Raw genomic sequence first — 112,638 nt, forward strand, 5'->3', positions numbered from 1 at the left:
AGTTGAGCTTGCCGCGCGCATACGTCGAGCCGCGCGTGAGTTTGATGCGGTAGGGCGCTACGGTGGGGAAGAATTCATCATCGTCTTGAGCAACTGCAATTTGGAGACTGCAAAGGCGGTATGCGAGAGAATTCGTCGCTTTGTGGAAGACGATCCCTTTGCCGCCCCGACTGGCGAGCTGCGCGTGACGGTTAGCATTGGGCTTGCCGCATTGGATGCAGAACATGCGGACTTGGAAAGCCTTGTAGGAGTCGCCGATGCTGCGCTCTACAAGGCCAAAGGCAATGGGCGCAACCAGATTGCCTATTGAGTTGCAGACGTTTCGTAAGGTTGGTTTTCAGGATTCATGGAAAGGGAGATCGTGAGCGAGTTTTCTGAGGATATTTACACCGAGCCGGGTGATGTGGATGTGGATACTTTGCGCAATCTTGGGCCTTTGCGGTCCATGGCCGGTGTGTGGCAGGGGCAGCGTGGCCTGGATGTCAAACCCAAGGTCGATGGGCCACGCAAGCAGGCCTTTGTGGAGCGCATGGAACTTCAGCCTATTGATCCGCAGACCAATGGGCCGCAGCTTTTGTACGGCTTGCGTTACCACACCCATATCACCAAGCCGGAACAGGTCAAGACCTACCATGAGCAGGTGGGTTACTGGCTATGGGAGCCTGCCACCGGCACGGTGATCCATACGCTTACCATTCCGCGCGGCATGGTGTTGATGGCCTCGGGGAAGGCCAAGGCGGAAGACACATCCTTCGAGTTGACCGCGAACCATGCGGATCCCAGCTTCGGCATCCGCTCCGCACCGTTCCTGGACTATGCCTTCAAGACCACGGAGTTCCGCATCAAAGTCAGCATCAACAACGATGGAACTTGGACGTACGAAGAAGACACAGTGCTATTGATTCGCGGCAAGGAGGAGCCGTTTCACCACACGGACCGCAACACGCTCATCAAGATTGCGGATGCAACCCCCAATCCGCTGGCCAGATCCTGAAGGACGCACTTGAGGCAAGGCGACAGTCGCCTCAAGTGCTGTGCTACACGTTATCGTCTGCCGCGGCCTTGGCGCGCGCGCTGGGCACATCGCGCTCCCAACGGATTGGCTGGCCCCGGCGAGTCCACAGATAGGCGAGGGCGGCCAGGCAAAGAGCCACCAGGGCAACCAGGCCATACACCACGGCTACAGGAACACGGTCTGCCTCTGCCTTCTCCAGACGCTCGCGCATGGCAGCCAGGCTGGCTTCATTCTTCACAGCCTGATCAAGCAGCGTGCGCAAGTCTGTCTGCAACTGCTGCATCTTCTGTGCGTCACGCGCCATGTCGTCCTGCAGTGAACTTTGCGTTGTGGTGGCTTCCAGATTCTTGACCCGCTCAGCCAGGGTTTCCACTGGATCAAGCTTGAGCCGTGATTTACCGGTGCCCTTGGCCTGCGCAGCAGGCGGCTCAACCGGCTTTACAGGCTTGGTAGCGGGCTTGGGGGCGGGCTCCTTTTTGCGTGCCGGCTCCTTGGTTGCCTCCTTGGGGATGGCGGCCTTTGCAGGCTTCGGTGTCTTGGCCGCCTTGGTAGGGGCAACTGGCGCTGCGACGGCAGGCTCTGGCTTGGGGGAAGTCTGTGCCGGTGCACTTTCGGCAGGCGCTGCAGGAGTCACAACCGTGGGTACTTGTGGCACAACGGGTGCAGCCCGAACAGGCTGGCTCTGGGAGTCAGGTGGGAAATCAGCCAATAGCACGTATTTGCGCGAAGACTTTTGTCCACATCCCGCACGCAGATACACCGTGACCACAGGTTCATCGACCGGGGTGGAGGAAGTAATCTTCAGGTTGTAGGAGTCCGATTGTCCGGCGGGTTCAACCTGCACCTGGACCCGGCTTGCATCTTGGCGGCTTTCTCCGTGAAACACTTCAGCATCTGCGCAAAGACCGGAACCTGATTGCCCGGAATCCAGTTGCACGGGGACTTGTAATTCAAGAGGTTGGCCGATCCATGCTGCGCCTCGTGCTCTTCCCAGAGTCAGCGCTGCGCTTCCCAGCGCGGTTCCAGCCAAAACAACTCCCACAGTGACCGCTTTGAATCTCATACCCGCCTCATATGTTTTTTGCATTCTCGCATGCAGGATACATTTATGACACTCCGATGATGGGAGCGGCAGCATCAATTTGCGCTAGATGCAACTGTCAGCCATGCACCCAATTGTCTTCATTGCACGCAATCTTGATCGCTGGTCTCAATGGAGGCTGGCAAATGAAATAGGTCCGCGCCCGAAGTTTCCATCATTGCGAAGCGCTTGGTCAGCAGACGGTAGACGTCCAGGTCAAAGGCGAGAGGCTTTCTAGCTTGACTTAAGTCATCCAGTTCGGCCGCATCGTTGACCGTGGCGATATGACACCAGTGGTCAAATACATGAATGTCTGTCTTGCCAGAAGACTGGTGGTACTCACGGATTGCCACCTTGCCGGGATAGGGCCAGGCACGCAACTGGTGAGCCGCAAGTGCCATCTGTACCCGAACCCGATGCAGGGAAAGTGACTCATGTCCGGCGCAGGCACCCTTGCAGCGTCCCGTTTGGGCGGCAAAGCAAATGCCTTTGCCTGACTCCAGTCCCAGCAGTCGCGGGCAAAGCTGATAGGTGTCAGCCAGCAGCCGCAGGGCATCCGTGGCCTGACGCTTGGAGCGGTAGGTGCCGAAGATGCGGCCCCAAGCGCCGGGCTCCATGTCGTCCAGTTGGACCAATTTGAGCATGGGGTTGGAGCTGGGTGATTCATCCAACTGCCAGGCACACAGCGCTCTTTCGCGGCGAAGCTGGCGGTTGTAGACCGGCTGCTGCTCCTTGACCAACCGTGCTTCCAGCAGCAATGCACCCAGTTCTCCCGCGGTCTCCCGCCATTCAACCCTGCGTATTTCGGTCAGGATGCGCATCTCCCGTGCAACCTTGGTCGCGGACTGAAAGTGCGACATCACCCGGCTGCGCATGGACACGCTCTTGCCGATATACAGCGGCAGCGGGCCTTCCCCGTAAAACATATAGACACCCGGTACATCTGGAATGTCGGCCACATCGGTTTCCAGCTTGGGTGGCAGGCAGGCGCTGCCCTGCAGTAACAGTTTGGCGGCCTGCTGTACGGTATCCAGTCCCAACTCCTGTTGGGCGAGCTTGAGCCACTGCAACACCACGTCCACGTCACCCATGGCTCGGTGGCGTGCCAAGGTATGCAGCCCATGGCGCTGCATGATGGCGTCCAGGCCATGTCCCTTGAATTGCGGGTACAGTTTGCGTGACAGCCTGACCGTGCACAGTGTTTTGACTTTCAGAGGCAAGTCCAGGCGGGCCATCTCGTTTTGCAGAAAACCGTGGTCAAAGCGCACGTTGTGCGCCACCAGTACGGCGCCGTCCAGCATCGCAAGCAACGGTTGCACTGCCTCTGCGAAGGTCGGTGCGTCGGCCACCATGGCATCGCTGATGCCGGTGAGCGACTCAATGAATGGCGGAATCCGGGTACCGGGGTTGACCAGGGTGCTCCAGCGCGCAGTTTCTATCCCATCTTCTACCCGCACGGCCGCGATTTCAGTGATGCGGTCATGCACCGCGTTACCACCTGTGGTCTCCAGATCCAGCATGACATAACACGGCAGCATGCTGATCAGGCGATGTCGATGTGATGGATATTGAAACGCCCCGTACGACGGTCCGCGAAATAGCGCTCCAGCGTCTCCTTGGTGGTGCGAAAGGCAATTTCATCCCAGGGAATTTCGCTTTCCAGGAAGAGCCGCGCCTCGATGGTTTCCACACCGGGCGCGAACTGGTCACTGGTGAGTTGGGCTAGGTAGAACAGATGTACCTGGCTCACGCGGGCCACGTTGACTAGGCTGAAGAAGCCGAGCATCTCGAATTGCGCTCCGGCCTCTTCCAGGGTTTCACGCGCGGCGCCTTCCAGCGTGGTTTCGTTCAACTCCATGAAACCGGCCGGCAGCGTCCATTTTCCCCAGCGCGGCTCAATATTGCGTTTGCACAGCAGCACCTTGTCACCCCAGAAGGGCACCGTGCCCACCACGTTCAGCGGATTTTCATAGTGAATGGTGTTGCAGGCCGGGCATACGGCGCGTTCCTTGGTATCGCCGTCGTCGGGGATGCGGTAAACCACGGAGGTTCCACACTCTCTGCAAAATTTGATGGGAGGGCGCTGCATGGGAAACGTGGTTTAGTCAGTTCAAACGATCTGGACGCGCAGGCTTTGTAGTCCATCCACACGGGCCTCCAGCACGTCCCCGCGCACCACTGCCGCGACGCCCGCCGGGGTGCCGGTGAAGATCAGGTCGCCGGGCTGCAGTGTCCATGCAGTAGATAGCTGTTCAATGGTTTCGGCAATATTCCAGATCAATTGCGAAATGTTGCCGGATTGCCGTACCTGCCCATTCACTGTCAGTGAAATTCCCGCCTCCGCTATGCCGGGGACCTGGGATGCGGGTGTGATTTCGCCAATCGGGGCGGAATGGTCAAAGCCCTTGCCTATGCTCCAGGGGCGCCCCTGCTTCTTCATGTCGTTCTGCAAGTCCCGTCGCGTCATGTCCAGGCCTACGGCGTAGCCATAGATGTGCCGCTGGGCGTCCGCGGCCTTGATATGGCTGCCCCCGGTCCCAATGGCTACGACCAACTCCACTTCATGGTGCAGATTCTGGGTAAGCGTAGGGTAGGGCATGTTCGCCATCGCCGTGGCGGGCGCCGACACAATGGCGTCAGCAGGCTTGAGAAAGAAGAACGGCGCCTCACGCCCGGTGGCGCCCATTTCCTTGGCATGTTCTTCGTAGTTGCGGCCCACGCAATAAATGCGATGAACCGGAAAACGCTGATCCATGCCGTGGACAGGGACGCTTGCAACTTCTTGGGCTGGAAAAACAAATGACATATTCGACAAATATCCGGACTGAAGGCAGGTTACTGGCTGGACTTGGTCACCAGCTCAAAATGCTCCACAACAGGTGCCACCGCGAAGAAGGGACCCACGATGGCACGCCATTGTGCAAACGCATCTGATTGGCGGAAGTCCACGGTATGGTTTTCCAGGGTTTCCCAAAATATCTGCAATATGTACCGGTCCGGATTTTCAATTCCCTTGTTAACCTTGAACCCCCGAAAACCTTTGGCATGTGAAATGACCTCGCGCAGGCCGCGGGCGATGGCTTCATCAAACGCCTGGTTTTGACCGCTGTGTATACGAATGTCTGCCAATTCGAGAATCATGGGGGCTCCGTCTAGGTTGGGGAATTGCAGGGGGCATTATGCTGTGGGCCATGCAATCCCAATATTTTGACTGGCTGGTTCCCGACTGGCCTGCTCCGCCACACGTTCGGGCTGTATGCACCACGCGCCAAGGCGGTGTGTCGGAGGGCATTTACGCTGGTTTGAATCTCGGCACCCATGTAGGTGACGAGCCGCAGTCTGTTCAAGCCAACCGCCAGCGGCTCCAGGAGGCGACAGGTGCACACGCGGTGTTTCTGAACCAGGTGCACGGAACCCATGTGCAAGCGTTGGATTGCCAAAGCGCTGACGGTTTTTCCGCGGATGCGGCGATTACCGAGCACCCTGGCGTTGCTTGCACCGTGATGGTTGCCGACTGTCTGCCCGTTCTGCTGTGCGATGCGCAGGGGAGCCGGGTCCTGGCGGCGCACGCGGGCTGGCGCGGCCTGCTGGGTGCGCAAGGGCAGGGTGTACTGGAGCAATCGGTGGCCACTATGCGCGCTGGGTTGCCGTCTCGCGGGCAGGCGGGAGGCGAGAGTCTGTTGGCTTGGCTTGGCCCCTGCATAGGCCCCCAGGCCTTTGAAGTAGGCAACGAAGTACGCGAGGCTTTTGTCGCGCAATCCGAGGCTGCTGCTGTCTGCTTCATTGCCACAGGGCCTGGCAAATGGCTGGCCAATTTGCCTGCCTTGGCGAGACAGCGTTTGGCTGCACTGGGAATAGAACGAACGTTCGGAAATGACGGTAGTCAGGCGTGGTGCACGGTGGCCAATCCGTCAAGGTTCTTCTCGCATCGGCGTGACCGGGTCAGTGGCCGCATGGCCGCCTGCATCTGGCGTCTGGATTGACGCCGGATTCTCCACTTCCTGTGCCCGCGCCAGATAGGCGGCGCGTTCCTGTTCTTCGCGCGCTCGTATTGCGCGCTTTCTGGCAGGCGTCCCCATGATGTAGAACACCAGCCCTACCGGCAACAGGCCATACAACACAAAGGTGACAATGGCGCCCAACACCGTCCCATTGCTGTTGGTGGCCTCGGCAACACTCATCATCAGCGCAACATATAGCCAGGCAATTGGAACTATGTACATATAGGGTTTGTATATCTTCTTGTAAGGAAAAAGGGACTCTCAAGCTGAGATACTAGCGTCGTCAATGAAATCAACTAAAGAGGTGACACGTGGGGCAAAACAATCCTGATTTCCTGAATGAGGCAACCCAGCAATTCCAACAGGCTTTGACGCAGGGATGGACACAAGCGCTGGAAGCCTTCAAGAAGGTGGATGTGGGAGCCACCAACGGTCTTCCGGGTCTGGGCGCAATGCCGGGCAAACTGCCGGAAATCCATTTTGCTCCGGAAAAAATGCAGGAGTTGCAGCAGCAGTATTCCAAGGAAGCCTTGAGCTTGCTGTCCGAAGGCTTCAAACCGGCCAAGGTTGCTGCGGACCGGCGTTTTGCAGATGCCTCCTGGAACGAGAATCCGCTGGCAGCCTATTCCGCTGCGGTGTATTTGCTCAACGCCCGCACCTTGATGGGCATGGCGGATGCTGTGGAGGCGGATGCCAAGACCCGCAACCGCATTCGTTTTGCCGTTGAGCAGTGGGTCGCCGCCGCCGCACCCAGCAATTTTCTGGCCTTCAACGCCGAAGCTCAAAAGAAGGCCATCGAAACCAAAGGCGAGAGCATTGCCAAAGGTGTCCAGAACCTGGTGCACGATATTCAGCAGGGCCATGTGTCCATGACGGACGAAAGCCTGTTCGAGGTTGGCAAGAACGTCGCGACCACCGAAGGCGCTGTGGTGTTCGAGAACGATCTGTTTCAGCTTCTCGAATACAAGCCACTCACCGCCAAGGTCTACGAAAAGCCTTTCCTGTTGGTGCCGCCCTGCATCAACAAGTTCTACATCCTGGACTTGCAGCCAGAAAACTCTCTGATCCGCTATGCCGTGTCCCAGGGGCACCGCACGTTTGTGGTGAGCTGGCGCAATCCAGATGCGTCTCTGGACCACAAGACATGGGACAACTACATTGAAGACGCTGTGATCAAGGCGATCACGGTCGCGCAGGAGATCAGCGGTTCGCCCAGCATCAATGCTTTGGGATTTTGCGTAGGCGGAACCATGCTGACCACGGCCCTGGCCGTGCTGGCCGCGCGTGGAGAAAAGCCGGCCGCCAGCCTTACGCTGCTGACCACTTTGCTGGACTTCACCGACACCGGCATTCTGGATGTGTTCATCGATGAGGCGTTTGTGAAATTCCGTGAAGCCGAGCTGGGCAAGGGAGGGCTGATGAAAGGCACCGACCTCGCCAGCACCTTCAGTTTCCTGCGTCCCAACGACCTGGTCTGGAACTACGTGGTGGGCAACTACCTCAAGGGTGAAACACCGCCACCGTTCGATCTGCTGTACTGGAACTCCGACAGCACCAATCTGCCCGGACCGTTCTACGCCTGGTACCTGCGCAACACCTACCTGGAGAACAAGTTGATCAAGCCCGGCAAGGCCACGGTTTGCGGCGAGAAGATCGACCTGGGCAAGCTCGATCTGCCGGTCTACATCTACGGATCACGCGAAGACCACATCGTGCCCATCGGTGGCGCCTATGGCTCCACCCAGGTGCTGCCAGGCAAGAAGCGGTTCGTCATGGGGGCCTCAGGCCATATCGCAGGCGTGATCAATCCCCCCGCAAAGAACAAGCGAAGCCACTGGATCCGCTCCGATGGCAAGTTACCCAAGACACAAGAAGCCTGGCTGGAGGGCGCGGTGGAGCACCCTGGCAGCTGGTGGACAGATTGGGCAGCATGGCTCAAGAGCCATGCTGGCAAGCAAATTGCAGCGCCCAGGACTTACGGCAAAGGCAAGTACAAGGCCACCATGCCCGCCCCTGGTAGCTATGTGAAAGTCAAGGTCTAGATTCCCCCTCACCACTTCGGAGACTTAAAAATGGAAGACATCGTTATCGTTTCAGCTGCACGTACCGCAGTTGGCAAGTTTGGCGGCACGCTGGCCAAGTCGGCTGCGCCTGAGCTGGGAGCCGCCGTCATCAAGAGCCTGCTGGAGCGCACCAAATTGGGCGCAGACCAGATTGGCGAGGTCATCATGGGCCAGGTGCTGGCGGCCGGCCAGGGTCAGAATCCTGCGCGCCAGACCCTGATCAAGAGCGGTATCGCCAAGGAAACACCGGCGCTCACCATCAATGCAGTTTGCGGCTCGGGCCTCAAGGCCGTGATGCTGGCGGCGCAAGCCATTGCCTATGGCGACAGCGAAATCGTGATTGCCGGCGGTCAGGAAAACATGAGCGCCTCTCCCCACGTATTGCTGGGAAGCCGCGACGGCCAGCGTATGGGTGACTGGAAGATGATCGACTCCATGATCGTGGACGGCCTATGGGACGTTTACAACCAGTACCACATGGGCATTACTGCCGAGAACGTCGCCAAGGCCCACGGCATAACCCGGGACATGCAGGACGCATTGGCACTGGACAGCCAGCGAAAGGCTGCTGCAGCGCAGGATGCAGGCAAGTTCGCCGACGAGATCGTGCCGTTCAGCATTGCGCAAAAGAAGGGTGACCCCATAGTTTTCGCGGTTGACGAGTTCGTCAACCGCAAGACCAATGCCGACGCACTGGCTGGTTTGCGTCCCGCCTTCGACAAGACGGGCAGCGTTACTGCAGGCAATGCCTCCGGCATCAATGACGGAGCCGCGGCAGTGATGGTGATGACAGCCAAGAAGGCGGCCGCCTTGGGTCTCACACCCATGGGACGCATTGCCAGCTTTGCCACTAGCGGGCTCGACCCCGCCATGATGGGGATGGGCCCGGTTCCTGCTTCGCAAAAGGCGCTGGCCCGTGCCGGCTGGAAGGCCCAGGACCTGGACCTGCTGGAGATCAACGAAGCCTTTGCCGCACAGGCTTGTGCAGTCAATCAGCAAATGGGCTGGGACACCTCCAAGGTCAACGTGAACGGTGGCGCCATCGCCATCGGCCACCCCATTGGCGCATCCGGTTGCCGCATTCTGGTGACCCTGCTGCATGAGATGCAGCGCCGCAACGCCAAGAAGGGTATTGCCAGCTTGTGTATCGGTGGTGGTATGGGTGTGGCCCTGACCATCGAGCGTTAATTGTTAGTGCGTAGTCAATTCATATCAAAAAGGAGATAGCCATGAGTCAAAAAATCGCATACGTCACCGGAGGCATGGGTGGCATTGGTACCGCTATTTGCCAGCGTCTGTTCAAGGATGGCTTCAAGGTCATCGCAGGTTGCGGCCCCACACGTGACCACGCGAAGTGGATCGCCGAGCAGGCGGCTCTGGGCTACACCTTCTACGCCTCCGTGGGCAATGTGGGAGATTGGGACTCAACCGTGGAAGCCTTTACCAAGGCGCGAGCAGAGCATGGCACCATCGACGTGCTGGTGAACAACGCCGGTATCACCCGTGACCGCGTGTTCCTGAAAATGACACGCGAAGACTGGGATGCCGTGATCGACACCAACCTGAACTCCATGTTCAACGTCACCAAGCAAGTGGTGCCGGGCATGGTGGAAAAGGGCTGGGGCCGCATCATCCAGATTTCCTCAGTCAACGGTAACAAAGGCCAGGCCGGCCAGACCAACTACTCGGCTGCCAAGGCTGGCATGCACGGTTTCTCCATGGCTCTGGCCCAAGAAATGGCGACCAAGGGCGTTACCGTCAATACCGTGAGCCCAGGCTACATCGGTACCGACATGGTCAAGGCCATCCGCGAAGACGTGCTGGAAAAGATCGTTGCAACGGTTCCCGTGAAGCGTCTGGGCGAGCCGTCGGAAATTGCCTCCATCGTGGCCTGGCTTGCCAGTGATGAAGGTGGCTATGCCACTGGTGCTGACTTTTCCGTCAACGGTGGTCTGCACATGGGGTGATATCCCCTGTGGTGCCGCAGGCACCACAGACCGGCAAACCCTGCTGAGGCTTGACCTTCAGCAGGGTTTTTTCATGCGTGCTGTGCTAACCTTTTTGCCATGACCAACATACTGACGATCACCATGAATCCGGCGCTGGATGTGTCCACGGCCGTCGATGAAGTGCGGCACACCAGCAAGCTGCGTTGTGAGCCTATGCAACGCCGCGCAGGTGGCGGTGGCGTCAACGTGGCGCGTGAGTTGCACAAGCTCGGAGCTGGCGTGCTGGCCTTTTATACCGCTGGCCACAGCATGGGCCGGGTCATGTTGTCGCTGTTGCAGCATGAAGGTGTCTCCTGTCACCCCTTTGCCATCAGCGCCTCGTCTCGCGAAAGTTTTACGGTGCTCGAACACAGCACGGGGCACGAATACCGATTTGTCTTGCCTGGCCCAGAACTCACGACACAGGAGTGGGAGCAGGCATTGGTGGATATTGAAAAGCTGTGCAGCCCGCAGTCGTTGGTGGTGGCCAGCGGCAGTTTGCCCCCGGGTGTTCCAGTGGATTTCTATGCCCGCGTGTCGGAAGTGGTGCAACGCGCCCACGCTGCCTTGGTGGTGGATACCTCCGGCGAGCCCTTGCGAGCTGCACTGGCGCACGGCGTGTACATGGTCAAGCCCAGCCTGCATGAATTGCGGGACCTCTGCGACAAACCCTTGTCCCGTCTGTATGAAGTCCGGGATATGGCCAAGGATATGGTGCAGCACGGTGCTGCGCAGATCATGGTGGTTTCCATGGGGGAAATGGGCGCGCTGATGGTCACGCAGCAGGGGAATTGGTACGCGCCGCCGCTGCAAGTGGAAGTGCACAGCGCAGTCGGAGCGGGTGACAGCTTCGTCGCTGGAATGGTGTGGGGCCTGTCACAGCAGCAGAGCCCGGTGCAGGCATTTGCCAAGGGCGTGGCGTGTGCCACGGCGACGCTCATGAGCACAGCCAGCGGTCTGGGCGATGCTGCACAGGTCTTGCAGCTGCTTGAGCAGGTGCATTGCTTTGACCAGTTTCCAGATCAAGTGTTGCCTATTTGATAGACATTCTTAAAGCCTGCTGATTTAATTTGTAAAAGTGCGCTGCGAACACGTAGGGGGCACTTGGCCATAGTCATAATGGTTGCAAGGGGAATTTGCCGAACATTATTCCAAACGGCACCTTACGGATACTTGGGTTTATGAATACAGACGAATTCGACTTCGTTGCATTGGACGATTTGCGCGTCGGATTGTTTGTGGATCTCAATTTGGGATGGCTGGCCCATCCCTTTTCCAGCAGCCGTTTCAAGATTACCACCGAGCGTCAGATTGACACCCTGAAGTCGCTGGGTGTGGACCGTATCCGGTATGTTCCTGCCCGCAGTGACCCGATTGGAAGTGGGGAGCCCTCTCCCGCAGCATCGGCATTGAGCGCTTCCTTCCAGCCTCCCGCACCGGAAAAGACACAGGCTGCGACGGCCGCCACAAAGTCCGCGCTCAAGGCGGGCCAATGCGAGCGCCGCTTCACGGAAACCACTCAGCAATACCGGCAGGCGATGGAGTGGTTGCAGACCGACCCCAAGAACGCTGCACAACTTTGCCAAGACATGGTGCAATCACTGACGTCGGAAATGTTGACTCAGGGTGATGTGGCCATACGCCTTCTGACAGAGGCAGCGGGTGACAAGAGTGCCATGCACCCGGTCAATGTGGCGGTGATATCGCTGCTCCTGGGCAAAGCCCTGGGCGTACAAGGCACTGCGCTGGATGAACTGGGTCTGGCGGCCTTTTTGCACGATATGGGAAAAATCAAGTTGCCCGAGCGCGTGCGCCGCTGGGAGAGCAACTTCTCGTCCGGCGAGCTCAAGGTCTATCAGGACCACGTAGTTCAGGGCGTAGAACTGGCCCGCCATATGGGCTTGTCTGCCGGCACCGTCAGGGCCATTGCGCAGCACCATGAAATGGTGGATGGCAGCGGTTTTCCGCAGCACCTCAAGGGTGATGCGATGACGCTCAATGCGCGCATACTGGCGCTGGTCAACCGCTATGACGGCCTATGCAATCCGGGCAAGCTCAGTGCGGCCATGACGCCACACGAAGCGCTTTCCACCATCTTTTCCCAGCAGAAAACACGCTTCGACGCCAATGTGCTCAGTGCCTTCATCCGCATGATGGGGGTTTATCCACCCGGTTCGGTAGTGCAGCTCAATGACGAGCGCCATGCCATGGTGGTCTCGGTGAATTCGGCGCGGCCGCTCAAACCCCGCATCTTGGTGCATGAACCAACAGTCCCACGGCATCAGGCCGCGGTACTGGATCTCGAGCTGGCGCCCAACACCAGCATTCGCAGAAGCCTCAAGCCTTCGAGCTTGCCGGCCACAGCGCTGGACTATCTGCAGCCACGCCAACGCATCTGCTACTTTTACGAACCCGCACTCGACAGTGAGGCCGCAGCGCTCAATCCGTAGCGCTCAGCCGTGCAGGCCCTTCCACAGCATGTACGCTGCCAGCAGGTAGAGCACCAGCGCAAAGATGCGCTTGAGTTGTACCACGGGCAGGCGGTGTGCCAGCGCGGCGCCCAGGGGGGCCGTGAGCACGCTGCAACTGGCGATGACCGCCAGTGCGGGTAGCCAGATGTAACCCAGTGACCAGGGCGGCAGTCCGCTGACTCCCTGTCCACCCACTGCATATCCTGCTGCATTGGCTATTGCAATGGGGAAGCCCAGTGCCGCGCTGGTGGACACGGCGTTGATGATGGCGACGTTGTGGGCCACCATGAACGGCACGCTGATGAAGCCACCTCCGGCCCCCACCAACCCGGACACCAGACCGATGGTTGCCCCAGTTCCCAGCAGTCCTGCCATGCCTGGAATAGTCCGTCCGGGCTTGGGCTTCTTGTCCAGAAACATCTGGGTCGCCGAGAAACTGATGAAGGCCGCAAAGATGAGTGCCAGCGTCGTTCCCTTGAGCAAGGCAAAAATACCCAGGCTTCCCACGATGCCGCCCAGCACAATGCCCGGTGCCAGACCGCGCGCAATGTCCCAGCGCACCGAGCCACGCTGGTGATGCGCACGCATGCTGGAGAGCGAGGTGAAAACGATGGTGGACATGGAGGTGGCGATGGCCATCTTCACCGCCAGGTCGGCACTGATGCCGCGCGTGGACAGGATGATGGTGATGAAGGGAGCCAGCACCATGCCGCCGCCGATTCCCAGCAGCCCGGCCAGAAAGCCACCTGCGAGCCCCAGCATGGCCAGCTCGAAAATCAGTTGGGGTTCCAGCGTCATGCAAGGGGGTTGAATAAGGTGTCTGCGAATGCCACCGGACCGGCATCCTGAACCGGGGTTCAGGTGGGCGAGGTCAGCACAAACCTTGGGTTCATCTGACGCGAGATGATCACGCTGGAGTGGCAATGTTCCAAGCCCAGGCTCAATGAGCATTGGTTCAAGGAAATATAAAGCCCGGCGAGCTTCGCAGACCACTCCATTGTAGGCGCAGCTTTCAGCCGCGTGCCAGGCACCCTGCGATTGGCTGCAAAAAGATTCAGAGCAGCTGGCCGTCTTCGCTCAAGGCGTCGTCCAGGCGGGTCAGCAGGGACTGCAGCACGGCATTGTCTTCGGAAGCTGAGGCCGGTTGCGAGGGCGCAGCTGCCGCTTCTACGGCCACGGATTCCACAGCACCCTTGTCGGAAAGATCGAATGCCAGATTCAGTGCTGCCAGCACGGCAATGCGGTCACGCGCACGCACCTTGCCTGCATCTCGGATCTTGCACATGGCTTCGTCCACCCGCTGCACGGCTTCGCGCAGACGCTCTTCACCGCCTTCGGGACAGCCCAGCAAATAGCTTTGGCCCATGATCTGCACTTCCAGCTGGTTCATGGCGCATCCTTCTGTGCAGTGGATTCCGGCAATCGCTCCAGCAGCGCATCCACCCGCGCTCGGGCCGCGCTCAGACGGGACTTGAGGGAGTCTCGTTCCTGCGTGAGGAGTTCGAGCTGCCTGGCAAGCAGGGCGTTGGTGCGCTGCACCTCGGCATAGCGCAGCAGCAAACGTTCCACACGCTCGGCAATTTGGTCGACTTGAGACGGTTTCGACATGGGTGTCGCGTTGTTCACCATAGAAGTCGCATTGTAGGGTTTGGCGCGAGGGCCTCAGGCTAAAATGCTTTCGTTGGTGCTCGCGGTGTGGTTCACACGCCGCAGTTCAACGGGAAGCAGGAGGGCCGGACCTATTCAGGTCAGCCTAACCTGCGCTGCCCCCGCAACGGTAAGTGGACGCGTCCTCCGACGCAGCTTTCATCACAGCCACTGGACACTTGAACACGTGTCCGGGAAGGCGATGAGGGTCGTTCCATCAGCCCGGATACCGGCCAACCAGGTGGTTGCACGTTGGTGCGACCTTTTACGCCCATACGCCGTCGGGGAAGACAGCAAGGGTATTCAGTCGGGTTGTTTTCAATATGAAGTCTAGAGTTTTGGGTGCACGTGTCAGCGTGCTTGGTGTTGCCCTGTGTGCAGCGTATTCCATGGGCGCAGAGGCGCAATCCGTCAACCTTCTCAGGGAAGTGGTCGTCACTGCCAGCCGCTTTTCGGAATCGGTGGATGCACTTCCCTATGGAGTGAGCGTGATCACCGCCCAGGAAATCGAAGCATCCGGAGCCACCTCGGTGAGCGAGGCCATCATGAAGATTCTGGGCGTGCCCGGGCGTCTGGACACCAGCGGTGGCAACAATTACGCTGTTGATCTGCGTGGTTTCGGTCAGACGTCGGACAGCAACCAGGTTGTGATCTTGGATGGACGCAGACTCAACGAACAGGATCTGTCGGGAACCAATATGGGAATCATCCCGATTGAGTCCGTGCAAAGAATCGAGGTCATCCGGGGCAATGCGGCCGTGATGTACGGCGAAGGCGCAACCGGCGGCGCCATTCTGATCAGCACCAAGGCAGGCCAGGGCGTGGAGCGTCACAATGCGGCAGTGGTATCCGCATCCACGGGCAGCTATGGGTTGCAGGAACTTCGTACCAGCGCAACGGTGGCGGCTGGAGCCGTTTCGCTGGATGTAGCGGGCTCCGAGCGCAAATCCGACGGTCACCGGGACAATTTTGCGTCCACCAACAACAATCTGGACGCTACGGTGCAATGGTCCAACGACTGGTTGCGTGTGGGAGCCCAGGCTGCGCGCAACCTGTTGCACAGCGGATTGCCAGGATCACTCACGGCGGCCCAATATGACGCCGATCCGCACACTGCAAAGTCCATGGTGAACTATGGTCAGATCAAGAGCGAGGTCTATGGTGTGTTTGCAGAAGCCATCCTGGAGGACTGGAAGCTGGGGTTTGACTATGGCGAGCGCAACAAGAAGCAGGCCTACTACAGCCCGAGTTACTACTCCGATGCAAATGTGGACGCCATAAGTGCCAACCTGCGTGCGCGCAACGAACGCAAGGGTGAGACGTTTGCCAATGTCTTCACCGTGGGTGCGGACATGGGCGACTGGAAGTACGACGATCTCGCCCCATCCAAAGCCAGATCGCAGTCCAACGCCATCTACATTACCGACGATATAAGTTACCTGCCCTCGGGAACGCGGCTGAGCCTGGGCGTGCGCAATGAGACTGTCAAGAAGACACGCGACGGGGTTGCCACGGGCGTGGATGACTCGCAAACTGCCTGGGATGTGGGGCTCACGCAGGATCTGGGGCAGGGCGTTCACGTCTATGGCCGTACGGGCCAGAGCTTTCGCTTTGCCAACGTGGACGAGATCAATTTTGTGACTCCCGGCACTTCACTCAAGCCACAGACCTCCAAAGACGTGGAACTGGGTGCGCGTTGGCAATATGCCAAGGGCCGCGCGGAACTGCGTTGGTACCGCAGCGATCTGAACAACGAGATCGGCTACGACGGCACCGCCATCGGACCCAATTCCGTATTTGGCTACGACGGCGCCAATGTCAATTTTGATCCCACCCGCAGGGAAGGCGTCGAGTTTGAAGGCCGTCACGATATCAGCACATCCGTCGCACTGCGCGTGAATGCGGCAGCGCGCCAGGCCCGTTTTGTGTCCGGCCAGTACGCCGACAAGGACGTTGCCCTGGTGCCTGCACATACCGCCGGTCTGGGCCTGGACTGGAAGGTTGCGGCCGGCCATCTGTTGAACTTTGGTGTCAACTGGGTTTCGTCGCAAAGCCCCGACTTTGCCAACAAGTGCACCATGCCGTCGTACACCACGGTCGACGCGCGTTACTCCTACTCCATGAAGTCGGCTGAGTTTGCTTTGGGCGTCAGCAACCTGGGAGATACCAAGTACTACACCCAGGCCTATGGTTGTACCGCCGCTGGCGTGACGACTTCCATCTATCCGGAAGCAGGTCGTGCCGTCACTGCAACTGCGAAGCTGAAGTTTTGATGCCTTCTACCCGCTGCCCCGCCATCCTGGTTGCCGCCCCGGCCTCGGGCCAGGGCAAGACCACCATCACCTCGGCCCTGGCGCGTCTGCATGCGCGGCAGGGGCGGCGGGTACGGGTTTTCAAATGCGGGCCTGATTTTCTTGATCCCTACTGGCACACACTGGCCAGCGGGGCGCCGGTCTACCAGCTCGATTTGTGGATGACAGGTGAGGAGGATTGCCAGGCGCGGCTGACGGCGGCGGCACATGAGGCCGATCTGATCATCGTCGAAGGTGTCATGGGTCTGTACGACGGTGAGCCCAGTGCGGCCGATCTGGCGCAGCGCTTTGGTTTGCATGTGCTGGCCGTGGTGGATGCTTCCGCCATGGCAGGTACTTTTGGCGCACTGGCGTTTGGTCTGCAGCACTACCGCAAGGACTTGCCATGGGCAGGCGTACTGGCCAATCGCGTTGCCAGCACGGGCCACGCCTACATGCTGCGCAACGCCATTCCCGAGGCCCGCAACTGGCTGGGCGCGGTCATGCGCAATGCCGATATGACGCTGCCGGAGCGCCACCTGGGTCTCACGGTGGCCAGCGAAGTGCCTGATGCCATGGCCCGGCTGGATGCTGCGGCAGACGCGCTGCAGGACACGCCACTGGGGCAGATGAGCCTGCAGGACCTGCAGCGCTGGGATACCGAGTTCCCTCTGCTGCACGACGCCCGTGCAGTGCCCGCGTTGCTGGCGGGCAAGACCATTGCCATCGCGCGCGATGCAGCGTTCTGCTTTATCTACACAGCCAACCTGGATTGCCTGCAGTCCATGGGCGCAACGCTGCGCTTCTTCTCGCCATTGGCCAATGAAGCGGTGCCCGATTGCGACGCCGTGTGGCTGCCCGGTGGCTATCCGGAGTTGCACGCCGACCGCATCGCTGGAAGTGCGCAAACCCGCAGCAGCCTGGCCCAACACATCGCGGCGGCCAAACCGGTGTGGGCCGAATGCGGGGGCATGATGGCGCTGTTTGAGACGCTGGTGACCACGGATGGCCTCACCCACGCGCTATGGGGCCTGCTGCCTGGAGAAGTCACCATGCATGCGCGGTTGGCGGCCCTGGGCCCGCAGCAACTGGAGCTGCCCGGCGGCTTGCTACGCGGCCATACCTTTCACTATTCCACCACAGAGACCACGCTGCAGCCCGTGGCACGTACTGCACGCCCGCAAACCGAGCCATCGCCCCAGGCCGGAGAGGCGCTGTGGCAGCACGGTGCGGTGCGCGCCAGCTACTTCCATGCGTGGTTTCCTTCTTCACCGACGGCCGCGGCATCGCTGTTCCTTCCGACGGGGGTGGGCACATGAGCGCGACCCCGTTGGACTTTGCCCTGGGGCCACAGCGCATCGTCTGCCTGACCGAGGAGACTACCGAATGGCTGTACCTGCTGGGGCAGGAGCAGCGCATCGTGGGCATCTCCGGCTACACCGTGCGCCCACGCCGCGCGCGTGAGGAAAAACCCAAGGTCAGCGCTTTTCTGAGCGCCAAGATTGACAAGATTCTGGAGCTGAAGCCGGACTGCGTATTCGGCTTTTCGGACCTGCAGGCCGACATTGCATCGGCACTGGTACGCCAGGGTGTGCAGGTCACCATTTTCAACCAGCGCAGTGTGTCCGAAATCTTTTCCATGCTGTTCCAAGTGGCTGCCATGGTCGGTCAGTCCGAACAGGGGCTGCAGCGCGTCCACGCCATGCAAGCCGATCTGCAGGCCATGCGGCACACGGTGGCTGAGCGCCTGGCGCAGGGGGCGCGACGACCCAAAGTGTTCTTCGAGGAATGGGACACGCCGCACATCAGTGCCATCCGCTGGGTGTCGGAGCTGATCGGCATCGCCGGTGGCGACGACTGCTTTGCCGAACTGGCGTTGGAGCCACTGGGCAAGAACCGCATCATTGCCGATGGCGCTGAAATCGTGCGTTGCAGCCCGGACATCATCTTTGGCTCCTGGTGCGGCAAGAAGTTCCGGCCTGACAATGTGGCTGCGCGTGAGGGCTGGGCAGATGTCCCGGCTGTGCGCGGCCGACAATTGTTCGAGATCAAGTCGCCCGACATCTTGCAGCCCGGCCCGGCCGCACTGACGGATGGCGTGCAGAAAATCCACCGGCACATCCTGGCCTGGATGGATGCCGATTTGCAGGAGCGCATGCGCGGATGAGCGAAGGTATTGCACACAGTGAGCTGATTCTGGGCGGCCAGCGCAGTGGCAAGTCGCGCCGTGCCGAAATGCTGGCGCGCCAGTGGCTAGATGCCGATTCGGCGCATCAGGCCGTGCTGATTGCCACGGCGCAGCCCTGGGACGAAGAAATGCAGCTGCGTATTGCGCGCCACCAGGCCGACCGCGCGGCGCGCGTGCCCGGCATGCGCACCGTGGAGGAGCCTGTGAATCTGGCTGAGTTGCTGGCGCAACAGGCGCAGCCGCAAACGTTGGTCGTGGTGGATTGCCTCACCTTGTGGCTGACCAATCTGCGCATGCCACCCACGGTGAATGAAGCCGCTGTGGGCCATGGCGACGTGCAAGCGGACCACGATGCGCAGGCCGAAGAGCGCCACATCGCGAATCTGCTGGCGGCTATTGCACAAGCCAAAGGGCCGGTCGTACTGGTAGGTAATGAAATCGGGCTGGGCGTCATTCCCATGGGTGCGCAGGTGCGCTCCTTTGTCGATGCGCTGGGTCGGCTCAACCAGGAGGTGGCACGGGAATGCAAGCGCGTTACCCTGATGGCCGCGGGCCTGCCTTTGACTTTGAAAGACACTCCATGCGTTCCCTGATCCTCCGGTTGGCAAGCGGTCTGACTGTGCTGGTCACGGGTTGGATGCTGGCAGGTGCGGCACGCGCTACCGTGCAGGTCACGGATGACCGCGGTACTACCATTACGCTGGAGCGCAGCCCGCAGCGCATCGTCAGCCTGTTGCCAGCATTGACCGAAACCGTGTGCGCCCTGGGCCAATGCCAACGGCTGGTGGGCGTGGACCGGTATTCCAACTATCCCGAGAGCGTGACCAAATTGCCGCAAGTGGGCGGTGGCATGGATCCCAATATCGAGGCCATCGTGGCCTTGCGGCCCGACGTGGTGCTGGTCGCCTTGTCGTCACGCTCTGCCATGCGGCTGGCCGCGCTCGGTATTCCGGTGTTTGCCCTGGAGCCCAAGACCCATGCGGACGTGCAGCGCGTGATCGGCAAGCTGGGCCAGCTGCTGGGCGTAGGCGATGCGCAGAAGATCTGGCGCGAGATCGACGCCGGAGTGTCGGCGGCGGCGCAGTCCCTGCCGCCCCAGGTGCGGGGTACCCGCATCTACTTCGAGGTCAACAGCGGCCCCTATGGCGCGGGCGAGTCCTCGTTCATTGGTGAAATACTGACCCGGCTGGGTGTGAAGAACATCCTGCCGGCCAAGCTCGGCCCTTTCCCCAAGATCAACCCGGAGCTGGTGGTGCGCGAGAACCCCGACCTGATCATGGTCGGGCAGGCCAATCTGGAAGGCATGGAGCAGCGCCCCGGCTGGAACAATATCCGCGCCATCCGCGAGAAGCATGTGTGCGTGTTTCCGTCTGAAGAGTCGGACGTGCTGGTGCGCCCCGGTCCCCGCATGGCCGAGAGCGCGCGCATCCTGGCGCGTTGCTTGAGCGATAAGGCGCCTGCCGCAGCCAAGACCGAGGTGCGCAAGTGAAAGCCTCCTCCACCGGCTGGCTGATCGCACTGGCCGTGGTGGTGTGTGTAGCCATGGTGCTGCTGGGCCTGTGCATTGGCAGCGCCGGGTTTGAGAACACCGTAGGTACTTTGTGGGGTTCGCAGTCCGGTGAGGTGGAGCGTGCCATGGCTCACCAGATCGTCTGGGACATCCGCATGCCGCGCACCGTGGGGGCACTGGCAGCAGGTGCCTTGCTGGGCCTGGCCGGGGCGCTGGCGCAAGGCCTGTTTCGCAACCCGCTGGCTGATCCCTATCTGTTGGGCAGCGCATCCGGCGCCTCGCTGGGCGTGGCCCTGGCCCTGGCCAGCATGGGCGGCGCAGCGGGCATGGTGGGCGGCAGCATGATGAGTGACGGCGGTGGCGCCGTCAGCGTGTTTTCCAGCAGCATCTGGGTGCGCCTGGGCCTGACCGGTGCCGCATTTGGTGGCGCCGTGGCAGCGGTGTTGCTGACGCTGGCGCTGGCGCGCGGTGTGCAGCACACGCTGCGCTTGCTGCTGGCCGGTGTGATCGTGGGTGTGGTGCTGGGGGCGGTGACTTCGCTGGTGCTGCTGTTTTCGCCCGACTCCCTGCAAGCCATGCAGGCGTTTCTGCTGGGCTCCACCAGTTTCATTGGCTGGCCGTCCTGCTTTTTGATGACGGGGATTTGGGTGGTTTGTGTAGTCGCGGCCTGGGCCCTGGCGCGGGTACTGGATGGCCTGAGCCTGGGCGAGACGACTGCGCACACGCTGGGTTTGCCCATTGGCCCGTTGCGCGCTGCGCTGGTGGCAGTGCTGGCGTTGGCCACCGGCACTGCGGTGGCCCAGACCGGGCTGATTGCCTTTGTAGGTCTGGCCGCTCCACATCTGGTACGCGCCATGGTCAAGGTGCCGCATCGCCAGCTCATGCTGCTGGCCAGCGCCATGGGGGCGGTGCTGCTGGGAGGTGCCGACCTGTTGGCACGCTGGCTGATTGCCCCGCAAGAGCTGCCCGTGGGCGCATTGACCGCAGTGTTGGGCGGCGGCTATTTGCTGTGGCTGATGCACCGGGGCAGTGGCAGCCATGCGCTGGGAGGTCGTAGCGCATGAAGCAAACCGTTACCAGAGCACCCGCCATAGACACCGGCGTGGCACTGAGCGCCCATGGGCTCAACGCAAGCCTGGGTGGCCGGGCTGTGCTGCACGACATTGACCTGGACATTGCGCAAGGCCAATGGACCAGCATCCTGGGGCCCAACGGCGCGGGCAAGTCCACCTTGCTCAAGGCCTTGGCAGGCGTGTTGCCGCACCAGGGCACAGTGTCGCTGCTGGGCCGACCGATACAGCAGGTGCACCACCGTTTGCGTGCGCAGCAGCTTGCCTGGCTGGGGCAGAACGAATCCAGTGCCGATGACCTCACAGTGTGGGATGTGGTCATGCTGGGCCGCCTGCCGCACCAGGCCTGGCTGGCACCGCCCAGCGACGAAGACCGCGCGGCGGTGGAGCGCGCCCTGCGCTACACCCAGGCCTGGGACTGGCGCCATCGCGCCCTGGGCCAGCTCTCGGGCGGAGAGCGCCAGCGCGTGCTGTTGGCCCGGGCTCTGGGCGTGGAAGCCCAGGTGCTGCTCATGGATGAACCATTGGCCAATCTGGACCCGCCGCACCAGGCCGATTGGCTCTGCGTCGTGGAGGCTTTGCTGGCCCACGGCACGACGGTGGTGAGTGTGCTGCACGAGATCACCATTGCCCTGCATGCCAACCGGCTGGTGGTGATGCGCGATGGGCGTGTGACCCACCATGGCGCCACGGCCGACCCGGATACCCACCGCGCTCTGTGCGCGGCGTTTGACAACCGCATCGCCATCCATGCCTTGAACGGTCAATGGGTGTCCTTGCCCCAACTGATACGCCAGGACAGCCATGGAAATTGAAACCCCGCCCACCGAGAAACCCTATGAAAAGGCCGAGGGCGAACGCCGCGGCATCGTCATCGTCAACACCGGCGACGGCAAGGGCAAGAGCACCGCCGCCTTCGGTCTGGCGTTGCGTGCGCATGGCCGCGGCAAGCCCGTCAAGATTTTCCAGTTCATGAAAGTGCCCAGCGCACGCTTTGGCGAGCACCGCATGTTCGAGCAGCTCGGCATTCCCATCGAGGGCCTGGGTGACGGCTTCAGTTGGAAGAGCCAGGACCTGGAGCGCTCTGCGCAACTGGCGCGCGACGGTTGGGCCAAGGCGCGCGCGGCCATTCTGGGGGGCGACTACTTCATGGTGACGCTCGACGAAATCACCTATCCGTTGATCTATGGCTGGATGCCGCTGGACGACGTGCTGGAAACCCTGCGCAACCGCCCAGCCCATGTGCACGTGGTGCTGACCGGCCGCCGCTGCCCGCCTGAGATCGTGGCGCTGGCCGATACCGTGACCGAGATGACCCTGGTCAAGCACGCCTTCCAGGCCGGCATTCCCGCACAGCGCGGCATTGAAGACTGATGCCATGAGCACCGCCGCCGCTTCCAATGCCGTTGCCGCTGCGGACTTCTCTGCGGCAGAGCGCAGTGCGGTGTACCGCGCCATCTTTGAGCGGCGTGACATGCGGCACTTTGCTGGTGGCACAGTGGCGCCGGACGTCATGCGCCGATTACTCACTGCGGCACACCACGCGCCCAGCGTGGGCTTCATGCAGCCCTGGCGCTTTGTGCGCCTGTCGGACGCCGCTGTGCGCGAGCAGGTGCACGCATTGGTGGAGGCCGAGCGGCTGCACACCGCGCGGGCATTGGGCGAACGGGAAGAGGCCTTCATGCGCCTGAAGGTGGAAGGCATGCGCGACGCGGCCGAAGTCTGGGCCGTGGCCCTGGCCGACGGGCGCGATGCCCACGTATTCGGGCGGCGCACGCTGCCGCAGATGGATCTGGCCTCGGCCGCCTGTGCCATCCAGAACCTCTGGCTGGCTGCGCGGGCCGAAGGCCTGGGCGTGGGTTGGGTTTCCTTGTTCGACCCTGTGGCGTTGGCCCAATTGCTGGGCATGCCCGACGGTGCCGAGCCGATTGCCTTGCTGTGCATTGGCCCGGTGCATGCGTTTTACGAAGAGCCCATGCTGCAAAAGGAGCGTTGGGCCAAGCGCTGTGCATTGGATGACCTGCTCTTCGAGAACCGCTGGGGCACCGCGTTACAAACCCCGCCGCCGGCGGACGGCCCCGAGGATCCTGCGCCATGACTGGCCTGACATTGGTGACGGCTGTTCTGCTGGCCCTGGCGATTGACCACCGTTTGGGCGAGCCGCCGGTGCGCTGGCATCCGGTGGTCTGGATAGGCAATTACCTTTCGGCTGCTGGAACCTGGCTGCAGCGCCACGCGCAACAGGACCCGCAACGCAGGGATTACTGGGCTCTGCTCTTGGGTAGCGTAGTCTGGCTGGCGGGTGCGTTGGTGGTAAGCGCTCTTGCCAGGATGTTGCAAAGCGCGCTGCTGATGCTGCCATGGTGGGCCGCCGCACTGGGGTTGGGCGTGCTACTCAAGCCCTTGCTGGCCTGGGCCATGCTCAAGCGCGAAGTGCTGTCGGTTGAGAACGCGCTGGCGCAGTCACTGGCTACCGGACGGGAACGTTTGAGTTGGTTGGTCAGCCGCGATGTCACCGTGCTCAATGGCAGCCAGGTACGCGAGAGCGCCATCGAGACGCTGGCCGAGAATTTCAGCGACTCGGTGGTGGCGCCCCTGTTCTGGTTTGTGCTGCTGGGCTTGCCCGGTGCGGCCCTGTACCGCTTTGCCAATACCGCCGATGCCATGTGGGGCTACCCCGGCGTATACAAGGGCCGCAACTGGGCCTGGGCTGGCAAGTGGGCGGCACGGGCAGACGATGTGCTCAACTGGGTGCCCGCACGTATCACGGCGGGCCTGCTGTTGCTGGCCAGTGGCGTCAAAGGGCTGCGAGTAGCCGTGCAACTGCCGCAGGAGGCGGGCCGCACCGCATCGCCCAACAGTGGCTGGCCCATGGCGGCCATGGCACTGGTGCTGGGCGTGGGGCTGCACAAGCCCGGCGTCTATGGCCTGAATCCGCAAGGTCGCGCACCTGCCGCCGCCGATACCCATGCCGCGGTGCGCACCGGCAACCTGGCCTTGGTGCTGTTGCTGCTGAGCCTGATGGCCTTGGCGTTGGTCGGGTTGGCTTGGCACAGTGTTCTGGCCGGGCTGAGCGTGGGCGGCGTCGCTAGTGGAGGCATGCGAGCATGAACATACCGCCCCGTATGCATGGCGGTACCGACGGGCTGGGTGCTGCGCCGTTCGACTTTTCCACCAACAGCAATGGCTGCGGCCCTTGTCCGATGGCGTTGGAAGCGGTTCAGGCAGCAGACGCCAGCCGCTATCCGGACCCACATTACACGCAGCTGCGTCAGCGATTGGGGCGCTTCCATGGCGTTGAGTCCGAGCGCGTGGTGCTGGCGACCAGTGCCAGCGAATTCATTTTTCGGTTCACGGCCTGGATGAAGCAGGGTGGCACAACCGCTGTCTGGATTCCGGCCACGGCTTATGGCGACTACGCGCATGCCGCCAATGCTTGGGGCATGCATCGGTGCACGCATCCGCACGAGGCAGAACTGCTGTGGGCATGCGAGCCTTCCAGCCCGTTGGGTCAGGCGCACGCGCCGTGGCCCGCATGGCTGATCGAGGGGCATCAGGCCTCGCAGCATCTGGTGCTGGACTGTGCCTATGCGCCGCTGCGTCTGTCCGGATCACCCAGCCTGACAGAAACCCAGCGCGAGCAGGTCTGGCAGCTGTACTCCCCGAACAAAGCGCTTGCGCTGACCGGTGTGCGCGCCGCCTACGCCATTGCGCCGCTGCACGCACTGCAGGCTGTGTGCCAGCTCGATGCCCTGGCGCCGTCTTGGCCGGTGGGCGCGCACGGGGTGGCGATGCTACAGGCCTGGACGCAGGACGCCACCCAAGACTGGCTGCGCCAGAGTTTGGTCACCCTGCGTGCCTGGAAGGTTGCTCAGCTGCAGTTGCTGCAAGACCTGGGCTGGCAATGCCTGCCCAGCAATACCAATTTCTTTTGTGCCGTGCCGCCTGTTGGCACGGAGCTGAATGCGCTGCTGGACCAACTGCGCGCGCAGGGTATCAAGCTGCGCGACGCGGCCTCTCTGGGCTTGCCCGGCCACGTGCGCATCAGCGTGCAAGGGGCGGAGGCGCAGCGGGTCTTGGCCAATGCCCTTACTGCCCTACAACCCACCATGGAGGTCACGCAATGACCGCTCGTTGCATCATGGTGCTAGGTACCACCAGCGGCGCCGGCAAAAGCTGGCTGACCACGGCGCTGTGCCGTTACTACCAACGTCAAGGTCTGAAAGTCGCGCCCTTCAAGGCCCAGAACATGAGCAACAACGCAAGAGTTGTAGGCCCCCACGCTCCGCCGCTGCGCGGGTCGCTGCCCCCCGAGGGGGCCGCGTTTGGCCTTGGGGCGGCCCGGCGGCCAAACCAAGTTGCGCTTGAGAACATGGGTGGCGAGATTGGCAGTGCCCAGTACTTCCAGGCGTTGGCCGCACGAGCCGTGCCGGACGTGCGCATGAACCCCTTGCTGCTCAAGCCCGAGCATGACACCCACAGCCAGGTGGTGCTGATGGGGCAGGTGAACGAGGAGCTTTCGCGCATGCCTTGGCGCGGGCGCAGCGCCAGCGTGTGGCCGGTGATCGCCCAGGCGCTGGACGCGCTTTGCGCCGACAACGATGTGGTGGTGATCGAGGGTGCCGGTTCGCCCGCCGAGATCAATCTCTCCAGCAGCGACATCGTCAACATGCGGGTGGCGGTGCATACCAACGCCGCCTGTCTGCTGGTCACCGACATTGACCGTGGCGGCGCCTTCGCCCATCTGTACGGCACCTGGGCCCTGCTGCCCGAGAACGAACGCCATTTGATCAAGGGCTTTGTGCTCAACAAGTTCCGGGGCGACGTCGGCCTGCTGGCACCGGCACCGCAGATGCTACAGGACCTTACCGGAGTACCGACAGTGGCCACATTGCCCATGTGGTGGCAGCACGGCCTCCCGGAAGAGGATGGTGTGTTCGATGACCGCAGCATTGCCAGTGGCGCAGTGACCCGAACCGTAGCCGTCATCGCCTATCCCCGCATCAGCAACCTCGATGAGTTCCAGCCTCTCAAGAACGTGCCTGGCGTGCGCCTGCAGTGGGTGCGCAGTCCGTCCGAACTGGTGGGACTGCGTCCTGCGGACTGGATCATCCTGCCGGGTTCCAAGAACACCAGCGGCGACTTGGCCTGGCTGCGCGCGCACGGGCTGGATGCCGCCGTGGCCCACCATGCAGGGCAGGGCGGGGCGGTGCTGGGCATTTGTGGCGGCCTGCAGATGCTGGGCGAGTCGCTGATCGACCCGCACGGCATCGATGGCAATGCGCCCGGCCTGGGGCTGCTGCCGCTGGTGACCGTGTTCGAGGTCGACAAGACGGTTTGCCGTACCAACGCACGCTTTACAGATGCTCTGGCCGACGTGGAAGGGCCGTGGGCCTCGCTGGCCGGTGTGGAGGTGTCCGGTTACGAAATCCACCACGGGCAGACCCAACCCCACGCCGCCATGCGGGCCGCCGGCAATGTGGCAACCGAAGTGATGCCGGGTGGTCTGGCATGGCTGAACCCGCAGGGCAATGTGCTGGGCCTGTACCTGCACGGCCTGCTGGAGGACGCGGCCGCCTTGCAGGCCCTGTTTGGCAGCCACCTGGACAAGCCGGTGCCCACGCTGGACACGGTGTTCGACGGGCTGGCCGACTTCATCGAGAACAACTTTGCGCCCGGCGTGCTGCAATCCCTGCTGCGCTGAGCTTTCCCTTCTTTATTCACCTCTTTCACACCGGAGACCTTCATGCACAATCCCTTGCCCCAACTCAGCAACATCCAGAATGACGCGCTCACCCAGAGCCTGCAACACACGCTGGACAACAAGACCAAACCCCTGGGCTCGCTCGGACGTCTGGAAACTTTGGCCCTGAAGATCGGCCAGATCCTGGGCACCGAGCAACCCGTGCTGACCGCGCCGCAGATGGTGGTGTTCGCAGGTGACCACGGCCTGACCGCGCGCGGCGTGTCGGCCTTTCCCAGTGACGTGACGTGGCAGATGGTGGAGAACTTCCTGGCCGGTGGCGCTGCGGTCAGCGTGCTGTCCAAGCAGAATGGCATCGCGCTCACTGTGGTGGATTGCGGCGTTAAGCACGATTTCCTGGCGGGTCTGCCCGCGGGTGCTACGCGCCCTGGTCTGCAGGTACGCAAGGTGGCCGGTGCCGAATCCGGAACGGCTGACTCTTCCGCTGGCCCGGCCATGACGGCCGAGCAATGCACGGCGGCTCTGGAGCAGGGCATGGAACTGGTCAAAGGCTTGCCGGGTAATGCCTTGCTGCTGGGGGAGATGGGCATCGGCAATACCTCCGCCGCGTCGCTGATCCTCGCGCGCCTGGCTGGCCTGGATATCGAAGTCTGCACCGGTGCGGGTACCGGTCTGGACGCGCCCGCGGTGCAACGCAAGACGGCGGTGCTGCGCGAAGTGCTGCAAAAGCATGCCCACGCGAAGGCGCCGCTGGACGTGCTCGCAACCATGGGCGGCTTTGAAATCGCCACCATGGTGGGCGCGGTGATGCAAGCCGCCGCCGAGCGCCGCGTAATAGTGGTGGATGGTTTCATTGCCACCAGCGCGGTGGTAGTGGCCAACGCCTTGCAGCCACTGGTGCTGCAGCGCTGCGTGTTTGCGCACCGCTCGGGCGAGCGTGGCCACGAATTCATGCTGCAGCATTTGGGCGCCCACGCCTTGCTGGACCTGGGCCTGCGCCTGGGTGAGGGCTCCGGCGCTGCTTTGGCCTGGCCGCTGTTGCAGTCCGCCTGCACCATCCTGCGCGACATGGCCAGTTTTGCGTCGGCCGGTGTGTCGGAAAAGTCGGCCGATCCAGTGAAGGTCTGAAACACTTGCGCCCATCACCCGTTAGCCTATGAGCTTTCTGCGCAACTACCTGCTGGCCCTGCAGTTCTTCACCCGCATACCGGTGACCGGGCGGCTGGCTGCGTGGGTGGGTTACAGCCCGCAAATGCTGCGTGCCAGTGCCGCGCATTTTCCGGGCGTGGGCTGGTTGGTGGGCGTACTGGTGACGGTGCTGCAACTGGCATTGTTCATGGGGTTGCCGGTGGGGGGTTATTCGCCACTGGTGGTTGCCGCACTGGGTACCGCCTTTGGCATTCTGTTGACCGGCGCGTTCCACGAAGACGGTCTGGCCGATGTGGCCGACGGCTTGGGTGGTAGCTATCAGCGCGAGCGTTCGCTGGAGATCATGAAGGACTCGCGCGTGGGCGCTTTTGGCGCCATTGCCATCGCCATGGTGCTGCTGACCAAGGTTGCGCTGGTGGCCGAGCTGGCGTTCCTGGGGCCCGTTGTGCTCGCCGCAGTGCCGTTCCTGGCGCACGTGGTGTCGCGTACCTGGCCTTTGCTCACCATCCGGCTGTTGCCACACGTGGGCGATACGGCCCAATCCAAGTCCAAGCCGCTGGCCGAGCAAATCACCCGGCAAGCTTTGCAGGTAGCAACGGTATGGTGTGTGTTGGCTTTTGCGTTGGTGGCCGCAGTTTTGGGTCTGGGGCCGGTGATGCTACGCACCCTGGGCGGTGCATTGCTGGCAAGTGCCCTGGGTTTCGCCTGGATGCATAGGCTGTTTGCCCGCCGTCTGCAGGGTTTTACCGGTGATTGCCTGGGCGCCATCCAGCAGGTTTGCGAGCTGGCGTTTTACCTGGGCTTTCTGCTGGCCTGGGGGGCGCGCGCGTGAGCCTGTGGCTGGTGCGCCATGGCAAGCCCTTGGTGGCACCGGGCACCTGCTACGGCATGCTGGACCTGGACGCCGAACCCGCGGCAACGCACGCGGCGGCAGTGGCTTTGGCCGAGGTGGTGCCGCGCAATGCGGTGGTGCTGAGTTCGCCGCTCAGGCGCTGCCTGCAGCTGGCGCACAGCCTGAAGCAGCTCCGGTCGGACTTGCCTGCTGAGCAGGAGTCGCGCTTGCGTGAAATGGATTTCGGCGACTGGGAAGGCGTGGCCTGGGACACTATTCCCCGTGCCGCCGTGGATGCATGGACGGCAGACTTTGCATGCCACCGGTTCGGCGGAAAGGAGTCTGCCAACGAAGTGCTGGCGCGTGTTGCCGAGGTCTGGGATAGCTCTCTTGCATTGCAGGCAAGCCAGGGCCTCGATGTGGTGTGGATCACCCATGCCGGCGTGGCGCAGGCGGCCACGCTGATTGCACGCGGGATGCGTGCAGTTACGCGGTCCGAGGATTGGCCTTTGCTCGGGCTGCAATACGGTGCCTGGCTGAAGTTCTAGCGCAGGCAGGTTCGACGCATACCGTGGCCGGTTTCAGGTGGGCGCGGGCGTCTTGGGCTTGAAGTCGCACACGGCGCTCACTGCACATTGCCAGCAGAGCGGCTTGCGCGCCTGGCAGATGTAGCGGCCATGCAGGATCAGCCAGTGGTGGGCATCCACCAGATACGGTTTGGGGATGCGCTTGAGCAGTTTCTCTTCCACTTCCAGCGGCGTCTTGCCGGGTGCCAGGCCGGTGCGGTTGCCCAGGCGAAACAGGTGCGTGTCCACCGCCATGGTGGGCTCGCCAAAAGCCACGTTCAGTACCACATTGGCCGTCTTGCGACCCACACCCGGCAGGCTTTGCAGTTCCTCACGCGTGCGTGGCACCTCGCCATGGAACTGGTCCACCAGAATGCGGCAGGTCTGCATCAGGTGCTTGGCCTTGCTGCGGTACAGGCCGATGGTCTTGATGTAGCCCTCCAGCCCGTCCTGCCCCAGGTCCAGAATTTTCTGCGGCGTGTTGGCCACCGCAAACAACTTGCGCGTGGCCTTGTTCACGCCCACGTCGGTGGCCTGGGCCGACAGCAGGACGGCGGTCAGCAGCTCGAAGACGGAGGCAAATTCCAGCTCCGTTTGTGGGTGCGGATTGGCAGCCTGGAGCGTGGCGAAAAAGGTTTCAATGGCAGCAGGGTTCATATCAGCTGACGTTAACAAACTTTTCCCGATCCGGAAAACTTGCGCGCATCCAGCGGATGTCCAGCTCCAGCGCTGCGATCACATCCCATGGCAGTGTTTCTATGGAATCCGGGCTGGCGTCCTGGGTTTCGGTCAGCAGCCCCGCCAGATGAATCACCGCCCCTAGTCGAGAGAAGCCGTCTTCCGCCATAGGGTCTGCCGCATGTCTGAGACCCTGCACGATTTGGGGCGGAAAGTTCCAGTGTGCGGCCATTTCGGCGGTGATTTGCCCTTCGGTAAAGCCCAGCAGGTGTTGTTCGCGCTGCCAGCGCACACCCGGTATCACCGGCAGCGCTTCGATCGCTTGCAGGATATCGGGCTCTGCCTGCGCAATCAGCAACTGCCCCAGTCGCAGCATCATGCCGGTGAGCCAGCCGGTGGGCGCCGGAATGCCCGCAGGTGGCGCAAGCCACTGCGCATAGCCTGCGCAGTGCATGGCCGACGTCCAGAAGCGGTGGCGATCCAGTCCTGCAAACTCATGGATGGACGAGCTCAGACTGGCACCGATGGCCAGGCTGCCCACCCGCTCCAAGCCAACCAGCGTGACCGCGTCCTCCAGCAGGCCGACGCTGCGTGGCAGGCCAAACTGGCTGCTGTTGGCCAGTTTGAGAAGCCGCGCAGCGATGGCCGGTTCTTTCGAAATCACCGTACAGATATCGTCCATGGTCGCGCGCTCGTTGCTTAGCATGCTTATCAGGTCGACGGTGACCGGTGACAGTACGGGCAGCCGTACACCTGCAAAAAAAGATTCGAGATCTGCCACGGCGGTTCCTGGAGTTTTCAAAGGACAATCTTAGGGTATTTACCCCAAAAACCATCTGTAGAGACGCTATGCAATTCGCTGAAAGACTGAACAACGTAGAGACTTCCGCTATCCGTGAGCTGTTCAAACTGTTGGGAAAGCCGGGAATCATCAGTTTTGCTGGAGGGTTTCCGGACAGCACCATGTTCGACGTGGAAGGCATTCGCGAAGCCACCAACCTGGCCCTCACCGAAGAGCCCGGCCCCGCCTTGCAATACGGCGCGACTGAGGGCTACCAGCCGCTGCGTGAGCAGCTTGCCACTTTCATGCAGAGCAAAGGCGCACAGGACGTGGCATCCGAGCAGTTGATCGTCACCACTGGCAGCCAGCAGGCGCTGGATCTGCTGGGCAAGACCATGATCAGCCCCGGCGACAAGGTGATTGTGGAAGGCCCCACCTTCCTGGCCACCATCCAGTGTTTCCGCCTGTACGGCGCACAACTCATCAGTGCCCCGGTGGACGGCAACGGCGTGCAGACCGACACGCTGGAGCAGCTCATTGCCGAGCACCGGCCCAAGCTGGTGTACCTGATTCCCACCTTTGGCAACCCCAGCGGCGCCATGCTCAGCCTGGAGCGCCGCAAGCGCGTGCTGGAGCTGGCCGTGAAGTACCAGACCCTGATCGTGGAAGACGACCCCTACGGTGACCTGTACTTTGGTGAGGCGCCGCCGCCCAGCATGCTGGCGCTCAGCGGCCAAGTACCGGGCAGCCGTGAGCTACTGGCGCACTGCGGATCGCTCAGCAAGGTGCTCAGCCCCGGTCTGCGTGTGGGCTGGCTGATTGCGCCGCCCGAGCTCTTGGCCAAGGCCACCATGTGCAAACAGTTCAGCGATGCGGCCACCAGCACCTTTGCCCAGGCGACGGCGGCGCAGTACCTCAAGGCCGGGCGCATGCCGGGCACGCTGGCCCATGTGCGTAAGGTGTATGCCGAGCGGGCACTGGCCATGGGCAACGCTTTGCGCAAGGATCTGGGCGAAGCTATCACCTTCGTGCAGCCGCAGGGCGGTCTGTTCGTGTGGGCCCGGCTGACCGGCGCCAATGGCAAGATCAGTGATGGCAATGCGTTTGCCAAGCGCGCCATCGACAAGGGTGTGGCCTTTGTGCCCGGTGCCCCGTTCTACGCGGCCAATCCCGATCTGGCCACGCTGCGACTGAGCTTTGCCACGGCGGACGTGGCGCGCATCGAAGAAGGCGTGGCGCGGCTGGCGCAAGCGCTGTAATTTGGTGTTGTTCCTTGGCGCTACACCCGTAACGGGTTGCTTGGCATACCGCAAGGTTTTTTCAAATCGGGTCCAATCGAGGCTATGAAAAAGCAAATCAAGATCGACTTTGTGTCCGACGTATCCTGCCCCTGGTGCGCCATTGGCCTGCAGTCCCTGCAGACTGCGCTCAAGGAACTCGATGGTGAGCTGGATGCCAGCCTGACGTTTCAGCCTTTTGAGCTCAACCCGCAGATGGTCCCAGAGGGTGAAGACATCCTGGAACACCTGAGCAACAAATACGGCTCCACGCCCGAGCAGATGGCTGCCGCCCAGGAGAACATCCGCGCACGTGGTGAGGCACTGGGATTCACTTTCAACATGGGCAAGCGCAGCCGCATCTACAACACCTTCAACGCTCACCGCTTGCTGCACTGGGCCGAGCTGGAAGGCAAACAGGTTGAGCTGAAGAATGCGCTGTTCAAGGCCTATTTCACCGAGGGTGAGAACCCCAGCGACAACGCCTTGCTGGTGCGTGTGGCAGCTTCCGTTGGTCTGGACGCCACCCGGGCACAGGCCATCCTGGACAGTGACGAGTTCGCCGACGAGGTGCGGGAGCAGGAGCAGTTCTACCAGCAGAGCGGCATCCACTCGGTGCCAGCCATCATCCTCAACGACCGGCATCTGATTTCCGGCGGCCAGCCGCCGGAGGTGTTTGCGAAGGCCCTGCGCCAGATCGCGGAGATCTAACGCAATACTGTCAGCAGGCGGTCCAGGCCGCCGCTGTTGATGGCCACATTGGCTTTCTCTCTCACGGCAGGTTTGGCGTGATATGCCACTGACAGGCCGGCCACGTCCATCATGGGCAGGTCGTTGGCGCCATCCCCCATGGCAATGATCTGGTGCGGCTCCACCCCGATCAGCGTTGCCACTTCCAGCACGGTACGACGTTTTTCATTGCCGTCGCAGATATCGCCCCAAGGTTGGTCGACCATGCGTCCGGTGAGCACGCCGCAGCTGGGGCCGCTTTCCACTTCCAGCACATTGGAGCGGGCAAAGTCGATGCCCAGCCGCTCACGGATGCGGTCGGTGAAAAAGGTAAATCCGCCGGACACCAGCAGCACCTTGAGGCCCGCAGCCTTGCACGCCGCCACCAGTTCGGCGGCACCGGGATTGAGCTGCAGGCGCCGTGTGTACACCTCTTCCATGCGGGCCACCGTCACACCCTTGAGCAGGGCCACGCGCTTGCGCAGGCTTTCCTTGTAGTCGGCAATCTCACCGCGCATGGCGGCCTCGGTGATGGCGGCCACCTCGGCCTTGCGACCGGCGGCATCGGCGATTTCGTCCACGCACTCGATGTTGATGAGGGTGGAGTCCATGTCAAAGGCGATGAGCTTGAAGTCCTGCAGGCGCAATGGGGGAGTGATGCCCTGGATGACCAGGCCGGGTTCGATTTCGGTAGGGGATGTCATGGTTCTGTTGGGGTGCGGGAGGTCTCAGGCTGCGACCGATTTGGTATTGGGCTGGCCCAGGCTGCGCAGGATGTCGCGCACCATCTGGGCGCGGTCCTTCACCTCGGGCAGGTTGCGCTCGATGCGCAGCTTCTCGTTGCCGGCCAGCTTGATGTGCTTGTTCTTCTGAATCAGCTCAATGATGCGCAGCGGCTCGATCGGCGGGTCTTTCTTGAAGGTGATGGTGATCACGCCCGGAGCGGCGTCTACCTTGACCACACCGTAGGGCTTGGCAATCACGCGCAAGCGGTGCACGTCGATCAATGTCTGGGCCTGCGCCGGCAGCTTGCCGAAGCGGTCCACGATCTCTTCGAGCAGGGCGTCGATCTGGTCGGTGTTCTTGGCGGTGGCCAGCTTCTTGTAGAAGGACAGGCGCAGGTGCACGTCGCCACAGTAATCGTCGGGCAACAGCGCCGGAGCGTGCAGGTTGATTTCGGTATTGACGTTGAGCGGGCTCAGCAGGTCGGGCTCGATACCGGCCTTCAGGCAGCGCACCGCCTCGGACAGCATTTCGTTGTAGAGCTGAAAGCCCACCTCCAGCATATTGCCGCTCTGGTTTTCGCCCAGTACCTCGCCGGCACCACGGATCTCCAGGTCGTGCATGGCCAGATAGAAGCCGCTGCCCAGCTCTTCCATCTGCTGAATGGCGTCCAGCCGTTGCTGCGCCTGCTTGGTCAGGCCTTCGATGTCGGGCACCATCAGATAGGCATAGGCCTGGTGGTGGCTGCGACCCACGCGGCCACGCAGCTGATGCAGTTGCGCCAGGCCGAACTTGTCGGCGCGGCTCATGACGATGGTGTTGGCGGTGGGCACGTCAATGCCGGTCTCGATGATGGTGGAGCACAGCAGCAGGTTGCTGCGCTGGGCAATGAAGTCGCGCATCACGGCTTCGAGCTGGCGCTCGGGCATCTGGCCGTGGGCCACGGCAATGCGGGCTTCGGGCAGCAACTCCTCGAGCTTGGCGCGCCGGTTCTCGATGGTTTCCACCTCGTTGTGCAGGAAGTAGACCTGGCCACCGCGCTTGAGCTCGCGCAGCACGGCCTCGCGGATCACGCCGTTGCCCTCGGTGCGCACAAAGGTCTTGATGGCCAGGCGGCGTTGCGGCGCGGTGGCAATCACGGACAGGTCGCGCAGGCCTTCCAGCGCCATGCCCAGCGTGCGCGGGATGGGCGTGGCGGTGAGGGTCAGCACGTCCACCTCGGCGCGCAGCGCCTTCATGGCCTCCTTGTGGCGTACGCCAAAGCGGTGTTCCTCGTCGATGATGAGCAGGCCCAAGTCCTTGAAGTGGGTCTTTTCGCTGAGCAGCTTGTGCGTGCCCACCACGATGTCGATGGTGCCGTCGGCCACGCCCTTGAGCGCGGCGGTGATTTCCTTGGCCGAGCGGAAGCGGCTCATCTCCGCAATCTTCACCGGCCATTTGCTGAAGCGGTCCACCAGCGTCTGGTAGTGCTGTTCGGCCAGCAGGGTGGTCGGGGCCAGAAAGGCCACCTGCCTGCCGCCCGTCACAGCCACAAAAGCGGCACGCAGGGCAACCTCAGTTTTGCCAAAGCCCACGTCACCACACACGAGGCGGTCCATGGGGCGCGGGCTGATCATGTCCTGGATGACGGCGTGGATGGCGGCCTTCTGGTCGGCGGTTTCCTCGAAGCCGAAGTCGTTGGCAAAGGCCTCGTAGTCGGTGGGCGAATAGCGGAAGGCGTGGCCCTCGCGTGCGGCGCGGCGGGCATAGATGTTGAGCAGTTCGGCCGCAGAGTCGCGCACCTGTTCGGCGGCCTTGCGCTTGGCTTTTTCCCACTGGCCGGAACCCAGCTTGTGCAAGGGCGCCTCATCGGCGCTCACGCCGGTGTAGCGGCTGATCAGTTGCAACTGGCTCACCGGCACATACAGCGTGGCCTTGTCGGCGTACTCCAGGTGCAGGAACTCCTGCAGCTCCGGTTCGCCTTGGGCATTCTTATTGCCCATATCCATGTTGACCAAGCCCCGGTAGCGGCCAATGCCATGCGATGAATGCACCACCGGGTCGCCCAGGTTCAGCTCGGAGAGGTCTTTGATCAGCGCCTCGACGTCACTGACCTGTTCCTGCTTCTTGCGTCTGCGCGTGGCGGGGCCGGCGGCAAACAGCTCGGTCTCGGTGATCAGGTCCACGCCGGCTTCGAGCCAGCCAAAGCCCACGGTCAGCGCGGCGGTGGCAATGCCCCACTTTTCGCTGCTGTGGACAAACTCCTCCAGCGAATCGAAGGCGGGCGGATTGATCTGCGAGGCGCGCAGGAAGTCCAGCAGGCTTTCGCGCCGGCCATCGCTTTCGGCCAGAACCAGCATGCGCTGCTGGGTATTGCGGGCGTAGTCCTTGAGCTTGACCAGCGGGTCTTCAGTGCCGCGCAGCGCTGCCATGGGGGGCAGGGCGCTGATGTCGACAAAAGCGCCGGCGGTGTCCTCGGGCGACGCGGCTTTGATGGCCAGTTGCGCATGGCCGTTGCACAGCGCATAGAACTGCTCGGTACCCAGGAACAGACTCTCGGGCGGCAAGGCCGGACGCTCGGGGTCGCCCTGCACCAGGCGGAAGCGGTCCTTGGTGTCCTGCCAGAAACGCTGGAAGGCGGACTCCAGATCGCCATGCAGCACCACGGTGGCGTCGCCGCCCACGTAGTCGAACACGGTGGCGGTGTGCTCAAAGAAAAGCGGCAGGTAGTACTCGATACCGGCGGTGGCAACGCCGTTGCCCATGTCCTTGTAGATGCGGCTCTTGGTCGGGTCACCTTCCAGCAGCTCGCGCCAACGGCTGCGAAAGCGCGCGCGCGCGTCATCGTCCATGGGGAATTCGCGCCCGGGCAGCAGGCGGATTTCGGGCACCGGGTACAGGCTGCGCTGGCTGTCGGGGTCGAAGGTGCGGATGCTGTCGATCTCGTCGTCGAACAGGTCCACCCGGTAGGGCACGGGCGAACCCATGGGGAAGAGGTCGATCAGGCCGCCGCGCACCGCGTATTCACCGGGGCTTACCACCTGGGTCACATGGCTGTAGCCGGCCAGCGTGAGCTGGGCCTTGAGACGGGCTTCGTCAAGCTTTTGCTTGACCTTGAATTCAAAGGTGTAGCCCGCCAGAAAGCTGGGCGGCGCCAGGCGGTACAGGGCCGTGGTGGCCGGCACGATGATCACATCGGCGCCAGTCTCCTTGTTGCGCTGGGAAATGCGCCACAGGGTGGCCAGCCGCTCGCTGATCAGGTCCTGGTGCGGCGAGAAGGTGTCGTAGGGCAGCGTCTCCCAGTCAGGAAACAGCGCGCAGCGCAACGTGGGCGCGAAGAAGGCAATTTCATCGAGCAGGCGCTGTGCGTCCGTGGCGTCGGACGTGATGATGGCCAGCGGTTTGCCGCTCCCTTTTTCACGTTCGCCCAGGCGGGCCAGGAGGAGTGCGTCAGCAGAACCCGCAGGGCGGGGCAGGGTGTAGCGTTTGCCGCTGGAGAGTTTGGGTAAATCCATGGATGGCATCGATTTTAGAATGGGGCGGTACTCTGTAGCCCTCCATGCCCCAAACACCCTTGCAAACCTCCGACACTTTTTCTTCGCAAACCGCTGCGGAACACGACCGTTTATGGGCCCTGATTCCCTGCGCCGGCAATGGTTCGCGTTCGGGTGCACAAGGCCCCAAGCAGTACCAGTCGGTGGCGGGCAAGCCCATGGTGATGCATACGCTGGCTGCGTTTGCAGGGGTGGCGCGGCTGGCAGGCACGTTGGTGGTGGTGTCCGCTGGAGATGGTTTCTTCGAAAAATCCAACGTGCCAGTCCAGGTGAAAGCCTGCGGTGGTGCCACGCGTGCGCAAACGGTGGCCAATGGTCTGCATGCTTTGCTGCAGCAAGGTGCTTCCCCTCAGGATTGGGTGCTGGTCCACGATGCTGCGCGTTGCCTGGTCACCGCAGAGCAGATCGATGCCCTGATCGATGCATGCCTGATCGATGCGGTGGGTGGCCTGCTGGCACTTCCGCTGCCCGATACGCTCAAGCAGGGCCGCGAAGGCCGTGTGGCATGCACACTGGAGCGGGGTGATAAGTGGCTGGCGCAGACGCCGCAGATGTTTCGTATCGGCGCCCTGCAGGCCGCGCTGGCGGCTGTTGGTGATGCGGTCACCGATGAGTCCAGCGCCATGGAAGCCATGGGCCAAAGCCCTTTGCTGGTACACGGCTCGGCGCAAAATTTCAAGGTCACTTATCCGCAGGACTTTGCTTTGGCCGAAAGCGTGCTGCTGTCGCGCCGGAACTGAAGCCGCCCCTGTTTTTGCACGGCAGAAAGACTGTCTGACGGTTTTCTGACGCTTGCGAAAGCTATCGGGTTTGTCCTAGGCGGGGAAAAAAGTTTCGTCGGCACCATACGCCGCATGACGACAGACTGCATTCTCCAGACGCAAAAGCTCAGCAAGGAGTTCAAAGGCTTCGTGGCCGTGGACAAGGTGGACCTGTCGGTGCGCCGCGGCAGCATCCATGCGCTGATCGGCCCCAACGGCGCTGGCAAGACCACTTGCTTCAACTTGCTGACCAAGTTCATCAAGCCCACATCGGGCGTGATTCTGTTCAACGGGCAGGACATCACGCAAGATGCGCCGGCGCAGATTGCGCGCCGCGGCATCATCCGCTCCTTTCAGATTTCGGCCGTGTTTCCGCACCTGAGCGTGCTTGAGAACGTGCGGGTGGCACTGCAGCGCAAGCTGGGGACGTCCTTTCATTTCTGGAAGCCGGAGAGCTCGCTGCACGGGCTTAACGACCAGGCCATGGAGCTGTTGAATGCTGTTGATCTGGAACCCTATGCAGACACGCTCACCGTTGAACTGTCCTATGGTCGCAAGCGTGCGCTGGAGATTGCCACCACATTGGCCATGGACCCCGAGCTGATGCTGCTCGATGAGCCTACGCAAGGCATGGGCCTGGAGGATGTGGACCGTATCCGCCAGCTCATCAAGAAGGTCTCCACCAACCGCACGATTCTGATGGTGGAGCACAACATGAGCGTGGTTTCCAGCATTGCCGACACCATCACGGTGCTGCAGCGCGGCGCCACGCTGGCGGAAGGACCGTACGCCGAAGTGTCCAAGAACCCCGCAGTGATTGAGGCCTACATGGGCAGCGCCAACACCGAACTGGTGGGGGCCCACTGATATGAGCAAATTTCTTGAAATCCGTGATCTGCATGCCTGGTATGGCGAGTCGCATGTATTGCATGGCGTCAACTTCGATGTGAACGAGGGCGAAGTGGTCACCCTGCTGGGCCGCAACGGTGCGGGACGTACCAGCACCATGCGCGCCATCATGGGCCTGACCGGTAGCCGCAAGGGCTCCATCAAGGTCCATGGCAAGGAAACCATTGGCGCATCCACCCACGCCATTGCGCGGCTGGGCATAGGCTATTGCCCCGAAGAACGCGGCATCTTCTCCAGCCTGTCCACCGAGGAAAACCTGCTGTTGCCGCCCGAGCTGTCCAAAGGCGGCATGAGTGTGCAGGAGATCTACACCATGTTCCCCAATTTGCAGGAGCGCGCCAACAGTCAGGGCACGCGCCTTTCCGGCGGCGAGCAACAGATGCTGGCAGTGGCCCGCATTCTGCGCACCGGAGCGCGCCTGTTGCTGTTGGACGAAATATCCGAAGGCCTGGCGCCGGTGATCGTGCAGAAGCTGGGTGAGATGGTCAAGATGCTGCGCACCAAGGGTTACACCATCGTCATGGTGGAGCAGAACTTCCGTTTCGCCGCGCCGCTGGCCGACCGCTTCATGGTCATGGAGCATGGCGAGATTCAGCAGGAATTCACACAGGCCCAACTGCCTGAGCGTATGGCCCAGTTACACGAGTACCTGGGTGTTTGATTTGTCAAGAACCATCAACAAGGAGATAGCGATGAAACTCAAGAAGATTGCGGCCGTTTGCGCGTTCAGCTGTGCAGCAATGGGCGCACTGCCCACATCCGCCCAGGCACAGATTTCGGGTGACGTGATCCGTATCGGCATCATCACGGACATGTCGGGCTTGTATTCCGATATCGACGGTCCTGCAGGTGCAGAGGCTATCAAGATGGCCGTGGCGGAGATGGGTGGAGCCATCAACGGCAAGAAGATCGAAGTGCTGGCAGCGGATCACCAGAACAAGCCCGACGTGGCCGCCGCCAAGGCCCGCGAGTGGTTTGATACCCAGGGTGTGGACATGCTGATCGGTGGCACCAACTCCGGCACCGCTTTGGCCATGGCCAAGGTGGCTGCAGAAAAGAAGAAGCTGTTCATCGCCATCGGTGCAGGCTCTTCCGCTCTGACCAATGAGCAGTGCAATCCCTATACGGTGCACTATTCCTACGATACCGTGGCGCTGGCCAAGGGTACCGGCAACGCGGTGGTGAAGGCCGGCGGCAAGAGCTGGTACTTTCTGACGGCGGACTACGCCTTTGGCGCATCCCTGCAGAACGACACGGCCAATGTGGTCAAGGCGGCTGGTGGCACCGTGGTGGGCTCGGTCAAGCACCCCCTGTCTGCCAGCGATTTCTCGTCCTTTCTGTTGCAGGCACAAGGCAGCAAGGCGCAGATCCTGGGTCTGGCCAACGCCGGTGGTGACACCATCAATGCGGTCAAGGCGGCCAATGAATTCGGCGTGACCAAGACCATGAAGCTGGCCGGCCTGCTGGTGTTCATCAACGACATCCACTCGCTGGGCCTCAAGGCCACGCAGGGCATGTACCTGACCGACAGCTGGTACTGGAACAAGGATGCAGAAACCCGCACCTGGGGTCGTAAGTTCTTCGAGAAGGTCAAGCGCATGCCTTCCAGCGTGCAGGCTGCCGACTACTCGGCAACGCTGCAGTTCCTGCAAGCCGTCAAGGCGACCGGTACCGATGACTCGGACAAGGTTCTGGCCCAGATGAAGAAGACCAAGATCAACGACATGTTTGCCAAGGGCGGCTACATCCGTGACGACGGACGCATGGTGCACGATATGTACCTGATGCAGGTCAAGAGCCCGGACAAGTCCGTTGAGCCATGGGACTACTACAACGTGGTGGAAACCATCAAGGGTGAAGAGGCATTCACCACGAAGGCCGAAAGCAAGTGTGCGGCCTGGAAGTAATGTCCTGACCTCCTGGCCATGCCAGGTTGCCCAGGGGTGTTCGTCCCCGGGGCAATCTGGTGAATGGCTGCGATACCTGATTCATTGATGGAGATTTGATGATCGAGATTTTTGGCATTCCGCTGCAGGCATTTCTGGGGCAGTTGCTGCTGGGGTTGGTCAATGGCTCGTTCTACGCCATGCTCAGTCTGGGGCTGGCGGTGATCTTCGGGTTGTTGGGCATCGTCAATTTTGCCCACGGCGCGCTGTACATGATAGGTGCCTATGTGGCCTGGTACAGCCTGGAAAAGTACGGCCTGAACTACTGGGTGGCGCTGGTGCTTTCCCCGGTGGTGGTCGGCGCAATGGGGGTGGTGATCGAGCGTCTGTTTCTCAAGCGCCTGTACAAGCTGGATCCGCTCTACGGACTGTTGCTGACATTCGGCCTGGCCCTGATTGCAGAAGGTGTGTTCCGCGACCAGTTTGGTGTGTCGGGCCAGCAGTACCCGGTGCCGGAACTCCTGCAGGGTGCGACCAACCTGGGCTTCATGGTGTTGCCCAACTACCGTGCCTGGGTGATCGTTGCCTGCCTGTCGATCTGCATCGGCACCTGGTTCCTGATTGAGAAAACCAAGTTGGGTGCCACCTTGCGCGCCAGTACCGAGAACCCGGCGCTGGTGCAGGCGTTTGGTATCAACGTTCCGCTGATGGTGACCATGACCTATGCCGGCGGAGCAGGCCTTGCCGCACTGGCCGGGGTGCTGGCCGCGCCGGTAATCCAGATCACGCCGTTGATGGGCTCCAACCTGATCATCGTGGTGTTTGCGGTCGTGGTGATCGGTGGCATGGGCTCGATTCTGGGCTCGGTCATCACGGGGGTGGTGTTGGGCTTGCTCGAAGGATTGACCAAGGTGTTCTATCCGGAAGCATCCAGCATTGTCGTGTTCGTCATCATGGTGCTGGTGTTGATGATTCGCCCCGCCGGTTTGTTTGGCAAGGAAAAATAACGTGAGTTCCGCAACTTCCTCCTCCGCTGTGGCGTCCCGTCAGGGCAAGGTGCTCTGGCTGGTCGTGTTCGCCTTCCTGCTGATCGCTCCCGTGGTGGGCTTGTACCCCGTGTTCCTGATGAATGCGCTGTGCTTTGCCATCTTCGCCTGCGCCTTCAATCTGTTGCTGGGCTATACCGGACTGCTGTCCTTCGGTCATGCGGCCTTCATGGGCTCTGCGGCCTACGTTACCGGCTGGCTGGTGCGCAGCGCAGGTTGGCCTCCAGAAGCGGGTGTGCTGTTTGGTACCCTGTTCGCTTCCGCCCTGGGACTGCTGGTAGGGCTGGTGGCCATTCGGCGGCAGGGCATTTACTTTGCCATGGTGACGCTGGCCATGGCACAGATGATCTACTTCATCTGTCTGCAAGCGCCCTTCACCGGCGGTGAGGACGGTCTGCAAGGCGTTCCGCGCGGCAAGCTACTGGGCGTGTTGTCCCTGGATAACGACACGGCCATGTATTTCGTGGTGCTGGCGGTCTTTGTCGGCGTGTTCTTGGGCGTGATGCGTATCGTGCATTCGCCCTATGGGCAGGTGCTCAAGGCCATCCGCGAAAACGAGCCGCGCGCCGTTTCCCTGGGCTACGACGTGGACCGCTATAAATTGCTGGCCTTTGTTCTGTCCACCACCATCGCCGGTCTGGCCGGATCGGTCAAGACGCTGGTGTTGGGCTTTGCCACCTTGTCCGACGTGCACTGGTCCCTTTCCGGTGAAGTGGTGCTGATGACGCTTCTGGGCGGCATGGGAACCTTTGCCGGCCCTGTGGTGGGCGCGTTCACCATCGTTGGTTTGCAAAACTTCCTGGCGGATCGGGTAGGCTCTTGGGTCACGGTGATCATCGGTGCCATTTTTGTGTTCTGCGTGATTGCCTTTCGCAAAGGAATTGTGGGTGAACTGCTGGCCTGGCAACAACGTCGCCGGTCTGCGTGAACCCGCCAAGGGGTTCATGCCATGCAAATTCGGGTAGGTGAGGGCTGGGACATCCACGCCCTCGTGGAAGGTCGCAAGCTCATGCTGGGCGGGGTGGAAATTCCGCACAACAAGGGCTTGCTGGGGCATTCAGATGCCGACGCTTTGTTGCACGCCATCACTGACGCACTCTTGGGTGCCGCCGCATTGGGCGATATCGGCACCCTGTTTCCCGACACCGATGTCCAATTCAAGGGAGCCGATTCCGCCGTGCTACTCGGGCATGCTGCAAGCCGGGTGCGGGAGAAAGGGTTCACCATTGGCAACGTAGATTGCACAGTGATTGCCCAGGCTCCCAAGCTCGCACCCTATAAGGCTGCCATGGCCTTGCGCATTGCGCAGGTGCTCTCCGTTACCGTGGAGCAGGTCAATGTGAAGGCCAAGACTGCAGAGAAGATGGGCCCGGTGGGCGAGGGGTTGGCTATGGAAGCTCGTGCGGTTGTGCTGCTGACAAGGCCATAGTCCCGCGCTGCAGCTTGAGATTGGCTGATAGACCACCCGTGGTGGAATTGTTGAGAACAAAGGCGCCGCCCATGCGCCGCACTGTCTTTTCCACGATCGCCAGGCCCAGACCCGCGCCGTTGGCCGCCGTACGCGCAGTCTCGCCACGGTAGAACGGCTGGGTGAGATTCGCGATCTGATTGGACGCAACGCCTACTCCGTGGTCGCGCACCTTGACGTAAATCCACTTGTCGCGGGCCAGCGCGGTGATGTCGATTTCCGCAATCCCGGTGTTCACGGTTTTTCCGTATTTGCGTGCGTTTTCGATCAGGTTGGAAATCACGCGACTCAGCTCGACTTCATCGGCCAATACGGTCAAGCCGTCTTCGAGCTGGATGTTCAGGCGCATGTCGGCGTTGTCGCGAAACGGCAGTGCGCAGGCTTCGACAATGGGTTTGAGTGGCACGGGTGTTAGCGCCACCATGTCCGGCCGGGCGTAGTCCAGGAATTTGTCGATGATGGCGTCCAGTTGCGCTATATCGGCCGCCATGTGCGCGCGTGCGTCCAGGTCGGATACGCTGAGTTCGGTTTCCAGCCGCAGCCGTGCCAGCGGGGTACGCAAATCGTGTGAAATGCCGGCCAACATCAGGGCGCGATCCTGGTCCAGCTTGGCCAGACGCTGCGCCATGCGGTTGAAGCCGATGTTGACTTCTCGGATCTCGCTGGTCTGCACCGACTCATCCAGATGGCTTTCCTGGAATTTGCCTTCGCGCACCCGGCTGGCCGCAAAAGAGAGCTCCTTGAGCGGCTTGTTCACTAGGCGTGCTATCGCAGCAGCACCGGTCAGCGACAGAACGGCTGCCACCAGCAGCCAGACAATCCAGGTCTTGCCAACGGATGGGGTAAAGCGTTCCAGGTCCGTGAGAAACCAGTATGGGTCACCGTCCATGTCGAAACTGACCCACAAGCCCTTGTTTCCATTGACTTCCTTGGCCACTACCGTGTTGTTGCCCAGGTGCTGGCGCAACTCGATGGCGATGTCAGAGGTGTCGCCGTCCACTGGTATGAGCTTGTCCGAAGGCTCACGCGGCACGATGCGCAGGCCTTCCTCCTGGGCCATGGTCTTGAGCAGGGACAGGCGGGCAATGGCGTCTGCGTTGATCAGTGCAGCACGGCTCAGATTGACCTGCGACACGATCTGGTGGGCAGTCTGTATGGCCCGAGGTTCGAACTCCATGGCCCGCAAGGTCTGCAGCCACGCCAGGATGCTGCCCAGCAGCAACAGCGCCAGCATGAAAAAAGTGCGCCAGAAAAGGTTCAGACCACCGATGCGCGGTGTGTTGTGACCTTCTTCAGACTCGTCCAAGGCATTTACGGCGGCCTCTTCGAAGTCATTGATTACGGTTTGGGACACGCAGCCTCTTCAGGGATGAACACATAGCCCACACCCCAGACGGTCTGAATCATGCGCGGATTGGCAGGATCGGTCTCAATGAGTTTGCGCAGGCGGGAAATCTGCACATCCAGGCTGCGGTCGAAAGGTTCGAATTCGCGGCCACGGGACAATTGCGCCAGCTTTTCCCGGGACAGGGGCGTGCGGGGGTGTCGTACCAGGGCCTTGAGCATGGCAAATTCACCCGTGGTCAGCGTCAACTCCTCGCTCTGCCGGTGCAGCGTTCGCGCACCCAGGTCAAAGCGGAACGGGCCAAACTCCACCACCTCGTTGTCTACGGAGGGGGCACCAGGAACCTCGGGCACCGGGCGGCGGCGCAGCACCGCGTTGATGCGCGCGAGCAGCTCACGCGGGTTGAAGGGTTTTCCCAGGTAATCATCGGCACCGACCTCCAGTCCTACGATGCGGTCCACATCCTCGCCCTTGGCAGTGAGCATGATCACAGGGGTCAGGTCGTTGGCGGCACGCAGTCTTCTGCAGATGGACAAGCCGTCTTCGCCGGGCATCATCAGGTCCAGCACGATCAGGTCTGCGGTCTCACGCATCATCACCCGATTCAGGGACTTTCCATCTTCGGCCAGCAATACGTCAAAGCCTTCCTGTGTGAGATAGCGTTTGAGCAAGTCACGGATGCGGGCATCGTCATCCACTATCAGTATCTTGTCGGGGCGGTCGTGCGTTGCGGTCATGGACGTCTCAATTTGTAACAGGCGGGATTTTGCGTGCTGTCAGCCTGGTATGGAGCCAGTAGGGGCAACATTTGACACAATGTTACAAATATTCAACCCTGCGCGCCTTATGCACTGAGGACAATGTCCACAGGGTTGAGTGTTCAACCGTTGGACCTGTATGTTGCATCGTCATCTCTATCTTTCAATATCGTTGCTCTTGTTGTGCGGGTTCGGCTTGGCACACGCTGACCAGTCCAAAGGGTCGCGTGGGGGAAGCGATGGCGGGCCGCGTGGTGCCGACGGCATGGCCAGAGGCGATCAGGATCGTTCCGTCCAGGTGCGGCGTGACGTTCTGCGCGAAGCGGTCAAGTCGCAGGAGGATGATGCCCCCGTGATGCTTCGTCAGCTCTCCGCAGAAGAAAAGGCCTTGTTGCGTCAGCAACTGCGCCAGCAGCGCCTGGAAGGCTCCCGCTGAAACCCATCTTGAGACCGTATTTGCATGAATAAATTGCACCCCGTCGCGCGTTGCGCGGCTCTTGGTCTGCTGGCCGTCGTCTTGGTTGCCACCAGCGCACGAGCCGAGACCACCGTCGAACCGCACAACGTGGTGCAGCTTTCCGCCAGCGGCACTGTGGAAGCTGTACAGGACTGGTTGACGCTGACGCTTTCCACCACCAAGGAGGGTAGCGACCCGGGCGCGGTGCAGGGCTATTTGCGCCAGGCCGTTGATGGCGCCTTGGCAGAAGTGAAGAAGACGGCCCAGCCGGGAGCCATGGAAGTGCGCAGCGGGGCGTTCAGCCTGCAGCCGCGCTACAGCAATGACGGCAAGATGAGTGGCTGGGTCGGCACGGCCGAACTGGTGCTGGAAGGTGCGGACTTTCCCCGCATTGGAAATGCGGCCGCCAAGGCGCAGCCGCTGACCATCAGCAATCTGAATTTCAGCCTGAGCCGCGCCACCCGCTCCCTGTTGGAGTCGCAGGCGCAGAAACTGGCCATTGATGCCTTCAAGACCAAATCCGCTGAAATTGCGCGCGGTTTTGGCTTCGGGGATTACACCCTGCGTGAAGTGGCGGTCAGCGCGTCGGACCAGAGTCTCGGGCCCCGACCGCTGATGCTGGCCAAGAGTGCGCGATCCTTCGCTGCGGACAGTGCGCCAGTACCCCTTGAGAGTGGCAAGTCACAGGTGTTTGTCACAGTATCTGGAGCGATACAACTCAAGTAGCATCGGGTGCATGGCCGAATCTCCTGCAAATCAACAACATAGTCGTTCTCCTTCTTTACTCAAGCCATCGGACACCCTTGGACGCTTTGAGCTCAAGCGCCTTTTGGGCCAAGGGGCGCAATCCACCGTGTGGCTGGCGCACGATCCGCGCCTGGAGCGTGAGGTTGCCATCAAGGTCTTGCGACCGGTCGCCGGCGTTGACGAACAGGCGATCAAGCAGTGGCTGCAGGAAGCGCGCAACGTAGGGCGCGTCAAGCATCCCAGCATCGTTCCCGTTTTTGAAGCCGACATCCAGGACCAGCACGCCTATCTGGTGTTCGAGTACGTTGCAGGGGACACCCTGGCACAGCTTCTGGCGCGTAAGGGGCCTTTGCCGGCACGTGAGGCCGTGGCCTACATGATGGACGTGCTCGACGCCATTGCCGTGGCCCATACCGAAGGTGTGGTGCATAGGGACATCAAGCCTTCCAATATCCTGGTGGACAGCACAGGGCGGGCACGCATTATGGATTTCGGTATTGCCGCGCGCACCCACACCACTGCCGGTGGTGAGCAGGTGGCGCTGGGAGGCACCGTGGGTTATTTGTCGCCGGAAGCCATTGGCGGTGCGCAGCCCGTGCCTTCCATGGACTTGTTTGCCTGCGGCTTGGTATTGGCGGAGTTGTTGATTGGCAAGCCATTGGTCGATGAGGCCGATCCCAATCGCGCCATGTACCGTCTGGCCCATGAGCAACTGGTGCTACCAGCGGAAGTCGGGTCCGATGTGGACGACGCCTTGCGTTCCCTGGTGAACAGGGCGCTGGTACGAGATCCGCAGCAACGCTTCCCGGACGCACGCAGCCTGTTCAATGCCCTCAACGAATGGCGGCAGCCCGCGCAAAGCGACATCGTGCAGGGTACGGCCGGCGGGACTTTGGAATTCCTGTTGCGTCGCATGCGCCACAAGTCCGACTTCCCGGCGCTTTCCGAATCGGTGATGCGCATTCAGAGCATGGCTACCTCCGAGACCGAGAGCGTCAGCAGCGTCACCAACCAGATCCTCAAGGACGTGGCGCTGACCAACAAGTTGCTGCGGGTGGTCAACAGCGCGCATTTCGCTCGCAGCGGTGCCATCAGCACGGTTTCGCGAGCGGTCTCGCTGGTGGGGTTCAACGGCATCCGCAACATGGCGCTGAGCCTGGTCCTGCTGGAGCATATGCAGGACAAGGCCCATGCTGCCCAGATCAAGGATGAGTTCGTCCGCTCCTTGCTGGCCGGTACGCTGGGTGCCGAGATGTGTACCACCGCCAAGGAGGCGGAGGAGGCCTTCATTGGCGCCATGTTCCAGAACATGGGGCGTTTGCTGGTGCAGTTCTATTTCCCGGAAGAGGCACAGCAGGTCCGCGCCTTGATGGAAATGCAGGCTCCTCCGATAACCGAAGAGACCGCGTCCCTGAAAGTGTTGGGCCTGAGTTACGAAAACCTGGGACTTGGTATCGCCAGGGCCTGGGGACTGCCCGAGAGCATTCAGCGATGCATGCGGCATCCGGTTGGTTCACCGCCCAGCAACGTTTCTCTGGATCCGTTGGAGCGGTTGCGCTGGGTGGCCACGGCGTCCAACGAAATTGCCGATGTCTTGCTCAAGCATGAGCCCAAGGAAGCCGCTGCCCATGTGGCTCAAGTGGCGCGCAAGTATGCCCACTGCGTGGGCACCACCGAAAAACAGCTCAGTGCGGTGGTGGAACAGGCCAAAATCAAGTTGCAGGATATGGCCGGCGCAATGGAGATCCGGGTGAAACCTGGATCGGCAGCGCACAAGGTACTGCATGGGTCGGGCAGCGATGCCGACGCTGGACCCGCGTCCGGCGCGGATTCCAACTTTGTCAGTCTGGAGTTGCAGGCGACGCCGGCGGTAGACGTCACAACCCCGGTGCAGTCGGTCAAGTCGACCCAGGTGGCCGAGACCCTGGCTGCCGGTATTCAGGACATCACCAATGCCATGGTGGAAGACTTCAAATTGACGGATGTGCTGCGCATGGTTCTGGAAACCATGTTTCGCGCCATGGGCTTCGATCGCATCATCTTCTGCATGCGGGACCCCAAGACCGAAACCGTCACCGGCCGTTTTGGCCTGGGTGACAAGGTGGAAGTTTTCGTCAAGGACTTCAAGGTGCCGCTCAAGGCCGCCACGCCAGACCTGTTTGCCGTGGTCTGCATCAAGGGTGTGGACAGCATGATCAGTGATGCCAGCGAGTCGCGCATCCAGGCTCGACTGCCTGCCTGGTATCAGAAGACCTTGAATGCGCCTGCATTCCTGCTGCTGCCCTTGCACATCAAGGCAGCTCCGTTTGGCCTGATCTACGCCGACAAGACGACCAAAGGCGCTCTGGAGCTCAATGAAAAGGAACTGGCCTTGCTGCGCACGCTGCGCAACCAGGCCGTGATGGCTTTCAAGCAGTCGCGCTAGCGGACTGCCTTTCTTCCAGGGCTTGCCGGCTTATTGGGCGACCCAGCCGCCATCCATGTTCCAGGCCACGCCACGGACATTGTTGGCAGCCGGTGAGCAGAAGAAGACGGCCAGCGCACCCAGCTCTTCGGTGCTGGTGAATTGCTTGGAAGGCTCTTTCTCGCCCAGCAGCAGGCCGGTGGCCTCTTCGTTGGAAATCTTGAGCGCGGCGGCCTTGGCGTCTACCTGCTTTTGCACCAGCGGCGTCAGAACCCAGCCGGGGCAGATCGCGTTGCAGGTCACGCCGGAGGTGGCGTTTTCCAGTGCGGCGACTTTGGTCAGGCCGACGACGCCGTGTTTGGCCGCAACGTAGGCGGATTTTTCTGCAGAGCCCACCAGGCCATGCACCGATGCCACGTTGATGATGCGGCCCCAGTTTTTGGCCAGCATACCCGGTAGGGCGGCGCGGGTCGCGTGGAAGGCGCTGGACAGATTGATGGCAATGACCGCGTCCCAGCGCTCCACCGGGAAGTTTTCAACCCGTGCCACATGCTGGATGCCGGCGTTGTTTACCAGGATGTCCAGGCTGCCAAAGGTCTTGGTGGCGAATGCAACCATGTCTTCGATTTCGGCAGGCTTGCTCATGTCGGCACCGTGGTATGCCACCTGCACGCCCAGCGCTGCCACTTCCGCCTTCGGGCCCTCCACATCGCCAAAGCCGTTGAGCACGATGTTGGCGCCTTGTGCTGCCAAGGCCTTGGCGATACCCAGGCCGATGCCGCTGGTGGAGCCTGTGACGAGAGCAGTTTTACCTTTCAACATGGGTGTTCTTTCTGGAATGGTTGAGGGTTTGAATTAGGATGGAGTCATTATGAAACACAGAGCATCTGTATGGCTGACCCGACGCTGAATTTCATCCACTGTCCCGATGCAACAGGCGGCCACCGCATGGCATTCTGGCAGTGGGGCGATCCCCAGGCCGCCCATACCGTTCTGTGTGTTCATGGGCTGACCCGTCAGGGGCGGGATTTTGACGTGCTGGTGCAGTCGCTCATTGCGCGTTCGCCCCATCCCTTGCAGGTGATCTGCCCTGACGTAGCGGGCCGCGGCATGAGTGAGTGGCTTTCCGATCCCCAGGCATACGCTATTCACGTTTACGCAGGCGACATGCTGGCACTGTTGGCGCAACTCAAGCCCCAGACCCTGGATTGGGTGGGTACCAGCATGGGCGGGTTGATTGGCATCGGGGTAAGTGCCCACGCGCATACGGTGGGCACTACGGTGCGCCGGCTGGTGCTCAATGACGTGGGTCCGGCGTTGGAGTGGGAGTCGTTGCTACGGATCGGAAACTATCTGGGCAAGAACATGCACTTCGACACACTGGAACATGCAGCGGACCATTTGTGGGGCATCTCCACCGGATTCGGGCCGCATACGCGCCAGCAGTGGCTGGCGCTGTCGGCGCCCATGGTCAAGCCGGACCCGCAGGGGGGCGTGCGCTTGCACTATGACCCGGCCATTGCCGTGCCTTTTCTGGCCCTTACCCAGGAAGTGGCCCAGCAGGGCGAAGCGGCACTGTGGCAGCTGTATGACAGCCTCACTGCGCAGACTCTGCTGGTAAGGGGGGCGGAGTCGGATTTGTTGTCCGCCCAGACTGCCCACCAGATGACACAACGCGGGCCGCGGGCCCGTTTGCTCGAGTTTGCCGGCGTGGGGCATGCGCCCACCTTTGTCACGGAAGAGCAGGTGGGCGCGGTGTGCTCCTTCCTGCTGGACTGACCGTAACCAGACGCTTGTGCGCACCCATTTATGAAAAGTACATCTGCCGAATACGGCAGCGCGGTTCCGCCTCCTGTGATTGCCCTTGCTGGGGAGGCCCTGCCCGAGCAAGTCGGTGCGCTGGCGCGTGCGCGCGCATTTGCCGAGCCCCTGCTCACCAGCGAAACCCTGGATACGGGTGAGAACATCCTGGCGCACGCCGATGCCGTGGCCGCCATCCTGAAATCCATCGGTGGTTCGGAGGCTATGCAGACCGCCTGCTACCTGGTCTATGCCTGCGACCACCTGAACAAGCCGCATGATGTGATCGCCAAGGCCTTTGGTGAGAATTTTGCCAACCTGGCCATGGAGACCACCAAGCTGGTGCGGGTGCAGCGCATGGCGCGCGCCGCGCAGAACTCGGCGACCCATGCCGGAAGCAACGCACCCATGGCGCAGACCGCCGCAGCGCAAACCGAGAGCGTACGCAAGATGCTGCTGGCGTTTTCGCGTGACCTGCGTGTGGTGATGTTGCGACTGGCGTCACGACTGCAGACGCTGCGCTTCTTTGCCGCCACCAAGCTGCCCGTGCCTCCTGGCCTAGCCAGGGAATCGCTGCAGGTCTTCGCGCCCTTGGCCAATCGGCTGGGAATCTGGGAAATCAAATGGGAGCTGGAGGACCTGTCCTTTCGCTTTCTGGAACCCGAAACCTATCGCCAGGTCGCCCGGCTGCTGGACGAAAAGCGCACCGAGCGCGAGGCGTCGGTGGAAGCGCTTCGCCAGCAGATGGTGCAGGACCTGGCGGCGCAGGGCATACAGGCCATGGTGCAGGGGCGGCCCAAACACATCTACAGCATCGTCAAGAAGATGCGCGGCAAGTCCCTGGGCTTCGAGCAGGTCTACGATATCCGGGCGCTGCGCATTGTGGTGCCCACCATTCCCGATTGCTACGCGGCGCTGGCCTGGGTGCACGATCATTTCACGCCGCTGACCGATGAGTTCGACGACTACATTGCCCGGCCCAAGGCCAATGGCTACCAGTCACTGCATACCGTGGTGCGGGACAAGGCAGGCAAGCCGATTGAGGTACAACTGCGCACGCAGGCCATGCACGACCATGCCGAGCATGGCGTGGCTGCGCACTGGGCCTACAAGGAGGCGGGCACCAAGGGCTACGCGGGCGTTTCCGCCAGCAGTGAGTACGACGCCAAGATCGCCGTGCTGCGCCAGTTGCTGGCCTGGGAGCGGGATCTGTCGGGCGCACAGGAGGGCGAGGGCGCCCAAAGCGGCGCACAGGACGCCGCCCTGCTGGACGACCGCATCTACGTGCTGACACCCGACGCCGCCGTGGTGGAACTGCCCAAGGGCGCCACGGCAGTGGACTTTGCCTACAGCGTGCACACCAGCCTGGGGCACCGCTGCCGGGGTGCCAAGGTGGACGGCCAGATGGTGCCGCTCAACACGCCGCTGAAGAACGGCCAGACCGTGGAAGTCACCACGGTCAAGGAGGGCGGCCCTTCACGCGACTGGCTCAACCCCGAGCTGGGTTTCCTGGCAAGTCACCGGGCGCGGGCCAAGGTGCGCGCCTGGTTCAACGCCCAGGCCATGGGTGAAACGCTTTCCAAGGGCCGCGAAGCCGTGGAAAAGTTGCTGCAGCGCGAAGGCAAGACGGCCATCAAACTGGACGACCTGGCATCCCAACTGGGTTTCAATTCCGCCGACGACCTGTTCGAGGTGGTGGGAAAGGATGAATTCTCGTTGCGCAACATCGAGATCGTGTTGCGCCCGCCGGAGCCGGCACTCGAGCAGGACGAAGTACCGCTACTCAAGAAGCCCAGCACATCGCGGCAGACCGGCAAGGGCGGCGTGCTGGTGGTGGGCGTGGATTCGCTCATGACCCAGTTGGCCAATTGCTGTAAACCGGCGCCACCGGACCTCATCATCGGCTTTGTGACCCGTGGCAAGGGCGTGAGCGTGCACCGGGCCGACTGCTCCAACCTGCGCAACATGATCCAACGCAGCGGCGACCGCTGCATCGACGTGGCCTGGGGTACGCAGCCGGGCAAGGATGCCAGCGTCTACCCGGTGGACGTGGCCATTGAGGCGCACGACCGCCAGGGCCTTCTGCGTGATATTTCCGAGGTCTTTGCCAAGGAAAAGATGAACGTGATCGGTGTGCAGACCCAGACCATCAAGGGCACCGCCTGGATGACCTTCACCGTGGAGGTGTCTGAGTCCGGTCGGCTGGCGCGGGTGCTGGGCATTGTGAGCGAGCTGCAGGGCGTACGCTCTGCGCGCCGCCGCTAGCTCGCCATTGACCGGGGCACTCAGGGCTCCAGCGCGACCTCGGCCAGTGGGATACCGCAGAGTTCGGCCAGCGCTTCCACCACGATGGCGTGATCTTCACGTTGCGGCACGCCAGAGACAGTCACCGCGCCCACACAGCCCACGCCTTTGACGCGGATGGGAAAACTGCCGCCGTGCTCGGCATAGTCGTTGAGGGGCACGCCGGTCTTTTGCGGCAACGAGGTGTTGTCTTTTTGGTGCGCCAAGCCCACGGCATAAGAGCTGCGGTGCAGCAGTTCGACCACATTGCGCTTGCGCCGCACCCACTCGGCGTTGTTGGGTACCACGCCCGGCATGGCGTAGAAGAACAGGGTTTCCTTGGCGCGTCGTACCTCGATGGTCACGCCCACCTGGCGCGCCTCGCAGATCAGCTTGATGCGGCAGCCCAAATCCCAAGCCACGGTTTCGTCAAACTGGCTGAGCTGCAGCAACTGTTCCTGCAGCGCCAGACGCTGCATGTCCTGGTCTAGCTTGCTCATTGGGTGCCAAAGATACGGTCGCCCGCATCTCCCAGTCCGGGCAGTATGTAGCCGTGGTCATTGAGCTCACGGTCGATGGCGGCGGTGTAAATCGGCACGTCCGGATGCTCCTTGTACATGGTGTTGATGCCTTCCGGGCACGTCAGCAGGCACAGGAATTTGATGGATTTGGGGTTGCAGGCCTTCAGACGCGTCACGGCGGCGGCGGCGGAATTGCCGGTGGCCAGCATGGGGTCGACCACCACGATGTCGCGCTCTTCCATGTTCTTGGGCATCTTGAAGTAGTACTCCACGGCCTGCAGGGTCTTGGGGTCGCGGTACAGGCCGATGTGGCCTACGCGGGCACCGGGCACCACCGAGAGCACGCCGTCCAGAATGCCGTTGCCGGCGCGCAGGATGCTAACAAACACCAGCTTCTTGCCGTCAATGACCTTGGCGGTCATGCTTTCCAGCGGGGTCTCGATCTGCACCTCCTGCATGGCCATGTCGCGGCTGACTTCGTAGGCCATCAGGCTGCTGAGTTCATTGAGCAGACGGCGAAAGCTGTTGGTGCTGGCTTCTTTCTTGCGCATGAGGGTGAGCTTGTGTTGCACCAGCGGGTGCTCGATCAGGTGCACGTTGGCACGGGCGGCGGGGTCTATGGGGATCATGTGAGCCTTTCTTCTTGACTAAGCTTTGTAAGTTGTGACCATAGTGTCGCAGGCCCGGGGTGACATTGCCAGGCCATCGAGGGTTTAGCGGCGGCTAGAGCCGAATATGCCTCCGAGCACGCCGCGGATGATCTGCCGGCCGACTTCCCGGCCTATGGAGCTGGCCGCACTCTTGATGAGCTGCTCGCCCGCACTGGCGCGGGTGCGGCGGGTTCCGCCACCCAGCAGGTCGCCAAGCCCGTCCAGCAGGCCGCGTTCCTGTACCGAGGCCGTCGCTGCCGCGCCGGATGTCCCTTGGCCGGACGGCGTGGAAGCTGCCTGTGCGGTTGTGGTCTGGTTGGCAGGCGCCATGCGTGAAACCGTGCGCCCCTTGAGTGCCTCGAATGCGGATTCCCGGTCCACTGCCTTTTCATACACGCCGGCAACGATGGAGTTGTCCAGCAGCTCCTTGCGCTGCGCCGCGGTGATGGGGCCGATCTGGCTGGCCGGTGGAACCACGAAAGCACGTTCGGTCAGGGCGGGACGACCTTTTTCATCCAGCAGGCTGACCAGGGCTTCGCCCACCCCCAGCTCGGTAATGGCTGTGGCCACATCCAGCCCGGGATTGGCGCGCATGGTCTCGGCCGCGGCCTTGACGGCCTTCTGGTCGCGCGGGGTGAAGGCGCGCAGGGCATGCTGTACCCGGTTGCCCAACTGGGCCAGCACCGAGTCCGGGATGTCCAGCGGGTTCTGCGTCACAAAGTACACGCCCACGCCCTTGCTCCGCACCAGACGTACCACCAGCTCGATGCGTTCCAGCAGCACCTTGGGCGCGTCGTTGAAGAGCAGGTGGGCCTCGTCGAAGAAGAACACCAGCTTGGGCTTGTCCAGATCGCCCACCTCCGGCAGCGTCTCGAACAGTTCGCTCAGCATCCACAGCAGAAAGGTGGCGTAGAGGCGCGGCGCGTTCATGAGCTTGTCGGCGGCCAGGATGTTGATCACACCCCGGCCATTGCTGTCGGTCTGCATGAAGTCGGCAATGTTGAGCATGGGCTCGCCGAAGAAGCGGTCGCCACCCTGGCTTTCCACCTGCATCAGTCCGCGCTGGATGGCACCGATGCTGGCGGCGCTGATGTTGCCGTATTCGGTGGTGTAGGTAGCGGCGTTGTCGCCCACATGCTGGCACATGGCGCGCAGGTCTTTCATGTCCAGCAGCAGCAAACCGTCGTCGTCGGCAATCTTGAACACCAGCTGCAGCACGCCTTCCTGGGTTTCGTTGAGGTTGAGCATGCGCGCCAGCAGCAGGGGGCCCAGGTCGCTGACCGTGGCCCGCACCGGATGCCCTTGCTCACCGAACACGTCCCAGAGGGTGGTTGGGTAGGCCTGGAAGGCAGGTTCTTCCAAGCTACGTTCCTTGAGGACCTTGGCGAGCCGGTCCGTCAGGCTGCCAGGTTGCGAGATGCCGGTGAGGTCACCCTTGATGTCGGCCATGAAGACCGGCACGCCCAGGTTGGAAAAGCCTTCGGCCAGGGTCTGCAGCGTGATGGTCTTGCCGGTTCCGGTGGCGCCGGTGATCAGGCCGTGGCGGTTGGCTTTGTCAGGACGCAAAAAACACTGGACGGGGTTCTTGGCCTGCGCATGCTGGGCAACCAGTATGCCCTCCGGGTTGTTCTGAGGCATGGGATTCCTGAAAAGTACAATTCCGCCGTAGCGTAACGAATTTTTAAAGGATTTCGCGTGGCAGGACACAGCAAATGGGCCAATATTCAGCACCGCAAGGGTCGTCAGGACGAGAAGCGGGGCAAGATCTGGACGCGCATCATCCGTGAAATCACCGTTGCCGCCCGCGCAGGTGGGGGCGACCTCAGCGCCAATCCCCGACTGCGCCTAGCCGTCGAAAAGGCCAAGGCCGCCAACATGCCGGCTGACCGGGTCAAGTACAACATCGATAAGGCCACGGGCAATGCCGAAGGCGTGAGCTACGAGGAAATCCGCTACGAGGGCTACGGCATTGGCGGCGCCGCCATCATTCTGGACACCATGACCGACAACCGCGTGCGTACCGTGGCCGAAGTGCGCCACGCGTTCAGCAAGCACGGTGGCAACATGGGTACGGAAGGCTCGGTGGCATTCCAATTCAAGCATTGCGGACAATTGATATTTGCTCCGGGCACCAGTGAAGACAAAGTCATGGAAGTGGCGCTCGAAGCCGGTGCTGAGGATGTCATTACTGATGAGGATGGTGCGGTCGAGGTGCTGACCACCCCTTCTGATTTCGAGGCGGTCAAGGCTGCGCTGGAAGCGGCGGGCTTGGTGGCCGAAGTGGCAGGCGTCACCATGCGCCCCGAGAACACCATTGAACTCAGCGGAGAAGACGCCGAGCGCATGCAAAAGTTGCTGGACGTGCTGGAAGATCTGGACGACGTGCAAGAAGTCTTCCACAACGCTGCTCTGTAAAGGTCCTTATGAAAGTACTCGTAATTGGTGGCGGAGGCCGTGAGCACGCGCTGGCCTGGAAACTGGCGCAGTCGCCCAAGGTGCAAATGGTGTACGTGGCACCGGGCAATGGCGGCACGGCCACCGACCCCCGGCTGGAAAATGTGCCGATTACCGACATCGTGGAGCTGCGCAACTGGGCGCAGGAAAACAAGATTGCATTGACTGTTGTCGGCCCCGAAGGCCCCTTGGCAGCCGGCGTGGTGGACGAGTTCCGTGCCCACGGCATGCGCATTTTCGGCCCGACCAAGGCAGCTGCGCAGTTGGAAAGCTCCAAAGCCTTTTCCAAGGCGTTCATGCGCCGCCACGGTATTCCGACTGCCGAATACGCCACATTTTCCGACCCTGCTGCGGCGCACGCCTATGTGCGCAAGATGGGCGCGCCTACCGTGGTCAAGGCCGATGGCCTGGCCGCCGGCAAGGGCGTGGTGGTGGCGATGACGGAGCAGGAAGCCCACGAGGCGATCGACTTCATGCTGGTGGACGACACGTTGGGTGTCACCCACAACGAGGGCGGCGCCCGCGTGGTGGTGGAGGAATTTCTGGAAGGCGAAGAGGCCAGCTTCATCGTGCTGTGTGACGGCAAGAACGTATTGGCCTTGGCCACCAGCCAGGACCACAAGCGGCTGCAGGACGGCGACCAGGGGCCCAATACCGGCGGCATGGGTGCCTATTCGCCGGCACCCGTGGTGACGCCCGATGTACACGCCAAGGCCATGCGCGAGGTGATCCTGCCCACCATCCGTGGGATGGAAAAGGACGGTATTCCGTTCACCGGTTTTCTGTATGCAGGGCTGATGATTGACGCACATGGTCAGCCCAAGACGCTGGAATTCAACTGCCGCATGGGCGACCCCGAGACGCAACCCATCATGATGCGCCTCAAGACCGACCTGGTGGATGTGCTGTGGGCCGCTACGGAGCCCGGACCGCATGGCAAGCTCGATGAGGTGGAGCTGCAATGGGACCGGCGCGCGGCTTTGGGCGTTGTGCTGGCAGCCCCTGGCTATCCGCTGAATCCGCGCAAGGGCGATGCGATCACCGGCATTGGCGAGCATACCGAGGACTGCGCAGTTTTCCACGCAGGCACCGTGCTGAAGGATGGCGTCCTGCAGACCTCAGGCGGGCGCGTGTTGTGCGTGACAGCGCTGGCCGACAGCTTGCGCCAGGCTCAGCAGAAGGCCTATCAGGTGATCAAGGATATTCACTTCGATGGCATGCAGTACCGCACCGATATTGGCCATCGGGCGCTCAAGGGCTGAGGCGTTGCGTCCAGCGTTGGAGTATTCGCGTGGCAGATGACTTTCCCCGGCCGCTTCCGGTACAACTGCCAGGCAGCCGTCTGGCCCGCTGGGTTTTTGAAGCCATAGGCTGGAGCATCCAGTTTGATGGTCTTCCGTCCAGGCAGGGTGTGATGGTGGTGTATCCGCATACCAGCAACTGGGATTTCGTTTATCTCCTGATTGCCAAATGGACGGTCGGCATGCAGCTGCGCTTCTGGGCCAAGGACTCACTGTTTCGCTGGCCCTTGCTGGGTCACTGGATGCAGTGGCTGGGCGGGGTGCCGGTGGACCGGCGCTCACCCCATGGCGTCGTAGGGCAGATGGTACGAACCATCCAGCAATGCCGGGAAGAAGATGGTTACTTCTGGCTGGCTCTGACACCCGAAGGCACACGCAAATGGACGCCTGGCTGGCGCAGCGGCTTCTATCAGGTGGCGCTGGCCGCGAACGTGCCCGTGGGAATCTGCAGCGTGAACTACCGCGAAAGGCGGGTGTATGTCTCCCACTTTTACCACCTGACGGGTGACGTGCAGGCAGACATGGAACATATCGCAAACGCTTTTCAAGGTGCCGTTGGCAAGCACCACGCGCAAGCTGCGCCCATACAAATCATGGAGAAATAGGCTTGATGCCGTCCGAATCCACACTTTCACCGGTCGTCGTACGCGACTACCTGATGGGACTGCAAAGCCGCATTACCCAGGCCATCGCCGACGTCGATGGCACACAGTTTCTTGCAGACCCATGGGAGAAGGCGCCGACTGAGCCTTTGCAGGGTCGTGGCATTACCAAAATATTGGAGAACGGCAACGTCTTTGAGCGTGCCGGCTGCGGGTTTTCGCATGTGCTGGGCCCCAAGTTGCCGCCCAGCGCTACCCAGCATCGCCCGGAACTGGCCGGTGCTCCTTTTGAGGCCATGGGTGTCTCGCTGGTGTTCCATCCCCGCAATCCGTATGTTCCCACGGTGCACATGAATGTGCGCATGTTGATGGCCAAAGCACAAGATGGGGCCCTCGTTTGCTGGTTTGGCGGCGGCATGGACTTGACGCCCTACTATGGGTTTGAAGAGGATGCACGTCACTTTCATCGGGTCTGCAAGGATGCGTTGGACCCGTTTGGCAGCGACAAGTACCCACGCTTCAAGACCTGGTGCGATGAATACTTTTTCCTCAAGCACCGCAACGAACCCCGTGGTGTGGGGGGCGTGTTCTTTGACGACTTTTCCGAGCTGGGCCAATCGGGCAGCTTTGACATGCTGCGTGCCGTGGGTGACGGATTTCTGGCGGCCTATCTGCCCATTGTGGAACGGCGCAAGAACACGGCCTACGGCGAGCGCGAGCGCGCGTTCCAGCTGTATCGGCGTGGGCGCTACGTGGAATTCAACCTGGTATGGGACCGGGGCACGCACTTCGGCCTGCAGTCCGGCGGGCGCACCGAGTCCATACTGCTGTCCATGCCGCCCCACGCCACCTGGTCGTACCAAACGGTGCCCGAAGCCGGGTCGCCAGAAGCTGCGTTGTACCAGGACTTCCTGGTGCGCCGGGAGTGGGTGTGAGTGGCTTGAAGGCCCAGCGAGTCGGCTTGTTTGGTGGCGCATTTGACCCACCGCACCGGGCGCACGTTGCGCTGGCTCAGGCGGCCATTGAGCAGCTGAACCTGGACGTGTTGCATGTGGTTCCCACCGGACACGCCTGGCACAAGCAACGCACCTTGACCGAAGCCCGGCACCGCCTGGCTATGTGCCATCTGGCATTCGCCAATGTGTACCGTGCCCTGGTAGATGATCGTGAAATCATGCGCAGTGGCCCGACCTACACCATCGATACGCTCAGGGAACTGCAGGCCATTTATCCCCAGGCGCAGCTCTATCTCGTGATGGGTGAAGACCAGGCCAAGGCACTCCCGAGCTGGCACCGCGTGGAGGAGTTGGGGGGCACTGCTATAATTTGTGTAGCTTCACGCTCCGATTCGAACGTTGCCACGGCTATGTCCAGCAGCGGTTCCGCACTGCGAGGCGCTGTTTTTCAGCCCGTGCAGATGCCTCCCAGCCCTTTGAGTGCCACCGAAATCCGCGACAAATCCGCCCGCGGACAAAGCGTTGCGCCTCTGGTCTTTGAGTCCGTTGCGCGTTATATTGACCAACACCACCTCTACCAATCAGCCTGATGACCACTTCTACCGTTGCCAAAAAAGACACCCAAAAGCTACAGCGCGCCATTGTTGATGGCCTGGAAGACGTCAAGGCGCAGGACATCGTGGTGTTTGACACGGAACACCTGTCACCCCTTTTTGAGCGGGTCATCATTGCCTCCGGCACCTCCAACCGCCAGACCAAGGCGCTGGCCGCCAGCGTGCGCGATGCGGTGCGTGAAGCCGGATTTGCCAAGCCCCGCATCGAGGGTGAGGACAACGGCGAGTGGATCATCGTGGACTGCGCACAAGTCGTTGTCCACATCATGCAACCCAACTTCCGCCAGTACTACCACCTGGAAGAGCTGTGGGGTGAAAAGCCCGTGCGCCTGAAGCTGGGTGCCGCCAAGCCCACCACGCTGGTGAAGGCCGAAGGTACGCCCGCAGCCAAGGAAAAGGCACCCACGACGCTCAAGCGCTCCAACGCCGCCAAGAAGGGCGTTGCCGAGGCCTTCCCGTCCAAGGCTCAGGTGAAGAAGAACGAAGCGGCAGCGGCCAAGAAGACTGCTGCCAAGAAGGCTCCTTCCAAGTCCACCACTGCCACAGCGCCGGCCAAGAAGGCCGCAGTGAAGACGGTTGCCAAGACGGTCGTGGTCAAGGCGCCCGCCAAGACCGTGGCGCGGACGGCAGCCAAAAAGGCCGCGGCCAAGAAGCCAGCCAGCCGCAAGGCCTGATTGCACCTGTGCGACTGCTGATTGTTGCGGTCGGACTTCGGGTGCCCGATTGGGCGCAGACGGCCTGGGATGATTACGCCAAGCGCTTTCCCCACGAGATCAAGGTCGAGCTCAAGGCGGTAAAGACCGAACCCCGCGGTTCCAAGACACTGGATACGCTGTATGCGGCCGAACGGGCACGCATTGAGGCTGTCATTCCCAAAGGGTGCCGCATTGTCGTGCTGGACGAACGTGGCAGCAACCTGACGACCATGGCGCTGGCAGGGCGCCTGAAGGACTGGCAACTGGGCGGCGGTGATGTGGCCCTGGTGATTGGTGGCCCGGACGGCATAGACCCAGCCTTCAAACAAGCTGCGCATGAGCGCATCCGTCTGTCAGACATGACCTTGCCGCATGCGTTCGCGCGCGTCTTGCTGATTGAGCAGTTGTACCGGGCGTGGTCCATCAACGCCAACCACCCCTACCACCGCGAATAATTGCCGCTGCCGGTCATGGCACCCGGCCACGCCTCTACACTCTTGCCCATGCCGCGTTTTATCTATCTTGCCTCCCAAAGCCCTCGCCGCAGCCAGCTGTTGACGCAATTGGGCGTTGCCCATGAATTGCTGCTGCCTGGTGCAGAAGAAGATGCCGAGTCGCTGGAGGAAGTACTGCCAGGTGAGGCGCCCAAAGCCTACGTGCAGCGGGTCACGCGCTTGAAGCTGGAAGCTGCCCTGAAGCGCTTGAAGGCCCGTGGCTTGCAAGAGGCACCCGTGCTGTGTTCGGACACGACGGTCGCTCTGGGGCGGACCATCTATGCCAAGCCAGCGGATGCAGCGGATGCTGTACGCATGCTGCAGGCCTTGTCCGGACATACGCATAGAGTCTTGACGTCTGTCGCTATTGGCTGGAGTGGTAAGCAGGCACAGGCGTGCAGCGAGTCACGGGTGACGTTTGCGCCTATGACCGCGGCCGAGATTCAGGCTTATGTGGATTCGGGTGAACCCATGGGCAAGGCCGGTGCCTACGCGGTGCAGGGGAGGGCGGCGGCTTACATTTCCCGCATCAGCGGCAGCTACACTGGCATCATGGGATTGCCACTGTACGAGACCGCACAACTACTCAAGGGATGCGACTGATGCCAAACCAGCACGACATTCTGATCAATTGGGCACCGCAGGAAACCCGTGTTGCCATTGTCGAAAACGGTGCCGTGCAGGAGTTGCACGTAGAGCGCACGCTGGAGCGTGGGCTGGTCGGCAATGTGTACCTGGGCAAGGTGGCCCGCGTGCTGCCCGGCATGCAGTCTGCCTTCATCGACATCGGTCTGGAGCGCGCCGCTTTTCTGCACGTGGCCGATGTGTGGCATCCGCCGCAGGATGGCGAGACCATCAGCGCTGCACGCAATGCGTCGGCACAGATTCCCATCGAAAAACAGGTGTTCGAGGGACAGGCGCTGATGGTGCAGGTGATCAAGGATCCGATTGGAACCAAGGGCGCACGGCTGTCCACCCAGATCAGCATTGCCGGTCGATTGCTGGTGTTTCTGCCGCAGGATGATCACATCGGGATTTCGCAACGCATTCCGCCGGCCCAGCGGGAGGAGCTGCGTGCACGCATGCTCAATCTGGCCGGCAGTGAGGGCGGGGGTTTCATCCTGCGTACCAATGGTGAAGACGCCAGCGACGCCGAACTGGGTGACGACATACGCTATTTGCGCAAGGCCTGGGCACGCATCAAGGACGCCTCCGTACGCTTGCCGCCGCAAAGTCTGCTGCATCAGGACCTGAACCTGATGCAGCGCGTGTTGCGCGACCTGGTCAGCGAATCCACGCAGACGATACGGGTGGATTCCCGCGAGCAGTTCGAACTGCTCAAGACCTTTGGCGCCGAGTTCATGCCCATGGCCGCCGAAAAGCTCCAGCACTACAAGGGTGAGCGCCCCATCTTCGACTTGTTCTCCATCGACGAGGAAATTGCCAAGGCGATGGCGCGCCGGGTGGAACTGAAATCTGGCGGTTACCTGATCGTGGACCAGACTGAGGCTCTGACCACGGTGGATGTGAACACCGGTGGCTACGTGGGTGCGCGCAATTTTGACGACACCATTTTCAAGACCAATCTGGAGGCGGCCCAGGCGATCGCTCGCCAGCTGCGGCTGCGCAATCTGGGCGGCATCATCATCGTGGACTTCATCGACATGGCGCGCGAAGACCACCGGGAAGCGGTGCTGGCAGAGTTCCGCAAGCAGTTGGCGCGCGACCGCGTGAAGACCACGGCCGGTGGTTTTTCCCAGCTTGGGTTGGTGGAGATGACGCGCAAACGCACGCGCGAATCTCTGGCACACATGCTGTGCGAGCCTTGCCCGGTATGCGAGGGCAAGGGCATAGTGAAGACCGCGCGCAGCGTGGCCTACGACATCTTCCGCGAGATATTGCGCGAGGCGCGCCAGTTCAATCCGCGCGAGTTCCGTGTGGTGGCTTCGCCCAAGGTGATCGAATTGTTCCTGGACGAAGAGAGTCAGCACCTGGCGGGCTTGAGTGAATTCATCGGCAAGCCGGTGTCGCTGCAAAGCGAGGCGGCGATGGCGCAGGAACAGTACGACATCGTGCTGCTGTGACACAAAGCAGGAGCAGCACGGTTTGCGCATAGCGGTCCTCAGCAGAAATTTTTCCAGCACCGGTGGAGGTGCCGAGCGCTATGCCATTGCACTGGTGGAACAGCTCGCTCCCCGCCACGAAGTGCACGTCTTTTCGCAGACTATTGCGCACCAGTTTCCTGGGGTGACCTACCACACGGTCCCCTTGCCCATGAAACGGCCACGCTGGATCAACCAGCTGTGGTTTGCCTACGCAACCTGGAAAGCCACGCGATCGGGCTTTGACATCGTGCACTCGCACGAAAACACTTGGCATGGCAATGTGCAGACTGTTCACGTGCTGCCGGTGAAGCACACCTTGTTTGACGGCAAGACAGGTGTGGCCAAGCTGCTGGGCTGGGCCAAGGTGGTCACCAGTCCGCGATTGCTGGCCTATCTGTGGCTGGAAAAAGCCCGCTACGCGATTGCGCCACGACGCACCGTCATCGTTACTTCGGACTGGCTACGTCAGGTGATGGAGCGTTGCTTCCCACAGGTTCGGACGTCCCTGAAGATGGTGGCGCCTGGTGTCACTGGAGTACTCGCTAGCGCTGATCTGGATGAGAAACGAACTGCACGCGCCGCACTGCAACTGCCCAAGGCAGGGCAAGGGCTGCTTTTCGTGGGCAATGATTTTCGCAAGAAGGGTTTGCCCACGTTGTTTCAAGCCTTGCTAGGTTTGCCTGACATCTGGTTGGCAGTAGTTGGTCAAGGTGAGCAGGACGCCGCCATGCGGCAGATGGCATCCGAGCTGCACTTGACGGAGCGTGTGCATTTTGTGGGCGCGTTGCAGCAAATGGATACCGCCTATCGTGCGGTCGATTGCCTGGTGCATCCCACGCTGGAAGACACGTATGCAATGGTGGTGCTGGAAGCGATGTCGCATGGCTTGCCCGTGGTGGTCAGCGGTCCGCGCTACTGTGGCATCGCGGCAGAGTTGACGGCTGGCTTGAACGCCGTTGTGTTGCAGAACCCCCAATCGGCGCAGGAAGTCCGGCAGTCCATAGCTGGAATTTTGCGCGACCCTTTGGCGGCCTCCGCGCTGGGCAACCATGCCAGGGCGTTTGCCGCGCAACATACCTGGCAGCAGGTCGGCCAACAACACGAGCAGATTTACCAACGGGTGGCACCGCGCTTTCAACAGCGCTGGCTGGTTCTGTCGCATGCGTTCAACATGGACGGTCGTGCCGCAAGCCAGACCATTACCGACAAGCTGCCCCATCTGGAAGCAGCGGGCATTGAACTGGTGGTACTCAGCGGTGTGTCGGGACGACAGGATGCCTGGTATGAGCACTATCAGGTGTGGCCTGTGGGTCCGGCAGGCATTCGTTTCGAGCTACGCCACGTGATGCGAAAGCATCTGGGGCCGGGCATGGGCTACCGCGCAGTGATGCTGTTGGCTTCTTTGGTACTTCTGCCATTCATGTTAGTGGAAAAGCTGCTGCGACCGGTGGAGAGCTCCTGGTCCTGGTGGCTGAGCGCGTACATCAAAGGACTGCTTTTGCTGCGCGCGCGCAAATTTGACCTGATCTATTCCACGGGTGGAGCATTTGCCGCCCATGTGGGCGCGGCGGCACTGAAGCGAGCCACGGGTGTGCGCTGGTTAGCCGAGGTGCACGACCCCATGGTGACACCCGGCTCCGTGCCAACGACACCGCAGCAGAAGATGCAGGCGCGCGTGGAAACAACCATATGCCGAGAAGCCGATGTGGCCATATGGTTCACGGAAGCGGCACTCGCAAGCGCCAAACGGCGTAATCCGGAGCTGGGTGAGCGCGGCCACATGATGTTGCCCGGGGTTGATGCTCCGGCTTTTCAACTGGAGCCCTACAAGCCCACTTCGAAGTTTGTCATCGGGCATTTCGGCTCCCTGTCGGAAACCCGAAACCTCAGTCTGGTGATATCCGCGATGGACCAGCTGATGGACGAAATTCCCGCCTTGGTTGGCGTGATGGAGTTGCACGTGTACGGTGGACCGCTGGACCATATATCCGATGCGGCAAGGCAAAATGCCAAGTATGGATTCCTGCGGCATTTTGGTCGCATAGAAACCGACCCGGTTACTGGCAAGAGCGGGCGAGAACAGATTCTGCAGAAGATGCGCAGTGCCGATGTGCTCTTGCTTCTGCACGGCATCGAGCCCATTTGCGCCGAGTACATTCCGTCCAAGATGTATGAATATCTCTGGATGCAGCGGCCCATATTGGCGCTGGTGTATTGCAATACGCAGATGGCGGACATGCTGGTGTCGTCAGGCCATAAGGTGTGTTTCACGGACTTCGAGGCACAGTCGAACGACATGACTGCGTTGAAGGCGGCGATAGTGGAGTTGCATGCCCATTGGGCGAACAAGACGCTGGAAGACAACGCTCTTCAAAGCCCCTACTCGACGCTGCGGGCTGTGGACCAGATGCTTGGATGGCTTTCAGGCCCATGACGCCATTTCAAATTGACCTTATGACCTCAGATAAAAATCCCCCTTTGAGCAGAATAGTGCTCTGGTTGCTCCTGCTGCTGTTGGCAATCTTTCCAATTTCAAGCACGATAGCTTTGCGCAACGTGATACTGCTATTGCTCAGCACCGCTTTCCTGGTGTTGCTTGCATTCAAGCAAGAGCGCTTTGCATATCCCCTGCGCCAATCATTGAAGACTTTGCCTTTCCCCATCCTGCTTTGGGTAGGTTTTTTGTTTTTGTTTCCTCTTTGGGCGCGTCAGAGCGCAACTGCTTGGCAGAGCCTGGGAATGGAATGGATTGAGGCGTTGCTTGCCGGTTTTGTCGGTTTCGCGGCTTTTCATTGGTTGGGTCGTAGGGGACCGGGACTGTTGGCTCTTGGGTTTGCAAGTGCTGTACCTTTGATTCTGCATTTGCTGCTATGCATTGCTGCGTTGCTGGGACTGCTTAGCAATGCCTTCTACGCGGATCCCACTATTTCAACACTTTGGGATTCTTTGGTGCATCCCATGGCATACCAGACAAACCCCCATTGGACGCTTCAGCAGTTGATGCATGGATTTCGCGGCATTGAGCCCATGCACGGCAATCTGGGCTATCCAGCTTGTCAGGCGATTGCCCTGTTTTGTGCCTACCTTGTACATGCCATACGCGGCAGGAATGCACGTGGTCAGTTTTTGTCGGTCAGCGGCATAGCGCTTTGCTTATTGAGCATATTGATTGCGCAATCGCGAGGTGCCATCCTGTACTCCTTCTTGATCATGATCGTTTCTTTTGCGTTGGCGAGATCGGGACTGGGGTCAGCCGCAACCAGATCCAAGAGTGTTGAGAAATTGCAAGGTAGTTGGCGCGGTGCGGTGCTTGGGTTAATGACTGTTGGTCTGCTGCTTTCCGTCACTTACCAATATGTCAAACGTGACCCGCGTTGGTTCAACATGGCCGACAGCGTGCAGGCTGCCTTTGCAATTCAAGATCCCACGAAGGTGATATGTGAGGGGTTGGACAGCACTACCCAGGACGGTATTCGCTTGCGATTGCAAGGCCGGAACCCGGCTTATGTTCAGGCGGTGATAGAAGGGCTCAAGTCCGATGGTGGACGAGTGCTTCTCTTGCGCGTCGGTTGGCAGCTCGTGCAGGAAAACCCACTGGGGTTGGATGGCTCGCGTCATACCTACCAAAAACTCATTGCGGAAAAATGCGGTCACGTGCCGATGATGCAGTTTGCCCACTCGCACAATTCCTGGCTCGATCTGGCGTTGGCCCTGGGCTGGCTGGGTGCCTTTGCGTTTGCAAGCATGATGGCGTATTTTCTGTACAGCGGCATGTCCGGTATGAAATCAAATCCAGATAGCCCCTGGGCGATGGCGCTGGTGCTGATAAGTCTTTTTTGGATACTGCGCGGATTTGCCGATTCCGTATACAGGGAGCACTACATGCAAATGCAATTGCTGCTATTGATGTATCTATTCGGGTACCGCAAGCTTGCTCTCGGACGTGTGCAAGCCGCAGCTAACGAGGCGGGGTGAACAGTGCGCGGAAGGCCTTGTTCCTTCGCACCAGATTGAGTCGAAGGCGTTCCTTGATGCGGCGTTTCCACGGATTTTTGTAGTACTTCCCCGTGCCGCCGCCTACACCATCAATGACAGGCGGCGTATTCAACAGTACGCCGGTGAGACTGCATTCATTGAAAATATTCAAGAAGCAATCTTCTAGGCCTTTGCCCGAGGCCACATCGATTTGCAAATGTGCCAATTCAAAATAGCGTTTGTAATAAGGCACCGAGGCAATGTAGAAGCGCGTATCTATGTAGCTAAGTCGGGATTCTCGCAAGGGCGAAAACACATTGTCGAAAACTCCCTTGCAGAGGAATTTGCCGTTCCAGTCTGCCAAACATTCGGCGTAGTTGCATACCCACAGCTTGGACGTACATTTGGCAAAGGCTCCGGCCTGCTTGATCCACTGAGAGTGTGCGATCGCGTAACGCACAATTTCACCTTCTCCAAAGCCTCGGCCATGCAAGCTGACGGCAGCAGGGTCATTTTGAAAGAAGATGCATTCAATGGAAGCCTTGGGGAACCTTTGTGCCACTGCCGCACTGAAATCGAAATTGGATCCGTCACAGAGCACCAGGCGTATCCTTGGAGATAGCTCAAGCCACCGTGCTACGGACTCCAACGCATAGTCCATGCGCTGACTGGTGTCCGTCAATGCAACACGTGTGTCGTGTGCAATAACACTGGAGGTGAGCAGGACAGGAATGCTCTCAGGATCTATTGTTGGTTTCGGAAGGAAATCGCCCTGCATTAGATGCGCCCCAGCTTTCGTCGCAGTCTACGCCCCGTGCGGGAGAGCCAACTGCCGCCTTCCTCGGGCCAGTCCAAATCGCGCTCCCAGGCAGACTGAAGAATCACGCCGCAATACAGGCGGGCAAGTTCGGACATGCCGACTCCGCGCTTGCGGTCCTGATCGTATTGCCATGCGTAGTGATACACCTTGAATAACGCTTGGGTCGGAACAAGAGGTATCGCTGCATAGCGCAACAGTGCTTCACCGTACCAGCGTGATTCAATGGGCGCCAGGGCAATGGCATCGGCAATATTCATTCCCCTTGGGTGCAGGTAATTTTTTTCCAGGCTTTCCCAAACGTCTCGGTGCCAAACCAGGGGAAATGGGCCAAAGCTGTAAGCCTTGCCCTTTCGTTCAAACAGTGCTTGCACCTGGGCAGCTTCCCTTTCAAAAGCATCCACGATGCGGGGACGTCGTTGACGGAGAGCATCTTCCAACAGGTCATGACCTTCGTCCAGCATGGTGTAAGGCACGCCATCGGGCGTCAGAAAGTCCAAGGGACCGAAAGGGCGAATGAAAATGGAATCAGAGTCAATGCAGACATAACTGGTGGAAATCCCCAGTTTCCAAAAGCTGGACTTGATTACTTGTTGGGACACACTGCCAGTCATCTTCTGAATCTGTTGCAGATTCAATCCTGATGCTGCAATGATGTTTTCGTCCGTGTGAAGTATGGATGGGATGCTGCGCAGATGTTCCGAGAATAGCGCGTGATCGTGTGCAGGAATCGAGATATGCAGTTCCAGCGAATCGTTGTTGAATTCCCGGACGGACTTTGCCAGTCGGACTACGCGCTTGAGGTCTGTGCTGTAGCTTTTGCAATAGAGCACCAAGGGCTTCATGATCTGCGGTCTTCGTAGCCAGTCATGATTTTTGCCGCAAACAGGCCCAGGTGGGTGGCCCGCGCCACCATGATTCGGCGCAGAGCGTAAGGGTCTGCGGGCACACTGACTTTTCCACGCGTGGTAGTTGTCGCGGTGCGGTATCCGGCACTTTCGACCATTTGCTTGTGTTCGTCGGAATACCAGCCGTAGGGATAGCAGAAATGCCGAACTTCGCAGGAAAACTGTGTCTCCAAATCCTCCCTAGAGCCGGAAATTTCAGCCATGGCCGCTTCAGAGCTGAGCTTGCGCAGATCGGCATGGGTACGCGTGTGTGACCCAATTTCCATACCGGAGCGCAGCCATTTGCGCCAATCGTCATCGCTCATCAAAGGCTTCTGTGCAATGCCGAGATTTTTGTCCCAGCTATTGGTACCACCTATCGCGTGGCTTACTGCATAGCAGGTGGCGGTAAATCCATGTTTCTGAAGTACCGGCAGTGCATGCTGCACGTTGTTCTGGAAACCGTCGTCAAAGGTCAATCCCACGACTTTGCCTTGTTTTTCACCTGCAAGGTAGGGCTCCAGATCCCTCATGGAAAGTCCTTTGTAGCCCAGCCATTTCAGTAGTGCCATTTGTCTGGCAAATGAAGAGGGCGCCACAATGAGTCCACGCAGCGACGTGCCGCGCTTCGGGGGGACGTCAATCTGGTGGTACATGAGTATGGGGATCTTCATGCTTGCAACTTGTGAAGGTTGGAGTAGAAGCCTGCCATCTTAATTAGTTCAATATGGGTTCCCCGCTCCACGATTCTGCCCTGGTCGAGCACGAGGATTTGATCGGCCTTTTCGATCGTACTAAGACGATGCGCTATGACCAGGGTGGTCTTGTTCTGCATCAAAGTGGCCAAGGCGCCTTGCACTTGACGTTCAGACTCGGTATCCAGAGCAGAGGTCGCCTCATCCAAAATCAGGATGGGGGCGTTGCATAACATGGCGCGTGCTATGGCGATGCGCTGTCTCTGTCCACCAGACAGTTTGGCGCCGTTTTCACCAATCAGGGTATCGAGTCCCTTTGGCAACTGCTCCACAAACTCCCAGGCATTGGCTGCTTGGGCCGCCGCAACAATACGTTGTCGATCCACTTCGCCTTTCATGCCAAACGCAATATTGGCCATCACCGTGTCGTTGAGCAACACAATATCCTGACTGACCAGTCCGATATGCGAGCGCAGATTGGACAGTTCGATACCACCAATGTCCCGCCCATCTATCCGGATACTTCCACTGACGGGTGCATAAAAGCGAGGTATCAACGCACCAATTGTTGACTTGCCGCCACCCGAGGCGCCAACCAAAGCTACCGTCTGTCCGGCCGCAGCTTTGAAGCTGACATCAAAAAGTGCATCCCGTTCGGCTTGGGGGTAACGGAAGCAGACATGCTCGAACTCGATATCACCACGTACTTGAGACAGCAGCTCGCCGTGCTGATCGGGCTCACTTGGGCTGTCGAGCAAGCCAAACACACTTTCACATGCGGACAGTCCGCGCTGCATGATGGGACTGATTGTTGTCAGCTGCTTGATGGGTGAGATCAGCAGCAGAAGCGTGGTTACAAAAGACACAAAACCGCCCGCAGAGGTTCCGCCTCCATCCACGCTTTGACTCAATGCCATGAAGGTAATGGCTGCAATGGCTACCGAAGCAGTCAGATGCGTAATGGGTGTCAAAGCGGAGGCTGGCACTGCCTCACGCATCATGGAGCGACGGAAGCGTTCCGTATCCGCAAAGAAGCGCTGGCGCTGCTGCTCCTGTGCTCCGTAGATCTTGATGACTTTATTGGCCACGGCGCTTTCTTCGACCGTGTGAGCAATGGTCTGCATTGCGTTGAAGCTATCCCTGCTGGCACGCCGAATGCGCTTGCCGAAGCCACGAATAATGAAGGCTATGGCTGGAGCAATTGCTAGGGACAGTAACGTGAGCTTCCAGTTCATGTACAACAGGTAGGTCATGAGCGCTATCGCGGTCAACGATTCACGTACCGCAATTACCAGAACATTGGTTGCGGCCTGGTTCACGTTGTCTACGTCGTACAGGATCTTGGAAATCAGTTGCCCGGATGACTGGTCATGGAAAGACTGCGTGGGCAACACCAGAATTTTGGCAAATAGTTCGCGGCGCAGGTCGCAAATTAGACGCGTCGATATCCAGGTCATGAGGTAGCTGGTTACAAAGGACAGCACGCCCCGTACAAAAAACAATGCCACGATGCTCAGAGGGATGAGCCAAATAAGCCGATGGTCTTCCGTCTTGAAGCCATGGTCCAGCAGGTATTTCATGATGGCAGGAAAGGCCGGCTCGGTGGCTGCTGTTCCCATCATGCCAATGACCGCCAATCCGAAGGCTTTCCAGTAAGGCTTTACATAGCCCAGCAGACGCAAGTAGAGAGCGCTGTCTGACCTAGCCACGGGGCTGCCTTTCCTTCGTGCCTGGAGCGCCCCAGGCCGCCCCCTTTTGCAATTCAATCGCTTTCACATACCGGTAAAAGGTTCCCTCAAAATTGCCCAGAGCAATGACGAAACCGGCCCATCCGTCCAGAAAGCCTAGCTTGAAAACATAGTGCTTCACAAAGGACCAGGCGCCGTGGGAAAGAGCAGAGCCCATGCTCAGCTTCTTGTGTTTGATTTTCTCTGCGCCTAGGCTGGAATAGCGGTTGGCTTTGTGCATGACTTCCGCCATGTTCTTGAACGGGAATTGCCAGATGGCGTTGCGCATGTGGCCTATGGGTTTGCCGCTATCCAGCACATAGCCCTCGTGTACAGGCTTGAGGTCGTAGTGCATCTTGCCCTTGCGAAAGAGTTGGGGTTGGCGGTAGTTGGGGTACCAGCCTGAATACTTGATCCACTTGCCCATGAAGAAGTTGCGCCGGGGCGTCCAGTAGGCATCGGCGGCATCCGGGCTGCTGATCAGCGCACGGATTTCTGCTGCAGCCTCCGGGGTGCAACGCTCGTCAGCGTCCAGGCTGAAAATCCATTCGTGTGAGCATGCCGCAATGGCGTTGTTGCGCAAATCGCCAAAGCCGTTGAACTTGACTTGCACCACGCGCGCACCCATTTCTGTGGCGATTTCGGGTGTGCCGTCGGTGCTCCAGGAGTCCACCACAATAATCTCGTCCGCCCAGCGTGCGCTTTCGATCGTGGCGCGGACCTTTTCCGCTTCGTTGAAAGCGATGATGTACACGGAAACCAGAGGCATTGAAGGTGATACCATCAAAAAACGTTAGGGGCGATACGCCAGCTTGTAGGGGCTATGCCCGGGCGGCTAAGTCTATTCCAAAATGCCACACGCCGATTTGATCTCCCTAGTCATCACCACCTACAACCGCAGCGATGCCTTGGCTGCTGTATTGAAGGCGCTGGCCGCCCAGGATGACAAGGGCTTCGAGATTGTGATTGCCGATGACGGCTCCACACAGGAACACCAGGACAGTGCCCGCGCGGCCATTCTGCGCAATGGTCTTTCCGCAACCCATGTTTGGCACCCGGATGTGGGTTTTACCGCTTCACAGGTACGTAACCTGGGAGTCGCCGCCGCAAAAGGTGACTACGTGGTCCTGCTGGATGGGGATTGCGTTCCTGAAACAGACTTCGTTCGCAGGCACCGGATGCTGTCCGGGACGGGATTTTTTGTGAATGGCAGCCGCGTCATGCTGTCCGAGCCGTTTACTACGGAGGTACTCCAGAACCGGGTTACGGTGTTCGGGCGCAACTGGCTGTTCTGGCTGGGCAGGCGCTTGGCTGGCGAGTCCAGCAAATGGGCTGCCCTGATGCGTCTGCCGGACTTTGCCGGCCGCAAACATGCCGAATTCAAGTGGAAAGGCATCCGCAGCTGCAACATGGGGGTGTGGCGCCAGGATTACGAAGCGATCAACGGGTTCGACGAGTCCTTTGTGGGCTGGGGCCATGAAGACGCCGACTTCGTTCTACGTTTACACAATGCCGGTATAAAACGCAAAAATGGGTTTTGCGCCACCGAGGTCTTTCACCTGTGGCACAAGCAATCCAGCCGCAGCGAAGAGTCCAGAAACGCGGCGCTTGTGCGGCAACGCATGGGCAGTGGACAGACCCAGGCAACACTTGGTTACAGGGAAAGCCTGGGCGCAAAAGATGTGGTGATTAGCAGATGGGGATAATCGGGTCACGATGACGAAAATTCTTTCAGTATTTCTTCTGGTCTTGGTGCAATCCACGGCATGGGCACAGTTCCGTGTGGAGGTCTCGGGAGTGGGGCTTACGCAAGTTCCTGTGGCCATCGCTGCTTTCCGTGGAGAAGAGGCTGCCACCCAAAAAATTTCCGCCATTGTCCAGGCCGATCTTGAGCGCAGTGGCCAGTTCAGAGGCGTGGATGCCGCTGGCGCCAGCCTGGATGAGACAACGCGCCCGGACTTCTCCAACTGGCGGCAGAAAAATGCAGACGCTTTGCTGGCTGGCAGCGTCACCCGCTTGGTGGATGGACGCTTTGATGTGCGTTTTCACTTGTGGGACGTCGTGCGCGGACAAGATTTGGGAGCGCAAAGCAAAGCCGTGGTAGCAGGTGACCTGCGCGTGGCCGCCCACGAAATTGCCGACTTCGTTTATGAAAAGTTGACCGGCGACAAAGGCATTTTTTCAACCCGTATTGCCTATGTCACCAAGAGAGGGCAGGGCTTTAACCTTTGGGTGGCGGACGCCGATGGAGAGAGCCCGCAAAGTGCCTTGGCAAGCCCGGAGCCCATCATTTCTCCCGCCTGGTCGCCCAATGGCCGCCAGTTGGCCTATGTGTCCTTTGAAGCCCGCAAGCCCACCATTTATGTGCATGAGGTTGCGAGCGGCAAACGGCGTCTGGTAGCCAATTTCAAAGGCTCCAACAGTGCTCCGGCCTGGTCGCCCGACGGCAAGACACTGGCTTTGACACTGAGCCGGGATGGCGGCTCGCAGCTCAATTTGCTGGACCTTTCAGTTCCAGGATCAGAGCCGCGTCGCATTGCGCAGTCCGGCTCCATTGACACCGAACCGGTTTTTACCGCTGACGGCAAGACCATTTACTTTGTAAGTGACCGCGGCGGATCACCACAAATCTACCGGGTAGCTGTTGCGGGCGGGAATCCGGAGCGCGTCACGTTTTCTGGCAACTACAACATATCTCCCGCGCTGAGCCCGGACGGACGTTGGCTGGCGTACATATCCCGCGTAAGCGGTGCGTTTAAGCTCCACGTAATGGAACTGTCCTCTGGTACTGCGACACCCATCACAGACACGGTTGCTGACGAGCGACCCAGCTTTTCGCCCAATAGCCGCATGCTGATTTACGCGACCCAGCAGCAGGGCAAAGAAGCTTTGATGACCACCACACTGGATGGAAAGATCAAGGCGCGTCTGGCAGGGCAGACCGGCGACATCAGGGAGCCCAACTGGGGCCCCTTTCAAAAATAGTCAATTGCAACAAGGAGTTCGGAATGAAGCGTTCATTAGTGGTTATCGGGCTGGTAGCCATACTCAGTGCCTGTGGATCGGCAGTCAAGTTGGACAAAGTGCCGGTTGAGGACAAGGCAGGCGCCACTTCCCAGACATCCACGGCCGACGCAAACAAGGCAGATGGGTCTGCTGTTGGAAAAGGTGCCGTGACTTCCGTGGACCTCACCAAGGCGGGGCAGGATGCGGCTATCCAGAACGTCACCCGCGTGGTGTACTTTGATTTCGACAGCTATGTAATTCGACCTGAGTTCCAGTCTGTGATCGAGGCGCATGCCAAGTACATCCGCTCCGACAAGAACCGCAAGGTATCCATTGAAGGGCATACCGATGAACGTGGGGGCCGTGAATACAACCTGGCTCTGGGGCAGAAGCGAGCCGAAGCTGTACGCAAGGCCTTGACACTGCTGGGCGTGCCCGACAGCCAGTTGGAAGCCGTGAGCTATGGCAAAGAGAAGCCGGCTGTCCAGGGCACAACAGAAGCCGCGATGGAAAAGAATCGCCGTGCTGAGATTTCCTACCGATGAGTACATTCATGTTGGCAAATCGGCCCCTTATTTCGCGCTTCTGTGCACTTGCCTGCATGCTGGTAATGGCCAGCTCTGCCTCTGCGGGCCTGTTTGATGATGAAGAAGCCAGGCGTGCAATCCTGGATCTGCGCCAGCGCCTGGAGGCGGTCAAGCAGGAAAAGGCAGACACTGACCGCAAGATCGCTGACGAAACCCAGCGCGCTTCCGATGAGGCTGCGCAGCTACGCCGCAGCATTCTGGACCTGCAGAATCAGCTCGAAACTGCACGAGGCGATATGGCCAAGCTGCGCGGACAGAATGAGCAGCTTGCACGCGATGTATCTGAGTTCCAGCGCAAGCAAAAGGACGCCAACGCCGGATTGGAAGATCGACTGCGCAAGTTTGAACCGCAGACCGTCAGTGTGGACGGCCGCGAATTTTTGGCGGATCCCGCAGAAAAGCGGGACTATGAAGCCACGTTGGCGCTGTTTCGCAAGGGAGACTTCGCCAACTCCGGCAGCGGCTTTGTGGATTTCCTGAACAAGTACCCTCAGTCTGGCTACCGGCCGTCTGCGTTGTTCTGGTTGGGCAATGCGCAGTACGCTACCAAGGACTGCAAGAGCGCAATTGTGAATTTCCGCAGCCTGATATCCCAGACGCCAGATCACGTGCACGTTCCCGAGGCCCGCTTGACCATCGCCAATTGTCAACTCGAGGCCAAGGACACCAAAGGTGCCAAGAAGACCCTTGAAGAGCTGATCGCGGCGCATCCGTCCACCGATGCGGCCAATGCTGCCAAAGACCGCCTGAGCCGGATGAAGTAGGCCCCTGCCGCGTGGAAGACTTGCAAGCAGATAACGCGCGGCGGTTTGGCGGGCTGCAGCGCCTGTATGGCATTGAACCAGCCCAACGCATCCAGGCCAGCCACGTCGCGGTGATCGGCATTGGCGGTGTGGGTTCCTGGGTAGCCGAAGCGCTGGCGCGCAGTGGTGTGGGGGCAATCACGCTGGTCGATATGGATCACATCGCCGAATCCAATGTCAATCGGCAGATCCATGCGTTGTCCGACACCCTGGGCATGGCGAAAGTCCAAGCCATGCAGGCGCGCATTGCCCTCATCAACCCTGATTGCAAAGTCCATTGCATTGACGCTTTTGTGGAGCCCGACAACTGGCCCGGTTTGCTTCCCAGAGATGTCACGGCGGTAGTCGACGCGTGTGATCAGGTGCTGTCCAAGACTGCCATGGCGGCTTGGGCGCGGCGTACCAAATTGCCCTTTGTCTGCGTCGGTGCGGCTGGAGGCAAACGCCTGGGGCACTTGGTGGATGTGGCAGATATTTCCAAGGTCACACATGACCCTCTGCTGGCCCAGGTGCGCTACCGGCTACGCAAGTTTCATGGTGCGCCTAAAGAGGGCAAGACGATGGGCGTAACCTGCATCTACAGCCGTGAGGCAGTAGCTCCGCCAGACGCCTCCTGCAGCCTGGAATCCGACGGCTCACTCAACTGCCATGGGTACGGCTCCATGGTCACTGTGACTGCAACGTTCGGGATGTGTGCTGCTGGTGCATTGATTGAGATAATTTTTGCTTCAATGAAAGAATCGAAAAAATTAACGCTATAATCTTAGGCTTGGCAGATTACAAGGACGTCACTGTCTAAGTGAGCTGACGGGACGTTAGCTCAGTTGGTAGAGCAGCGGACTTTTAATCCGTTTGTCGTGGGTTCGACCCCCGCACGTCCCACCAAAGATTTTTGGTTTAAGTGGGTTCTTAGCTCAGCTGGTAGAGCAGCGGACTCTTAATCCGTAGGTCGAGAGTTCGAATCTCTCAGAACCCACCACTTAATCAAGGACTTAGCCGCAAGGCTAGGTCCTTTTTTCATTGTGGCGCGGTGCTATGTTGCGTTGTTAGGAAGCCTTGCGCCCAGATCCTGCATGCATCTACGACGCCAGCTATCTTCTGACGATCACCGTGTTGGATTTGAGTGCCGCGTGTTTTTGCGCCGAACGCTTGTTTTCAGCACTTACTGCCTCATCAACCGCATGCAGGCTTTGCACTAGCAGTTCCACGATTTTTTCCGTGGTAGGTTGACGATATTCGCGCAAAAGCGCTGCGGCAATGATTGCCGCCGATTCCAGTCTTTTGTCCAATTTCTGCTCCAACGATGGGACTCTGAAGGTCCATGTCTGATGCGATTTTAGCCCGGTCCGCAGATGCCTTGCGGGCGCAATCCAGCCAACACGAAACCGTATTCAGTGATGTGTCATTTCACGTGCGATGACCATTCTGGCGTGCGCGTAAGCGGCTTCAGCCGCGGCGGTGTCGGAGGGGTAGCTGTTGGGCACCTTGATTGGTTCCGGATGGGAACTCAGGCGCGCAAAGTCACTGCCCCTTTCCAGGGTGACAAAAGCCTTCCAGCGTCCACCTTGCGCCTTCTCTACCGAGATCGAGGCACAGTGCCCATCGAGTTCTAGCAACGGGTAGTGCATTGCCGTCTCCTTTTTTGCGAATGAGATAGTTTCAGCGTAGCAAAAGCCTAATGAAATTCAACCGCATTTTCGGGAGATCAGAGACAAAGGGTTGACTAAAGAGCCTTGTTCAGAGGTGGGCCTAAGGGGTTTATAGGCTTGAAGCCTTGCCTTCCTGCGCCATGAAAACAATCAATACGATCCAGCCGACCAGGGGGATGAAGCCAATCAACTGCCACCAGCCGCTTCTGCCGGTGTCATGCAGTCTTCTGGCACCTGCTGCAATCGAGGGCAGCAGTGTAGCCAGGGAAAACAGGCCACTCAGCACCGGCGAAATCAGTGAAGTGGCTGCGCTCACCAGAAAGATAAACAGCACAAACCACCAGAATTCGGGGCGCTTGGCAGTTCCGTTAAATTCGGCATACTTGGTGAAGCAGGTCTTGATCGCGTCTTGAAAGTTCATGGCGGATAGGTAATTTGAAGTGAAACACGTAAGGGCCGCCGCCATTGTGGGGCAGCTTTACATTCACGTCCAATACCAAAAACGTGTGCAGACAACTGGCAAAGGAGGATTCCTAATGATTGAAAACACCGAGAAATTCAAGGTGATTGCCGACAAGTTCCCCAAGGTCGCCTCTGAGTTGAAGCGTTTGTGGGGCACGCCCGGTTTCAATACCTATCTGCTGAGTCTGGAGCAAGACACCAGCGAAGAGCACCGGGTGGGTTTTCCGGAGGCGGTACTGCTGGCGCTCTTTGACCTGGGCGCAGAGCACGACAAACAGTTCCCTGACCTGGTCCAGGGAGACAAGTGGATTTCCTAGGGGCGCCCAAGCATAAGGAGGGTCAACCCTCCAGCCGCGTGGTGAGATCCAGCCATTGTTCTTCGAGTACCTTGAGCTCCTGATTCACCAGCTTCAGGCGCTTGCCAGCCTCGGCAATTTCGGACGGGTGCGGATTGGTAGACAGTTTGGCTTCCAGCGCGGCCCCCTCTGTGTTGAGGGTGGCCATCTTGTCCTCCACCGCCTGCAGTTCTTTCTTCCATTTGCGGATCTGCTCCGGCGTATTGGTCGGTGGCGCGACCGGCTCCGGCGTCACGGCAGCCTTGGGTGCCTGCGATTTGGCTTGTTCCTTGGCTGCTTCGCGCTGGCGTTTGGCTTCGTCCAGCAGGTAGCGCTGGTAGTCATCCAGGTCGCCGTCAAAGGGCTCCACGCCGCCGCGTGACACCATCCAGAACTCATCACACACGGCGCGCAGCAGTGCGCGGTCGTGGCTGACCAGCATGACGGTGCCTTCGAATTCGTTCAGTGCCATGGACAGCGCTTCACGTGTTGCCAGGTCCAGGTGGTTGGTAGGCTCGTCCATCAACAGCAGGTTGGGGCGCTGCCACACCAGCATGCACAACACCAGGCGCGCTTTTTCGCCACCGCTCATGCTGCCCACGGCCTGTTTGACCATGTCGCCGCTGAAGTTGAACGTGCCCAGGAAGCTGCGCAGGTCCTGCTCCCGTGTGGGTTGGCTGCCAATCTTGCCGCTGGCCGCCAGGTCCTTGGCGAGGCGGATCATGTGCTCCAAGGGATTGTCGGTGGGGCGCAGCACGTCGAGTTCCTGCTGCGCGAAGTAGCCGATATTCAGCCCCTTGCCTTCGGTCACTTCGCCGCCCAATGGCGCGAGATCGCGGGCAATGGTCTTGACCACGGTCGATTTGCCCTGGCCGTTGGCGCCGAGAATGCCGATGCGCTGGCCAGCCAGGACCGACTTGCTGACGTTACGCACGATGACGGTGGGCGGCGTCTTGGGCGGTGCGTCTTCTGGCGGCGGGTAACCGAAGCTCACGCCTTGCATGGACAGCATGGGGTTGGGCAGATTGGCCGGCTCGCTGAATTCGAAGGTGAAGTCGGCTTCTGACAATAGCGGAGCAATCTTCTCCATGCGGTCCAGCGCCTTGACCCGGCTTTGGGCCTGCTTGGCCTTGCTGGCCTTGGCCTTGAAGCGGGCGATGAACTTCTGCAAATGCGCGATCTTGTCCTGCTGCTTGGCATAGGCGTTTTGCTGCAGCTCCATCTGCTCGGCACGCATGTCTTCAAACTTGCTGTAGTTGCCGCCGTAGCGCACCAGCTTGCCGCCATCGATGTGCAAGGTTACGTTGGTCACTGCGTCCAGAAATTCGCGGTCATGGCTGATGACCACCATGGTGCCTTCATATTTCTTGAGCCAGGCTTCCAGCCACACCAGTGCGTCCAGGTCCAAGTGGTTGGTGGGTTCGTCCAGCAACAGCAGATCGGAGGGGCACATCAGCGCGCGTGCCAGTTGCAGGCGCATGCGCCAGCCGCCTGAGAAGCTGTTGACGGGGTTATCCAGCTCGGTGGTCTTGAATCCCAGCCCCAGGATCAGGGCCTGGGCGCGGGCTGCGGCGTCATATTCACCAGCATCGTGCAGGCCGGTATAGGCATGCGCCATGCGGTCATAGTCATCGGTAGCTTCCGCGGCCGCAACTTCGGCCCGTGCCGCAAGCAGCGCCACATCGCCTTCCACCACGAACTCAGTGGCACTTTGGGATGTTTCCGGCATGTCCTGCGCCACCTGGCCCATGCGCCATTGGGTGGGGATGAAGAACTCGCCGCCGTCTTCGTGCAGCGAACCATTCAGCAGCGCAAACAGGGACGACTTGCCCGCACCGTTGCGCCCCACCAGACCGACTTTTTCACCGGGGTTGAGTGTGACGGACGCGCCATCGAGCAGCACCTTGACGCCGCGGCGCAAGGTGATATTTTTCAAATTGATCATAGAAGCGCGTCGCGCGTAAGTAAGAGGACCTGGTCTTCGCCAGCGCTGGTTTCCAGCCAGACGGCAGCAAGATCAGGAAAGGCGGCTTCAAAGAAGTCGCGCTCGTGGCCTATTTCAAGGACCAGAACTGCACCCTCGTTCATGTACTGAGGGGCGTTCTTGAGCAGGGTGCGGACAAAGTCCATGCCGTCGGTGCTGCCTGCCATATTGCCGTCCAGCGCAATGGCCGGTTCGGCCTGGTATTCCGGGGGCAGGGTGGTCATGCTGTGTGCGTTCACATAGGGTGGGTTGCACAGAATCAGGTCGTAGCTGCGTGGCACGGCATGGAGGCCGTCGCTCTGGTACAGGGCAATGCGCTCCTGCAGATGGTGGCGCTCCACATTGATCGCCGCAACGGCCAGCGCGTCTGCCGAGATGTCTGCGCCGTCCACCACGGTATCGGGGTACACCAGGGCCGCGATGATGGCCAGGCTGCCGTTACCGGTGCACAGGTCCAGCACGGTGTGCGTCGCGTCCGTAAGCCAGTAGTCCAGGCTGCCATTGACCAGCAACTCGGCGATCAGCGAGCGCGGAACGATCACGCGCTCGTCCACATAGAACGGCAGGCCCTGCAACCAGGCCTCGCGCGTCAGGTAGGCGGCGGGCTTGCGTGACGAGATCCGGGCTTCGATCAGCAGGGCGCACTCCTCGATTTCGGCAGCGCTCACCGGGCGCATCTCCTGCGAGTCGTCACCTTCCAGCGCGGTATCCAGCGGCAAGCCCAGGCGCCACAGAACCAGCCAGGCAGCTTCGTCGCGTGCGTTGGTTGTGCCGTGGCCAAAATGTACCTGCGCCTGGCTCAGACGCTCGGCAGAGTTTTCGATAAGTTCCAGCAGCGTCATGTGCCAGCCTGACGGTTGAGCAAATGCAGCGTGCGCTTGTAGATGTTTTTCAAAGGCTCGATGTCGGCGACACGCACATGTTCGTTGATCTTGTGGATGGTCGCGTTGGGCGGGCCGAGTTCGATCACTTGGGGGCAGATCTGCGCAATGAAGCGCCCGTCGCTGGTGCCACCGGTGGTGGAGAGCTGGGTGTCTATGCCGGTCTCGTCACGAATGGCATGCACCACCGCATCCACCAGTGTGCCGGGCGTGGTGAGAAAAGGCAGGCCGCCCACCACCCAGGTCAACTCATATTCCAATCCATGGCGGTTCAGCACCTGCGTCAGGCGCTGTTGCAGGGACTCGACCGTGGATTCGGTGGAAAAGCGGAAATTGAAGTCGATGACCACATGCCCCGGTATCACGTTGCTGGCGCCGGTGCCACCATGGATATTGCTCACTTGCCAGGTGGTGGGCGGGAAGAAAGCGTTGCCGGCATCCCACTGGATGGCGACCAACTCCGCCAGTGCTGGCGCCATCTGGTGAATGGGATTGCGGGCCAGGTGCGGATAGGCGATATGGCCTTGCACACCCTTGACGGTGAGCTTGCCGCTCATGGTGCCCCGGCGGCCGTTCTTGATCATGTCGCCGGTGCGCTCCACCGAAGTGGGCTCGCCCACGATACAGTAGTCCAGCTTTTCGCCTCGCGCCTTGAGCGTGTTGCAGACGACGACGGTGCCGTCGTTTGCGGGGCCCTCTTCATCGCTGGTAAGCAGCAGCGCGATGTTCAGCGCAGGGGAGGGGGTATCGCGCAGAAACTCTTCAATGGCCACCACAAAGGCGGCCAGCGAGGTCTTCATATCTGCAGCACCGCGGCCATAGAGCTTGCCGTCCCGGTGCGTGGGTACAAAGGGGGCGCTCTGCCATTCGTTGAGCGGCCCGGTAGGAACTACGTCGGTATGACCAGCGAAAACCAGCGTGGGAGCGCCGGCAATCGGGCTGCTGCGCTTGGCCCAGAGGTTGGTAACCCGGAAATCATCCGGACCACTGACAATGGATTCGCACACAAAGCCCAAGGGGGCGAGGCGTTCTGCGATCAGTTGTTGGCAACCCTCGTCCAGAGGGGTGACCGAAGGGCGGGCAAGAAGTTGTTCCGTCAGATAAAGGGTGGATCCCATCAGTGCTTCACATCCAGTGTGATTTCGGTGAATGAGGCGCCTTCTTCTTCCTCCTGCGGCTCCACAGCAGCCTGTGCCTTGGTCGTGAAATCGTTTTGCATGCGCCACATCAGGTTGGTGGGCGAGTCGGCGTGGGACAGGCCTTCCTTGCGATCCACCACACCGCTGACGATCAGGCGCGCAATGTCTTGCTCGAAGCACTGCGAGCCTTCGGCCATGGACTTTTCCATGGCTTCCTTGACGCCGGAGAAGTCGCCTTTTTCAATCAGTTCGGAAATCAGCTTGGTATTGAGCATGATCTCCACGGCAGGGGTGCGCACGCCCGAGGTGGTACGCAGCAGGCGCTGCGAAACGATGGCCTTCATGGCCGCGCCCAGGTCGCCCAGCATGGTGGCGCGCACTTCCACCGGGTAAAAGCTCAGGATGCGGTTGAGCGCCTGGTAACTGTTGTTGGCGTGCATGGTGGCCAGGCACAGGTGGCCGGATTGCGCGTACGCGATGGCCGCTGACATGGTCTCACGGTCGCGGATTTCGCCGATCAATATCACATCGGGTGCTTGGCGCAAGGCGTTCTTGAGCGCCGTCTGCAAGTCCTTGGTGTCCGTGCCGATTTCGCGCTGGTTGACCACCGACTTTTTGTTCTTGAACAGGAATTCGATCGGATCCTCAATGGTCAGGATATGGCCGGTCACATTTTCATTGCGATGGTCCATCATGGAGGCCAACGTGGTGCTTTTGCCAGCGCCGGTAGCCCCAACCATCAGTATCAGGCCGCGCTTTTCCATGATCAGATCGGCCAACACCATGGGAACGTTCAAGTCTTCCAGGGGCGGCACATCCACTGCGATGTAGCGAATCACCGCAGCCACCGTACCGCGCTGGCGCATGGCACTGACGCGAAAACGCCCGACACCGGCAATCGGAAAGCCCATGTTCAGCTCACCCTCTTCATCCAGCTCCGCCATGCGCTCCGGTGGAAGCACTTCAGCCAGCAGGCTGCGTGGCGCATCAACCGGCAATATCTGCGAGTTGATCGGCACGCACTGCCCGTTGATCTTGATGAGGGCTGGCGCCATGGCTGACAAATAGACGTCGGACGCCTTCTTCTCGCCCATCAGGCGAAGAATCCGTTCCATTGTTCCCGTCGGAGTTGTCGTAGCCATGTGCAGCCTCCCGAAGAAATGAATTTAGTCGCGCAGCAGGTCGTTCAATGACGTCTTGGCCCGGGTCTGGGCATCCACGCGCTTGACGATGACAGCGCAATATAGGCTGTACTTGCCGTCTGCGCTAGGCAGATTGCCAGAGACAACCACGGAACCAGCAGGAATGCGGCCATAGCTCACGGTGCCGGTGGCGCGGTCATAGATCTTGGTGCTCTGGCCGATGTACACGCCCATGGAAATGACCGAGTTCTCTTCCACGATCACGCCTTCGACCACTTCGGAGCGGGCACCGATGAAGCAGTTGTCTTCGATGATGGTGGGGCCAGCCTGCATGGGTTCGAGCACACCGCCGATGCCTACGCCGCCGGAGAGGTGCACGTTCTTGCCGATCTGGGCGCAGGAGCCCACGGTAGCCCAGGTATCCACCATGGTACCTTCGTCCACATAGGCACCAATGTTCACATACGACGGCATCAGGATTACGCCCTTGCCCAGGTAGCTGCCGCGGCGGGCCACGGCGGGCGGCACCACGCGCACGCCGGACGCCTTCATGCCTTCTTCGTCCATGTGGGCAAACTTGGTCGGCACCTTGTCGTAAAAGCCCAGGTCGCCCGCCTTGATGATGTCGTTGTCCTTGAGGCGGAAGCTCAGCAACACGGCCTTCTTGATCCACTGGTGGGTAGTCCACTGGCCGACCGATTCACGGGTGGCCACGCGCAGCTTGCCGGAATTGAGCTCGGCAATCACATGCTCGACGGCTTCGGTAACTTCCTTGGGGGCGCTGGCGATGGACAGGGAGGCACGGTTTTCCCAGGCTTGGTCGATGATGGTTTGCAGTTGTTGTGTCATGGCAAATGGTTGTGGTTGGAATCAGGATCTGGATTGCACGAACTGGACGATGCGCTGCGCAGCTTCCACGCATTCCTCGGTTTCAGCGACCAAGGCCATGCGGATGCGACCGGCGCCGGGGTTGAATCCTTGCGCTTCGCGCGCCAGATAGCTGCCCGGCAATACCGTCACATTGTAATTTGCGAGCAAGTCCCGCGCGAAATCGGTGTCACTGCCCTGGACCTTGGCCCACAGGTAGAAGCCTGCGTCTGGCAGCGCCACGTCCATCACGGCAGACAACATGGGTGTGACCTGGGCAAACTTGGCCCGGTATTTGGCGCGGTTTTCCACCACATGGGCCTCGTCATCCCAGGCCGCAATGCTGGCGGCTTGTACCACTGCACTCATGGCGCTGCCGTGGTAGGTGCGGTAGAGCAGGAACTGCTTGATCAGTTTGGCGTCACCGGCACAGAAGCCGCTGCGCATGCCCGGCACGTTGCTGCGCTTGGACAGGCTGGTAAACGAGACCAGATTCCTGAAGTCGCTACGCCCCAGCTTGGCTGCTGCTTCCAGCCCACCCAAAGGCGGCTCTTCGCGGAAATAGATCTCGCTGTAGCACTCATCGGAGGCGATCACAAAACCATACCGGTCACTCAGGGCAAACAGTTTCTCCCATTCGGACAGGGGCATGACCGCGCCTGCAGGATTGCCGGGGGAGCATACAAAGAGCAACTGGGTACGCGACCACACAGCCTCGGGCACGCTATCCCAGTCCTGTGCGAAGTTGCGGGCTGGATCGGACGGCACAAAGTAGGGTTCTGCACCGGCCAGATATGCGGCACCTTCGTAGATTTGGTAGAACGGATTGGGGCACACCACCGTTGCGGATGTGCCACTCGCGCCGGGGTTTATGACGGTCTGCGCGAATGCAAAGAGCGCTTCCCGGGAGCCGTTGATGGGCAGTATCTGGGTAGCGCTGTCGAGCTTCAGTGCGTAGCGACGCTCCAGCCAATGTGCCATGGACGCGCGCAAGGCGGGGTCACCCGCAGTGGCCGGGTAAACCGACAACCCACCGCTGTTCTGGATGGCATCGCAATAGGCCTGCTTGACCAGATCCGGCGCGGCATGGCGGGGCTCGCCAATACCCAGGCTGATGGGGGAATAGGCGGGGTTGGGCGTGACTTGGGCAAACAGCTGCCGCAAGCGCTCAAAAGGGTAGGCCTGCAGGCGGGACAAATTGGGGTTCATGGTGCGGAATTATGTCTGAGCATTGGCTACACTCGCACAGGCTTGGCATGCTGTTGTCTGCCAAGCCTGTGCATGAGGAGTGCTATTCAATGTCAACGCCAACATTCACCTATCTGGATACCGAGCTGGCCTTTTCCCAAATTGGTGATGCGCAAGTGATGGACAGCATGCTGGTCATGTTGCAGGAGTCGTTGCAGCGGGATATTGCGCTGATAGCCGATCTGCTGGCTTCGGACGAACTGGCCGGCGCCAACCGGGTGCTGCATGCTCTCAAAGGTTTTGTACCCATTTTTTGCCATGAAGGCTTTTGCACGCAGGTGGTCGACGTGGAGGCAAAGAGCAAGGTGGGCCCCTCCAGCAATGTTGCGCAGGCCTATGCGGCCCTCCGACCCGAGTTGCAGCGGCTACTGGATGACGTCAACACGTATCTGGCGCAGAGCCGAAGCGCTGCCTGAACGAATCACGGAGCCCTCCATGGATATCAAAAGAGCGCGCGTTGTGGTGGTCGAAGATGAAAAAATCATGTGCACATTCGTCATGGGCAATTTGCGCCGGCTGGGCATTCTGGATCTGTTTGCCTTTGAGGACGGTGCCTCTGCCATGCGTGAACTGCCCAACCTCAAGCCCGACCTGATCATCACCGACGTGCACATGCAACCCGTTGGCGGTATTGAGTTTGTGCGCAGCCTGCGGGCCTCACCCCATTCCCAACTGGCCAATACGCCGGTGATTTTCCTGAGTGCGGATTCCAGCGCGGCCACTGTGGGCGAGGTCCTGCCGCTGGGTGTTGCGGGGTACATCGTCAAGCCGCCCAGCCTGGCTGCCATGGACGCAAAAATAGAACTGGCCCTCAATGGCCCCAAAGGCAGCAAGCCGCGCTAGCAGCCGCTACCGTGCAAGGAGTTGCCTGCACGGTATCATCCAAGCTTGTGCCGCGCCGATGCGGCTCCAGAAGTTTCAATGAAATCAACCGCTTAACGCAAGCTAGACCGTCACGTGCGTCTCAATTCAATCAAGTTATCGGGCTTCAAGTCATTTGCAGAACCCACCAACTTCCTGTTGCCGGGCCAACTGGTCGGCGTGGTGGGGCCCAATGGTTGCGGGAAGTCCAACATCATGGACGCGGTGCGCTGGGTCCTGGGTGAGAGCAAGGCCAGCGAGCTGCGCGGCGAGTCCATGCAGGACGTGATCTTCAACGGCACCAACACGCGCAAGCCGGCCAGTCGCTCCAGCGTGGAGCTGGTATTCGACAACACCGACCACCGTGCCGGAGGCCAGTGGGGCCAGTTTGGCGAAATCGCCGTCAAACGGGTGCTCACCCGCGACGGAGGCTCCAGCTACTTCATCAACAACCAGCCAGTGCGCCGCCGCGATGTGCAGGATGTGTTCCTGGGCACCGGTCTGGGGCCACGCGCCTACGCCATCATCGGCCAGGGCACCATCAGCCGCATCATCGAATCCAAGCCGGAAGAGTTGCGCCTGTTCCTGGAAGAAGCTGCGGGCGTGTCCAAATACAAGGAACGCCGGCGCGAGACTGAGAACCGGCTCAGCGACACCCGCGAAAACCTCACCCGCGTCGAAGACATCCTGCGCGAGCTCAATGCCAATCTGGAAAAGCTGGAGAAGCAGGCCGAGGTTGCGCAGAAGTACAACACTCTGCAGGCCGAAGTCACGCAAAAGCAGCACCAGCAGTGGTTTCTGAAGCGCGCCGAGGCGCTGGCCGACCAGACCAAGGTGCAGACCGAAGGCCTGGCCGCCGTCAATGCGCTGGAAGCGCGCATGGCCGATTTGCGCCATATCGAATCCGAGCTGGAATCCGTGCGCCAGGCGCACTATGCCGCCGGCGATCAGGTCAACCAGGCCCAAGGGCTACTGTACGAAGCCAGCACCGATGTGGGCCGCTTGGAGGCAGAAATCCGCTTCGTGGTGGAAGGTCGCCAGCGCGTGGAGCAGCGCCTGGTCACCCTCAAGGAACAGATCGCCCAATGGGCTACCCGCAAGGAAGATGCGCAAGCCGAGATGGAGCGCCTGGCCGAAGTAGCCCTGTTGGGCGAAGAGCAGGCCGAACTGTTGGCCGCCCAGGTGGAAGACCAGGCCCAGCAACTGCCTGCTATGGAAGTGTCTCTGGCCCAGGCGCAGGCCGCTGCCAATGAGCAGCGTGGCGCAGTCGTGCAGGTGCAGCAGCAAATCCAGGTGCTGGCCGCAGAGCAACGCAACATCGAAGAGCAAAGCCGCCAGCTCGGCACCCGCCGCGAACGCCTGTCCGCCGACCGCAATGCGCTCGCGGCGCCGGATGAGGAACGGCTGCAATCGGTGCAGGAGCAGCTGGAAGAGTCGCAAGAAGCCAAGGCCATTGCGGAAGAACGTCTGCATGAGCTGCAGGAATCGGTCCCCGCGCTGGACGAAGCCCGCAGCCAGGCCCAAAAGACCGTCAATGAAGAGTCCGCACGCCAGGCCGATCTGTCGGCGCGGTTGGAAGCGCTCAAGACACTGCAGGAAAAGGTCAAGACCGACGGCAAGCTGCAGCCCTGGCTGGCGCGGCATGGGCTGGACCACCTGCAGGGCTTGTGGAGCCGCATCCATATCGAACAGGGCTGGGAAAATGCCCTGGAGGGCGCTTTGCGCGAGCGCCTGGGTGCCCTGGAAGTGTCGCGCCTGGAGATGGTGCGCGCCTTTGCCAATGACGCGCCTCCTGCCAAGCTGGCGTTCTATACGCCGCCCCTGGCCGCGGTACCCGAAAGCGCCTCGGCCTTGCCACGCCTGTCGGACTTGCTGCGCGTGCACGATGCAGGCCAGCGCGGTGTGCTGGTGGACTGGCTGCACGGCTGCTACACCGCTGCCAGCTTTGAAGATGCCCTGGCCCAACGCAGCCAGCTCAAGCCGGGCGAAGCCATTTATGTGAAGTCCGGCCATGTGGTGAGTTCCCATGGCGTGAGCTTTTACGCCCAGGACTCCGAGCAAGCCGGTCTGCTGGCGCGTGCCCAGGAAATCGAGAATCTGGAAAAGCAGCTGCGCGCCCAGATGCTGATCGCCGACGAATCGCGTCTGGCCCTGTCGCGAGCTGAAAGTGCCTACGCGCAAAGTGCCCAGGCGCTGGTGACCGCGCGGCGCGAAGCGGCCGATGTGCAGACCCGCAACCACGCCTTGCAGGTGGAGGCCCTGCGCCTGACCCAGTTGGCCGAACAGGCGCGCGCCCGTAGCGCCCAGATCGAAAGCGATATCGCCGAGGTGGATGCCCAACTGGAAGATCTGCAGGAGCGCCGCGCTACGGCAGAAGGTCGTTTCGAGGCGCTGGACATGCAGTTGGCAGACAGCCAAGAGCGCCACGCGCAGCTGGAAGAAGCCGTCATCGAATGGCAGGGCAAGCTCAACCAGTGCCGCGAGCAGCAGCGCAGCCTGGAGCGCCAGGCGCAGGAAGCCAGTTTTGCGCAGCGCAGCCTGCAGGCGCGCAATGCCGAGCTGTCGCGGGCCATGGAAACGGCAGACCAGCAAACGGCATCCATCCATGCCGAAGAGCAACGTGCCCAGGAAGAATTGAACCGCCTTACCGATGCAGCCGCACAGGCTGGTCTGCAGAACGCCTTGGCCCTGAAGCTCGAACGCGAACAGGCCCTGGCCGCCAAGCGCAGCGAATACGATGACCTGACCGCCAAGCTGCGCGGCAGCGACGAGCGCCGCATGCAGCTCGAACGCGAGCTCGACCCCTTGCGCCAGCGCATCACCGAATTCCAGCTCAAGGAACAGGCCGCCCGCCTGGGCTTTGAACAATACGAAGCCCAGCTCGCGGATGCCGGTGCGGATCTGGCGGCCATCGAGCAAAGCATCAAGGACGGCAATGTGCGTCTGTTTGGCATGCAGAGCGACATTGACCGCATCCAGCGCGAAATCACCGCCCTGGGCGCAGTCAATCTGGCCGCATTGGATGAGTTGACCGCCGCCCGCGAACGCAAGACTTTCCTGGATTCCCAAAGCGCCGACCTGACCGAGGCCATGAACACGCTGGAAGACGCCATCCGCAAGATCGATGCGGAAACGCGCGATCTGCTGTCGGGCACCTTCAACCAGGTCAACGAGCATTTCGGCCGCATGTTCCCCGAGTTGTTCGGCGGCGGCAATGCGCGGCTGGTGATGACGGGCGATGAAATCCTGGACTCTGGCGTGCAGGTGATCGCCCAGCCGCCCGGCAAGAAGAACCAGACCATCCACCTGCTGTCGGGTGGAGAAAAGGCGCTGACCGCCATCGCGCTGGTGTTTGCGATTTTCCAGCTCAATCCCGCACCGTTCTGTCTGCTGGACGAAGTGGATGCGCCGCTGGACGATGCCAACACCGAGCGCTATGCCAAGCTGGTGGCCAGCATGAGCAAGAGCACCCAGTTCCTGTTCATCAGCCACAACAAGATCGCCATGGAAATGGCTGAGCAGCTGATCGGCGTGACCATGCAGGAACAGGGCGTATCGCGCATCGTGGCAGTGGACATGGAGTCTGCGGCCACCTTCGCCGAACTGGCTTGAGGGCTAGCACAAGATGAGCAATTTACAGATTGGATTGGCCGTCGCCGGTGGACTGGCGTTGGTCGGTGTCGTGGGCTACAACACCTGGATGTCGCGCAAGAATGCGCCACGCCAGGCTGCCCCGGACGCGCTCGTAGAACCCGCCATGGACGCGGTGGAGCCCAGCTTTACCGAGGCGCAGGTTCACGCCACCGACATGGCTTTGCCTACGCCGGCCAAGAAGCCAGCTTTGGATGCACTGATCGATGTGATTGCACCACTGGCGCTGGACCCCAGCGCTGCACCGGTTTCCGGGGAAGCCGCCATTGCCGCACTACCGGCCACACGCCGAGCTGGCACCAAGCCGTTTGCAGTGGAGGGCTTCAACACGAACACCCAGCAATGGGAAAGCCCGGCCAACGGACAGCGCTACAGCAGCTTTCAGGCTGGGGTGCAGCTGGCCAACCGTACCGGTGCGCTCAACGAGATCGAATACTCCGAATTCGTCGTCAAGGCCCAGGCCTTTGCCGACGCCGTAGGAGCCACACCCGACTTCCCCGAGATGCTGGACGAGGTGGCGCGTGCCCGCGAGCTGGACCAGTTTGCCAGCGCACATGACGCGCAGCTGGGTTTTTGCATCCGCGCGCGCAATGCCTCCTGGAGCCCGGGCTATGTGCACCAGAACGCTGCCCGCCTGGGCTTTGTGGTCGGTGTGATCCCTGGGCGCATGGTGCTGCCCGCCGCGCAGGAGGGTCTGCCGCCCGTGCTGGTACTGAGCTTTGACTCGCAGTCCGCATTGGCCGAAGACCCAGCGCAGTCTGCGATCCGCGATATCAGCCTGCACCTGGATGTGGCCCAGGCCGATCGGGCAGAACATCCGTTTGAGCGCATGCGTGACGCCGCTTTTGCCTTGGCGGAGGGCATGGACGGCGTGGTGACCGACGACAATGGCCAGCCTTTGGCGCTGGAGACCATGGAAGTCATCGCCTCCGAGCTGCAAACGCTGTACAACACGCTGGAGCAGCGCGATCTTGCGGCCGGCTCGGCAGTGGCACGTCGGCTGTTTTCCTGAGCCATTCCCCCACCTTTTAGAAGAGCATAGGCCATGGCCAATCTGGACTTGTTTGCAACAAACCCGGACGAGGCTCAGGATCGGGCTCGGCTGGATGCACTGCGCGCACAGTTGCACACGCTGGCGCACCAGTACTACGTGCTGGACGCGCCCACGGTACCCGATGCGGAATACGACCGCTTGTTCCGGGAGTTGCAGGCGCTTGAAGCAGCGCACCCCGACTGGCTGACACCGGACTCTCCCACCCAGCGTGTGGGTGGCAAGCCCTTGGACCAGTTTGCATCGGTGCGCCACGCCGTGCCCATGCTGAGCATCCGCACCGAGACCGATACCGAGTCCAGTGGCGCTGAAGCCTTTGACGCGAGGGTACGCAAGGAGCTCGAACTCACGGAAGCGGATGCCGCAGTCGAATACGTGGCCGAGCTGAAGTTTGACGGCCTAGCCATCAATCTGCGCTACGAAAGCGGTGTACTGGTGCAGGCGGCCACCCGTGGTGACGGAGAGAACGGTGAGGACGTGACACAGAACATCCGCACCATCGGGCAGATCCCGTTGCGGCTGCCAGCTGTGGTGCCGCAGGTACTGGAGGTGCGAGGCGAGGTTTATATGCGCCGCGATGACTTTGAAGCCCTCAATGAGCGTCAGCGTGAGAAGGGCGAAAAGACCTTCGTCAATCCGCGCAATGCTGCAGCCGGTGCCGTGCGCCAGCTGGACCCTGGCATAGCTGCACAAAGGCCTTTGAGTTTTTTTGCGTATGGCCTTGGCGAAGTGACACCGGCAGAGCAGGGTGGCCCCGCCTTTGCCACCCATTACGGCATGTTGCAGACACTGAAGTCGTGGGGCTTTCCGGTTGCGGCACAAGTGGAAGTTGCGCACGGCGCGCCTGCTTTGATTGCCTATCACCAGCGTATAGCGCGTGAACGTGATCAACTGCCGTATGACATTGATGGCGTGGTCTACAAGGTCAACAGCTTGGCATTACAGCGGCAGCTCGGGTTTGTTACCCGAGAACCACGGTGGGCAGTGGCCCACAAATATCCGGCGCAGGAGGAGATCACCAAGGTATTGGGCATTGATGTGCAGGTGGGGCGCACCGGCAAGCTCACGCCTGTGGCGCGACTGGAGCCTGTTTTTGTGGGCGGAACCACCGTGTCCAACGCCACGCTGCACAACCTGTTTGAGGTGCGCAAGAAAGAAGTTCGTGTTGGGGATTCGGTGATCGTGAGGCGTGCGGGCGACGTAATCCCCGAAGTGGTGGGGAAGGTTCAAAGTGTTTTGAACCCGGAACCATTCAGGCACTATCCGCGAAGCCCCTATGTGCCCAACTTTCGCATGCCCACCAAATGCCCCATTTGTGGAAGCGATGTCGTGCGCGAAAAGGGAGAGGCAAACCATCGCTGCACGGGCGGGCTCTTCTGCAGTGCCCAACGCAAGCAGGCGATATTGCACTTTGCCCAGCGCCGTGCCGTTGAAGTTGAAGGTCTGGGCGAAAAGCTGGTGGATCAATTGGTAGAAAGCAATGTGGTCCGCACGTTGCCGGATTTGTACAAGCTCGGCCTGACGACGCTCGCCGCGCTGGAGCGGATGGCAGACAAATCCGCCCAAAACATCGTAGACGCGCTGGAAAAATCCAAGCAGACCACCTTGCCGCGCTTTCTGTTCGGGCTGGGCATTCGACATGTAGGAGAGGCCACTGCCAAGGAACTGGCGCGCCACTTTGGCTCGCTGGACGCCATCATGGACGCCAGCGAGGAAGCCCTGTTGCAGGTCAGCGATGTGGGGCCCATCGTGGCCAAGAGCATCCGTACCTTTTTTGACCAGGCGCACAACCGCGAAGTGGTCGAACAGCTGCGCGCCTGCGGCATCCATTGGGAAGAGGGCGCGCCTACGTCCGACACACCCAAGCCGCTGGCGGGCAAGACCTTTGTGTTGACTGGCACCTTGCCTACGCTGGGCCGCGATGCGGCCAAGGATTTGATCGAGGCGGCCGGTGGCAAGGTCTCCGGCTCGGTCAGCAAGAAGACGCATTTTGTGGTCGCAGGCACCGAGGCAGGCAGCAAACTCGACAAGGCCAATGAATTGGGTGTTACCGTACTGGATGAAGCCGCTTTGCTGGAGATGCTGAAATGACCGTTCGGGACATATTGAAGATGGGCGATGTGCGCCTGCTGCGCGTGGCACAGCCGGTGACGGAGTTCGACACCGATTTGTTGCACCTGCTCATCACCGACATGCTGGACACCATGCGCGCGGCCAACGGCGCGGGATTGGCCGCGCCGCAAATCGGCGTGGACCTGCAACTGGTCATTTTCGGTGGTGATGGCGCCAACCCGCGCTATCCCGATCGCCCGCTAGTGCCGCCCACGGTGCTCATCAACCCCACCATCACGCCACTGAGCGACGAAGAAGTAAGTGACTGGGAGGGCTGCCTGTCCGTGCCCGGGCTGCGCGGCATGGTGCCGCGCTGGGCACACATCCGCTACACCGGTTTTGACCAATATGGGGACGCGATAGACCGGGTGGTTGATGGTTTTCATGCCCGCGTGGTGCAGCACGAATGCGATCACCTCTGGGGCAAGCTGTATCCCATGCGGATTCGTGATTTTTCACGGTTCGGGTTTACCGAGGTGCTGTTTCCTGGCCTTGCCAGCATGGAGGATGACTGAATGACCGCAACCGGCCGGATTCATCTGTTTGCCTTTGCCTGCGCTACGTTGTTGTCGGGTTGCGCCACGACCCGCGTGGATATTGCGCCGTCGACTCCCGCGAACCTGTGCCAGCCGATCGGTCGTGAGGAGACTGCGCTGGTCCTTTGGCGCACCCAGTGGCGCCCCGATCAGAAGGATGTGCTGGAACGCGTGCAGGCGGCAGATGCCGGAATCCGGCGTTTCTTCACCACATCGACCTGCTACACACGCGCTTCTGTTCGCCGCGTGGATACGCTTGTAGAGCCGGAACAAAGCACCGATTTGCTGGTGCAGGAGTCGCAGGCGGACGTGCTGGTGGCCCTCAAGATCAAGGAGCTGGGGCCGGTGGTCAAGATACTGGCGTCACCTTCGCTGGTGGAAGGCTTCACCGAAGTGGTCTTTGATCTGTCAGTGCAGCGCCGGGGCGTGCCTGAGGGCGCAGGGGAATACTCGGTTCACTGGACCAATGGCGGCCCCGGTGTGGTCAGAGGCACGGCAAGCCTGCCCAACGACATGCACGATGCCCTCGCGGCAGCCTTCTTCGCCCACTGAAATCAGGACGCCAGAGCGTCAAGCAACTCGGTTTCGATCTCGATCTGGGTCCTGTTGTGCTGCAACTGCGGCCCCTGGATGAGGAAGGTATCTTCCACCCGTTCCCCCAGCGTCACCACCTTGGCCAGTTTCACCTCAATCTGGTGGTGTGCCAGCACACGGGTGATGGAATACAGCAGACCCTGACGATCGCTGGCCGAAATATTCAGCAGCCAGAGCTGCGCTCTCTCATCGGGACGCAGCGTCACGCGCGGCGCGATGGGGAAGCTCTTGACGCGGCGTGACACCCGGCCACGGCTGGGTGCGGGCAGCGGCGTCTCCTTGGCAATGGCATTGGTCAGGCCGCTTTCGACCATGGCGGTGAGTTCACGGAAGTGCTCGTCAATGCCACCGGCGGTGATCACCTGGAAGGTGTCCAGCGCGTAGCTGGTTTTGCTGGTGTGGACCTTGGCATCCAGGATGCTGAAGCCGCTCTGGTCAAAGTAGCCGCAGATGCGGGCAAACAGATCCGGCTGGTCATGGGTATAGACCATGACCTGCAGACCCTCGCCTATGGGCGAGCGCCGTGCCCGGACGATGGGGTGGTCGGTATCCACATGGCGGGAAATCTGCTTGGTGTGCCAGGCAATGTCGGACGCTTCGTGGCGCATGAAATAGCTCACGTCCAGCGTATCCCACAAGGGCTTGTGCGCCTCAAACGGCATGGCGTAAAGGGCCACCATCACCAGGGCTTCACGCTTGCGGGCTTCTACCTCGGCATCTGGATCGGGTGCGCGGCCGCCCAAGGCGCGGGCGGTGTACTTGTACAGGTCTTCCAGCAGCTTGCCCTTCCACGCGTTCCAGACCTTTGGGGAGGTGCCGCGGATATCTGCAACCGTCAACAGGTACAAGGCTGTCAGGTTGCGCTCGTTGCCCACGCGTTGAGCGAAGTCAGCGATGATCTTGGGATCACTCAGATCTGCCTTCTGCGCGATGCGGCTCATGGTCAGGTGCTCGCGCACCAGGAACTCAATCAGGGCCGTGTCTTCCGCATCGATCCCGTGTGCCTTGCAGAAGCGCCGGGCCTCGATCGTGCCGAGTTCGGAATGGTCGCCACCACGGCCCTTGGCGATGTCATGGAACAGTGCCGCGACGTAGAGCACCCAGGGCTTGTCCCAACCGGAAGCCAGTTGCGAGCAGAACGGGTACTCGTGCGCATGCTCCACGATGAAGAAGCGGCGCATATTGCGCAATACCATCAGGATGTGCTGGTCCACGGTGTAGACATGGAACAGGTCGTGCTGCATCTGACCGACGATGCGACGGAACACCCACAGGTAGCGCCCCAGCACCGAGGTCTGGTTCATCTGCCGCATGGCGTGGGTCAAGCCCTCGTGCTGCGTGATGATTTGCATGAAGGTCTTGCGGTTGACTGGGTCGCTGCGGAACTTGGAGTCCATCAGGTCGCGCGCGTTGTACAGGGCGCGCAGGGTACGCGCCGACAGGCCCTTGATGCCGACCGTGGTCTGGTAGACCAGGAAAGTTTCCAGGATGGCGTGCGGATTGCGCTGGTACAGGTCGTCGCTGACCACATCCAGCGTGCCGGCCTTGTCATTGAAGCGGTCGTTGATGCGCTGCGGTGTGTGCGTGGAGGGGTTCAGCCGCTCCTCGATGTTCATCAGCAGAATCTGGTTGAGCTGGGCCACGGCCTTGGCGGCCCAGTAGTAGCGGCGCATCAGGTGTTCGCTGGCCCGCACTACGCCCTTTTGATCGGCATCGCTTTCGCTGTTGCTGTAGCCAAAGGCCTCGGCCACCGCCGTTTGCAGATCGAATATCAGGCGGTCTTCACGGCGTCGAGCCAGCAGGTGCAGCCGCGCCCGGATTTGGACCAGCAGCGCCTCGTTGCGCTGGATCTGCTTGATTTCGAAGGCGGTTGCCAGACCATTCTGGGCCAGTGCCTTCCAGTTGTCGCCCAGACCCGCCGCCTTGGATACCCACAGAATGATCTGCAGGTCGCGCAGGCCACCGGGTGACTCCTTGCAATTGGGCTCCAGGGAGTAGGGCGTGTCTTCAAACTTGGTGTGGCGCTGGCGCATCTCCAGCGTCTTGGCCACAAAGAAGGCCTGGGGGTCCATGGCCGCGAAAAAGGCCTTCTGGAATTTGCTTGCCAGTTTGCCGTTGCCGGTGATCAGGCGGCTCTCGAGCAGCGCAGTTTGGATGGTCACGTCCCGTTCGGCTTCGCTCAGGCATTCCGAGAGGCTACGCACGCTGGAGCCTATTTCCAGACCCAGATCCCAGCAATTGCTGATGAACGCTTCGATGCGGCCTTTGAGGTCGGAATCGGTATCGGGCGAAGTACCGTCCGGTAGCAGCACCAGCACGTCCACATCCGAATAGGGGTACAGCTCGCTGCGGCCAAACCCGCCCACCGCAAGCAGGGCACAAGCTTCCGGTAGTGCGGCCATTTGCCACAGTTCCACCAGCATCGCGTCTACCAGGTCTGAATTGGCGCGCAGGGCGTGGCGTACGGTTCGGGTGGATGCGGCGCGTTCGCCGAGGGTCGCAAGCAGCTCCGCCTTGCGGGTGCGGTAGGTTTTGCGCAACGCGCCGATATCAGTCATGCAGCAATCGGGCTCAGGCAGCGGCTGGAACGAATGCAGGTATGGGAGGGCTGCCAGCGGACAGCGTCAACACTTCGTAGCCCGTGGGGGTGACCAGCACTGTATGTTCCCACTGGGCAGATAGCGAATGGTCCTTGGTGACAATGCTCCAGCCGTCTTTCTCGGGGCCTTCCTTGATGTCGCGTTTGCCGGCGTTGATCATGGGCTCGATGGTGAAAGTCATGCCTTCCACCAGCTTCTCCAGCGTGCCGGGGCGGCCGTAGTGCAGCACCTGGGGTTCTTCATGGAAGCCGCGTCCTATACCGTGGCCGCAGAATTCGCGCACCACGCTGAAGCCGTTTTTCTCGGCAAAGGTCTGGATGGCATGGCCGATGTCACCCAGATGGATGCCGGGCTTGACCATTTTGATGCCATGCCACATGGCGTCATAGGTGATCTGGCATAGGCGCTTGGCGGCGATGGAGCCTTCGCCTACGATGTACATGCGGCTGCTGTCGCCATGCCAACCGTCCTTGATGACGGTGACGTCCACGTTGACGATGTCGCCTTTTTTGAGCGGCTTGTCGTTGGGAATGCCGTGGCAGACCTGGTGGTTGATGGAGGTGCAGATCGACTTGGGGTAGGGCGTGTTGCCACCACCGGTGTAGTTGAGCGGCGCGGGGATGGCCTTTTGCACGTCGACGATGTAGTCGTGGGCCAGTTTGTCGATGGCGTTGGTGGTCACGCCAGGCTTGATGAACGGGGTCAGGTAGTCCAGAACTTCGGCAGTCAGTCTGCCCGCAAGGCGCATGCCTTCTATGCCCTCGGCATCTTTGATGGTGATTGTCATGCCCTCAATTATCCCATCGGGCTGGGGGCCGGGTGGGCGCGGGTAAAATTGTCCCTTTCCCGGTCCCCTCAATCCAGCCCATCTTTCAGGCCCCCACAAGTGACCCTGCATATCTCTTCCTTCGAGGGCGGCAACGCGCTCAGCAATTTCCGAGTCCAACAACTTCTGCCCGCACTGCAGGGTATTCACGAAAAAATCAACGCAATTTCCGGACGCTACATCCATCTGGTCGCCACCGAGGCTCCGTTGGATGCCGCTGCCAGCGACAAGCTGGCCGCTTTGCTCACCTATGGTGACCCGTATGCTGGCCCTGCGGAAGGCCCGGTCATCGTAGTCAGTCCGCGCTTTGGCACGGTATCTCCCTGGGCTTCCAAGGCGACCGACATTGCACACAACTGCGGCTTTACCCTCAAACGCGTGGAGCGCTTGGTGGAATACCGCCTGACCTTGAAGAACGGGTTGCTGTCCAAGACAGCCTTGACGACAGAGCAATTGCAGGCCGTAGCCGCCTTGCTGCACGACCGCATGACCGAAAGCGCCATGCTGGACCGCAGCCAGGCCAATGACCTGTTCCACGCGCTGGAAGCTACACCCATGGACCATGTGGATGTGCTGGGCGGGGGCAAGGCGGCGCTGGTGGAAGCCAACAAGAGCTGGGGCCTGGCCCTGGCCGCAGACGAGATCGATTACCTGGTGGAGGCCTTCACCAAGCTCGGGCGCAACCCCACCGACGTGGAACTGATGATGTTCGCCCAGGCCAATAGCGAACACTGCCGCCACAAGATCTTCAACGCGCAGTTCACCATTGACGGTGTGGCACAGAGCAGCAGCCTGTTTGGCATGATCCGCCACACCCACCAGCAGAATCCGCAGCATATGCTGGTGGCGTATTCCGACAATGCCTCCGTGATGGAAGGCGCAGAGGTCGAGCGCTTCGTGGCGACCGCGGCGCACAGCGTGACCGGCGACAACGGCCCGGCCGCCTACAACCGCCAGAGCGCGACCCAGCACATTCTGATGAAGGTCGAGACCCATAACCACCCCACCGCCATTTCGCCTTTCCCCGGCGCATCCACCGGTGCAGGTGGCGAAATCCGTGACGAGGGCGCCACAGGCCGTGGCTCCAAGCCCAAGGCGGGCTTGACCGGTTTTACCGTGTCCAAACTCTGGGGCGGCTGGTCGGACCAGGCCGACGGCAAGCCTGAGCACATCGCCAGCCCGTTGCAGATCATGATCGAAGGGCCTTTGGGCGGTGCTGCGTTCAACAACGAGTTTGGCCGACCCAATCTGCTGGGCTACTTCCGCGAATACGAGCAGACCGTGACGACCGACCAGGACAGTCTGCAGCGCGGCTACCACAAGCCCATCATGATTGCGGGCGGGCTGGGTGTGATTGACGCCAGCCAGACCCACAAGGTGGAGTTCCCCGCTGGCAGCCTCCTGATCCAGCTGGGTGGCCCCGGCATGCGCATCGGCATGGGTGGCAGCGCAGCCAGCTCCATGGCCACCGGTGCCAACGCGGCGCACCTGGACTTTGACTCGGTGCAGCGCGGCAACCCCGAAATCGAACGCCGGGCGCAAGAGGTGATCAACCAGTGCTGGATACTGGGCCAGAACGGCGGTCCCGATGGCCGTGGCAACCCCATCCTGGCCATCCACGATGTGGGAGCGGGCGGCCTGTCCAACGCCTTCCCCGAGCTGACCAACGATGCCGGGCGTGGAGCCCGCTTTGATCTGCGTGCCGTTCCCCTGGAAGAAAGCGGCATGGCACCCAAGGAAATCTGGTGCAACGAGAGCCAGGAGCGCTATGTGCTGGCCATTGCCCCCGAGTCGCTGGACCTGTTCAATGCCTTGTGCGAACGCGAACGCTGCCCGTTTGCGGTGGTGGGCGTGGCAACTGAAGAACGCCAGTTGGAATTGGTGGACGCAGGCAAAGAGTCACCGGTGGACATGCCCATGAATGTGCTCTTGGGCAAACCACCCAAGATGCAGCGCGATGTGACCAGCATTGCACGCCACGCCAGGCCGCTGGACTTGAGCGGCGTGACGCTGCAGCAGGCCGTTATCGACGTGTTGGCCCACCCCACGGTGGCCTCCAAACGCTTCCTGATCACCATCGGTGACCGCACCGTGGGTGGTCTGTCGCACCGCGACCAGATGGTGGGCCCCTGGCAGGTGCCGGTGGCCGATTGCGCCGTTACCCTGGCCGACTACAAAGGCTTTGCCGGTGAGGCCATGTCCATGGGCGAGCGCACACCGCTGGCCGCGCTCAACGCACCGGCGTCCGGTCGTATGGCCGTGGCCGAAGCCATTACCAACCTGCTGGCCGCTCCCATCGAACTGAGCCGCGTGAAGCTCTCGGCCAACTGGATGGCAGCCTGCGGTGAACCCGGCGAAGACGCAGCCCTGTATGCAACCGTCAAGGCCGTCGGGCTGGAACTGTGCCCGGCACTAGGCGTGTCCATCCCCGTGGGCAAGGATTCCTTGTCCATGCGCACGCAGTGGAAGGCCGCTGACGGCGACAAGAAGGTGACCTCGCCCGTGTCGCTCATCATCTCGGCCTTTGCAACTCTGGCGGATGTGCGCGGCACGCTCACTCCTCAGCTCAATGCCACGGAAGACACGACGCTGGTGTTGGTCGATCTGGGCCGAGGCAAGAGCCGCATGGCGGCCAGCATCCTGGCGCAGATACTCAACCAGAGCGGCGACACCGTGCCCGATCTGGACCAGGCGCAAGACTTGGTCAATCTGGTAAACGCCGTCAATACCCTGCGCGCCAAAGGCCAGCTGCTGGCCTACCATGACCGCGGCGACGGTGGCCTGCTGGCCACTGTGGCAGAAATGGCCTTTGCCGGCCATGTGGGCGTGAGCCTGAATGTGGACATGCTGGTCACGGAAGGCGACGGCATCAGCGACAGCCGTATGGACGTGGGCGACAGCAAGAATTGGGCAGGCCAGGTCAGCGCACGCCGTGACGAGCTCACGCTCAAGGCGCTCTTCAACGAAGAACTGGGCGTGGTGCTGCAGGTACGCACCGACCAGCGCAGCGACGTCATGCAGACCCTGCGCGAACACGGCCTGTCCGCCTTCAGCCACTTTGTGGGCAAGACCCGTCCGGCGTCGAGTGCAATCGATGCAGGCAAGGGCGAGCTGCAGATATGGCGCGACGCCAAGGCCATCTTCAGTGCGCCATTGTCAGATCTGCACCAGGTCTGGGACGCGGTGAGCTGGAAGATCTGCCAACAGCGCGACAACCCGGTCTGCGCCGACTCGGAGCACGCCGCTGCCGGCCTCGCTTCCGATCCCGGAATGCACACCCATATCCCTGCATCGCTGCAAGGGCTGCTGGAACGCGCTCCCGCCGTGCTCAAGAGCCGACCCAAGGTGGCGGTGCTGCGCGAGCAGGGCGTGAACTCCCATGTGGAGATGGCTTATGCTTTTGCCGAAGCTGGCTTTGACCCGTTTGACGTCCACATGACCGACCTGCAGACCGGGCGTGCCAAGCTGGCCGACTTCCAGGGTGTCGTGGCCTGCGGTGGCTTCAGCTATGGCGATACCCTGGGTGCCGGCATTGGCTGGGCCCGTTCCATCACCTTCAATAACGCGCTGTCGGACCAGTTCCAGGCCTTCTTTGGTCGGAGTGACACCTTTGGCCTGGGCGTTTGCAACGGTTGCCAGATGTTTGCCGAGCTGGCCGACATCATTCCCGGTGCGCAGGACTGGCCGCGTTTCACCACCAACCAGAGCGAGCGCTTTGAAGCACGCCTGTCCCTGGTGGAAGTGCTGGACAGCCCCAGCTTGTTTCTCAAGGACATGGCGGGTGCACGTCTGCCGATTGCCGTGGCGCACGGGGAAGGCTATGCCAACTTCAAGTACCGTGGCAATGCTGCCAAGGCCATTGCGGCCATGCGCTTTGTGGACCACACCGGTGTTGCTACCGAGACCTATCCGTTCAACCCGAACGGCAGCCCCGCCGGCCTCACTGCGGTGACCACGGCAGATGGCCGCTTCACCGCCATGATGCCGCACCCCGAGCGCGTGTTCCGCAACATCCAGATGAGCTGGACCGACCTGGACAAGAGCGCCCACAGCCCCTGGATGCAGCTGTGGCACAACGCTCGCAGGTGGGTCGGCTGATTCAGTGACCGAATTCCGTTGCTGACGGCCGCTGTTTGTAGAACTTCAGCGGCTGCTCAGTAGCGGCTTGGGCGAGTTCTTCGCGTGACTGCCGCGCCACCGCGGTTTTCATCTTGCCCACCACATGCATTTCGCAGGGCTTGCAGTCAAAGCGCAGGGTGAGCTTCTCCTTGCCATTGATGAGTTGCAGCGGCTCGGCCTTCACCTGGCCTTGCACGCCGGTCACGCCCTTGGCCTGCTTGGGGCACAGGCTGAGTGAAAAACGCACGCAGTGCTTGGTGATCATCAGACTGACTTCGCCCAGCTCTTCAATGGCTTCGTAGGCCGGTGCAATGACCTTGACGCCGTGGCGCTCGTAGAACCGATGTGCCGCCTGGTTGAATACATTGCCCAGATAACTCAGCGTGTCTTCCGGGAAGGGCACTGGTGGCTCCACGGCCAGCGCACGTGGTAGCCGCGTGAAGGCAGCCAGACGGGCGGCTTCCAGACGTTCCACCGCATCGCGGCGCAAGGCGTTCAAGGTAGAGGAGGGCACAAACCAGGGTTGGCTGAATTCCACCGACACATCCAGCGCCTGGTAAATGGTGTTGCCCATGCGGCTCAGGTTGTCATGCAGTGCCTGCTGCGCGACGAGCCCGTCCTTTGCCAACTGGCGTTGCAAGGGCGTATCGGCGCTAGCTGTGTGGCCATCTTCATCCGTAAGGGTCAGCCGCACACCTTCGGACGTTTCGCTCAGCTGGAACCACACGCCGATGCGCCGGTCGCTGGACTTCTTCTCCAGCACCCGCGTCCAGTGCACATCGCGGTTGCGGTTGACTTGGGTGCCTTTGCGCAGGTCTTTCAATGCGGCAACGGCATCCTTGGGAAAGACGCGCCATTTGCCCTTGGCCGGGCTGATGGCCTCGACGCGGTTCACGGCCAGACCCACCAGCTCCTTTTGCAGGTCGTAGTAGCACAGTCCATCGCCATTGTGCAGGGCCATGGAGCGGTCATCGAGCTCCAGTTCCACCCAGTTGGGACCAACCTGGGTGACGTAGCCAATCGGCTGGCCGGGGTTCTTGGGGCTGTCGAAGGCGCCTATGGTGTCCTGGCGGCCATTGACAAAGTAGTCGGTGAACTCCCGGTTGAAGTTCTGGTCCGGGTCCGGTGTGAAGGTGAAGGTCGTGGTTCCGCTGCTGGATCGGGCCAGCGGCTGATCACCTCCCTGACGGTTTTCAATCAGTTCGTCCAGCAGCTTGCGGTAGTGGGCTGTGATGTTCTTCACATAGCCCATGTCCTTGTAGCGCCCCTCGATCTTGAAGCTGCGGATGCCGACATCCACCAAAGCGGCCAGATTGGCACTCTGGTTGTTGTCTTTCATCGAGAGCACATGCTTGTCGTGCGCGACAAAGCGGCCTTTGGAGTCCACCACCTGGTAGGGCAGGCGACAGGCCTGGCTGCATTCGCCCCGGTTGGCACTGCGTCCTGTGTGCGCCGCGCTGATGTAGCACTGGCCGCTATAAGCAACGCACAACGCGCCATGAACAAAAAACTCCAGGGTGCAGCGCTGCGGATCCGTGGCGTCGCGAATGGCGGCGATGTCCTTGAGCGTGAGCTCGCGTGCCAGCACGATTTGCGACAGGCCGGCGTCCTGCAGGAAGCGCGCCTTTTCCGGTGTTCGGATATCGGTCTGGGTACTGGCATGCAGTTGGATGGGGGGCATGTCGATTTCGAGCAGACCCATGTCCTGGATGATGAGTGCATCCACGCCTGCGTCGTACAGCTGCCAGGCCAGCTTGCGCGCAGGCTCCAGCTCGTCATCGCGCAGTATGGTGTTGAGGGTGACGAAGATGCGGCTGTTGAACCGGTGGGCGTGGCTGGCCAGCTCGGCAATGTCACTGACGCTGTTGTCGGCGCTGGAACGCGCGCCAAATGACGGACCGCCGATGTACACGGCGTCGGCTCCGTGGTTCACGGCCTCCAAGCCAATGTCCAGGCTGCGCGCGGGAGCCAGCAGTTCCAGTTGGTAATCTAATAGCGACATGGGGCGTGATTATCCCAGTCATGGTGCCAGCGCGCTTGTGGCCGCCAGGCGCATTTTCCATGCCACGGCCATGGCCGCGCAGTTCAGCCTAGCTGATGGACCTAGAATGCCTCACATAAACACATTGCTTTGGGGGTTGACAACTATGGCAAATCTGCAATGGGAGGAAACTCCCTCAGTTTGGACCGCATCACTGGATGGCATTCCGGTGTGCACGCTCAAGCCCAAAGACATAGGCGGTTGTATCGCCAGCTGGCTTGATGGTCGGCTCTGGGCGCCACCTGCCCATTTGCCCAAAGCCATGCCCCAGCCCACCCGGTTTTTTGCCGATCTGCAAGAAGCCAAGGCTGCTGTGGAGCAAATCCTCCAATAGTTTCTGCACTTACCCGCGCGCATAAAAAAACGCGGCCTTGGCCGCGTTTTTTTGTTGGAGAGGGATGTACGCCTTACTCGATCTTGGCCTTGGCGCGCAGTTCTTCCTGGTATTTGGCCATCTTCTGTTGCAGCAATTGCTGGGCAATCTGCGGCTTGACGTCCTCAAATTTGGGCAGCTGTGCATCGCGGACATCGTCCAGGCGGATGATGTGATAGCCGAACTGGCTCTTAACCGGTTTTTCAGTCATCTTGCCTTTTTGCAGGGCCACCAGCGCTTCGGAGAATTCCTTCACGTAGTTACCAGGATTGGCCCAATCCAGATCGCCACCCTTGGCGCCGGAGCCTGGGTCTTTGGACAGCTTCTTGGCCAAGTCTTCAAACTTGGCGCCCTTCTTGATTTTGGAAATGATGTCCACTGCATCGGCTTCCTTTTCCACCAGAATGTGGCGGGCCTTGTATTCCTTGCCGGCATTAGCGGAAGCGAACTTGTCGTACTCGGCCTTGGCTTCTTCGTCCGAAACGGCATTGTTCTTCTGGAAGTCGGTGAACAACTCACGAATCAAGATGGACTGCTTGGTCAGTTCGATCTGGTTCTTGTAGTCGTCGGTGGCGTCCAGGCCCTTGTTGTGGGCTTCCTGGGCAAAAATTTCGCGGGCGATGACTTCATCACGCAGCTGACCCTGCATTTCAGGGGTGATCTGGCGTCCGGAGCGGGCCACCTGCTGGGCCAACGCATCGATGCGCTCCTTGGGGATGGCAACGCCATTCACGATGGCTACGTTTTGGGCCAAGGCTGCGCCCGACATGGCTCCAATGGCGGCCGCAAGGGCCAGAGCCGAGAAAATTTGCTTCTTCATGTGGTTTCCTGGTGATCAATCTAAGGTTTCTATGGCCAAAGCGTGCACTCCCGCAGCCATGAATTCTTGCAGCGCATCATACACAAGGCGATGACGCGCCACGCGTGACTTGCCGGTAAATAAGGGTGAAGCTATGCGGACCCTGAAATGGGTTCCCACACCGCTCGCGCTGGCCCCAGCATGGCCTGCGTGCTGCGCGCTTTCATCCAGCACTTCCAACGTACGGGCCTGCAAGCGCTCACGCAGGCAGGATTCCATTTGCGCCGCGGTGGGCTCCAACGCAGTATTCATTGGGAAGCCCCGTCGTGCGGAACGTCGCCACTCTTGATATGGGGCGCGATATAGAAGCCCTGCGCAATGAGGAAGGTGAGTGGAAACACATAGCCCCACACCTTGAAACTCACCCAGGCCTCCGTGCTGTAGTACAGCACCACATAGGCATTGATGGCTGCCATGAAGGCCGTGTAGCCTACCCAGGCGATGGTGAGGCGGTGCCAGATGCGGTCAGGCAGCTCCAATTGGCCGCCCAACATCAGCTTCAGAACGTTCTTGCCCATGCCCCAGAGCGCAACGGCCAACGCAATGGACATGGCGGCATACAACACCGTGGGCTTCCACTTGATGAAGCGCTCGTCATGCAGTGCCAGCGTCAGAGTACCAAAGACCAAGACCAGCAGCAACGTGATCTTCTGCATGGTCTGCAAACGGCCGTCCATGCGGTACACCACAAACATCTGCAATGCGGTAGCTGCCATCAGTACCGCCGTGCCAACGTAAATGTCAAAGAGCTTGAAAGCCCCGAAGAAAAGCAGAAAGGGTAGAAAGTCGAGCAGTGTTTTCATTCAGGCTTGAAGTGTAGCGAAGCCGAGTTCATGCAATAACGCAGCCCGGTAGGATCCGGTCCGTCGTTGAATACATGGCCCAGGTGGGCACCGCAATCGGCGCAGTGCACTTCGGTTCGCTTCATCCACAGCATACCGTCTTCCTGTGTACCTATTGCGTCAGGACTAACTGGCTGGAAGTAGCTGGGCCAACCGGTGCCGGACTCGTACTTTGCGTCCGACGCGAACAAGGGCTTGTCGCAGCAGATGCAAAGGTACATGCCCTTGGACTTGTTGTTGGCCCAGCGCCCGGTGTGTGCGCGTTCCGTGGCTTCCTTACGGGTGACGTCAAAGGCCAAAGGCTCGGCGCCCTTGGCTTTGAGCAGGGCTTTCCATTCGTCGGCGGTTTTCTCGATTTTGTAGGTCATGACGGTTCTCGGGTTGTACGGGTTCAGGAACTGCAGCTGATTTCGATGCTGGGCGCCCAATCGGGCGGAAAGTCGGCAAAAGCCGCATGTTCTGGGTGTTCGTCGCAGGGCGACTGCAAAACTTTCAGCAAATCGGCCACCATACCGAAATCTTTCTGCCGGGCCGCCCGGATTGCCAGTTCACCCAGGTGATTGCGCAGTACGAACTTGGGGTTGACTTGCAGCATACGCCGCGAGGCAGACTGCCGGTCTGGTGGTGTGTGAAGATTTGCAAAGCTGCTCAGCCACGCGTCGATTCCGTCCCGATTCAGGAACAGATCCCGCACGGAGGCATCGGCCGGGTCCTGCGCAGCAGTCCAATGGCTTAGCCGACGCCAGAAGATGGTGAAGTCCACGGATTCGCTGGCCAGCAGTTGCAGGATGGACTCCAGTAGCTCTGTTGGAGCCTCTGTACCTTCCGGCAGGCCCAGCTTGGCGGCAAACCGCAGTGCCAGAGCCCTTGGGTAGATGGTTTGAAAGGTCTCCAGTGCGGCGATGAGCGTCTGTTGATCCTCGACCAGGGGAACCATGGCCTGACCCAGGCAGAACAGGTTCCAATAAGCAATCTGGGGCTGCTTGCGGAATGCGTAGCGCCCCTCTTGATCTGAGTGGTTGCAGATGTGGGCCGGGTTGTAGCCATCCATGAACTGGAACGGCCCGTAGTCAATCGTCAAACCCAGAATACTCATGTTGTCGGTGTTCATGACCCCATGGCAGAACCCCACCGATTGCCAGTGCGCCACCATATGTGCCGTGCGCTCGGTCACTGCGGCTACGAAGGCAATATAGGGGTTGCCGCCCCAACGGGAGTCACCTCGGCAAGCAGGGTAGTACCGGTCTATGAGGTAGTCGGCCAGGACCTTCAGTGCTTCGTGCTGGTTGCTGTGGCAGAAATGTTCAAAATGGCCAAAGCGGATGAAGCTGGGCGCCACACGGGTGACCACCGCTGCTGTTTCCATGGTCTCGCGGCGCACCGGCATGTCCGACCCCACCACGCTGAGTGCGCGCGTGGTCGGAATGCCCAGGCCATGCATGGCTTCGCTGCACAAGAACTCGCGGATGCTGCTGCGCAGGACGGCTCGGCCGTCTCCCATGCGCGAGAAGGGCGTCAGCCCGGCTCCTTTGAGTTGCAGCTCCATGCCTGCCGCTTCGCCCAGCAAAATGGCGCGCCCGTCGCCCAATTGGCCGGCCCAGACGCCAAACTGGTGTCCGCTATACACCGACGACAGCGGCTTGCTCCCCTCAAGCTCGGCATTGCCACAGAGCGCCTGCAACCACGAATCCGAGTGCATCCACTGCGGCGGCAGACCCAGTTCTGCGCCCAAGGCGGCACTGTGTCCGACCCAGTAAGGAGCGGGCATGGGCGCTGATTGCATGGGAACGTAAAAGCGCTCGCCCAAGGCGGCAAAATGGTGTTGCCAGGAAAGGCCGTGGTCGAGCACAGGAGGAGCGGGCGGGAAGGGCATCTAGGGATTCTCCCTTAGAGGGCTAACTCCCCGGGTTTCTGGGGCTTTGCTACGGGTACTATGACATCACAAAAATCACGGAGACTACCCATGCTTGGATTAATGCAAAGTCAGCAACTTCTCATTTCTTCCCTGATCGAATTTGCGGCCCGCAACCACGGCGATTCTGAGGTGATTTCCCGCCGTGTGGAGGGCGACATCCACCGCTCCAATTACAAACAGGTGGCAGCGCGCTCGCGCCAGGTGGCCAATGCGCTGGACCGCTGGAACCTCGGGTTCGGGGACCGGGTTGCCACGCTGGCGTGGAATGGTTACCGCCACCTGGAACTGTATTTCGGCGTGAGTGGCTCCGGGCGCGTGGTGCACACGCTCAACCCGCGCCTGCACCCGGACCAGATCGTCTGGATCGTCAACCATGCCGAAGACCAAGTGCTGTGCTTCGATATGACCTTTCTGCCCATCGTGCAGGCCGTGCACAGCCGTTGCCCCACCATCAAGCATTTTGTCGCCCTGTGTGACGAAAGCAAACTGCCGGCGGACAGCGGTGTGCCCGGACTGATCAGCTATGAGAGCTGGATTGGGCGCGAGTCCAGCACCTATGACTGGCCTGATTTTGACGAGAACTGTGCCTCCAGCATGTGTTACACCAGCGGTACCACGGGCAACCCCAAGGGCGCGTTGTACAGCCATCGCTCCACCGTGCTCCATGCTTATTCGAGTGCCTTGCCGGACGGACTCAACGTGAGTGCCCGGGACTCCATCTTGCCAGTGGTACCGATGTTCCACGTCAATGCCTGGGGCTTGCCGTACTCTGGAACCATGAACGGTGCCAAGCTGGTGTTTCCCGGTCCGGCCATGGATGGAAAGTCCATCTATGAGCTCATCGAGTCCGAAAAGGTCAACTTCGCTGCTGGCGTGCCCACGGTCTGGCAGATGCTGCTGTCGCACGTGCAGTCAGCCAACGTGCGTTTTTCCACCCTCAAGCGCACCGTGATCGGTGGCTCGGCCTGCCCGCCGGCCATGATTAACCTGTTCAACGATGTGTATGGCGTGGAAGTGCTGCATGCCTGGGGCATGACGGAAATTTCACCCCTGGGCACCGTTTGCTCACTCAAGAACAAGCATCTAGCGCTGCCGCCCGAGGAAAGGCTGAAGTTGCGCCTCAAGCAGGGCCGCAACATCTTCGGCGTGGACATGAAAATCGTGGACGGCGAAGGCAAGGAGCTGCCCTGGGACGGCAAGGCCTGCGGCGACCTGCTGGTCAAGGGTCCCTGGGTTATCAGCGAGTACTACAAGGGCGAGGGTGGCTCGCCGCTGGTAGATGGCTGGTTTCCCACAGGCGATGTGGCAACGATTGACCCCGAGGGCTATATGCAGATCACCGACCGCAGCAAGGACGTGATCAAGTCCGGCGGCGAATGGATCAGCTCCATCGACGTCGAAAACATTGCCATGGCGCACCCGGCGGTAGCCATGGCAGCCTGCATCGGCATGCGCCATCCCAAGTGGGACGAGCGACCCGTGATAGCGGTGATGAAGAAACAGGGCGCCGATGTGAGTCGCGACGAACTGCTGGCCTTCTTTGAGGGCAAGACGGCCAAGTGGCAGATCCCGGACGACGTGATTTTCGTGGATGCCATTCCTTTGGGCGGCACCGGCAAAATGCAAAAGAGCAAATTGCGCGAGATGCTGATGGACTACCGCCTGCCCAATACCTGAACCATCCGTCACCGTCACAGGGTAGGCGGGGTCGCACCCGTGACAACCCTGTGATTCCCGTCACAAATAGCTTCTAGAATCAAAAAGAACGACCGTTCTATTTTGAGGAGACCGCATGACTGCGCATTACCAAGTCCATGGCGACATCGCCGTAATCACCCTCGACAACCCGCCCGTCAATGGTCTGGGTTTGTCGACCCGGCTGGCGATTGCCGACAGCATGACCAAGGCATTGGCCGACAGCGCGGTACAGGCCATCGTCCTTACCGGGGCCGGCAAGGCATTTTCGGGTGGCGCAGACATCAAGGAGTTCGGCAAGGACGTAGCCTTCCGGGAGCCCAACCTGCTGAGCATCATCGCCTTGCTGGAAAACTCCACCAAGCCGGTGATTGCCGCCCTGCACAGCGTGGCCATGGGCGGCGGGCTGGAACTCTCGCTGGGCTGTAACTACCGCATTGCCGCGCCCGGCACCAGCATCGCGTTGCCCGAAGTCAAGATCGGCCTCATCCCCGGCGCCGGTGGTACACAACGCCTGCCGCGTGCCTTGGGCGTGGAGCCTGCGCTGAACATGATCGTGAGCGGCGAGACGGTCAAGGCCGAGATGCTGGCCATGCTGCCGGGGCAGAAGCTGTTCGACAAAATGGCCGCGTCGGCAGATTCCCTGGTGGAAGAGGCCCTAGCCTTTGCGCGTTCTGTGGCTGCAGTGCGCCCGCTGCCGCGCGTGCGCGACCTGCCATGTAAACACCCGCAGGGAGATGCCTATTTCCAGTTCGCCCGCAACATGGTCAAGGGCATGGCTAAGCATTTTCCTGCGCCGGCCAAGTGCGTGGATGCCGTGGAGATCGCCACCAAGAAGAAATTCGAAGAAGGCATGGCGGCGGAGCGTGAGATTTTCCTCAACCTGATGTGGACCTCCGAATGCCGCGCCCTGCGCCACCTGTTCCTGGCTGAACGGGCCGCCTCCAAGATCCCGGACGTTCCCTCGGACACGCCCCAGCGCGACATCAAGAGCGTGGCCGTCATCGGTGCAGGCACCATGGGCGGCGGCATTGCCATGAACTTCCTCAACGCCGGCGTTCCGGTGAAACTGCTGGAAGCCAAACAGGAAGCACTGGACCGGGGCGTGGCCACGATCCGCAAGAACTACGAATCGCAGATCAAAAAGGGCAAACTCAAGGCCGACAAGTATGAGCAGCGCATGGCCCTGCTCAGCACTACGTTGCGCTATGACGAATTGAAGGACGCGGACCTGGTCATCGAGGCCGTGTTCGAGGAACTGGGCGTCAAGGAGGCCGTGTTCAAGGAACTGGACCGCGTCATGAAGCCCGGCGCCATTCTGGCTTCCAACACCTCCACGCTGGACCTCAACCGCATCGCCGCATTCACCAACCGTCCGCAGGACGTGGTGGGTCTGCACTTCTTCAGCCCTGCGAATGTCATGAAGCTGCTGGAGATCGTGCGCGGTGAAAAGACCGGCAAGGACGTCATGGCCACCGTCATGAGCGTTGCGAAGAAGATCCGCAAAACGGCTGTGGTCTCGGGCGTGTGCGATGGCTTCATCGGCAACCGCATGATCGAGCAGTACGCGCGACAAGCCGGTTTTCTGCTGGACGAAGGCTGCACGCCGCAGCAAGTGGACAAGGCCGTGGAAAAGTTCGGCTTTGCCATGGGTCCGTTTCGCATGAGCGACCTGGCCGGCAACGACATCAGTTGGGCCATCCGCAAGCGCCGCTACCAGGAAAAGCCCAACCTCAAATACAGCAAGACGGCCGACCTGCTGTGCGAAAAGGGCCGCTATGGCCAGAAGACCGGTGCTGGTTGGTACGACTATGTGGCGGGCAAGCGTGATGCCATCCCCAATACGGAAGTCGAGGCCATGATTGCGGAGCACCGCAAGGCACTGGGCATCACCCCGCGCAAAATTTCGGACGAGGAAATCGTGCAGCGCCTGGTTTTCTCGCTGGTGAACGAGGCCGCGCACATCCTGGAGGAGGGCATAGCCAACAAGGCCAGTGACATCGACATCGTCTACATCTTTGGCTACGGATTCCCGGTGCACCGCGGCGGGCCGCTGCGCTATGCCGATGAGCTGGGCCTCTTCAATGTGGTGCAGACCATGCAGCGTTTTGCGCAGAACCCGCTGGACGACGCGGCCTTCTGGCAGCCCGCGCCGCTGTTGCAGCGCCTGGTCGCTGATGGCAAGACCTTTGGCCAATAAGCCCCCCGAACAGGAGAACCCGACATGACCCGCGCAGTAATCGTATCCACCGCCCGCACCCCGCTTGCCAAGAGCTGGAAGGGTGCCTTCAACATGACCCACGGTGCCACGCTGGGTGGCCATGCCATTGAGCACGCCATCCGCCGCGCAGGCATCGATGCCGCCGAAGTCGATGACGTGCTCATGGGTTGCGCCACACCCGAAGGGGCTACAGGCGCCAACATTGCCCGCCAGGCCGCGCTGCGCGCCGGTTGCCCGGTAACGGTATCGGGCGTGACCATCAACCGCTTCTGTTCCTCCGGGCTGCAGACCATTGCCATGGCGGCCCAGCGTATTGTTGCCAACGAGGGCGATGTGTATGTGGCCGGTGGTGTGGAAGCCATCTCCTGCGTGCAGCAGGAGATGAACCAGCACATGCTGAGCGATCCCTGGCTGGTAAAGCACAAGCCCGAGATCTACTGGAACATGCTGCAGACCGCCGAAAACGTGGCCAAGCGCTACGGCATCGGGCGCGACGCCATGGATGAATACGGCGCAGCCAGCCAGCAGCGCGCCACGGCCGCCTTGGAGGCTGGGCTGTTCAAGGAAGAAATTGCGCCCATTACC

Annotated in this window: 107 protein-coding genes, 2 tRNA genes and 1 riboswitch (2 of these 110 cut by a window edge); of the genes, 68 read left to right on the top strand and 41 right to left on the bottom strand. The window is 60.7% G+C overall.

All coding sequences use genetic code 11. From position 1 onward, the window contains the following. Window positions 1-310, top strand: partial view of a sensor domain-containing diguanylate cyclase gene (locus AC1RMF_RS02380; RefSeq protein ID WP_493139221.1) — the end only. 713 nt of this gene lie to the left of the window's left edge; only the last 310 of its 1,023 coding nucleotides appear in the window; its start codon lies beyond the left edge, outside the window; its stop codon occupies window positions 308-310. A 51-nt stretch (window positions 311-361) separates the two neighbouring features. Further along, a complete protein-coding gene (locus tag AC1RMF_RS02385) occupies window positions 362-994 on the top strand; it encodes an FABP family protein (protein ID WP_493139223.1) in 633 nt (210 codons plus the stop codon). A 43-nt stretch (window positions 995-1,037) separates the two neighbouring features. Here AC1RMF_RS02385 and AC1RMF_RS02390 read toward each other — a convergent pair whose 3' ends face one another. From AC1RMF_RS02390 to AC1RMF_RS02410, 5 genes are all read right to left on the bottom strand, one after another. Next, window positions 1,038-1,901 (bottom strand): hypothetical protein, encoded by an 864-nt coding sequence (locus AC1RMF_RS02390; protein ID WP_493139224.1) that lies wholly within the window; start codon window positions 1,899-1,901, stop codon window positions 1,038-1,040. Window positions 1,902-2,197: 296 nt separating this feature from the next. Then, on the bottom strand, window positions 2,198-3,634 hold the full coding sequence (locus AC1RMF_RS02395) for an exonuclease domain-containing protein (protein WP_493139226.1): 1,437 nt from the start codon (window positions 3,632-3,634) through the stop codon (window positions 2,198-2,200). 5 nt (window positions 3,635-3,639) lie between these two features. After that, the gene (locus AC1RMF_RS02400) at window positions 3,640-4,185 is read right to left on the bottom strand and encodes an NUDIX hydrolase (protein WP_342617761.1); all 546 of its coding nucleotides are present in this window, start codon (window positions 4,183-4,185) and stop codon (window positions 3,640-3,642) included. Between the two features lie 21 nt (window positions 4,186-4,206). After that, on the bottom strand, window positions 4,207-4,902 hold the full coding sequence (locus AC1RMF_RS02405; RefSeq protein WP_342617760.1) for a fumarylacetoacetate hydrolase family protein: 696 nt from the start codon (window positions 4,900-4,902) through the stop codon (window positions 4,207-4,209). A 29-nt stretch (window positions 4,903-4,931) separates the two neighbouring features. Beyond that, on the bottom strand, window positions 4,932-5,237 hold the full coding sequence (locus AC1RMF_RS02410) for an antibiotic biosynthesis monooxygenase family protein (protein ID WP_342617759.1): 306 nt from the start codon (window positions 5,235-5,237) through the stop codon (window positions 4,932-4,934). A 50-nt stretch (window positions 5,238-5,287) separates the two neighbouring features. Between AC1RMF_RS02410 and pgeF the strand changes: the two genes are divergently transcribed. Then, a complete protein-coding gene (gene pgeF, locus AC1RMF_RS02415; RefSeq protein WP_493139230.1) occupies window positions 5,288-6,079 on the top strand; it encodes a peptidoglycan editing factor PgeF in 792 nt (263 codons plus the stop codon). Here pgeF and AC1RMF_RS02420 read toward each other — a convergent pair. Beyond that, on the bottom strand, window positions 6,008-6,319 hold the full coding sequence (locus tag AC1RMF_RS02420) for a hypothetical protein (protein ID WP_493139232.1): 312 nt from the start codon (window positions 6,317-6,319) through the stop codon (window positions 6,008-6,010). The genes pgeF and AC1RMF_RS02420 overlap by 72 nt on opposite strands. A gap of 89 nt (window positions 6,320-6,408) precedes the next feature. On the opposite strand from AC1RMF_RS02420, the gene AC1RMF_RS02425 reads away from it, so the two are divergent. The 5 genes from AC1RMF_RS02425 (at window position 6,409) to AC1RMF_RS02445 (ending at window position 12,598) form a co-directional block, all read left to right on the top strand. After that, entirely contained in the window at window positions 6,409-8,139 is a 1,731-nt protein-coding gene (locus AC1RMF_RS02425; protein WP_493139234.1) for a PHA/PHB synthase family protein, read from the top strand. A gap of 30 nt (window positions 8,140-8,169) precedes the next feature. Then, complete coding sequence (locus AC1RMF_RS02430; RefSeq protein ID WP_342617755.1) at window positions 8,170-9,348, top strand: acetyl-CoA C-acetyltransferase; 1,179 nt, start codon at window positions 8,170-8,172, stop codon at window positions 9,346-9,348. A 41-nt stretch (window positions 9,349-9,389) separates the two neighbouring features. Next, the gene (gene phbB / locus AC1RMF_RS02435) at window positions 9,390-10,127 is read left to right on the top strand and encodes an acetoacetyl-CoA reductase (protein ID WP_342617754.1); all 738 of its coding nucleotides are present in this window, start codon (window positions 9,390-9,392) and stop codon (window positions 10,125-10,127) included. Between the two features lie 99 nt (window positions 10,128-10,226). Beyond that, a complete protein-coding gene (locus AC1RMF_RS02440; RefSeq protein WP_342617753.1) occupies window positions 10,227-11,189 on the top strand; it encodes a 1-phosphofructokinase family hexose kinase in 963 nt (320 codons plus the stop codon). 140 nt (window positions 11,190-11,329) lie between these two features. Further along, window positions 11,330-12,598, top strand: a complete 1,269-nt coding sequence (locus AC1RMF_RS02445; protein ID WP_342617752.1) for a cyclic di-GMP phosphodiesterase — start codon at window positions 11,330-11,332, stop codon at window positions 12,596-12,598. A 3-nt stretch (window positions 12,599-12,601) separates the two neighbouring features. Here AC1RMF_RS02445 and AC1RMF_RS02450 read toward each other — a convergent pair whose 3' ends face one another. The 3 genes from AC1RMF_RS02450 to AC1RMF_RS02460 form a co-directional block, all read right to left on the bottom strand. Next, window positions 12,602-13,417 carry a sulfite exporter TauE/SafE family protein gene (locus tag AC1RMF_RS02450; RefSeq protein ID WP_342617751.1) on the bottom strand — a complete coding sequence of 272 codons (816 nt, stop codon included), beginning with the start codon at window positions 13,415-13,417 and terminating at the stop codon, window positions 12,602-12,604. 256 nt (window positions 13,418-13,673) lie between these two features. Beyond that, the gene (locus AC1RMF_RS02455; protein WP_342617750.1) at window positions 13,674-14,009 is read right to left on the bottom strand and encodes a cell division protein ZapA; all 336 of its coding nucleotides are present in this window, start codon (window positions 14,007-14,009) and stop codon (window positions 13,674-13,676) included. Next, window positions 14,006-14,227 (bottom strand): DUF904 domain-containing protein, encoded by a 222-nt coding sequence (locus tag AC1RMF_RS02460; RefSeq protein WP_342617749.1) that lies wholly within the window; start codon window positions 14,225-14,227, stop codon window positions 14,006-14,008. The genes AC1RMF_RS02455 and AC1RMF_RS02460 overlap by 4 nt, the downstream gene beginning before the upstream one ends. Window positions 14,228-14,284: 57 nt before the next feature. After that, a riboswitch (cobalamin riboswitch) is annotated at window positions 14,285-14,518 on the top strand. 71 nt (window positions 14,519-14,589) lie between these two features. Between AC1RMF_RS02460 and AC1RMF_RS02465 the strand changes: the two genes are divergently transcribed. From AC1RMF_RS02465 to AC1RMF_RS02535, 15 genes are read left to right on the top strand one after another with little or no spacing between them, the layout of a single operon-like run. After that, a complete protein-coding gene (locus AC1RMF_RS02465; RefSeq protein ID WP_342617748.1) occupies window positions 14,590-16,539 on the top strand; it encodes a TonB-dependent receptor in 1,950 nt (649 codons plus the stop codon). After that, window positions 16,539-17,876, top strand: coding sequence for a cobyrinic acid a,c-diamide synthase CobB (locus AC1RMF_RS02470; RefSeq protein ID WP_493139240.1), 1,338 nt, complete (start codon window positions 16,539-16,541; stop codon window positions 17,874-17,876). The genes AC1RMF_RS02465 and AC1RMF_RS02470 overlap by 1 nt, the downstream gene beginning before the upstream one ends. Beyond that, complete coding sequence (locus AC1RMF_RS02475) at window positions 17,873-18,724, top strand: ABC transporter substrate-binding protein (RefSeq protein ID WP_493139242.1); 852 nt, start codon at window positions 17,873-17,875, stop codon at window positions 18,722-18,724. The genes AC1RMF_RS02470 and AC1RMF_RS02475 overlap by 4 nt, the downstream gene beginning before the upstream one ends. Then, window positions 18,721-19,338: a bifunctional adenosylcobinamide kinase/adenosylcobinamide-phosphate guanylyltransferase gene (cobU, locus tag AC1RMF_RS02480; protein WP_493139244.1), complete on the top strand. Its 618-nt coding sequence runs from the start codon at window positions 18,721-18,723 to the stop codon at window positions 19,336-19,338. The genes AC1RMF_RS02475 and cobU overlap by 4 nt, the downstream gene beginning before the upstream one ends. Further along, entirely contained in the window at window positions 19,326-20,234 is a 909-nt protein-coding gene (locus AC1RMF_RS02485) for an ABC transporter substrate-binding protein (protein ID WP_493139246.1), read from the top strand. Before cobU ends, AC1RMF_RS02485 begins: the two co-directional genes overlap by 13 nt. A 23-nt stretch (window positions 20,235-20,257) precedes the next feature. Then, on the top strand, window positions 20,258-21,319 hold the full coding sequence (locus AC1RMF_RS02490) for a FecCD family ABC transporter permease (RefSeq protein ID WP_446738058.1): 1,062 nt from the start codon (window positions 20,258-20,260) through the stop codon (window positions 21,317-21,319). Beyond that, on the top strand, window positions 21,316-22,140 hold the full coding sequence (locus AC1RMF_RS02495) for an ABC transporter ATP-binding protein (RefSeq protein ID WP_493139248.1): 825 nt from the start codon (window positions 21,316-21,318) through the stop codon (window positions 22,138-22,140). Before AC1RMF_RS02490 ends, AC1RMF_RS02495 begins: the two co-directional genes overlap by 4 nt. After that, on the top strand, window positions 22,130-22,699 hold the full coding sequence (cobO, locus tag AC1RMF_RS02500) for a cob(I)yrinic acid a,c-diamide adenosyltransferase (protein ID WP_493139250.1): 570 nt from the start codon (window positions 22,130-22,132) through the stop codon (window positions 22,697-22,699). Before AC1RMF_RS02495 ends, cobO begins: the two co-directional genes overlap by 11 nt. Window positions 22,700-22,703: 4 nt before the next feature. Next, complete coding sequence (gene bluB / locus AC1RMF_RS02505) at window positions 22,704-23,423, top strand: 5,6-dimethylbenzimidazole synthase (RefSeq protein ID WP_493139252.1); 720 nt, start codon at window positions 22,704-22,706, stop codon at window positions 23,421-23,423. Then, a complete protein-coding gene (cbiB, locus tag AC1RMF_RS02510) occupies window positions 23,420-24,436 on the top strand; it encodes an adenosylcobinamide-phosphate synthase CbiB (protein ID WP_493139254.1) in 1,017 nt (338 codons plus the stop codon). The genes bluB and cbiB overlap by 4 nt, the downstream gene beginning before the upstream one ends. Continuing rightward, window positions 24,433-25,452 (top strand): aminotransferase class I/II-fold pyridoxal phosphate-dependent enzyme, encoded by a 1,020-nt coding sequence (locus AC1RMF_RS02515; protein ID WP_493139257.1) that lies wholly within the window; start codon window positions 24,433-24,435, stop codon window positions 25,450-25,452. The genes cbiB and AC1RMF_RS02515 overlap by 4 nt, the downstream gene beginning before the upstream one ends. Beyond that, the gene (locus AC1RMF_RS02520) at window positions 25,449-27,029 is read left to right on the top strand and encodes a cobyric acid synthase (protein WP_493139259.1); all 1,581 of its coding nucleotides are present in this window, start codon (window positions 25,449-25,451) and stop codon (window positions 27,027-27,029) included. The genes AC1RMF_RS02515 and AC1RMF_RS02520 overlap by 4 nt, the downstream gene beginning before the upstream one ends. Before the next feature lie 42 nt (window positions 27,030-27,071). Next, entirely contained in the window at window positions 27,072-28,157 is a 1,086-nt protein-coding gene (gene cobT, locus AC1RMF_RS02525; RefSeq protein ID WP_493139261.1) for a nicotinate-nucleotide--dimethylbenzimidazole phosphoribosyltransferase, read from the top strand. A gap of 28 nt (window positions 28,158-28,185) precedes the next feature. Further along, window positions 28,186-29,010: an adenosylcobinamide-GDP ribazoletransferase gene (locus tag AC1RMF_RS02530; protein WP_493139263.1), complete on the top strand. Its 825-nt coding sequence runs from the start codon at window positions 28,186-28,188 to the stop codon at window positions 29,008-29,010. Then, entirely contained in the window at window positions 29,007-29,558 is a 552-nt protein-coding gene (locus tag AC1RMF_RS02535) for a histidine phosphatase family protein (RefSeq protein ID WP_493139265.1), read from the top strand. The genes AC1RMF_RS02530 and AC1RMF_RS02535 overlap by 4 nt, the downstream gene beginning before the upstream one ends. 33 nt (window positions 29,559-29,591) lie before the next feature. Here the strand turns inward: AC1RMF_RS02535 and nth are convergent, their stop codons facing one another. Together nth and AC1RMF_RS02545 are read right to left on the bottom strand one after the other, a co-directional pair. Beyond that, window positions 29,592-30,233 carry an endonuclease III gene (nth, locus tag AC1RMF_RS02540; protein WP_493139267.1) on the bottom strand — a complete coding sequence of 214 codons (642 nt, stop codon included), beginning with the start codon at window positions 30,231-30,233 and terminating at the stop codon, window positions 29,592-29,594. A 1-nt stretch (window position 30,234) separates the two neighbouring features. After that, window positions 30,235-31,035: an HDOD domain-containing protein gene (locus tag AC1RMF_RS02545; protein ID WP_493139269.1), complete on the bottom strand. Its 801-nt coding sequence runs from the start codon at window positions 31,033-31,035 to the stop codon at window positions 30,235-30,237. Between the two features lie 68 nt (window positions 31,036-31,103). Between AC1RMF_RS02545 and AC1RMF_RS02550 the strand changes: the two genes are divergently transcribed. Beyond that, window positions 31,104-32,294: an aminotransferase-like domain-containing protein gene (locus tag AC1RMF_RS02550; RefSeq protein WP_493139271.1), complete on the top strand. Its 1,191-nt coding sequence runs from the start codon at window positions 31,104-31,106 to the stop codon at window positions 32,292-32,294. Between the two features lie 84 nt (window positions 32,295-32,378). Beyond that, a complete protein-coding gene (locus tag AC1RMF_RS02555) occupies window positions 32,379-33,023 on the top strand; it encodes a DsbA family oxidoreductase (protein WP_493139274.1) in 645 nt (214 codons plus the stop codon). Here AC1RMF_RS02555 and serB read toward each other — a convergent pair. Beyond that, on the bottom strand, window positions 33,020-33,745 hold the full coding sequence (gene serB, locus AC1RMF_RS02560) for a phosphoserine phosphatase SerB (RefSeq protein ID WP_493139276.1): 726 nt from the start codon (window positions 33,743-33,745) through the stop codon (window positions 33,020-33,022). The two genes, AC1RMF_RS02555 and serB, sit on opposite strands and share 4 nt — an antisense overlap. 24 nt (window positions 33,746-33,769) lie before the next feature. Further along, window positions 33,770-37,258 carry a transcription-repair coupling factor gene (mfd, locus tag AC1RMF_RS02565; RefSeq protein WP_493139280.1) on the bottom strand — a complete coding sequence of 1,163 codons (3,489 nt, stop codon included), beginning with the start codon at window positions 37,256-37,258 and terminating at the stop codon, window positions 33,770-33,772. A gap of 44 nt (window positions 37,259-37,302) precedes the next feature. Between mfd and ispD the strand changes: the two genes are divergently transcribed. The 7 genes from ispD to ispF all read left to right on the top strand — a co-directional run bounded on the left by ispD (window position 37,303) and on the right by ispF (window position 43,328). After that, window positions 37,303-38,037, top strand: coding sequence for a 2-C-methyl-D-erythritol 4-phosphate cytidylyltransferase (ispD, locus tag AC1RMF_RS02570; protein ID WP_493139282.1), 735 nt, complete (start codon window positions 37,303-37,305; stop codon window positions 38,035-38,037). Window positions 38,038-38,151: 114 nt separating this feature from the next. Further along, window positions 38,152-38,925: an ABC transporter ATP-binding protein gene (locus AC1RMF_RS02575; protein WP_342617727.1), complete on the top strand. Its 774-nt coding sequence runs from the start codon at window positions 38,152-38,154 to the stop codon at window positions 38,923-38,925. A 1-nt stretch (window position 38,926) separates the two neighbouring features. Next, window positions 38,927-39,628 (top strand): ABC transporter ATP-binding protein, encoded by a 702-nt coding sequence (locus tag AC1RMF_RS02580; RefSeq protein ID WP_342617726.1) that lies wholly within the window; start codon window positions 38,927-38,929, stop codon window positions 39,626-39,628. Window positions 39,629-39,659: 31 nt separating this feature from the next. Next, complete coding sequence (locus AC1RMF_RS02585; protein ID WP_342617725.1) at window positions 39,660-40,874, top strand: ABC transporter substrate-binding protein; 1,215 nt, start codon at window positions 39,660-39,662, stop codon at window positions 40,872-40,874. A gap of 98 nt (window positions 40,875-40,972) precedes the next feature. Continuing rightward, the gene (locus AC1RMF_RS02590) at window positions 40,973-41,860 is read left to right on the top strand and encodes a branched-chain amino acid ABC transporter permease (RefSeq protein WP_342617724.1); all 888 of its coding nucleotides are present in this window, start codon (window positions 40,973-40,975) and stop codon (window positions 41,858-41,860) included. A 28-nt stretch (window positions 41,861-41,888) separates the two neighbouring features. After that, the gene (locus AC1RMF_RS02595) at window positions 41,889-42,827 is read left to right on the top strand and encodes a branched-chain amino acid ABC transporter permease (protein WP_342621151.1); all 939 of its coding nucleotides are present in this window, start codon (window positions 41,889-41,891) and stop codon (window positions 42,825-42,827) included. A gap of 21 nt (window positions 42,828-42,848) precedes the next feature. Then, window positions 42,849-43,328 carry a 2-C-methyl-D-erythritol 2,4-cyclodiphosphate synthase gene (gene ispF / locus AC1RMF_RS02600; protein WP_493139286.1) on the top strand — a complete coding sequence of 160 codons (480 nt, stop codon included), beginning with the start codon at window positions 42,849-42,851 and terminating at the stop codon, window positions 43,326-43,328. Here the strand turns inward: ispF and AC1RMF_RS02605 are convergent. Both AC1RMF_RS02605 and ompR read right to left on the bottom strand, forming a co-directional pair. Further along, window positions 43,288-44,601 carry a sensor histidine kinase gene (locus AC1RMF_RS02605; RefSeq protein WP_493139924.1) on the bottom strand — a complete coding sequence of 438 codons (1,314 nt, stop codon included), beginning with the start codon at window positions 44,599-44,601 and terminating at the stop codon, window positions 43,288-43,290. The two genes, ispF and AC1RMF_RS02605, sit on opposite strands and share 41 nt — an antisense overlap. Window positions 44,602-44,705: 104 nt before the next feature. Next, entirely contained in the window at window positions 44,706-45,449 is a 744-nt protein-coding gene (gene ompR / locus AC1RMF_RS02610) for an osmolarity response regulator transcription factor OmpR (protein WP_342617722.1), read from the bottom strand. Between the two features lie 217 nt (window positions 45,450-45,666). On the opposite strand from ompR, the gene AC1RMF_RS02615 reads away from it, so the two are divergent. The 3 genes from AC1RMF_RS02615 to AC1RMF_RS02625 are packed head-to-tail and all read left to right on the top strand — an operon-like array spanning window position 45,667 to window position 49,099. Then, window positions 45,667-45,906, top strand: coding sequence for a hypothetical protein (locus tag AC1RMF_RS02615; RefSeq protein ID WP_342617721.1), 240 nt, complete (start codon window positions 45,667-45,669; stop codon window positions 45,904-45,906). Between the two features lie 24 nt (window positions 45,907-45,930). Further along, complete coding sequence (locus AC1RMF_RS02620; protein ID WP_493139290.1) at window positions 45,931-46,653, top strand: SIMPL domain-containing protein; 723 nt, start codon at window positions 45,931-45,933, stop codon at window positions 46,651-46,653. 10 nt (window positions 46,654-46,663) lie between these two features. Further along, window positions 46,664-49,099 (top strand): protein kinase domain-containing protein, encoded by a 2,436-nt coding sequence (locus tag AC1RMF_RS02625; RefSeq protein WP_493139292.1) that lies wholly within the window; start codon window positions 46,664-46,666, stop codon window positions 49,097-49,099. Window positions 49,100-49,129: 30 nt separating this feature from the next. Here the strand turns inward: AC1RMF_RS02625 and AC1RMF_RS02630 are convergent, their stop codons facing one another. After that, on the bottom strand, window positions 49,130-49,900 hold the full coding sequence (locus AC1RMF_RS02630) for a 3-hydroxybutyrate dehydrogenase (RefSeq protein WP_342617718.1): 771 nt from the start codon (window positions 49,898-49,900) through the stop codon (window positions 49,130-49,132). A gap of 69 nt (window positions 49,901-49,969) precedes the next feature. On the opposite strand from AC1RMF_RS02630, the gene AC1RMF_RS02635 reads away from it, so the two are divergent. Both AC1RMF_RS02635 and AC1RMF_RS02640 read left to right on the top strand, forming a co-directional pair. Further along, entirely contained in the window at window positions 49,970-50,857 is an 888-nt protein-coding gene (locus AC1RMF_RS02635; protein ID WP_493139295.1) for an alpha/beta fold hydrolase, read from the top strand. A gap of 30 nt (window positions 50,858-50,887) precedes the next feature. Then, window positions 50,888-53,143 carry a RelA/SpoT family protein gene (locus tag AC1RMF_RS02640; RefSeq protein WP_493139297.1) on the top strand — a complete coding sequence of 752 codons (2,256 nt, stop codon included), beginning with the start codon at window positions 50,888-50,890 and terminating at the stop codon, window positions 53,141-53,143. A gap of 20 nt (window positions 53,144-53,163) precedes the next feature. Here the strand turns inward: AC1RMF_RS02640 and AC1RMF_RS02645 are convergent, their stop codons facing one another. From AC1RMF_RS02645 to AC1RMF_RS02655, 3 genes are all read right to left on the bottom strand, one after another. Then, window positions 53,164-53,661: a heme-degrading domain-containing protein gene (locus tag AC1RMF_RS02645; RefSeq protein WP_493139299.1), complete on the bottom strand. Its 498-nt coding sequence runs from the start codon at window positions 53,659-53,661 to the stop codon at window positions 53,164-53,166. Next, a complete protein-coding gene (gene upp / locus AC1RMF_RS02650; protein ID WP_342617714.1) occupies window positions 53,658-54,311 on the bottom strand; it encodes a uracil phosphoribosyltransferase in 654 nt (217 codons plus the stop codon). Before upp ends, AC1RMF_RS02645 begins: the two co-directional genes overlap by 4 nt. Before the next feature lie 84 nt (window positions 54,312-54,395). Further along, entirely contained in the window at window positions 54,396-55,970 is a 1,575-nt protein-coding gene (locus AC1RMF_RS02655) for a helicase HerA-like domain-containing protein (protein ID WP_493139302.1), read from the bottom strand. Window positions 55,971-56,027: 57 nt separating this feature from the next. Between AC1RMF_RS02655 and AC1RMF_RS02660 the strand changes: the two genes are divergently transcribed. From AC1RMF_RS02660 to AC1RMF_RS02710, 11 genes are read left to right on the top strand one after another with little or no spacing between them, the layout of a single operon-like run. Further along, a complete protein-coding gene (locus tag AC1RMF_RS02660; protein ID WP_342617712.1) occupies window positions 56,028-56,747 on the top strand; it encodes a YebC/PmpR family DNA-binding transcriptional regulator in 720 nt (239 codons plus the stop codon). A gap of 8 nt (window positions 56,748-56,755) precedes the next feature. After that, on the top strand, window positions 56,756-58,048 hold the full coding sequence (gene purD / locus AC1RMF_RS02665; RefSeq protein WP_493139305.1) for a phosphoribosylamine--glycine ligase: 1,293 nt from the start codon (window positions 56,756-56,758) through the stop codon (window positions 58,046-58,048). 29 nt (window positions 58,049-58,077) lie between these two features. After that, window positions 58,078-58,692 (top strand): 1-acyl-sn-glycerol-3-phosphate acyltransferase, encoded by a 615-nt coding sequence (locus tag AC1RMF_RS02670; RefSeq protein ID WP_493139307.1) that lies wholly within the window; start codon window positions 58,078-58,080, stop codon window positions 58,690-58,692. A gap of 5 nt (window positions 58,693-58,697) precedes the next feature. Further along, the gene (gene hemF / locus AC1RMF_RS02675; RefSeq protein WP_493139309.1) at window positions 58,698-59,624 is read left to right on the top strand and encodes an oxygen-dependent coproporphyrinogen oxidase; all 927 of its coding nucleotides are present in this window, start codon (window positions 58,698-58,700) and stop codon (window positions 59,622-59,624) included. Next, entirely contained in the window at window positions 59,621-60,235 is a 615-nt protein-coding gene (nadD, locus tag AC1RMF_RS02680; RefSeq protein WP_493139311.1) for a nicotinate (nicotinamide) nucleotide adenylyltransferase, read from the top strand. The genes hemF and nadD overlap by 4 nt, the downstream gene beginning before the upstream one ends. Beyond that, entirely contained in the window at window positions 60,235-60,933 is a 699-nt protein-coding gene (gene rsfS / locus AC1RMF_RS02685) for a ribosome silencing factor (protein ID WP_493139313.1), read from the top strand. Before nadD ends, rsfS begins: the two co-directional genes overlap by 1 nt. Before the next feature lie 8 nt (window positions 60,934-60,941). Beyond that, window positions 60,942-61,409 carry a 23S rRNA (pseudouridine(1915)-N(3))-methyltransferase RlmH gene (gene rlmH / locus AC1RMF_RS02690; protein WP_493139315.1) on the top strand — a complete coding sequence of 156 codons (468 nt, stop codon included), beginning with the start codon at window positions 60,942-60,944 and terminating at the stop codon, window positions 61,407-61,409. 48 nt (window positions 61,410-61,457) lie between these two features. After that, window positions 61,458-62,051: a Maf family protein gene (locus tag AC1RMF_RS02695; protein ID WP_493139317.1), complete on the top strand. Its 594-nt coding sequence runs from the start codon at window positions 61,458-61,460 to the stop codon at window positions 62,049-62,051. Further along, entirely contained in the window at window positions 62,051-63,532 is a 1,482-nt protein-coding gene (gene rng / locus AC1RMF_RS02700) for a ribonuclease G (RefSeq protein WP_342617704.1), read from the top strand. The genes AC1RMF_RS02695 and rng overlap by 1 nt, the downstream gene beginning before the upstream one ends. 22 nt (window positions 63,533-63,554) lie before the next feature. Then, window positions 63,555-65,987 carry a glycosyltransferase family 4 protein gene (locus tag AC1RMF_RS02705; protein ID WP_493139319.1) on the top strand — a complete coding sequence of 811 codons (2,433 nt, stop codon included), beginning with the start codon at window positions 63,555-63,557 and terminating at the stop codon, window positions 65,985-65,987. Window positions 65,988-66,007: 20 nt separating this feature from the next. Beyond that, a complete protein-coding gene (locus AC1RMF_RS02710) occupies window positions 66,008-67,528 on the top strand; it encodes an O-antigen ligase family protein (protein ID WP_493139321.1) in 1,521 nt (506 codons plus the stop codon). Here the strand turns inward: AC1RMF_RS02710 and AC1RMF_RS02715 are convergent. From AC1RMF_RS02715 to AC1RMF_RS02735, 5 genes are read right to left on the bottom strand one after another with little or no spacing between them, the layout of a single operon-like run. Then, window positions 67,512-68,306, bottom strand: a complete 795-nt coding sequence (locus AC1RMF_RS02715) for a hypothetical protein (protein WP_493139323.1) — start codon at window positions 68,304-68,306, stop codon at window positions 67,512-67,514. The two genes, AC1RMF_RS02710 and AC1RMF_RS02715, sit on opposite strands and share 17 nt — an antisense overlap. After that, complete coding sequence (locus AC1RMF_RS02720; protein ID WP_493139326.1) at window positions 68,306-69,190, bottom strand: DUF6492 family protein; 885 nt, start codon at window positions 69,188-69,190, stop codon at window positions 68,306-68,308. Before AC1RMF_RS02720 ends, AC1RMF_RS02715 begins: the two co-directional genes overlap by 1 nt. Continuing rightward, on the bottom strand, window positions 69,187-69,906 hold the full coding sequence (locus AC1RMF_RS02725) for a polysaccharide deacetylase family protein (RefSeq protein WP_493139328.1): 720 nt from the start codon (window positions 69,904-69,906) through the stop codon (window positions 69,187-69,189). Before AC1RMF_RS02725 ends, AC1RMF_RS02720 begins: the two co-directional genes overlap by 4 nt. Then, on the bottom strand, window positions 69,903-71,609 hold the full coding sequence (gene msbA / locus AC1RMF_RS02730) for a lipid A export permease/ATP-binding protein MsbA (RefSeq protein ID WP_493139331.1): 1,707 nt from the start codon (window positions 71,607-71,609) through the stop codon (window positions 69,903-69,905). Before msbA ends, AC1RMF_RS02725 begins: the two co-directional genes overlap by 4 nt. A gap of 19 nt (window positions 71,610-71,628) precedes the next feature. Further along, the gene (locus AC1RMF_RS02735) at window positions 71,629-72,423 is read right to left on the bottom strand and encodes a glycosyltransferase family 2 protein (protein ID WP_493139333.1); all 795 of its coding nucleotides are present in this window, start codon (window positions 72,421-72,423) and stop codon (window positions 71,629-71,631) included. Between the two features lie 82 nt (window positions 72,424-72,505). Here AC1RMF_RS02735 and AC1RMF_RS02740 point away from each other — a divergent pair, with 82 nt between their 5' ends. The 7 genes from AC1RMF_RS02740 to AC1RMF_RS02770 all read left to right on the top strand — a co-directional run bounded on the left by AC1RMF_RS02740 (window position 72,506) and on the right by AC1RMF_RS02770 (window position 77,029). Beyond that, window positions 72,506-73,360: a glycosyltransferase gene (locus AC1RMF_RS02740; RefSeq protein ID WP_493139336.1), complete on the top strand. Its 855-nt coding sequence runs from the start codon at window positions 72,506-72,508 to the stop codon at window positions 73,358-73,360. Window positions 73,361-73,370: 10 nt separating this feature from the next. After that, window positions 73,371-74,639 (top strand): Tol-Pal system beta propeller repeat protein TolB, encoded by a 1,269-nt coding sequence (gene tolB / locus AC1RMF_RS02745; RefSeq protein WP_342617693.1) that lies wholly within the window; start codon window positions 73,371-73,373, stop codon window positions 74,637-74,639. A 23-nt stretch (window positions 74,640-74,662) separates the two neighbouring features. After that, on the top strand, window positions 74,663-75,205 hold the full coding sequence (gene pal, locus AC1RMF_RS02750; RefSeq protein WP_493139337.1) for a peptidoglycan-associated lipoprotein Pal: 543 nt from the start codon (window positions 74,663-74,665) through the stop codon (window positions 75,203-75,205). 8 nt (window positions 75,206-75,213) lie between these two features. Beyond that, the gene (gene ybgF, locus AC1RMF_RS02755; protein WP_342617691.1) at window positions 75,214-76,011 is read left to right on the top strand and encodes a tol-pal system protein YbgF; all 798 of its coding nucleotides are present in this window, start codon (window positions 75,214-75,216) and stop codon (window positions 76,009-76,011) included. Between the two features lie 11 nt (window positions 76,012-76,022). Then, complete coding sequence (locus AC1RMF_RS02760; protein WP_493139339.1) at window positions 76,023-76,811, top strand: tRNA threonylcarbamoyladenosine dehydratase; 789 nt, start codon at window positions 76,023-76,025, stop codon at window positions 76,809-76,811. Between the two features lie 48 nt (window positions 76,812-76,859). Continuing rightward, a tRNA-Lys gene (locus AC1RMF_RS02765) sits at window positions 76,860-76,935 on the top strand. An 18-nt stretch (window positions 76,936-76,953) separates the two neighbouring features. Next, window positions 76,954-77,029, top strand: a tRNA-Lys gene (locus AC1RMF_RS02770). 112 nt (window positions 77,030-77,141) lie between these two features. On the opposite strand, the gene AC1RMF_RS02775 is transcribed toward AC1RMF_RS02770, so the two are convergent. From AC1RMF_RS02775 to AC1RMF_RS02785, 3 genes are all read right to left on the bottom strand, one after another. Next, window positions 77,142-77,339 carry a hypothetical protein gene (locus AC1RMF_RS02775; RefSeq protein ID WP_342617689.1) on the bottom strand — a complete coding sequence of 66 codons (198 nt, stop codon included), beginning with the start codon at window positions 77,337-77,339 and terminating at the stop codon, window positions 77,142-77,144. Window positions 77,340-77,441: 102 nt separating this feature from the next. After that, the gene (locus tag AC1RMF_RS02780; protein WP_493139342.1) at window positions 77,442-77,678 is read right to left on the bottom strand and encodes a hypothetical protein; all 237 of its coding nucleotides are present in this window, start codon (window positions 77,676-77,678) and stop codon (window positions 77,442-77,444) included. 130 nt (window positions 77,679-77,808) lie between these two features. Next, window positions 77,809-78,120, bottom strand: a complete 312-nt coding sequence (locus AC1RMF_RS02785) for a DUF805 domain-containing protein (RefSeq protein ID WP_493139344.1) — start codon at window positions 78,118-78,120, stop codon at window positions 77,809-77,811. 115 nt (window positions 78,121-78,235) lie between these two features. On the opposite strand from AC1RMF_RS02785, the gene AC1RMF_RS02790 reads away from it, so the two are divergent. Continuing rightward, window positions 78,236-78,478 (top strand): hypothetical protein, encoded by a 243-nt coding sequence (locus tag AC1RMF_RS02790; RefSeq protein ID WP_342617686.1) that lies wholly within the window; start codon window positions 78,236-78,238, stop codon window positions 78,476-78,478. A 22-nt stretch (window positions 78,479-78,500) separates the two neighbouring features. Here the strand turns inward: AC1RMF_RS02790 and AC1RMF_RS02795 are convergent, their stop codons facing one another. The 6 genes from AC1RMF_RS02795 to dapC are packed head-to-tail and all read right to left on the bottom strand — an operon-like array spanning window position 78,501 to window position 85,718. Beyond that, the gene (locus tag AC1RMF_RS02795; protein WP_493139346.1) at window positions 78,501-80,441 is read right to left on the bottom strand and encodes an ABC-F family ATP-binding cassette domain-containing protein; all 1,941 of its coding nucleotides are present in this window, start codon (window positions 80,439-80,441) and stop codon (window positions 78,501-78,503) included. After that, window positions 80,438-81,322: a 50S ribosomal protein L3 N(5)-glutamine methyltransferase gene (gene prmB, locus AC1RMF_RS02800; protein WP_342617684.1), complete on the bottom strand. Its 885-nt coding sequence runs from the start codon at window positions 81,320-81,322 to the stop codon at window positions 80,438-80,440. The genes AC1RMF_RS02795 and prmB overlap by 4 nt, the downstream gene beginning before the upstream one ends. Beyond that, a complete protein-coding gene (dapE, locus tag AC1RMF_RS02805) occupies window positions 81,319-82,479 on the bottom strand; it encodes a succinyl-diaminopimelate desuccinylase (protein ID WP_493139349.1) in 1,161 nt (386 codons plus the stop codon). The genes prmB and dapE overlap by 4 nt, the downstream gene beginning before the upstream one ends. Next, window positions 82,479-83,642 carry a PilT/PilU family type 4a pilus ATPase gene (locus AC1RMF_RS02810; RefSeq protein ID WP_342617682.1) on the bottom strand — a complete coding sequence of 388 codons (1,164 nt, stop codon included), beginning with the start codon at window positions 83,640-83,642 and terminating at the stop codon, window positions 82,479-82,481. The genes dapE and AC1RMF_RS02810 overlap by 1 nt, the downstream gene beginning before the upstream one ends. Before the next feature lie 24 nt (window positions 83,643-83,666). Next, window positions 83,667-84,491, bottom strand: coding sequence for a 2,3,4,5-tetrahydropyridine-2,6-dicarboxylate N-succinyltransferase (gene dapD / locus AC1RMF_RS02815; RefSeq protein WP_493139351.1), 825 nt, complete (start codon window positions 84,489-84,491; stop codon window positions 83,667-83,669). A 21-nt stretch (window positions 84,492-84,512) separates the two neighbouring features. Continuing rightward, on the bottom strand, window positions 84,513-85,718 hold the full coding sequence (gene dapC / locus AC1RMF_RS02820) for a succinyldiaminopimelate transaminase (protein ID WP_493139353.1): 1,206 nt from the start codon (window positions 85,716-85,718) through the stop codon (window positions 84,513-84,515). Between the two features lie 89 nt (window positions 85,719-85,807). Between dapC and AC1RMF_RS02825 the strand changes: the two genes are divergently transcribed. The 7 genes from AC1RMF_RS02825 (at window position 85,808) to AC1RMF_RS02855 (ending at window position 94,520) form a co-directional block, all read left to right on the top strand. After that, window positions 85,808-86,173 carry an Hpt domain-containing protein gene (locus AC1RMF_RS02825; RefSeq protein ID WP_493139355.1) on the top strand — a complete coding sequence of 122 codons (366 nt, stop codon included), beginning with the start codon at window positions 85,808-85,810 and terminating at the stop codon, window positions 86,171-86,173. 19 nt (window positions 86,174-86,192) lie between these two features. Next, entirely contained in the window at window positions 86,193-86,600 is a 408-nt protein-coding gene (locus AC1RMF_RS02830; protein ID WP_342617678.1) for a response regulator, read from the top strand. A 114-nt stretch (window positions 86,601-86,714) separates the two neighbouring features. Next, entirely contained in the window at window positions 86,715-90,230 is a 3,516-nt protein-coding gene (gene smc, locus AC1RMF_RS02835; RefSeq protein ID WP_493139358.1) for a chromosome segregation protein SMC, read from the top strand. Between the two features lie 13 nt (window positions 90,231-90,243). Further along, window positions 90,244-91,281: a cell division protein ZipA C-terminal FtsZ-binding domain-containing protein gene (locus AC1RMF_RS02840; RefSeq protein ID WP_493139360.1), complete on the top strand. Its 1,038-nt coding sequence runs from the start codon at window positions 90,244-90,246 to the stop codon at window positions 91,279-91,281. Window positions 91,282-91,314: 33 nt separating this feature from the next. Further along, a complete protein-coding gene (ligA, locus tag AC1RMF_RS02845) occupies window positions 91,315-93,411 on the top strand; it encodes an NAD-dependent DNA ligase LigA (RefSeq protein WP_493139362.1) in 2,097 nt (698 codons plus the stop codon). Further along, window positions 93,408-93,947 (top strand): peptide deformylase, encoded by a 540-nt coding sequence (gene def, locus AC1RMF_RS02850; protein ID WP_493139364.1) that lies wholly within the window; start codon window positions 93,408-93,410, stop codon window positions 93,945-93,947. The genes ligA and def overlap by 4 nt, the downstream gene beginning before the upstream one ends. Further along, window positions 93,948-94,520 carry a hypothetical protein gene (locus AC1RMF_RS02855; protein WP_493139366.1) on the top strand — a complete coding sequence of 191 codons (573 nt, stop codon included), beginning with the start codon at window positions 93,948-93,950 and terminating at the stop codon, window positions 94,518-94,520. Window positions 94,521-94,522: 2 nt separating this feature from the next. Here the strand turns inward: AC1RMF_RS02855 and AC1RMF_RS02860 are convergent, their stop codons facing one another. Beyond that, a complete protein-coding gene (locus tag AC1RMF_RS02860; RefSeq protein WP_493139368.1) occupies window positions 94,523-97,120 on the bottom strand; it encodes a [protein-PII] uridylyltransferase in 2,598 nt (865 codons plus the stop codon). 13 nt (window positions 97,121-97,133) lie between these two features. Further along, window positions 97,134-97,949 (bottom strand): type I methionyl aminopeptidase, encoded by an 816-nt coding sequence (gene map, locus AC1RMF_RS02865; RefSeq protein ID WP_342617671.1) that lies wholly within the window; start codon window positions 97,947-97,949, stop codon window positions 97,134-97,136. Between the two features lie 99 nt (window positions 97,950-98,048). Here map and purL point away from each other — a divergent pair, with 99 nt between their 5' ends. Continuing rightward, window positions 98,049-102,086 (top strand): phosphoribosylformylglycinamidine synthase, encoded by a 4,038-nt coding sequence (gene purL, locus AC1RMF_RS02870; RefSeq protein ID WP_493139371.1) that lies wholly within the window; start codon window positions 98,049-98,051, stop codon window positions 102,084-102,086. Window position 102,087: 1 nt separating this feature from the next. On the opposite strand, the gene AC1RMF_RS02875 is transcribed toward purL, so the two are convergent. After that, a complete protein-coding gene (locus AC1RMF_RS02875) occupies window positions 102,088-104,109 on the bottom strand; it encodes a peptidase U32 family protein (protein WP_493139373.1) in 2,022 nt (673 codons plus the stop codon). Window positions 104,110-104,254: 145 nt separating this feature from the next. On the opposite strand from AC1RMF_RS02875, the gene AC1RMF_RS02880 reads away from it, so the two are divergent. Beyond that, window positions 104,255-104,482 (top strand): hypothetical protein, encoded by a 228-nt coding sequence (locus tag AC1RMF_RS02880; protein ID WP_493139375.1) that lies wholly within the window; start codon window positions 104,255-104,257, stop codon window positions 104,480-104,482. A gap of 73 nt (window positions 104,483-104,555) precedes the next feature. Here the strand turns inward: AC1RMF_RS02880 and AC1RMF_RS02885 are convergent, their stop codons facing one another. From AC1RMF_RS02885 to AC1RMF_RS02905, 5 genes are read right to left on the bottom strand one after another with little or no spacing between them, the layout of a single operon-like run. After that, a complete protein-coding gene (locus AC1RMF_RS02885) occupies window positions 104,556-105,341 on the bottom strand; it encodes a peptidylprolyl isomerase (RefSeq protein WP_342617668.1) in 786 nt (261 codons plus the stop codon). Between the two features lie 15 nt (window positions 105,342-105,356). After that, window positions 105,357-105,632 (bottom strand): BolA family protein, encoded by a 276-nt coding sequence (locus tag AC1RMF_RS02890; RefSeq protein ID WP_342617667.1) that lies wholly within the window; start codon window positions 105,630-105,632, stop codon window positions 105,357-105,359. Further along, entirely contained in the window at window positions 105,629-106,183 is a 555-nt protein-coding gene (locus AC1RMF_RS02895) for a septation protein A (RefSeq protein ID WP_342617666.1), read from the bottom strand. The genes AC1RMF_RS02890 and AC1RMF_RS02895 overlap by 4 nt, the downstream gene beginning before the upstream one ends. Beyond that, on the bottom strand, window positions 106,180-106,590 hold the full coding sequence (msrB, locus tag AC1RMF_RS02900) for a peptide-methionine (R)-S-oxide reductase MsrB (protein WP_342617665.1): 411 nt from the start codon (window positions 106,588-106,590) through the stop codon (window positions 106,180-106,182). Before msrB ends, AC1RMF_RS02895 begins: the two co-directional genes overlap by 4 nt. Window positions 106,591-106,613: 23 nt before the next feature. Further along, complete coding sequence (locus AC1RMF_RS02905) at window positions 106,614-108,095, bottom strand: protein adenylyltransferase SelO (RefSeq protein WP_493139379.1); 1,482 nt, start codon at window positions 108,093-108,095, stop codon at window positions 106,614-106,616. Between the two features lie 90 nt (window positions 108,096-108,185). Here AC1RMF_RS02905 and AC1RMF_RS02910 point away from each other — a divergent pair, with 90 nt between their 5' ends. The 3 genes from AC1RMF_RS02910 to AC1RMF_RS02920 form a co-directional block, all read left to right on the top strand. Beyond that, on the top strand, window positions 108,186-109,814 hold the full coding sequence (locus AC1RMF_RS02910) for a 3-(methylthio)propionyl-CoA ligase (RefSeq protein ID WP_493139381.1): 1,629 nt from the start codon (window positions 108,186-108,188) through the stop codon (window positions 109,812-109,814). Window positions 109,815-109,929: 115 nt separating this feature from the next. After that, window positions 109,930-112,032, top strand: a complete 2,103-nt coding sequence (locus tag AC1RMF_RS02915; protein ID WP_493139383.1) for a 3-hydroxyacyl-CoA dehydrogenase NAD-binding domain-containing protein — start codon at window positions 109,930-109,932, stop codon at window positions 112,030-112,032. A 24-nt stretch (window positions 112,033-112,056) separates the two neighbouring features. Continuing rightward, window positions 112,057-112,638, top strand: the beginning of a protein-coding gene (locus AC1RMF_RS02920; protein WP_493139385.1) for an acetyl-CoA C-acyltransferase. Its footprint extends 594 nt past the window's final position; only the first 582 of its 1,176 coding nucleotides appear in the window; it begins with the start codon at window positions 112,057-112,059; the stop codon falls past the right edge of the window.

It is taken from the genome of Rhodoferax sp. GW822-FHT04A08 (assembly GCF_058801025.1).

Bases quoted from the DNA above. Each gene is read 5' to 3' on its own strand.
- AC1RMF_RS02475 (WP_493139242.1), top strand. From the start codon at position 17,873: ATGAGCGCGACCCCGTTGGACTTTGCCCTGGGGCCACAGCGCATCGTC.
- AC1RMF_RS02465 (WP_342617748.1), top strand. From the start codon at position 14,590: ATGAAGTCTAGAGTTTTGGGTGCACGTGTCAGCGTGCTTGGTGTTGCC.
- upp (WP_342617714.1), bottom strand. From the start codon at position 54,311: ATGATCCCCATAGACCCCGCCGCCCGTGCCAACGTGCACCTGATCGAG.
- AC1RMF_RS02605 (WP_493139924.1), bottom strand. From the start codon at position 44,601: ATGCTGGCGCTGTTGCTGCTGGGCAGCATCCTGGCGTGGCTGCAGACC.
- AC1RMF_RS02885 (WP_342617668.1), bottom strand. From the start codon at position 105,341: ATGAAGAAGCAAATTTTCTCGGCTCTGGCCCTTGCGGCCGCCATTGGA.
- ispF (WP_493139286.1), top strand. From the start codon at position 42,849: ATGCAAATTCGGGTAGGTGAGGGCTGGGACATCCACGCCCTCGTGGAA.
- AC1RMF_RS02810 (WP_342617682.1), bottom strand. From the start codon at position 83,642: ATGGCTACGACAACTCCGACGGGAACAATGGAACGGATTCTTCGCCTG.
- ybgF (WP_342617691.1), top strand. From the start codon at position 75,214: ATGTTGGCAAATCGGCCCCTTATTTCGCGCTTCTGTGCACTTGCCTGC.
- AC1RMF_RS02455 (WP_342617750.1), bottom strand. From the start codon at position 14,009: ATGAACCAGCTGGAAGTGCAGATCATGGGCCAAAGCTATTTGCTGGGC.
- AC1RMF_RS02590 (WP_342617724.1), top strand. From the start codon at position 40,973: ATGATCGAGATTTTTGGCATTCCGCTGCAGGCATTTCTGGGGCAGTTG.
- ispD (WP_493139282.1), top strand. From the start codon at position 37,303: ATGCCCCAAACACCCTTGCAAACCTCCGACACTTTTTCTTCGCAAACC.
- tolB (WP_342617693.1), top strand. From the start codon at position 73,371: ATGACGAAAATTCTTTCAGTATTTCTTCTGGTCTTGGTGCAATCCACG.
- AC1RMF_RS02880 (WP_493139375.1), top strand. From the start codon at position 104,255: ATGGCAAATCTGCAATGGGAGGAAACTCCCTCAGTTTGGACCGCATCA.
- AC1RMF_RS02395 (WP_493139226.1), bottom strand. From the start codon at position 3,634: ATGCTGCCGTGTTATGTCATGCTGGATCTGGAGACCACAGGTGGTAAC.
- AC1RMF_RS02655 (WP_493139302.1), bottom strand. From the start codon at position 55,970: ATGCCTCAGAACAACCCGGAGGGCATACTGGTTGCCCAGCATGCGCAG.
- AC1RMF_RS02450 (WP_342617751.1), bottom strand. From the start codon at position 13,417: ATGACGCTGGAACCCCAACTGATTTTCGAGCTGGCCATGCTGGGGCTC.
- AC1RMF_RS02555 (WP_493139274.1), top strand. From the start codon at position 32,379: ATGAAAAAGCAAATCAAGATCGACTTTGTGTCCGACGTATCCTGCCCC.
- rsfS (WP_493139313.1), top strand. From the start codon at position 60,235: ATGACCACTTCTACCGTTGCCAAAAAAGACACCCAAAAGCTACAGCGC.
- dapE (WP_493139349.1), bottom strand. From the start codon at position 82,479: ATGGGATCCACCCTTTATCTGACGGAACAACTTCTTGCCCGCCCTTCG.
- AC1RMF_RS02640 (WP_493139297.1), top strand. From the start codon at position 50,888: ATGAAAAGTACATCTGCCGAATACGGCAGCGCGGTTCCGCCTCCTGTG.
- cobO (WP_493139250.1), top strand. From the start codon at position 22,130: ATGGAAATTGAAACCCCGCCCACCGAGAAACCCTATGAAAAGGCCGAG.
- purD (WP_493139305.1), top strand. From the start codon at position 56,756: ATGAAAGTACTCGTAATTGGTGGCGGAGGCCGTGAGCACGCGCTGGCC.
- AC1RMF_RS02830 (WP_342617678.1), top strand. From the start codon at position 86,193: ATGGATATCAAAAGAGCGCGCGTTGTGGTGGTCGAAGATGAAAAAATC.
- dapC (WP_493139353.1), bottom strand. From the start codon at position 85,718: ATGAACCCCAATTTGTCCCGCCTGCAGGCCTACCCTTTTGAGCGCTTG.
- msrB (WP_342617665.1), bottom strand. From the start codon at position 106,590: ATGACCTACAAAATCGAGAAAACCGCCGACGAATGGAAAGCCCTGCTC.
- nth (WP_493139267.1), bottom strand. From the start codon at position 30,233: ATGAACCCTGCTGCCATTGAAACCTTTTTCGCCACGCTCCAGGCTGCC.
- AC1RMF_RS02910 (WP_493139381.1), top strand. From the start codon at position 108,186: ATGCTTGGATTAATGCAAAGTCAGCAACTTCTCATTTCTTCCCTGATC.
- AC1RMF_RS02520 (WP_493139259.1), top strand. From the start codon at position 25,449: ATGACCGCTCGTTGCATCATGGTGCTAGGTACCACCAGCGGCGCCGGC.
- ompR (WP_342617722.1), bottom strand. From the start codon at position 45,449: ATGACCGCAACGCACGACCGCCCCGACAAGATACTGATAGTGGATGAC.
- AC1RMF_RS02890 (WP_342617667.1), bottom strand. From the start codon at position 105,632: ATGAATACTGCGTTGGAGCCCACCGCGGCGCAAATGGAATCCTGCCTG.
- pgeF (WP_493139230.1), top strand. From the start codon at position 5,288: ATGCAATCCCAATATTTTGACTGGCTGGTTCCCGACTGGCCTGCTCCG.
- AC1RMF_RS02625 (WP_493139292.1), top strand. From the start codon at position 46,664: ATGGCCGAATCTCCTGCAAATCAACAACATAGTCGTTCTCCTTCTTTA.
- phbB (WP_342617754.1), top strand. From the start codon at position 9,390: ATGAGTCAAAAAATCGCATACGTCACCGGAGGCATGGGTGGCATTGGT.
- AC1RMF_RS02780 (WP_493139342.1), bottom strand. From the start codon at position 77,678: ATGCACTACCCGTTGCTAGAACTCGATGGGCACTGTGCCTCGATCTCG.
- AC1RMF_RS02895 (WP_342617666.1), bottom strand. From the start codon at position 106,183: ATGAAAACACTGCTCGACTTTCTACCCTTTCTGCTTTTCTTCGGGGCT.
- hemF (WP_493139309.1), top strand. From the start codon at position 58,698: ATGCCGTCCGAATCCACACTTTCACCGGTCGTCGTACGCGACTACCTG.
- AC1RMF_RS02580 (WP_342617726.1), top strand. From the start codon at position 38,927: ATGAGCAAATTTCTTGAAATCCGTGATCTGCATGCCTGGTATGGCGAG.
- AC1RMF_RS02725 (WP_493139328.1), bottom strand. From the start codon at position 69,906: ATGAAGATCCCCATACTCATGTACCACCAGATTGACGTCCCCCCGAAG.
- AC1RMF_RS02585 (WP_342617725.1), top strand. From the start codon at position 39,660: ATGAAACTCAAGAAGATTGCGGCCGTTTGCGCGTTCAGCTGTGCAGCA.
- cobT (WP_493139261.1), top strand. From the start codon at position 27,072: ATGCACAATCCCTTGCCCCAACTCAGCAACATCCAGAATGACGCGCTC.
- mfd (WP_493139280.1), bottom strand. From the start codon at position 37,258: ATGGATTTACCCAAACTCTCCAGCGGCAAACGCTACACCCTGCCCCGC.
- AC1RMF_RS02710 (WP_493139321.1), top strand. From the start codon at position 66,008: ATGACCTCAGATAAAAATCCCCCTTTGAGCAGAATAGTGCTCTGGTTG.
- AC1RMF_RS02495 (WP_493139248.1), top strand. From the start codon at position 21,316: ATGAAGCAAACCGTTACCAGAGCACCCGCCATAGACACCGGCGTGGCA.
- AC1RMF_RS02420 (WP_493139232.1), bottom strand. From the start codon at position 6,319: ATGTACATAGTTCCAATTGCCTGGCTATATGTTGCGCTGATGATGAGT.
- map (WP_342617671.1), bottom strand. From the start codon at position 97,949: ATGACAATCACCATCAAAGATGCCGAGGGCATAGAAGGCATGCGCCTT.
- AC1RMF_RS02915 (WP_493139383.1), top strand. From the start codon at position 109,930: ATGACTGCGCATTACCAAGTCCATGGCGACATCGCCGTAATCACCCTC.
- def (WP_493139364.1), top strand. From the start codon at position 93,408: ATGACCGTTCGGGACATATTGAAGATGGGCGATGTGCGCCTGCTGCGC.
- AC1RMF_RS02405 (WP_342617760.1), bottom strand. From the start codon at position 4,902: ATGTCATTTGTTTTTCCAGCCCAAGAAGTTGCAAGCGTCCCTGTCCAC.
- AC1RMF_RS02860 (WP_493139368.1), bottom strand. From the start codon at position 97,120: ATGACTGATATCGGCGCGTTGCGCAAAACCTACCGCACCCGCAAGGCG.
- AC1RMF_RS02875 (WP_493139373.1), bottom strand. From the start codon at position 104,109: ATGTCGCTATTAGATTACCAACTGGAACTGCTGGCTCCCGCGCGCAGC.
- prmB (WP_342617684.1), bottom strand. From the start codon at position 81,322: ATGACGCTGCTGGAACTTATCGAAAACTCTGCCGAGCGTCTGAGCCAG.
- cobU (WP_493139244.1), top strand. From the start codon at position 18,721: ATGAGCGAAGGTATTGCACACAGTGAGCTGATTCTGGGCGGCCAGCGC.
- AC1RMF_RS02470 (WP_493139240.1), top strand. From the start codon at position 16,539: ATGCCTTCTACCCGCTGCCCCGCCATCCTGGTTGCCGCCCCGGCCTCG.
- AC1RMF_RS02695 (WP_493139317.1), top strand. From the start codon at position 61,458: ATGCCGCGTTTTATCTATCTTGCCTCCCAAAGCCCTCGCCGCAGCCAG.
- AC1RMF_RS02620 (WP_493139290.1), top strand. From the start codon at position 45,931: ATGAATAAATTGCACCCCGTCGCGCGTTGCGCGGCTCTTGGTCTGCTG.
- AC1RMF_RS02410 (WP_342617759.1), bottom strand. From the start codon at position 5,237: ATGATTCTCGAATTGGCAGACATTCGTATACACAGCGGTCAAAACCAG.
- AC1RMF_RS02855 (WP_493139366.1), top strand. From the start codon at position 93,948: ATGACCGCAACCGGCCGGATTCATCTGTTTGCCTTTGCCTGCGCTACG.
- ligA (WP_493139362.1), top strand. From the start codon at position 91,315: ATGGCCAATCTGGACTTGTTTGCAACAAACCCGGACGAGGCTCAGGAT.
- AC1RMF_RS02485 (WP_493139246.1), top strand. From the start codon at position 19,326: ATGCGTTCCCTGATCCTCCGGTTGGCAAGCGGTCTGACTGTGCTGGTC.
- pal (WP_493139337.1), top strand. From the start codon at position 74,663: ATGAAGCGTTCATTAGTGGTTATCGGGCTGGTAGCCATACTCAGTGCC.
- AC1RMF_RS02430 (WP_342617755.1), top strand. From the start codon at position 8,170: ATGGAAGACATCGTTATCGTTTCAGCTGCACGTACCGCAGTTGGCAAG.
- bluB (WP_493139252.1), top strand. From the start codon at position 22,704: ATGAGCACCGCCGCCGCTTCCAATGCCGTTGCCGCTGCGGACTTCTCT.
- AC1RMF_RS02720 (WP_493139326.1), bottom strand. From the start codon at position 69,190: ATGAAGCCCTTGGTGCTCTATTGCAAAAGCTACAGCACAGACCTCAAG.
- AC1RMF_RS02635 (WP_493139295.1), top strand. From the start codon at position 49,970: ATGGCTGACCCGACGCTGAATTTCATCCACTGTCCCGATGCAACAGGC.
- AC1RMF_RS02840 (WP_493139360.1), top strand. From the start codon at position 90,244: ATGAGCAATTTACAGATTGGATTGGCCGTCGCCGGTGGACTGGCGTTG.
- AC1RMF_RS02460 (WP_342617749.1), bottom strand. From the start codon at position 14,227: ATGTCGAAACCGTCTCAAGTCGACCAAATTGCCGAGCGTGTGGAACGT.
- AC1RMF_RS02445 (WP_342617752.1), top strand. From the start codon at position 11,330: ATGAATACAGACGAATTCGACTTCGTTGCATTGGACGATTTGCGCGTC.
- cbiB (WP_493139254.1), top strand. From the start codon at position 23,420: ATGACTGGCCTGACATTGGTGACGGCTGTTCTGCTGGCCCTGGCGATT.
- AC1RMF_RS02785 (WP_493139344.1), bottom strand. From the start codon at position 78,120: ATGAACTTTCAAGACGCGATCAAGACCTGCTTCACCAAGTATGCCGAA.
- serB (WP_493139276.1), bottom strand. From the start codon at position 33,745: ATGACATCCCCTACCGAAATCGAACCCGGCCTGGTCATCCAGGGCATC.
- AC1RMF_RS02515 (WP_493139257.1), top strand. From the start codon at position 24,433: ATGAACATACCGCCCCGTATGCATGGCGGTACCGACGGGCTGGGTGCT.
- AC1RMF_RS02575 (WP_342617727.1), top strand. From the start codon at position 38,152: ATGACGACAGACTGCATTCTCCAGACGCAAAAGCTCAGCAAGGAGTTC.
- AC1RMF_RS02440 (WP_342617753.1), top strand. From the start codon at position 10,227: ATGACCAACATACTGACGATCACCATGAATCCGGCGCTGGATGTGTCC.
- AC1RMF_RS02550 (WP_493139271.1), top strand. From the start codon at position 31,104: ATGCAATTCGCTGAAAGACTGAACAACGTAGAGACTTCCGCTATCCGT.
- AC1RMF_RS02740 (WP_493139336.1), top strand. From the start codon at position 72,506: ATGCCACACGCCGATTTGATCTCCCTAGTCATCACCACCTACAACCGC.
- dapD (WP_493139351.1), bottom strand. From the start codon at position 84,491: ATGACACAACAACTGCAAACCATCATCGACCAAGCCTGGGAAAACCGT.
- AC1RMF_RS02825 (WP_493139355.1), top strand. From the start codon at position 85,808: ATGTCAACGCCAACATTCACCTATCTGGATACCGAGCTGGCCTTTTCC.
- AC1RMF_RS02735 (WP_493139333.1), bottom strand. From the start codon at position 72,423: ATGCCTCTGGTTTCCGTGTACATCATCGCTTTCAACGAAGCGGAAAAG.
- AC1RMF_RS02630 (WP_342617718.1), bottom strand. From the start codon at position 49,900: ATGTTGAAAGGTAAAACTGCTCTCGTCACAGGCTCCACCAGCGGCATC.
- AC1RMF_RS02795 (WP_493139346.1), bottom strand. From the start codon at position 80,441: ATGATCAATTTGAAAAATATCACCTTGCGCCGCGGCGTCAAGGTGCTG.
- AC1RMF_RS02790 (WP_342617686.1), top strand. From the start codon at position 78,236: ATGATTGAAAACACCGAGAAATTCAAGGTGATTGCCGACAAGTTCCCC.
- AC1RMF_RS02530 (WP_493139263.1), top strand. From the start codon at position 28,186: ATGAGCTTTCTGCGCAACTACCTGCTGGCCCTGCAGTTCTTCACCCGC.
- rng (WP_342617704.1), top strand. From the start codon at position 62,051: ATGCCAAACCAGCACGACATTCTGATCAATTGGGCACCGCAGGAAACC.
- AC1RMF_RS02645 (WP_493139299.1), bottom strand. From the start codon at position 53,661: ATGAGCAAGCTAGACCAGGACATGCAGCGTCTGGCGCTGCAGGAACAG.
- AC1RMF_RS02400 (WP_342617761.1), bottom strand. From the start codon at position 4,185: ATGCAGCGCCCTCCCATCAAATTTTGCAGAGAGTGTGGAACCTCCGTG.
- AC1RMF_RS02715 (WP_493139323.1), bottom strand. From the start codon at position 68,306: ATGCAGGGCGATTTCCTTCCGAAACCAACAATAGATCCTGAGAGCATT.
- AC1RMF_RS02905 (WP_493139379.1), bottom strand. From the start codon at position 108,095: ATGCCCTTCCCGCCCGCTCCTCCTGTGCTCGACCACGGCCTTTCCTGG.